Below are 115,343 nucleotides of genomic sequence, written 5' to 3' on the forward strand. Positions count from 1 at the left end.
GGTTTGCTTTCTGCCCCAAAACGTATATGAAGCTGGCTTCCGGTAAGGGTGGATTCTTCGATTATTATAAACAATTGAATTATGGTTTTGGTACAGACGGAGCGGCAAGTTCAAATACGTTAAATCCTGTGGAACAGGCAAGGTTGTTTGGCCTGATGGGAAAATATCAGGAGAGAAATTCAGCAGCTTATACAGCAACAGAAATATGGCAGCATCTTATGGCAAGCCATCAGGCGTTTCCTTTTGGAAGTGGCAGACTGAAAGAAGGGGCTCCTGCAGATCTTGTGATCTGGGATCTGTATCAGCCGGATACTTTTCCATTCTACAGCCCGATTTCGGCTATTCTCTACAGCAGTAACAGCCAGAATGTAAAATATACAATGGTTGCCGGGGAATTTCTGAAATATAACGGAAAGCTGAAAATAGATACCAAAACTCTGACGCAAGAAGCTGTCCGATTGCAGAAAGCTCTGTTAGAGCGCGGAAAAGGAAAAGCGCAGGTTGCTTATTGACAAATGAAATTTTGTTTGTAAGATTGAATAAAATGCGGTAAAATATACTTAGTATATTGACCAGAAATAATGTGATAAAAATAAACTAAAGGAGGAAATATTATGTCTATTCCAACACCACACAATACTGCAAAAAAAGGTGATATTGCAAAAAAGGTTCTGATGCCGGGAGATCCTCTTCGTGCTAAGTTTATTGCAGAAACTTATCTGGAGAATCCGGTGTGCTTTAACACCGTGAGAAATATGTTTGGATATACAGGAACTTATAAGGGACAGCAGGTTTCTGTAATGGGAGGCGGTATGGGTATGCCGTCTATGGGCATTTACAGCTATGAGCTGTACAATTTCTATGATGTGGAGCAGATTATCCGTATTGGTTCTGCAGGAGCTCTGCAGGATGATGTAAATGTGATGGATGTGGTGATTGCCATGAGTGCATGCACAGATTCCAATTATGGAAGCCAGTACAAACTGCCGGGAACTTTTGCTCCTACTGCAAGCTATGAATTGGTGGCAAAGGCAGTAGAAGTTGCCAAAGAGCAGGGAACTCCGGTTCATGTAGGATCTGTAGTTTCATCTGATGTATTTTACAGTGATGATCCGGATTCATCTGCTGCATGGAGGAAAATGGGAGTTCTCTGCGCGGAGATGGAGTGTGCAGCATTGTTTATGAATGCAGCGAGAGCAGGAAAGCAGGCTCTGGGAATTCTGACAATCTCTGACCATATTTTCAGAGATGAGGCCATTTCAGCAGAAGCCAGACAGACATCCTTTAATAAGATGATGGAAATTGCGTTGGGAATCTGATATCAATACAGACGCTAAATGACGACTGTTCTCAAGAAGAGCGATTGAAAAATTCCCCATATTGTGTTAATATCAAAACAGCATGGGAGGTATTTTGAATGCAGATCAGAAAGTCGGCGGAGGATTATTTAGAGGCCATCTTAGTGTTGTCCAAACAGGGAGGCGGAGTTCGTTCTATTGATATTGCAACGATGCTTGGGGTATCAAAACCGAGTGTAAGTCATGCGATGAAGCTGCTTCGTGAGGATGGTTATATTGCCATGGACCGTTATGGTACGGTGACATTGCTTGATAAAGGAACTCAGATTGCAGAGCATATCTATGAGAGACATACTGTGCTGAGTAAGATGCTGGAGCGTCTTGGGGTGAGTCCTGAGGTTGCGAAGGAGGATGCATGTAAGATTGAACATGACCTGAGTGATGAAACCTTTGCTAAAATAAAGGAGCACTTCCTCAGAGAAAGTGGCGAAGTGGAATAAAAATGCAGAAAAACAGTGGCTGTTTCGTAGTAATGTACGGAACAGCCACTGTTTATTATGCGCTTTGTTTCTGTGGGAGCTGGGCGAGGATAATTGCGGCAAACATAATGACGCATCCAAGGATTTCTTTTGTACTTAGTCTCTGACCGAGGATAATCCATCCGGCCAGGACAGAGATGCAGGATTCCAGGCTGAGGATCAGGGATGCCACAGTCGGATTCATGTTCTTCTGTCCGATGACCTGAAGAGTGTAGCCCACACCGCAGGACATGACACCTGCATAGAGGACTGGCTTCCATGCGGAAAGAATGGAAGAAAAATCCGGATGTTCGAATATTAGTGCAGGAATGCCGGAGAGGATTCCGCAGGTCAGGAACTGAATGCAGGAAAGCTTTATGCCGTCTGTTTTTGGTGAAAAGTAATCAATGACCAGTATGTGTGCAGAAAATAAAAATGCACATATAAGTACGAGCATATCACCTTTTCCGATGGAGAAACCATCTGTAATGCACAGAAGATAAAGACCGACCAGAGCCATTGCAACAGCAGCCCATATGAGTTTGCTGCATTTTTTTCCGAGGAACAGTCCGAGCACTGGCACGATCACAATATAACAGGCAGTGATAAAACCTGCCTTTCCTACAGTTGTATATTTAATGCCGAACTGTTGAAAATTACTTGCCAGGCAGAGGAAAATACCGCAGATAATGCCGCCGGCGATCAGCTCTTTTCGATTCTGTGAAGGTGAGACTGATGTATCAGAGGATGGAGCGCCGGAGCTGTTTTTCTGCCCAAAGACAAAGATCAATGGAACTAAAACTGCGGATCCGATCAGGGAACGGGCTGCATTAAAGGTGAAGCCACCCACATAATCCATTCCCACGCTCTGAGCGACAAATGCGATTCCCCATACAGTTGCCGTGAGGAGCAGAAGCAGTGAATTTTTTAAAGGTATCTGTTGTTTTTGCATGATGTAAATAATCCTTCCTGATGATGTATAAGCGGATAAGACAAAAATGAATAAACGCCTTCATAATTATACAATACAGATGTGGAAAGGGAAAGAAGATTATTGTAGTAATTCCATGAATGCAATTTCGGGAAATCAAAAAGAAGCCTCTGCAGGAGACTTCTTTTTCAAATATGGAATTGTAAGTGTCTGACTGTTTATTCAGGATCAGATAAAGATATATTTCAGAATGAACAGTACAGCAAGCACATACATCAGTACACTGATCTTCTTTTCTTTTGCTTTACCTGTAACAACGTTGATGATCACATAGGAGATAACACCCATGGAGATACCTTCAGAAATGCTGTACAGGAATGGCATTGCGATGATCGCGATAAATGCTGGGATGGCTTCCGTCAGGTCGTTGAAATCAATCTTGGTTACTGATGTGAGCATCAGGAATCCAACGATGATCAGAGCCGGTGCTGTGGCAAAGGACGGGATTGCCAGGAAAATCGGGGATAACAGCAGTGATAATCCGAAGAGGATGGCTGCTATCAGGGAAGTAAGTCCTGTACGTCCGCCTTCAGCAACACCGGAAGCACTCTCTACGAAAGTAGTAACTGTGGAAGTACCACACATAGCACCTACTGTAGTTCCTACTGCGTCAGAAAGAAGAGCACCTTTGATGTTTGGAAGTTTGCCTTCTTTGTCAAGCATATCAGCTTTGGAAGCAACACCGATCAGTGTTCCAAGTGTATCGAACATATCTACAAACAGGAATGCAAACATAATGACTACGAAATCAAGTGTGAAGACAATGGAGAAGTCCATTTTCATAAATGTGGGAGCCATGCTTGGAATGGAGATTCCGTTTGAAAAATCAGGCAGGAGGCTGAACCAGCCGGCTGCAGGATCAGGTTTGTAAAGTCCTGTCAACTGACAGATAATGCCAAGTCCCCATGTGATCAGGATACCCCAGAGAATGTTTCCTTTTACACTCTTAACAAGAAGGATGGCGGTGATGAGAAGTCCAATCAGCGCCAGAAGAACTGTAATTCCTTCTGTATTGAAGGTTCCGCCGGAAACGGAGGATTTAAAGGAAAATACACTTACCAGAGTGGAGTCGTTGTTAACTACGATCTTAGCATTCTGCAGTCCGATGAAAGCAATAAACAGTCCGATACCAACAGATACTGCATGTTTCAGGTTCATTGGGATCGCATTGAAAATTGCCTCACGCACATTGGTCAGAGATAACAGGATAAAAATAATACCCTCTACAAATACAGCTGCCAGTGCCTGCTGCCAGCTGTAACCCATGCCAAGAACAACAGTGTAGGCAAAGTAGGCATTCAGGCCCATGCCAGGTGCAAGAACGAATGGATAATTAGAAAGCGCAGCCATCAGACAGGTGGCAATAAAGGATGACAGTGCGGTCGCTGTAAAAACAGCACCTCTGTCCATACCGGATGCTTCCAGAATGTTTGGGTTTACAGCCAGAATGTATGCCATTGTCATGAATGTTGTAATACCTGCCATAACTTCGGTCTTTACATCTGTGTGGTTCTCTTTGAGATGGAATAATTTGTCAAGATTCATAATCTTTCTCCCTTTTGATTTTAAAAATTGCCGGCTGTTTTGCGGTGTCTCAGTTAATCATCCTGAAAAAACACCATCAGAATCTGTATTTCCTGCAGTTATAGAATCTTCCTGCCAGCTACATACTTAGCGGTTATGTTGCGGTCATCTGAAAGGTAGATCAATCTTTCCAGCTTGTTTTTCGGAGAGAGTTTTAATGGAGTTGGAATGGTGCTGTCATTAAGTACAACTGCATCAAATTCATAACCATCTTTAAAATTTCCTACCTTTCCGAAGAAGGAACCGCCTCCTTCTGTTCCCATATAAAAGGCTTCTTCAACAGTCAGCGGCTTCATGGAAGAATCAATCAGCCGCCAGTACAGTTTGGAAACCTGAATGGCATCAGCCATGGCACGCAGAATGGAAACGGAAGTTCCTCCTGCAATGTCAGATCCAAGTCCGATCTGCATACCCTCGTCCAGATATCGTCTGGCAGGAGAGATGCCTGAGGAGAGATTTGTGTTGGACTGTGGACAATGTGCAATGTAAACGCCCTGTTTTTTCATAAGGGCAATTTCTTCATCTGAAGAATGAACGCAGTGCGCCATGATCGTCGGACAGTCACCTCCGAAAAGATCAAACTGGCTGTATGCTTCTCCATAGAAATGTGTATTCGGACAAAGTTCCTTTACCCAGGCAATTTCACCGAAATTCTCAGAGAGGTGAGACTGCATTGGCAGGTGATACTTCTTCTGAATCTCAGAAAGCTTTTTCATCAGTTCATCAGAACATGATGGAGTAAATCTGGGAGTAAGGATTGGATTTGTATTTTCAAATCTGTTCAGAGTATCCTCAATCCACCGGACAGTTGCATCTGCAGAAGTCTGAGCACTCTCTTCCTGTAATCTGGCAGAACCATTGCGGTCCATATTTACTTTGCCCACCATGGTTTTCAGCCCGGTCTTATCCAGCTGCTCCATCAGGATCTCAGTAGCAGGGACATGCAGAGTTCCGAAGATACACGCTCTTGTATTTGGGCTCTTCTTCATATCTTCAGCGAAAATAGAGTAAGCTTCCTTTGCAAATTCAGGATCTTCGTAACGTGCTTCCTGCGGGAATGTATAGGTATTCAGCCAGTCCAGTAATTCTAAATCCATACCTGAGGCACGAAATGTATACTGGGGGGCATGTACATGCAGATCTGTCAGACCGGGAATGATCAGGTCATCTTTGTAGTCTTTGCAGGGGATTCCCCTGTATTTTTCAGGGAGCACTGGAAATATTCCGGCACATTTTCCCTGGCTGCAGATCAGATAGCTGTTTGGGGTGATGGAAAGTTCCTGAGGGGAGATACTGTAACAAATGGTACCTTTCAGGGCAAATGTATCTGTAAGCATTATTGCCACCTTCTTTCTTTAAAATAAAAGGAATATCAGATGAAATTATAAAGTGTTTCGGGCATAGTGTCAATTGTAATAAATATGACGAAAGTATCAACTGACAGATATAAATTTGTAAAGGCTATGTAAAGGAACGTAAGGGTACTGTAATTGTAATTAATTTGATATTCCAGTATTATTATATTGATATTTGGTTAAAATTGGAAGGGGATCTTAAAATGGACATATTAAAAGGTAAACGATATGATATTATGAATGTACTTTGGGAAGAGGGAAGACCATTGTCTGCTTTTGAGATCAACGAGATTGCACCTGAGCTGAAAATGCCTACTGTGCGCAGATGTCTGGAACTTCTTTTGAAGGAAAATCTGATAAAGGTAGCAGGAACCTCTATGAATGGTAAGGTTTATGCGAGAAACTATACACCTTTGATCACCAGAGAAGAATATCTGAAAGGAAATGCACAGAGCAGAAAGATTTCTCCGGTGGAAATGATGCATGCGCTTCTGGAAACCGAAGGACTTACGGAAGAGGATCTGGAAAAACTTCAGGAGCTGTTGGATCGAAAAAAAGCAGAGCTGAAATAAGAAGCGGAAGGAAACTTTTTGAAAAAGAATGATAGTATTTTTTAATAATAAAAACAGGCTACTGTGCATCTGTGCACCACAGCCTGTTTTTATTATTGGAAATTATTTCTTGTTCTGCTCTACTTCTTTTAACATCATAGCACGAACTTTCAGTGGAAGTCCGAACAGTGTGATGAATCCGTCTGCATCGTGGTGGTCATAGAGGTCACCTGTTGTGAAGGATGCCAGGGATTCGTTATACAGGCTGTATGGAGAAGTTGTACCGGCTTTGATGATATTGCCTTTGTACAGTCTCATCTTAACTTCGCCTGTTACATATTTCTGTGTGGATTCAACGAAGGCCTGGATTGCCTCACGCAGAGGTGTGTACCATTTTCCTTCATAAACAACCTGAGCGAACTGGCTGCCAAGTTTTTTCTTGGTTTCCATTGTCTCGCGGTCAAGTGTCAGTTCTTCCAGCTGTTCGTGAGCTGCCATAAGGATGGTTCCGCCAGGAGTTTCATATACACCACGGGATTTCATACCAACAACACGGTTTTCAACAATATCTACGATACCGATACCATTCTCGCCGCCTAATCTGTTCAGTTCTGTGATAATTTCGGAAACCTTCATTTCTTTGCCATTTAATGTTTTTGGAACACCCTGCTCGAATGTCATTGTGATCTCAGTATCTTTATCAGGAGCTTTCTCAGGTGTAACACCTAACACAAGCATGTTTTCATAATTAGGAGCCAGAGAAGGGTCTTCCAGTTCCAGACCTTCATGGCTGATATGCCATAAGTTTCTGTCACGGCTGTAGCTGTGGCTCATATCGAATGGAAGATCGATTCCGTGAGCTTTGCAGAAATCAATTTCATCTTCACGGGACTGCATGGTCCATTTGTCTGTCATACGCCATGGAGCAATGATCTTGATATCAGGAGCAAGGGCTTTGATACCAAGTTCAAAACGGATCTGGTCATTACCTTTACCTGTAGCACCGTGGCAGATAGCAACAGCTCCTTCTTTACGTGCGATCTCAACCAGTTTCTTGGCGATTGCCGGACGTGCCATGGAGGTTCCAAGAAGATATTTATGCTCATATACAGCACCTGCCTGTACACATGGCATAATGTAATTATCACAGAAATCATCTACAATATCTTCAATATATAATTTGGCAGCGCCGGATAATTTTGCTCTTTCCTCCAGCCCGTCAAGTTCGTTTCCCTGACCGCAGTTTACGCAGCAGCAGACAACGTCGTAATCAAAAGTTTCTTTTAACCACGGGATTAAAGCTGTGGTATCAAGACCGCCTGAGTATGCTAAAACGACTTTTTCTTTCATGATAATATTCCTCCTGAAATGTATTTTTATAAGAAAATATTTTTGTATAAATATTCAATGGGAAAAACACGGTTTACAATTATGTGTGTTTGACAAGGGATAATATACACCTTTTTTTATAAATATGCAATAGGAAAATGGAAAAAAGTTTTATTTATTTTTGCATAAATATGCAACAAACATAGGAAAATAAGGAAAGATTACAGGGGATTAAATAAAATATATATGAAACAATGGAAAATAGCTATTGCATAATATGCAGGTAAGATGTATAATTAATCCATCGCTCTGATACGGCAGTGCGTTACGGTTCATCAAAACGCTGTAAATAGGCTTTCAGAGCTTAGAAATCATAGAGACAGAAGTGCAAATCACCAGATAAAAACTTCAGAATAAATAGTTTTTGATCAGGGTAGAGAGAGTACTGTCAGGATATGGAGGAGAAGATTATGATTAAAGCAGGTATTATCGGTGCCACTGGTTATGCAGGAAACGAAATTGTCAGACTGCTGCTGGGACATAAAGATGTGGAAATTGCGTGGTATGGTTCAAGAAGTTACATTGATCAGAAATATTCAGATGTTTATCAGAACTTTTTTAAACTGGTAGATGCAAAATGTATGGATGATAATATGGAAGCATTAGCTGATGAAGTGGATGTGATCTTTACAGCTACTCCTCAGGGGCTTTGTGCTTCTTTAATTAATGAAGGAATTCTTTCTAAGGCGAAAGTTATTGACCTGAGTGCGGATTTCCGTATTAAAGATGTGAAGAAATATGAGAAATGGTACGGAATTGAGCATAAGGCTCCGCAGTTTATTGATGAGGCGGTTTATGGTTTATGTGAGATTAATCGTGAGGATATTAAGAAGGCAAGACTGATCGCAAATCCTGGATGTTATCCCACATGTTCTACATTGTCAATCTATCCGCTGATTAAAGAAGGACTGATCGATCCGTCTACCATTATTATTGATGCGAAGTCCGGTACTTCAGGAGCTGGACGTGGAGCCAAGGTTGCCAATCTGTTCTGCGAAGTGAATGAGAATATTAAGGCTTATGGTGTTGCAAATCACAGACATACACCGGAGATTGAGGATCAGCTTGGTTATGCGTGCGGTAAGGAAGTGCTGATTAATTTTACACCTCATCTGATTCCTATGAACCGTGGTATTCTGGTGACTGCTTATGCTTCTCTGACTAAGGATGTTTCTTATGAAGAAGTGAAGGCAGTTTATGATAAGTATTATGAGAAGGAGACTTTTGTCCGTGTACTTGATAAGGATGTTTGTCCGCAGACTAAGTGTGTGGAGGGAAGTAATTATGTGGATGTGAACTTTAAGATTGATCCGAGAACTCACAGAGTGATTATGATGGGGGCTATGGATAATCTGGTGAAAGGTGCTGCAGGACAGGCTGTGCAGAATATGAATCTGATGTTTGGATTTAAGGAGACGGAGGGACTGCTGCAGGTGCCGATGTGTCCGTAATGATTGGGTGAAAAGGGGACGCTCCGGAAATTATTTGGTTTTGAACGCGGTTTCGGGGCTTACTAATTCTAAGTGTTCGTGAATTTGCTAAGGGCATGAGGCGGCTTGTCAAACTCGCTTCGCTCAGACAGTGATGCAGCCGCCTCATAACGCAAATTCCCGAGCACTAAGAATTACTACAGCCCCTGCAAATGCGTTCAAAACCAAATAATTTCCGGAGCTGACTTTTCAAGACGGAAGAGATGTGGATGTCTGACGGGCGTGACTGCGCAGGGGACCTGCGGCAGTCACTGAGAGGTGGCGCAGAGGATGAGAGATGCTGTGATATTGGTGATGAGTTAGATGGAGAATGAAAATTAGGTAGAGTATTTATAAAAGAAACTGTTTTTATTGTCTTAATATATAGAAAGGATTGAGGACTTTATGAAGATTATAGAGGGCGGCGTTACGGCGGCTAAGGGATTTAAGGCGGCTGCGGCTGCGGCTGAGATTAAGTATAAGGGCAGAACGGATATGGCTATGGTTTATAGTGAGGTGCCTTGTGTGGCTGCGGGGACTTTTACTACCAATGTGGTGAAGGCTGCGCCTGTTAAATGGGATCAGGATATTGTTTATAATCATCCGTCTGCGCAGGTGGTGATCTGTAACAGTGGTATTGCCAATGCATGTACTGGTGCAGAAGGGTATGGTTATTGTAAGGAGACTGCAGATGCGGCTGCTGAGATTCTTGGGGTGGCTGCTGACAGTGTGCTGGTTGCTTCTACAGGTGTGATTGGTATGCAGGTCCCCATTGACCGTATTAAGAATGGTGTGAAGATGATGGCGCCGAAGCTGGATGGTTCTCTGGAGGCGGGTACTGAGGCTGCGAGAGCGATTATGACTACTGATACTAAGAAGAAGGAAGTTGCTGTTCAGATTGAGATTGGCGGTAAGACAGTTACTGTTGGTGGTATGTGTAAGGGTTCCGGCATGATTCATCCCAATATGTGTACCATGCTTGGTTTTGTGACTACGGATGCGAAGATTTCCAAGAAGATGCTGCAGGAGGCATTAAGTGAGGATGTTAAGGATACCTACAATATGGTTTCTGTTGATGGAGATACTTCTACCAATGATACAGTGCTTCTTCTGGCCAATGGTCTGGCTGAGAATCCGGAGATTACTGAGAAGGGTGAGGATTACCAGACTTTTAAGGCTGCGCTGAATTATATTAATACTACTCTGGCGAAGAAGATTGCAGGTGATGGAGAGGGTGCGACTGCACTGTTTGAGGTCAAGATCATTGGTGCAGAGTCTAAGGAACAGGCGGTTACACTGAGTAAGTCTGTTGTTACTTCTTCTCTGACAAAGGCTGCTATCTACGGACATGATGCAAACTGGGGAAGAATCCTGTGTGCTATGGGATATTCCGGTGCGAAGTTTGATCCTGAGAAGGTGGATCTGTTCTTTGAGAGTAAGGCTGGTAAGATTCAGATTATCGAGAATGGTGTGGCTGTGGATTACAGTGAAGAAGAGGCAACGAAGATTCTTTCTGAGGAAGCTGTCACAGCAATTGCTGATGTGAAGATGGGTGATGCTACAGCAACTGCATGGGGCTGTGACCTGACCTATGATTATGTGAAGATTAATGCAGATTATCGTTCATAATAAAGGAGAATACAAATGGTTAATCAGAAATATTTGGACAAGGCGGAGGTGCTGATTGAGGCGCTTCCTTATATTCAGAGATTTAATCGTAAGATCGTGGTTGTAAAGTACGGCGGAAGTGCCATGCTGGATGATGAACTGAAGAAGAATGTTATCAAGGACGTTGTTCTTCTGAAGCTGGTTGGTTTTAAACCGATTATTGTTCATGGTGGTGGTAAGGAAATCAGTCGCTGGGTTGGCAAGGTTGGTATGGAGCCGAAATTTATCAATGGTCTTCGTGTAACAGATAAAGATACTATGGAGATCGCAGAGATGGTTCTTGCGAAGGTGAATAAGGAACTGGTTGCCATGGTGGAATCTCTTGGTGTAAATGCAGTTGGTATCAGTGGTAAAGACGGTGGTCTGCTGAAATGCCGCAAGAAACAGACAGAGGGCGGAGACATTGGATTTGTAGGCGAGGTTACAAAGGTTGAGCCGAAGATCCTGGAAGATCTTCTGGAGAAAGATTTCCTGCCGATCATTTTCCCGGTAGGCTATGATGATAATTTTGCTACTTATAATATTAATGCAGATGATGCGGCGTGTGCCATTGCAGAGGCTGTTCATGCCGAGAAACTGGCATTTCTTTCTGACATTGAAGGCGTTTATAAGGATAAAGATGATCCCTCCAGTCTGATCTCTGAGCTTCATGTAGATGAGGCTGAGAAACTTATCAGTGACGGTTATGTAGGCGGAGGTATGATTCCGAAGCTGAAAAACTGTATTGATGCCATTGAAGAAGGTGTTAAAAGAGTACATATCCTTGACGGAAGAATTCCTCACAGTTTACTGCTGGAAATCTTTACAAACAAAGGTATTGGTACTGCAATCTTAAGAGAAGACGGGGAGAAATATTATAATGAACATGAATGAACAGATGAAGGAATCAGAAGAGAATATCCTTCACACTTATAATCGTTTTCCTGTTGTTTTTGAAAAAGGACAGGGATGTTATTTATATGATTCCGAGGGAAAGGAATATCTGGATTTTGCAGCAGGTATCGCTGTAAATTCTCTGGGATATCATTATCCGGGATATGACGAAGCATTAAAAGATCAGATTGATAAGCTGATGCATATTTCCAATTTATATTATAATGAACCGATTATCGAGGCAGGTGCGAAGCTGGTAAAGGCAAGCAAAATGAGCAAGGCATTCTTTACCAACAGTGGTACGGAAGCAATCGAAGGTGCTTTAAAAGCTGCTAAGAAATATGCATATGTACGTGACGGACATGCAGACCATGAGATCATTGCAATGAACCATTCCTTCCATGGAAGAAGTATCGGTGCTCTTTCTGTAACAGGAACTGCTCATTACAGAGAGCCGTTTGAGCCGCTGATGGGTGGTGTGAAGTTTGCAGATTTCAATGATCTGGAGAGTGTAAAAGCTCAGATCACAGATAAGACCTGTGCAATTATTACTGAGGTTGTTCAGGGTGAGGGCGGTATCTACCCGGCGAAGAGAGAATTTCTGGAAGGTCTGCGCCAGATCTGTGATGAGAAGGATATTATGCTGATCTTTGATGAGATTCAGTGTGGTATGGGAAGAACCGGTTATTATTTTGCATGGCAGGCATATGGTGTACAGCCGGATATTATGACAAGTGCCAAGGCTCTTGGATGTGGTGTGCCGGTAGGCGCATTTGTACTGGGTGAGAAGGCAGCTAAAGCTTCTCTGGAACCTGGTGACCATGGTACAACTTATGGCGGAAACCCGTTTGTATGTGCTGCAGTCAGCAAGGTATTTGATATTTATGAGAATGATAAGATCATTGAACATGTACAGGAAATGACTCCATATCTGGAACAGAAACTGGATGAAATTGTTGCAAAACATGAATGCGCTGCAACAAGACGAGGCATGGGCTTCATGCAGGGAATCGTAATCCAGGGCCGCCCGGTTGGTGAAGTTGTAAAAGCTGCGCTGGCAAAAGGATTGTTAGTGATCTCCGCAGGCAGTGATGTATTGAGAATCGTACCTCCGCTTGTGATCACAAAAGAACATATTGATAAGATGGCTTCAATTCTGGATGAGTGTATGGAATAGTTTTTCAAACACGCTCTAAGGCTGTTGCGTTTTGCAATGGCCTTCTTTTTTACAGAAGATATAATTGATATACAATACAGGAATATATGGATGAATTTTAGTTATTGTTTTGGGAACAAGTTTAAATGGACGATATATTGACAGGATGATGATAGATGAAGATCTTTGATAGTCCTAAAACTAAATGGGTAATCATATGGAGTATTTGGGTGTTTGCTGTTATTTATAGTTTTTATATTTCAAATTACAATTATTTCACATGTCATAATAAAAAAAATACTTTACAGGAAATAACAGCAGTAACAGACCGAGGAATTACAAACAAATACGGTGCGAATTTTTCAAAATTTCATGTTGCTGTATCATTTAAATATAAGGATAAGCATTATCATGTCAATATTCCGAAGGATTTCAGGGATTATTCTACGGAAAACATTAAAGTTTATATTTATGAACCGTTGGATTTATCTGGAACTATTAAAATTGTAAGAAGTAAAATAGTTATTCCCTTTATATGGGGGGATTTATTTATAATTGGTATTCTATTAATAAGAGCTGTCCAGATAGAGAAAAAAAGAATAATAGGAACATAATCCTTTTTGGCTTGGCAGATTGATTTTGTAGGGTTACGTTATACATTGGTAACATTATACAGACACTATGAAGTGTTGTTTTTCACTGTAGATAATAGATTTGGCGTCATTGATATTCTGAAAGAAGATAAGACCTGCGATGATGACTACACAATTGAGTATCTGCGCGCACATTGCGGTATATTTTGTCCGAATTCGGTTGCCGTAGCCCGCTACGACGCCCTCATCCGGACAAAATCTCCCACAAATTGTGACGCACATCTTGCGAAAAGCATTTTTCAAACACACTTTAGGGAGAATATAAGAATAAAGAAAATCGTAAGTCTATAATTTTTTATTCGGTTACGATTGACTCGGATGAGGCTGAATAAAAATTGATATTTGTATGTATCCCGATTATACTGGGTATATCATGTTATATTTTAGGTTTGGAGGTTACATCGATGATACATGAAAAAATAGAAATCCATTTAAAAGACTCTGAGTTCACAGCAAACTTATTTACCTATTTTCTGGATAATTCTCCGGAGATAGACCCAGAGAGAAAGAGGCCGGTTGTATTGATCTGTCCGGGTGGCGGATATGCAATGACATCGGACAGAGAGGCAGAAGCACTGGCTGTTAAGTTTATGGCAATGGGGTATCATGCAGCAATTCTTCGTTACAGCGTTGCACCGGCACGTTTCCCGGAGGCACTTCTGCAGTTGGCTACAGCAGTTGCAATGCTTCGTGAGAATGCAGATAAATGGAATATTGATACTGAGAAAATTGTTGTCCAGGGTTCTTCCGCCGGTGGACATCTGGCAGCAAGCCTTGGTGTTTTCTGGAACAAACCGTTTGTGGCGGAAGCCCTGGAAATGGATGCTGAAAAATTCTGCCCTAATGGACTTATGCTCAGTTATCCGGTAATTACTTCCGGAGAAAAAGCACATCAGGGTTCTTTTGAGTGTGTTCTTGGAGAAGACTATGCAGATGAAGAGAAACTCAGATTCTTGTCACTGGAATTCAATGTAACCAAAGATACTCCACCGACGTTCATGTGGCACACTGCCCCGGATGACACCGTTCCGGTAGAGAATTCCCTGCTGTTTTTCCAGGCTCTTCATGCGCTGGACATTCCGGCAGAATTACATATCTATCCCGTAGGAGGTCACGGCCTGGGCCTTGCAACCGCTGAAACCTCCTGCCCCAATGGCTACGGCATCCAGGCAGAATGTGAAACCTGGGTACAGCTTGCCGGGGATTGGATGAAACATATATTTGAAGCGAAAGAAATAATGAAAGCACAGTGGGAATAAGGTGGTACAGACGAGAGGGAGTGCAAGAATAGCACTCCCTGTTTATCTTTTTTCACATATCAGCTGAGATATGAAAATTCACTCAATATCCAGTTCCGGCGGCTCATCCATAGTGTCGGAAACATATTTCCCGTTTTTCTTACGCTGCCGGACGCATTCAGTAAGCAGATACTCGATCTGGCCGTTGACGGAGCGGAAATCATCTTCTGCCCAGGCGGCAATCTGATCATAAAGCTTTGCAGAAAGCCTGAGCGGAATCTGTTTCTTTGGTCTGGTATCAGCCATTAGTACAGACTGCCGGAATTAACCACCGGCTGGGCATCGTGATTGCCGCACAGTACAACGAGAAGATTAGAAACCATGGCCGCTTTCCGCTCCTCATCAAGCTCAACCACATTGTTCTCGTTCAATCGTTCCAGTGCCATTTCAACCATGCCAACAGCACCATCTACGATCATCTTTCTCGCATCAATAATAGCAGAAGCCTGCTGTCTCTGTAGCATAACAGCTGCAATCTCAGGAGCATAAGCCAGATAGGTGATGCGTGCCTCAATAATCTCAAGACCAGCCTCCGCAACCTTCTGCTGAATTTCATCCCGGATACGTCCGGCTACAATTTCGCTGGAACCACGCAGGCTGCCCTCATCTGCAACACCATCCCCTGTTGTATCCACATTCGGAGCTACATCATAAGGATAAATCCTTACAATATTGCGAAGAGCACTATCACACTGCAGGGAAAGATATTCCTTATAGTTATCGACATTAAAAACAGCCTTTGCAGTATCTGTCACACGCCATATAACCGCAATTCCGATTTCTACAGGATTACCCAGACAGTCATTGATCTTCTGACGGTTATTGTTCAGAGTCATGATCTTCAGGGAAATCTTTTTACTCACATAAGAGCTATTGGAAGATCCGCTGGTGCCTGCCGCAGCTAATGTCAAAACTGATTTGGCAGCATTACCGCCATCTACATCGCCGCTCTGATTTAATTTCGTCTTAGCTGCCGGATTCACTGCTGTACAAAAAGGATTTACCCAATAAAAGCCGTCATCCTTCAGTGTGCCCACATAATTACCAAACAAGGTAAGAACCAGAGCTTCCTGAGGCTTTAGTACCTTTAATCCAAGAAATGGAATCCATCCCAAAGATAACCAGATGAATCCGACCGTAGCCATTGGAATACAATGAAAGATGGAACCGATTATAGCAAGTGCTGTTGCTGCCGCATACAACAAAATGAAGAGAATCATCATTGCCATACCATTCTTCTTACTGCTTAAAACTTTTTCCTGCATAATAAACCTCCTGACTGGTATATGCATTGCTTTACCATAAAAATATGTATGAATTGGTTGATGTACAAATGATATCATTTTGATATCAAAATGTCAATGCTGAAGAATATTGGATGTGATAAAGAAGAACATTTAATGTGTAGAGGAAAATTTCAGTATAAAAATTCGTAATTCTCAGTTATAATTGAGCTAACACGTTCTGGAGTAATGAGAGGTGAGGGTGAATATCTCAAATAATGTAACCAAACAGGCAATTAAAGATGCCTGTACTGCTTATAAGAACTTTTTCAGGGGTTTGCAAAAGTTCCCAGGATTCAAGTCAAAAAAGAGATCAATGCCGAAGTTCTATCAGGACAACGTTAAGATACGCTTCAGTAATACACACGTTAAATTTGAAGGCTTTTCTTCCGGCAGGAAAGCAAATAAACAAAAAATGAATTGGGTAAGACTTGCAGAACATGGACGTATTCCGACAAATGCTAAATATATGAACCCGAGAATATCTTTTGACGGATTGAACTGGTGGATCAGCGTATGTGTAGAATTTCCTGACTGCAGGGAAACACTTAATGATGACGGAGTCGGCATAGACCTGGGAATCAAAGATCTGGCTGTCTGCTCTGATGGGACTAAGTATAAGAATATCAATAAGAGTCGGAAAGTAAAGAAATTAGAAAAACAGAAACGCAGATTACAGCGTAGTGTCTCTCGTTCTTACGAGAAAAATAAGAAAGGGGAAAGTTACTGTAAAACAAATAATGTAATCAAAAAGGAAAAACTTTTATTAAAACGAAATCACAGATTAACAAACATCCGTAAAAATTATTTAAATCAGACCATATCGGAGATCGTAAATCGAAAACCAAGATTTATATGTATTGAAGATCTGAATGTCAGCGGAATAATGAAAAACAGACATTTATCCAAAGCAGTTCAGGCACAGGGATTTTTGGGGTTTAGAAAACAGCTTGAATATAGGTGCAGCGATAAAGGGATCCAGCTTATTGTGGTCGATCGGTTTTATCCATCCTCAAAGCTTTGCAGCTGTTGTGGAAACATCAAAAAAGATCTGAAGTTATCTGACAGAGTTTATAGATGTGCGTGTGGGAATATGATTGACAGAGATTTCCAGGCATCTATAAATCTCAAGACGTATGGAGAAAAATTTGCAGGCTGACACTGAAATGTTAATGCAAATATGTACGGATACGTTAGTCTGGAATTTACGCCTATGGAGAGTACAGGAACTTGTGAGTAGATTGATATTTATATCATCAAAAGCATACTCGTTGAAGTAGGAATGGAACATAGAAGTTTATAACTTTTTATAAGTTTTCAATAACGGAGGCTGCATATGTTTTATGGGAGAGAAACTGAGAGAAAAAAATTGTGTACCATGTTCCGCTCAGACGGTCAAATGATTTCTCTGATTTATGGCAGACGGCGAATTGGAAAAAGTGAACTTATTAAGCAGGTACTAAAAGAAACAGATATAAAAAGCATTTATTATGAATGTAAACAAACTACAGAACAGAATAATGTAGAAAGTTTAGCTGAACTTATAGGCGAAATATTTGACTTTACCAAACCTGCATTTGAAAATATGGAAGTTCTGTTGCGATTTTTGTTTAAAAAATCAGAAAAAGAACCGATGATTTTTGTTTTGGATGAATATCCATATTTAAGGGAAAATTCAAAGGGACTTGACAGCGTTTTGCAATCTGTCATAGATCATTACAAAGATACTTCTAACATGAAACTTATTGTCTGTGGTTCTTATGTGGATACGATGAAAGCTCTTTTGGAAAAACAAAATCCGCTATATGGAAGAATTGATCTTACGATTAATCTGAAGCCAATGGACTATTATGAATCAGCAATGTTTTATTCTGGGTTTTCAGAAGAAGATAAAGTAAGATTGTATAGTGTGTTTGGTGGAATTCCGTATTATAACCGGCTGATTGATGTAAAAAAAAGTGTACGGGAGAATATCATTGAATTGATTGCTTCATCCGGGGCACGTCTGGATAATGAGGTATCTATGTACCTGAACTCAGAAATTTCAAAAATTACAAATGTAAATGAAGTCTTTGAAGCACTTGCAAAAGGATTTAGCAGATATAAAGATATCCTTGACCAGTCGAATGTCTCAAGCGGACCTGCGTTAGTAGATATTCTTGATAAGCTGATGCGCATGGATGTTGTTGCAAAAGAAGCTCCGATCAACGATGAAAACAACAGAAAAAAATCGGGATATTTTATTTCAGATAATCTGTCTTTGTTCTATTATAAATATATTTTCAGAAATATGTCGCGAATGAATATTATGGATCAGGATATTTTTTATGATAGATATATTGCAGATGATTTTGAAACAAAATATATACCAAAGTGCTTTGAGAGGATTTGCAAACAATATCTGATCAGAAAAAACCGAAAAGGTCTGATGGATGAGATTTTTGAGAAAATAGGAAAATACTATTATGATGACCCGGTTAAAAAAAGAAATGGAGAATTTGATATTGTTACCCTCGATGAGAGGGGATATATTTTCTATGAAGCAAAATTCAGAAAAGAACCTATAACAGAGAGTATTGTCCAAAATGAAATCCGTCAGGTAAAACAAACCGGACTGGAATGTTATCGATATGGATTTTTTTCAAGATCAGGATTTACCTGTGAAGAAGGAACAAACCGTATATTGATTGAATTAAGGGAATTGTATAAATAAAAGGCTGATTCCAGTGCCCGTATGGATAGTATAAGTAAATACAGGTCATCTGCTGTCGGAGCAGAAAAACTGCAAAGTAGTGCTGAGTAAAGAGAATAAACTCAAATACTCAGCATAACTTTTGCAGAGAAAATTCCATTTTCATAGGTAAAACTGCACGCACCGCCGTTTTTGTCGGTAATGTGGCGGACGGATTCGATTCCTATGCCGTTTCCTGAGCGTTTGGAGGATTGGAAAATATTGTTTTTTTGATGTATTTTGCCATCGAAGGTATTCTCTACGTGGATCAGAAGGAGATGATTATGGTGGGGATAAACTTCCACATTAATCTTTCTGCGGGCGGGCGCTGTTTTTACACTTGCCTGGATGGCATTTTCCAACAGATTGGAAAACACAAGGCACAGATTAATCTCATCTATGGAAAGATCAGCAGGCAGGGAAACCAGTGCATGAAAAGGAATGTTTTCTCTTTCTGCAATGGTGGAATAATATCCGAAAACACTGTCAACAGCCTGATTTTCACAGAAATGCAGGTTATAGCCAGAGATTTTGCCGGTTGTAGCAGAGAGATATTCTTTAATTTTTTCTATGTCACCCTGTTCTGCCAGAGTGGACAGACGGACAAAATGATGGCGGATATCGTGACGTGCCTGCCTTGCTTCTTCAATGGCCATGCAGAGATTCTCGTATCTTTCCTGCTGCAGGGAAAGAAAATGGTTCTCCTGCTGAAGTCTGGCATTTCTGTTCAGGCTGACTGCCATCATAAGAAACAGGACATAAAACAGAAGCAGGATTATGAGCAGTACAAGACTGAAAACAATATAACACTGCAGAATACGCCCGGTATATAAAGTGCTGCGGTGTTTGGGAATCATAAAAAGATTCACTCCTATGAAGATTACCGGAAGAATCCAGAATACGTACCAGGTCTGGGCAAAGTTCTCGTCTGTGATCATTGTCTGTATACAGTGGAGGGCAGGATACCAGGCTGCCAGAACAAAAAGCAGACAGATCACGTTATAGAAAATTCCGGCACCGGTATGAAACCACAGTTCATTTTCTGTAATATGCAGGTCTGCGGTCATAAGTGCATTAACTGCCCGGGATAAACTTTTGACACATGTAAAAACTGCAAAGACTGCAAGAAAAATACTGACAGATTTCCAGACAGAGATTTTCAGCGTTTTGTGATAAATGAGCATAATCACAGGAAGCAGAGGAAACAGGAACCATCTGGTGGGGATTTGCAGGGCACAGCAAACCGCTCCTCCCAAAATACAGATTCCCAGAAGAAGAGGAAGAAGCCATGCTGTCAGCTTAAGCGGTGTCTGTCTCAGATAGCTTTTTACAGGCAGATATGCCAGCAGTATGCCGGGAATGATTACGGAAAGTTCAAGTACAGGGCGAAGTATGTCAGTCATTTCAGCACCTCCTTTGGAACAGAAATTCCATAAATGTCTGTCTGGCGTTTTTGAGCAGCTTCCGGCTGACTGGGACATTGCTTCCGTTATCAAGGCGAAAGCCTGTTCCGTCAAAATCAACGGCATGCTCCAGATTGATCACAACGCCACGGTTACACTGATAGAAACGTGAGTCCATTTTCAGGGAGGTTATGAAGGAATCAAAGGACTGACGGGTGACCAGTTCTCTATCACCGGCAGTGTGGATGTGGATCATATGGGAAAAATGTTCTGCGTAGATTATTTCCCGGAAGGGAATCTGAATATTGCTGCCGTTTACCTTTACATCTATGTATTTCCCGGAATCCGGGATGCGGGAAAGGATTTCATCTGCCAGTGCGGAAATATCATTTTCACTGTAGGGCTTTACAAGATAGTGCAGAGCCCGGACCTGGAATCCCTCTAATGCATAGTCAGTGGAACTTGTTGTAAAGATCAGCAGACAGTCAGTGTCTGATCTGCGAAGTTCTTTTGCTGTATCAATTCCGTTAGATCCATTCATATAAATATCCAGAAACACTACAGTGAAAGGACATTCCTTTGTTGCAGTGAGGAAAGCTTCTCCATTTTCATATTCCAATATATCTGTATGGACATTGCGCCTGGAAAACTGAGATTCCAGTCTGTTGTGAAGCAGTGTCCGTTCTTCTGAAATATCATCAACAATTGCAATTCTCATAGTAAATCTTCCTTTGTTTATATGTTTATAAAATTCCGCCTGCTGAGACTTTTTGTTGCTGTTCACTCTGTTTTCAGTAACACTTTTTCATCTGTGCAATCGAATTTGCAGACAAGCAGGTGGTATAGTTATTTCAAATATGCTCTGGTAACAGTATATCACAAAACAATACCATGGATTTACAATTCGTGTCATTTTCTGCCGTTTCGTGACAGAATTATTGAAAAAATTTATGACTTTTTTATAATGAGGATAACAAATGGGAGTACAGCAAATGGAAGAGGAGGGATGTCGTGTATTGTATTGCCATATTGACTGATCAGGAACAGGAAGGACAGAACTGTGCGGAATACATCAGGAATTACTGTACAGAAAAGAAAGTTTTTCCCTTGATTGAAATCTATCAGGATCAGGAACAATTTTTTGAGAGGACACGAAAAACAGTACCGGCAGTGGTGTTTCTTGCATTGCCAGGTGTGTCCGGGCTGAATGCGGCAGAACATCTCCGTTCCCTGTATCCGAAATGTGGGATCATCTGGTGCAGTGATCTTGATTTTTCGCTTCATGCGTTCAGGATGCGGATAGAATATTTTTTTATGAAGCCTGTGGAAGAGCAGAAAATAAAAGAAGGACTTTCCGTCTGGTTTGAACGAAGAAAAGTAATATAACAAAAAACACTCAGGAGGAAAAAATAATATGAAGAAAAGAGCTTTAATTCTTGCAATGATCGCTTTTATAACAGCTATAGCATCTGAACCGGCAGTAAATACGGTATATGCAGAGGAAACACAGACAGAAGAAAGTGCTGGTCAGGCATCAGAACTTCCGGTCAAGGCACTTACACCGAAGGCTATGGATGTGAATCCATATATGGCAGCCAGTGATTCTAATATTCATCATGACTGCTATAATACAGATTCAACAGATGAGGTATTGCCCGTTGATATTTATTCTGAGATCAATGTTTCTTATGAAAAAGTTAATCCCAATGCTTCGCCGGCAGTCTTTTTTGATTCCTATGGACATTCTGTGGTTCCACTTCTGGGTGGCCTGGCGATCCGTGATATTAATGCAGATGAGGCACAGACCCTGGGCTATTTTTCGCCAAAACAGCATGACAATGGAAGTTATCTGATACAGAGTTCATATTCTTTTGTAGATGAGAGCAATCGCATTGTGTGTCCGACGAACGATAATCGGGTACTTATGCTTAAGGCTACAGATGAGGAGGGAAATGTACTTCCGGAATTTGAGAAGGTTCTGGATATCGACATTAAAGCGGCAGCAGAGGCAGCGCTTGGAAAAACACTGGATCAGAATCTGTTATCTGTAGTTTTTGATTATGAGGGAAATCTCTGGTTTGCAACAGGAGGCTTCCGCATTTATCCCGACAGAAAACAGCAGGGAACCTTTGGCTATGTTTCACGTGCAGCTATCGATAAGATCCTGAATGGAGAAGATGTGGATCTGTCAGATGCAGTATTTGTATATGAACTGGAACCGGGAGAGGGTGCAGAGAATGGTATTGCGGCATCTAAGGAGGGTGCGGTCATTCTGACAAATCTGAAGTGTTATCTGCTCCAGGCGGATAATGGTGTGAAAAAAGTCTGGGAAACTTCCTATAAAAGTGTGGGTGCCAAGGAAAGCAAAGAAGGCGACGAGACGACAGGTGGCGGTCTTGCATGGGGAGGTGGATGTTCCCCGTCTCTGACCAAAGATCTGGTTATGTTTACAGACAATCAGGATCCGGTAAATCTTATTGCGGTGGATATGAAAACAGGAGAACAGGTTGCGAGTATGCCTGTTATAGATGAACTTCCGGAAGGTACACAGGTGTCTGTGGAAAATTCTGCAATTGTATATGATGATGGAGAGGGAACAGTAAGCACGATCGTATGTAACTGGTTTGGTGCAGGAAGTGCGAAGCTTGGAGAAGCAGATAATGATTCCTCAATACAAAGCTATGAGAATATTTATGATGTGGGCTGGCTGAGACAGGGCAATAAAATGATCGCGCCGGGTATAGAACGTGTGGATACAGTTAAGACGGAGGATGGATATGAGATGAAGAGTGTCTGGTGCAGAAGTGATCTGTCTGACACTTCCATGATGAAGCTGTCCACTGCAACAGGATATATTTACGGATATGTTCAGGATATGGAAACTGGTATGTGGCAGTATATCATGCTTGATTTTGAGACAGGCGAGACTGTGTTTACCATGGATATTTCTGACAAACCGGGATACAACAACATGGCTATCGGTATGTATGCGGGAAACAGCGGAAATGCGCTCTATTGTCCGACCGGTTATCTGGAACTGCTGAGACTTCAGGACAGGTTTGTATATCTGCCGGAAATGCCTTACCGCAAGGTGGATCTGGATCAGGCAATGCGCAATGTGTTAAGCCAGAAGAAATTTGCAGCAGACGGTGGACAGGGAGATGTGGAAGGATGGCTGAATACGATCACAATTGAGAATGTACATCCGAATACGACAGTTGCAATACGCATGAAAGGAATCTCAGGGGAAACAGGTTCTCTGAAGCTGTATGCATATGGTACAGATGGTACCTTGAAGGAAGTTCCGGAAGAGAAATGGCATATCCAGACAGAAGATGGTGAAACACCGGATACATTATCCGAAGACGTACTGTATGAGGTACATATGATTGTGGAAGATGGCGGTGATTTTGATCTCAGTGAAACGGAAAAAGAGATTAAGATATCTGCTGTTCTGGGTGCCTGACTGTAAATTGTGAAATAGGATTTGTTGCAGGAAGTATATATGTGAGGAAACGAAACATTTATTTGCCCGGTTTATGAATGATATCTGCAAAACAGAATAGACTAATACTAAAGAAAACAAGAGGTACTGCTAAACAGCGGTGCCTCTTTTCGACATAAAAATGATTATCGGAGTAAGCAGAATGATCATATTATTCAGGAGGGCAGATTTATGTGGGGATTTATAGTGGCATTGATTTCGGGAGCACTGATGAGCATTCAGGGTGTTTTTAATACGGAGGTGACAAAGCAGACCAGCCTCTGGGTATCAACCGGATGGGTACAGCTGTCGGCTTTTGCAGTCTGTGTTCTTGCCTGGCTTTTTACAGGACGGGAAAGTGTGGTTGCACTCTGGCAGGTGGACAATAAATATACACTTCTTGGCGGAGTGATCGGAGCGTTTATTACAATTACAGTAATCCAGAGTATGGGAGCACTTGGACCGGCAAAGGCAGCAATGCTGATCGTTATTTCTCAGCTGGCAGTTGCCTATGTAATTGAATTGGCCGGGTTGTTTGGGGTAGATAAAGAACCATTTGAATGGCGTAAGGTAATGGGATTGCTTATTGCAATAGCCGGAATTGTAATATTTAAATGGGAAAATTGACGGGAAAGAATAGGTGCTGTTATTGCAGGGTGAGATAGGAATTTTTTAAAATTACTATTGTAAAAACGTTAAGATTTCGTTACAATAGAGTATGGCATTATGGACAAGGGGACTCTGACTTTGAAAGGGGAGGAGAGAACCTTGCGGAAAAACAGAAATCAAAAACGTCTGTGCTGTCTGATGATGGCAGTGTTATTTTGGATTTTTACAGCTCTGACAGGATGTAAAAATCAAGAAGCACAGTTTCTCATCGATGGATTTCAGGAGGCAAAGGCTGAGGTAGATGCTGAGGAAGCGCAGAAAGCAGACTCCGAAGGACAGGAACAGCAGACGGAAACTGATAAAAAGGAAAAGCATTCTGAAAAAGAACAGGTTCGGGAACCTGAGACAGAAGCTACAGAGGTTTCTCAACAGGAGAAACCAGAAAAGAGTAAGATTTATGTGGATATTTGTGGAGCAGTGGTGAATCCGGGTGTGTTTCAGTTTGAAGAGGGAAGCCGGGTTTTCCAGGCAATAGAAGCAGCCGGTGGATTTTTACCGGAGGCAGCGCAGACCTGCGTAAATCGTGCCGGCATTCTCACAGACGGGGAACAGCTTTATATACTGACCCGGGAGGAGCAGACACAGATGAACCTGAAGCCAGGGCAGAGTGCTGACGGAACCGGACAGATTCAGGAAACAGCTGGGGGTACTGTGACAGGCGAAGGCCTGGAACAGAATGGAAAGGTTAATATAAATACAGCGGATGAGTCAGGCCTGGCCACGTTAAGTGGAATCGGGGATACCAGAGCGAAGGCGATTATTGCCTATCGGGAAGAGAATGGACCATTTGCAACAATTGAGGACATTATGAATGTATCGGGCATCAAGGAAGGTACATTTGAAAAGATAAAAGATGACATAGTAGTAGGATAAGGAGAAGCTGATGAGCAGGAAAGTTTTGGTAGTAGACGATGAGAAGTTAATTGTAAAGGGAATCCGTTTCAGCCTGGAGCAGGATGGAATGGAGGTTGACTGCGCCTATGACGGTGAGGAGGCAGTGGAGAAAGCCAAGGAGAAAAAATACGATATCATTCTTCTGGATCTGATGCTTCCAAAGATGGACGGTCTGGAGGTATGTCAGCAGATCCGTGAATTCTCCAATGTGCCTATTGTCATGCTTACTGCCAAGGGTGAGGATATGGATAAGATCCTGGGTCTGGAATATGGCGCTGATGATTATATTACCAAGCCCTTTAATATTCTGGAGGTAAAAGCCCGTATTAAAGCTATTATGCGTCGTGCCGGAAGTGACCACGATGAGAAAGAAAAGGCAAAGACAATTGAGGTTGGAGATCTCCACATGGACTGTGAGGGAAGACGTGTATTTATTGCAGGAAAAGAAATTAACCTTACTGCAAAGGAATTCGATGTTCTGGAACTTCTGGTATTCAATCCCAATAAAGTATACAGCCGTGAGAATCTGCTGAATATTGTCTGGGGATATGAATATCCGGGAGATGTCCGTACTGTGGATGTACATATCCGTCGCCTTCGTGAGAAGATTGAGACCAATCCAAGTGAGCCGAAATATGTGCATACCAAATGGGGTGTGGGCTATTATTTCCAGGCACAATGATCTGTCAGAATGAAAGGAAGAAACTGGCACAGTATGATAACTGATTATCTGCTGTGCTTTTTAAATTAACCGAATCAAGTAAGTCCCCTGCGAGGTTGCGAAAAGCGATAAGCAGTGGGTAGGGACTTGCTTGTATCAGGAGGAGTGCAAGCTCCTTCTGATAAACTGCGGAGCAGTTATTCGGTTATGAGCAAGTAGCGAAGCGGATTGCGAATATCCGCTTGACCATGACAAAAGAGAACGAGGTTAGGCAAAATGAAAAAGAGAACAAATTTTTTCAAAAGTCTGCGTTTTCGTATTTTGATTATCTTAATTATTCTTGGAATTGTACCCAGCGTGATTGTGACCTATACGATGCTTCATAATTATCAGGATCGTGCAGTTTCCATGCTTACGGAGACGGTGCAGGATCAGAGTGAGATCCTGTGCAATTTGATCATTAAGGAGAATTATCTGAATGATACCGGCTCTCAGACAGTAAATACTAAGCTGGAAATGTTTGCAGACCTTTACAATGGTCGTGTCCTTCTGGCAGACAGGGATTTTAAGATTGTAGGAGATACGTTTCACACAGAAGAGGGAAAAACACTTCTCAGCTCTCTTGCAGTGAAGTGTTTTAAAGGAGAAAAAGCAAGCAATTTTGATCTGAAAAGTAAAGTGTTGGAGGTTGCAGTTCCTGTACAAAGCCCGGATGTGCAGCAGATACAGGGTGTGATGCTGATGACGATTTCTACCATTGAGATCGGAGATATGATGGCTGAGCTGGAACAGAAAGGAATGATGCTGCTTGGTATTATTGTAGTGCTTTCCATTTTCCTGTCATGGCTGCTGTCAACGATCCTTGTAAAACCACTGGCAAGAGTTACCAAAGCAATTGAGGATCTTACGGACGGTATGCAGGATGATGCTATCAGCGTACCTGATTATACAGAAACTGAGCTGATTACAGATGCTTTCAATAAGATGGTAAACAGGATGAAAATCCTGGACGAATCCCGTCAGGAGTTTGTATCAAATGTGTCTCATGAATTAAAAACACCTCTGACTTCCATGAAGGTTCTGGCAGATTCACTGGTGGGACAGCAGGGAGTTCCGGAGGAGCTTTATCAGGAATTTATGGGAGATATCACAGCGGAGATTGACCGGGAGAATAAGATTATCACAGATCTTCTGTCATTGGTAAAAATGGATAAAAAGGCGGCAGATCTGAATATCACCCATATGGATATCAATCAGCTGCTGGAGGACATTTTGAAGAGATTACGTCCTATTGCAGACAAGAGGAATATTGATCTGATCCTGGACTGCTTCCGTCCTGTGGAGGCAGATGTGGATGAAGTAAAATTTACTCTTGCCATCAGCAATCTGGTAGAAAATGGTATTAAATACAATGTAGATGATGGCTGGGTCAGGGTATCTCTGGATGCAGATCATAAATATTTTTATGTAACTGTGGCAGATTCCGGTATGGGAATTCCGGAAGACAGTATTGAGAGGATTTTTGAACGTTTTTACCGTGTGGATAAGTCCCATTCCAAAGAAATCGGCGGAACAGGACTTGGACTGGCCATCACAAGAAGTGCCATTGCCATGCATCACGGAGCAATCAAAGTATTCAGTAAAGAAGGGGAAGGGACTACTTTTTCTGTTCGCATTCCTCTGTCTTATATTGCGTCCTAGGAGGTGCTGTTGTGAAGAGATTGATTTACGGGATTTTTACTGTACTGTTGCTTGGAATCCTTCTCACAGGATGCTCTGTAGAGGTACAGGAGGATCAGGATAAAAATAATACTGCCGAATACTATCTGTATGATATTAACGGGGATGAGACGGCTCTGGTCAGGGAAGCTTATACGCCGGAGGAAAGCACGGCAGAATATATGCTGAAAGATATGATGCAGCGGATGAATAACAAAGAGTCCGGAAAAGAAGCCATAAGTCTTCTGCCGGATGAACTTCAGATGAATTACAGTGTTGAAGCTCCTGTTCTGGTTGTGAATTTTAACAGCAGCTACAAGGATATGAGTGCTGCAAGGGAAATTTTGGTACGTGCAGGAGTAGTAAAGTCTTTTCTGCAGGTGCCTGGGATCACAGCAGTGCGCTTTACTGTAGAGAATGAAGAACTTCTGGATTCCAGAGGAAATCCGGTGGGAGATATGACTGAGGATACCTTTGCAGAATTTACAGGAAATGAGCCGGATGCCTATTGCAGCAATACGTTTACTTTGTATTTTACAGATAAGGAAGGAACCCATCTGGTAAAGGAACAGAGAACTGTGCGATATAAGCGTACAATTCCAAGGGAGCGGATCATTCTGGAACAGCTGATGAAGGGACCCATGGAAAAAGGACATTATCCTACCATTCCGGAGAATACGGAGCTTCTGAATGTAACCATTGCAGACGGAGTATGCTATGTGGCATTTGATCAGGTGTTTTCCTCCTATGCACTGGAGGTGTCAGAGAAGATTCCGGTATATTCAGTGGTGAATTCTCTGCTGGATGCGGTGGATGCAGATAAAGTGCAGATTACTGTAGGGGAAAAAGAAAAATTAGATACTTTTGGCCAGAAAATGGCTCTATATCGTTTTTATGAGAAAAATGACAAGCTTGTAGTTGATGAAAAAGAGACAAAATAAGGAGGCATGCAATGAGGGGACGGCCTGTCTGTATCCTGTGCCTGCTTCTGGTTGTTTTTCTGTGTGTGACAGACTGGCTGGGGTTTTCCATGACAAGTGGAAATCCTCTGCCGGAACCTGTACAGACATGGATTAAAAAGCACCCGGAATCCACTATCTGCGGGGAGGTGGTCAGGTGCCAGGAAAATGAAAATTATCAATCTATATATCTGAGAAATACATATCTTATTTACAATTCTGAAAAAGTTTCCATTGATGAAGTAAAAGTTTATATGAAAAATAAGAAGCTTCCCGGTGATTTGCCAAAGGCAGGAAGTATGATTTTGTTGTCCGGAAAACTGGAGGAAATAGAAGGTCCGCGTAATCCAGGCGAATTTAACAGTAAAAATTACAATGCCTGCAGACACATTTATTATGCATTGAAAAAAGCAATCATAAAGAAGCAATCCCGGACCCATTCTGCATATGGACAGTTTTTGATCAGTCTGAGAGAAAGATTTACAGAGATATTGGAAACTGTCTGTGACAGTGAGGCGGGAGCCTTTGAAGCAATTGTTTTGGGAGACAAGACCAATCTGGATCCGGAACTGAAAATGCGTTACCAGATGGGCGGAATCATTCATATTCTGGCTATTTCGGGTGTTAAGACTCTAAAGTTGGATATCCCCCTAGTGCTTGAAACCCGCATAAACTGGGGATTTGTGCCACTGCATATCGCTATAATTTACATTCTAAAACTGTGCTTAGGCGAGGAAATTATTCCCCGTTGTCGTTTCCCTTGTTCAAGGGGGTATCTCATAAAATGTATAAATTGGCAAAAGAAGCAATCATTCAGCGTAAGTCAATCTTATCGCAAAAGTTAAAAAATCAGCAAAAGGAGAAGAAGCCTATGGCATATAAAAAATATAGAGAAATGAAAGTTTACGAAGCAAGCGGATACCAGTACAAGCGGACACCGAGTATTGTACTTAAAGGGCAGTGGCTGTCGGAGTTGGGATTTGACATCGGAGAGCAGATTGAAGTGAAGTGTGAGGATGGACGATTGATTATAACTAAAGCAAACGAAATATGGAGTGCCGAAGCCTGATGTAGCGTCTTGACCGACTTGGTTAAAGCTGCTAAAATTAATAATATTATGTATACTAAGGAAGTGATTAAGTGGCAAGGGGAAAAGTGATTAGTGTTTATCTCATTGATGGGGTAGCTAATGGGAAAATTAAAGCAACAATATCTAATTGGAATGGCATTGCTTACAAAATTCCAAGAAGGCTCTTGGACGAGTGCAAGGAGTTGGATGCATTTAAACAGAGCGGAGTTTACTTCCTTTTTGGTAACAATATGGTGTATGTAGGTCAAGCAGAAGTTAGAAAAAATGGGAAAGGGATACACCAGAGGATACTTGATCACGAGAATGATAAATACAAAGATTACTGGGATGAGGTTGTGATTTTTACAAGAAAAGATAACTCGCTCGGTCGTACAGACATTTCTTATTTGGAAAATCGTTTTTATAATAAAGCATTAGAAGCAGGACGATTTCATGTACAAAATGGAAATGAACCAACCATAGGAACAGTAACAGAAGAAAAAGAAAGTGAATTAGAAGAGTACATAGATCAGGCTGAACTAGTTTTAGGGGCATTGGGGTATAAGGTTTTTGAGCCTATGACAGCATCCGTATCTGTGCCCAAAGCTGAACAGGAGTATTTGGTTTCCAATAGGTCTGTTCCGGATTTGCCAGAAGGTGTTACTAAGGTAGGTGATTTTATATTACAATCGATGAGAAATTTGGAAGCCTCAGGATATGTTTTTTCTGATGAGCAAATGCAGATTCTATTGAATCCGACAGAATGTAATAAAAAAGAACTTTTTAATTTGCAGAATTCGAATGTGGCTTTCTTCAAATTATATAATCCGGACGAAGAAAGGCCACATTACCTTAATGGTATGCAGAGATATTACACACCCAAAAAGGTAGTACTTACATTTGGAAAATATAAGGTGTTACTGACAAAGGAATGGTATGAAAAATATGGGCATAGAGATTTGTTTATAAAATGGTATACAAGTTTAGTATAGCGTTGGTGGATGCATTAGCGTTATGCTGATAGTATATTTTGATGGCTGAGGTGATATTTATGGATTGTTTGACACCAGAGCAAAGACATAAAAACATGGTCAACATAAAGTCAAAGGATACATCAATAGAAGTTGTCCTGAGAAAAGCATTGTGGAAGAAAGGGATTAGGTATAGAAAGAATTATAAGTTATTACCGGGAACTCCGGATATTGCTATTACAAAATATAAAATTGCCATTTTTTGTGATAGCGAGTTCTTTCACGGCAAGGATTGGGAAGTTTTAAAGCCACGATTAGAAAAAGGAAAAAACGCTGAATTTTGGATAAAGAAAATTGGAAAAAATAGAGAACACGATGATGAGGTTAATAAAAAACTCTTATTTATGGGATGGACCGTTGTAAGATTTTGGGGAAACGATATAAAGAAAAAAACAGATGAATGCATTAAAGTAATTGAAGAAACGATTTTTGATATGTTGATTTGTGATGAAGAAATGCAAGACAGTTAAGCAATAACCGCCTTGCATTTTTTATGTCATATTAATAGCGTGAGAGATCGAGAGTATAGGTTCCAGGAATGCATACATGGGCAATGTCATCATCGAAGTCTTCCAATTTTCGAAGAAGTGGTCGATCATAGATGTTTTTTATGTTTGTGGCCGGATAACCATTTGTAGGTGAGTATTTTCGAATCAACCGAGGGCTTAGTCCTGGTGTTTGAGGAGTCATTGCGTCAAGTGCATCATATAAAGTATTTGGCATGTAGATTGCGATGAAGCCTCTCTGTTTATATTGTTTGACTCTATCAGGTGACCATTCACTTGGATCATCAAACAGGCCATACCCAACTACAGGAGCAGCGTTTTGTCCTGTTCCACTAACAATTAAACGCTCTTTAGCCTTGTAGCTTTTGACCGATATAAATAGGTTAAAAGGAGATCCCATAATGGCGAAATCTCCAATCCAATCCCATGTTTTAGGAAGTGTATCATATCTGTTTGGAGCACTTGCGTCGAGTGCTATTTTACAGATTAATTCAGTTACGGCTCCGGTGACTTTGACGTCCTCTTTGAGTCCGGCTGTGACTATATCGGTATGAACAGCATCACGTGCAGCCAAAATATCATATATATGATCATATTGGATTTGTGCAGATGCACCAGTAAAACCGCTTCTTCGTATAGTCTCATCAAAGATAAGCTGCGATTGAGAGATATCTTTACGAGTCTTATTCTGTACATCTCTTAAATCATTTATGAACGGCATATCAAAGCCTCCTTTGTTTTTGATATTACTATTGTAACAGTTTTGATGATGAATGTATAGAGCAGTCGATATTCTGGCTTGAAATTTGTGATTTTACCAGTTCCAATTTTGAATAAAATGTGATAAAATGAGGACAGATTGACCTATAAAAGAGACAAAGGAGATATTGAAATGAATACGTCCGAAGCAATAAAGGCGAAAAGAAAGAATTTGGGGCTTACGCAGAAAGATTTTGCCGATGCACTTGGAATGGGAAGAAACGGAGATAGAACATTACGCAGATGGGAAAATGGAGAATCCGCTCCGTCTGCATTAGAATATAAAACAATTTTGCAATTTGCAGAGAAAACACCGTTTGAAGTAAAGGATGAAATGCCGGAATTTAAATTTATTGATTTGTTCGCTGGAATAGGAGGAATAAGGATTCCTTTTCAGGAATTGGGTGGAAAATGTGTATTTACGTCAGAGTGGGATAAATTCGCACAAAAGACCTATAGGGTAAACTTTGGTGAAGAACCGGCAGGAGATATAACGCAAATAGATGCAAAAGATATTCCTGATTTTGATATTTTACTGGGTGGTTTCCCGTGTCAGCCTTTTTCACAAGCTGGATTGAAAAAAGGATTTTCTGATACTAGGGGAACTTTATTTTTTGAAATTGAAAGAATCTTAAAGGAAAAAAGACCGAAAGCCTTTTTGCTGGAGAATGTCAAGCAGCTCAAAGGGCATGATAAAGGGCGTACATTAAAAGTGATACTGGAACATTTGGATGCACTCAATTATTACGTCAACTACGAAGTACTCCGTGCTGGAGATTTTGGTGTTCCTCAGAATAGAGAAAGAATTTATATTGTTGGATTAAATAAAGAATACTATAATATTTCTGATGATTATGAGTTTAAGTTTCCAACACCTACTTATGAAAAAACAAGACTTGGCGATATATTGGAACATGATGTGGATGAAAAATACACGATAAGTGATGCATTATGGGAAGGACATCAACGAAGGAAAAAAGAACATAAGAAAAAAGGAAATGGATTTGGTTATTCATTATTTAACGAAGAATCAGAATATACAAATACTATTAGTGCACGATATTATAAGGATGGAAGCGAAATTTTAATTGATCAGGGATCAGATAAAAATCCAAGGAAACTCACTCCGAGAGAATGTGCCAGATTACAAGGCTTTCCTGAACAATTTATTATAACGGTTTCTGATACCCAGGCATATAAGCAATTTGGAAATTCCGTTGCGGTTCCGGTTATTCGTGCAGTAGCGAAAAGGATCAGAGAGGAAATGGGGTCTCTACCAGTAAAGGAGTGATTTAACGAATGGATGATAACAATACAATTTTGAAAGATTTAGGAGAACTTGTAGAAAATACAAAAAGCGCAGTTAAAGCTAAATTTAGTTATGAGGATGTTAGTCTGAGTGGGGGATTTAAGAAGGCTTTCGCAAAAAATATTGCTTCTGGTGGAAATACAATAGAGTATTTAAAAAGCACTGCTATTATTACTACCTCGGCTGGGTTGAAAATATACTTGCCTAATCAATGGTTTGTTCTTGCAACCTATCCGGTAGAATTGATAAAGGAAATCATAAAGTACCGAAATTACACTGAAAAGGTAATTGATAGTAATGTTAGTGTTTTCGTGGGAAGTAATGGAAAAGCTCTGGAAAAGAAAGAAATATACAAAAATTTGAAAAGCACAGATGGCATAGATTTTTCTGAAAAGTTCAAGCAAATTATGAAAGATTATCTGTTGGATTTGGGACAACAGGAGGATATTGCTAATCAAAATTGTGAATTGTTATATAAATTCGTATCAAACGATAAATGGTGGTTAGGTGGAAAAGGGATAGAGAGAACAAATGATTTCTATGTTTCGCCTATTTTAAGTGTATTAAATCTTGTTAATGCAAGTCAGTCATATGTGGCAACCATTACCTATGCATATGTAAATGATGCAAATTTGTATGCAGAGTTGGAAACAATTACAGATGCTGATGAAGAAGGCAGTGACAGTTTCGAAGATGAATACCGTAGGGCTGCTAAGATAATCACAGATTATGTGTCAGAAACTGGATTTGAAATACCATGCAGCAGAAGTAATATTGAAACTGCTATAAGAGAGTTTCAGGAAAGATTCTCACCAGAAAAACTGGCAGCCATTGAAGATGAGAATCTCTTAACATCTTTATTTTATACAGTTGGGGATAATACAGAAGCACTATGCTGTTGGTTAGAGCATAATGCAGACTGCAGAGAATATTTCGGAAGCATTGCGGGTGGATCTGCATACAAATTTGGTTTGTTTCAGAAAAAGGATACAGGCGAGTGGATGACGGGAAGCCCGCAGAAACCAGAAGTGTTATCAGAAGAACAGGCTCTTGAAATCGGAAAGACAATAAGAGATGCCCTTGTTAAAGGTGTAGATATTATAAATAATGCCATCTTGGATAACCTGCCTGATTTTGAAAAGCTCGATGAAGATTTGAAACAGGGTGTAGGTGAACAATACTATAACCTGGCATGGTTTCATAAATATTTTTCACTTATCTGTCCAGAAAAATTAAGCGGTTTCCATTCAAACGACTGGCAGACACATGTACTCAGATGTTTAAGAATCAATCCAAGTGAAAAATATTATGCCCGAAGCGCACAGCTTGCGAAGATTGAAAACTATGCCGGAATGTATTATAGAGAATTCTTTGCTGTTGTTTTCGAAGAATTTGGTGGCATAAAACATTTTGTGAGAATTGGCACAAAAGATGATGAAAAAAATTATGTTGCGGAATGGCAGCAGAAATCTGTAGTTGGAATCGGATGGAGAGCTATCGGGTCACTTCAGGATTATGTTGCGGGTGATGGAATAGATAAGGATGCCATTACAGAAAAGATGATGGAAGAGTATTTCCACGATGATAAAAAGACAGCATCCAGAAAGGCCGGAGAACTGGCAAGATTCTATAAAACAAATGCAGATACTGTTTTTGTCGCTATGAATGGAGAAAAGCTGATAGCTTTTGTTGATGAAATTGGAGAATACTTCTATGACGCATCAACGGCTATGGCACATATGAAAGCTGGAAAGTGGCATAATAAATTTGCAGATGGAGATACCCTTCCGGATAAATCAGAAGGAAAACTTACATCCTGTTATCAGCTTACAAATAATGAAAATCTGATGTTTTTATATGAAAAATATTATTATGGGGAAGAAGCTGAATCAGAAGAATTAGATAATTCGGAAGCGGAGGAAACCTATATGCCGTTAGTATTTAACACAGAAATAGAAACAAAATATGAAAGAAACCGTATTGTTTTTGGTGCTCCGGGTACTGGAAAGAGTTATGAACTTAAAGAGGATTGTGAGGACTTGTTGAAGGACACAAATGGTTCTTATGAGCGTGTTACATTCCATCCTGATTATTCATACTCGCAGTTTGTTGGTACATATAAGCCTGTCATGGGTGCAGATGAAAAAATTAGATACGATTTTGTGCCGGGACCGTTTATGCGTGTTTATGTAGAAGCACTTAAGAGCGGAAGAACTGAAAATCCTCAGCCACATCTTCTGCTTATTGAAGAGATAAACAGAGCAAAAGTGGCAGCAGTATTTGGCGATGTATTTCAGCTATTGGACAGGGATGATGACGGAGTCAGTGAATATGAAATCCAGGCATCAGAGGATATAAGAAAATATCTTGCAAAACAACTGGGTGGAACTCCTGACAATTATCAGAAGATCAGGATTCCTAATAATATGTTTATCTGGTCTACAATGAACAGTGCTGATCAGGGTGTATTTCCGATGGACACTGCGTTTAAGAGAAGATGGAACTTTGAGTATCTTGGAATTAATGAAAACGAAGAAAAGATTTCTGGAATGGGAAAAATTGAACTTGCTGGAAGCGATGAGCCAGTGGAATGGAATATCCTCCGCAGAGCAATTAATGCAAAAATGTCATCAGATCAGTTTAAGATTAATGAGGACAAGCTGATGGGACCATTCTTCCTTTCAAAGAAGGCAATTGCATCTGATGAGAATGGCATGATTGTAGATACAGACAAATTTGTGGCTGCATTTAAGAGCAAGGTAATTATGTATCTGTATGAAGATGCCGTTAAACAGGGCAAGCACAGATTCTTTGATGGATGTGACAACAGCAAATATTCATCGGTGTGTGATGCTTTTGATGAAATAGGAATGGGAATCTTCGGATCAAATTTCAAGGAAAACTTTTATGATAAACAAAAGGATGAGGTATAATGAAAGTTGTTTCACGGTATGTCAGGGAACAGAAGCGTTATACGAAAAATGACCTTAAAAGCAAGTTTTCCTTTGACGAAGACGGAGTAGAAAAATTTATAAAAAATCTCAAAGCCTATGGTGTCTTGAAGAGTGTAAAAAATACTGATGACCAGCTCGAAATGTCAGACCTTGTAGATGACGATGTGGAAATTACGGATGAAACGGCAGAGAGTGGTGACTGCCTGTATGTATTTACATATGTCGGAGTCATCACCTGTGGAAGCCGTGTCATAAAGGTTTATCCAAAATATCTGCTGTCAAAGAAAGACGATAATGTTCTGGATGAGATGAAACAGGTTGTTAAAGTACTTGAGCGTTACAGCCGTTCCGAAGAGCAGATTATCAATGTTTTCAATGGTGATGGAGAGAACAGAAGTTTTAATATACTTGCGGTTATCCTGTTCCTGATTAATGATTATTACGAATATGGCATCTATACGAACAGTGAGGATATCATAGAAGTAAATGGAGAGGGCGAAATCCTCTGGGGAAAAACCATTGATGAGAGCTTTGCCATGATCGAGGATAACCGTCCGTATTATATGGAACTCTATACGGAGAAATCTGTAGAAGATGACATGGATTATTTCAAACGTCTGCATGAGTGTGTGCTTACGGAATGTTCCAGACAGCTTCGTGATGCACAATTAGATGCTCTCTTTGATATGGATGTCATAGAGCTTTCCGAGGAAACACTGGCCGATTTTGGTGACAAGGAATATGTGTTAGAACGGATTATAAAGGAACTGAATCTTCAGTTTAATACGCACAGGCAGATTCTTCTCAAAACACTATATGCATATGTGTCCCAGGACAGAAAAATGCTTGATGAAAATGATGGTATCAGTATGTTTGGAACAACAGCATACCATGCTGTCTGGGAGAAAGCCTGTGCGGAAGTGTTTGACAATAAACTGAATACTACCCTTGCCCAGCTTAAGATGACTGTTCCGCTTGCAGAGAAATATAACAGCAAAACGATAAAGAGACAGAAGCTGATAGATATTATAGAAAAGCCTATATGGCAGGGAGAAGATACGGAAGCAAAGGCAGCAGATACACTTATTCCAGATTTGATCAGTATTCCATGCATAGACGGAAAGGACTGGTTCATAATATTTGATGCCAAGTATTATAATCTTCAGTTGGAAAAAGGAAAGTCCCTCAGGGGCAATCCGGGTGTCGGAGATGTAACAAAACAATATCTGTATCAGCTTGCCTATAAGGATTTTATTAATGCGCATGGCATTGCAGAAGTCAGGAACTGTTTCCTGATGCCAACGGAGAAAAAAGATATTGTAAAAAAAGGCTGTGCCAGAATGGCTATGCTTGAAGCACTCAATCTGAAAAACATACAAATCCGTCTGATTCCGGCGGCAGAGCTATATGATAATTATCTGACCGGAAATCATATGGATATTACACGATTGGAGTTGTAATAAAGGAGGGACGGAATTATGGTCGTTTGTCCAAAATGCAGATCAGACAGGACTGTACCAATATTATATGGTTATCCGTCCCATGAAGCTTTTGAAGCAGAAGAACGGGGAGAACTTATCCTGGGCGGATGTGAGATGATAGATGGAATGCCACACGAGGATTGTGGCTGCCTTGATTGCGGATACCGATGGTCAAAGGAACTGCTCCCAGCTACCCAGATTACAAAAATACGATATAAGGTTGTGGAGAATGGCCCGTGCACGATAGATTCCCAACAGTCGTGGGTATATGAAATATATCCTGATGGAAGGTGTAAAGAATATACATATCAAGGGCAGAATCGGAAATATCAGTTTAAGACGGAAGAAAAGGTATCTGAAAAGAAGGCATACAGACTTGCATGCTCCCTACAGAAAATCATAGGTGCTCCATTGTGGGAAAAGAACATTGTAGAAGGTCAAGTGTGCGATGGATGCAGTTATGAACTTCAGATAACTTATGTTGATAAACGGAAAGAAATAATAAATGGCGATGTTGCCGGAGGTACGTTTGATTCCATACTGGAGAAATTCGTCCGTAGTGTGTTTCAGGAATAATCCAATGGGCACGTAAATGAACTATTGACAACAGAACAGATGTTCGATATAATAACCTCAGGTTCGCTACCTGAGGTTATTAATGTTAAACAGAGACAAATTTGACACCAAGGTTAGGTCAGCCTGACTTTCCCTTAGCTGGCCTTCAATTATTATATGGAGGCGATAACGTGGTTACCAAACTGGAAGTGGGCGATAAAGCTTTTATTATAGAAAGCAATCGCATTGTCAGAGAAGTGATTGTTCTGAAAAGGAGCAGAGATTTTTTTACTGTCCGTTTTGTAGAAAATACATCAGGCGGTATACAACTTAGGGCAAGCAGACTTTTTTCTTCGAAGGAAGAAGCACAAAGTTGCTTACCTAAGAAACAAGTACAGAAGAGAACAGGATTTCGTTCTCCGTATGATTATCTATAGAGAAATGGGGGATAGCATATGGGAGAGCAGATTCTGAAAGTATCATGTCCATGCTGCAAAAACGGTAGATTGTTTGATGTGCTGCCTGATACAGAAGGCACTATACAAATCAAGTGTCCGTGCTGCAGAAAAATAATACAGATATCATTACATAATAAAAAGATTCGTACTGAGCGAATAGGTGCATGAAAATAATAGCAACCAATGCCTGACGAAGCAATGAGTTATATACTTTTGCTTTTGTCAGGCATTTTGCGTTTTATTCGCACACAAATGCAAAGAAAAAAATAATTTGCATATATTGACAACCGATGCAAAATGTACTATAATTTGCTCATAAATGTGAAAAAGGAGATGATTATCATGAATAATGAAGAATTTGAACTCTTATTACAAAAAGCATCTCTGGGATGCTGCTCAAAAGAAGATTTGTTGGATGCCAAGGAGAGACTTGAATCTGCAGTTGAGGATAAGAATGCGGAATGCGCCGATTTTGAACAAGTTTTACAGATGATGAGTTTTGAGGGAAAGGATAATACTAATCCTGACGAAGTAAAAAAAGCAATGGAGTCACATGGAGTTGCTGCTATATCAAGAGATGAAATAAAAGTATTGCAGGAACAGAGAAATCGTTTAGCATATTATCTTACAAATATAACGGGTGCATTAGATGAATTTAAAAATTTTAACAAGTACACATGCTTTAACAATATCCGTGCTTTATTAAAAGTAAATCCAGATGTAAAAATCGGAATGATAGAAAAGGAAGCAGGTGTCCGCTTGGGATATATGTCAAGACTGGAAAAACCGGATAATTCATCCGAACCAACATTGGAATTTGTGGCAACAGCAGCTAAGATGCTTGGAGTCAGCATTGACTTTTTGATATCAGCTAATATAGATGAGGTAACACCGACAGAAAAATATGTCCTGGAATTTATAAAGAAAATAGCTGATGATTCCAAATGTGGGAATTTGTACTGGCACAGAGAACCAAATCAGAAGCTGAATAATCCGACTGATTTATACTCTGAATTTGGTCCAGCACCACACCCATTGCAGAGTCCTGATGATGACAGCATGGATTGTAACGGAAATTATAGAGTAGCCAGTTTCTTTTCAAGGTTCTATCCTGAAAAAGCAATACAGGTAACTGGAAATGTATATCGGTCACGATTGGAAGATGCAGAAAGTGATATGTACATTCTTCCGTGTACAATTAATATGGATGCCGATTGCGTAGAAGGAGAGGCATGCTATGAAATTTATCTTGTAGCTCCTGATGAATCCGTAGTTCCGTTATGCAATACGATTATGGCGTGTGATCTGATTAAATCTGCCGTGAAAGATTTATACATGCAGATTGAGGTATTGGCATCTCACGTAAATATTGATAACAAGGCAAGGAGCGTTATTGATGCATATTTAAATAAAGATAAAAAGGTTCTCTCGAAGATATTTAAAGTACCAGAACCTTCAAGCGATGATGTTATACCTGATATAGATCTGCCATTTAAATAGGAGGTGGTGCGGATGCAGAGAATCGAAATCAGAAATATTAACAGCAGCAAACCTACAAAGCCAAGAATGTTTGATGCATTGATTGACGATGAAGGGAAGATATATTTTGAATCAAAAGTACATAAAAATCCGGAAAGGATAGCACTGACGGATGTTATGAAACAAATTAAAGAAGCACAGACAAGCTACTGAGCCCTGATCCATAATTTATGAGATACTACATGCCAGAGTTGTTACTGCAATCGAAAGATTGCGTAGCAGCTCTATTTTTTTGTCCTTTTTTGAGATTGTTTTTGAAACCGTGAGTTGTTTCTACATTACACAGATGGATGAAAATGCACGTCAGATTATGAAACATGAATGGCTATTTTAAATTTTGTATCAAGATAAATCGGTCAGAAATTATTAGGTTGGTTAAGCAGATTATTTTTTATGCTGCTGATAACAAATCGTTAATGATGAAAAAGTCCCCCTTATATATTCTCCATTCGCCTGATTATATTTTGCGAAATAAATGAAACGGCAAGGAGAATAAGTAAGTGAGGATAAAAAAATGAAGTTTCGGTGCTTCTGAAAAAATATTTGAAATTTATTTTTAATCGTGCAAAAAGTCTGCACCTTTAAAAATTATTCTTTAGTCACAAAGCAAGAGAACAGGAAGGAGGTGAGCGAGAGATGGCAAAGAAAAGCATGACGCCAAGCGAACGCAGGGAAGCGATTCTTAAGGTCCTCTGTCAGAGAAGACAGGACAAGATCGACAACCTGGCATTTGAATTTGGCGTTTCAGTCCGGACAATCAAAAACGATATCGAAGAGCTGTCTCTCGCTTACCCGATCGAAACAGTTCGTGGCAGATATGGTGGAGGTGTAAAAGTGGCAGACGGATATTATGTCGGTCGCAATTACCTGAAACCAAAACAGCAGGAACTGTTAAAGAAACTGCAGTCAACACTTCAGGGTGACGACCTTGAGGTAATGAACAGCATCCTCCGTGATTTTGCTTTGTAGAACATTATTGACGAGTACCCACGGCCATGAGAGCCGAATGTGAAAGGATGATTTTATTATGAAAAAGAAAATTTTTATCTGCAGCCCTTATCGGGGCAGAGTCGAGGAAAACAAAAAGAATGCAGTGAGCTACGCAAGGATCACTGCCATGTCAGGTGACGTTCCAATCGTACCACATCTCTATTTCCCATCATTCCTCGATGACAATATCCCAAACGAGAGAATGACAGGCATCGCAATGGGTCTTGAACTCATGGATATGTGCGATGAGGTGTATGTGTTCGGTTTCGACATCACGGAAGGCATGAAGTTTGAACTCGACCATGCAAAAGAAACAAGGAAGCCTGTAAGGCTTTATGATACAGATTTCAATCCCGTGAATGTCAGAACCATTCCTGTGGATGAACGTGCGGATGCCAGATACAAGGGCATCATCAGAAATCTGAAGGTGTTGAAGTAGGAGGTCCGCCATGTCAGCAGTCAATGTCCGTTACGGACTGTATCCGGGTGACCGCCTTATGGTCACTGCCGGAAAGAAAAAGAAGAGAGCAACTGTAGTAAAGGAGTACCCGTTCCATATTCTGATGGACTGGGGAAAGTACAAGTCCAGCGTAAACAAAATCGATGTGTATACAGGTGATGTGAAGCTGGCACGCATTTGAAAGGAGAGAACGCAATGAGTGAGGCGTTGTTATTGGTAGCCGAGGGCTACGAGCAGATTGCGGCAGGAATCAGAAAGATGATCGCAGCAGAAACAGACACACCTAAAAAGGAAGAGAAGCCCGTGAAGAAGGCAGAAAAGAAGGAAGCACCCGTGGCAGATACACCGAAGGAAGAGCCGTCAGTTGACCGAAAGACGGTCCGTGCATTCCTTGCAGAAAAATCCAGATCCGGAAAGACATCAGAGGTAAAGAACCTGATTGAGCAGTTCGGATTCCAGAAGCTGTCAGATGTTCCTGATGATAAACTGCAGGAACTGTATGAGAAAGCGCAGGTGCTTTAATGGGCGGACACGCAAGGTTCTCTCCATCGTCTGGCAAAAGACGTCTGGAATGCCCTCCATCGTTACTGTTGGAGGAGCAGTTCCCGGATGAAGAATCATCCTTCACAGCAGAAGGGACTGCCGGACATGCGATGGCAGAGTATCTCATCAATAAGTATCTGAAGAAAAGGACAAAGAGACCCGTGTCCGATTATTACTCGGACGAGCTTCTGGAAGCAGTGGATGACTATGTGGAATATGACATCAGCCAGATTGAACAGGCAAGACAGGAGTGTCCGGATCCGTTCATAGGTGTGGAGCTTAAGGTCAGTCTTGCTGACAGGATCCCGGACTGTTTCGGAACGGCAGACATGGTAGTTGTTGATTCGCACAAGATCCATATTATTGACCTGAAACTCGGCAAGGGCGTGATGGTCGATGCGGAAAGAAATGTCCAGCTTATGATTTACGGACTGGGAGTTCTTGACATGCTCGGTTTCTTATATGAGATCGACACGGTGGAACTTACGATTGTCCAGCCAAGGCTCGACCATTTTTCCACATGGGAGATATCTGCAGAAGAACTTCTTACATGGGGAAAGGACGTGCTTGAGCCGGGAGCTGCAAAGGCACTTGCCGGAGAGGGCGAGTTCAAAGCCGGAGACCACTGCAGATTCTGCAAGGCAAGATTTACATGCCGTGCAAGGGCAGAGGAGTATCTGAAACTTGCCCAGATGGAATTTAAGCAGCCGGACCTTATGTCTGATGAAGAGATTGCAGAGGTGCTATCCAAGGCGGATGCACTGAAAAAATGGGCGGAGGAAGTTTACGCCTACGCACAGAATGAGGCAGTGGTCAACCATAAGGCATGGCCGGGATATAAGCTCGTTCTCGGAAAAAGCAACAGAAGATACACGGATGAAGATGATGTGGCTGAGGCAGCAGCGAAAGCCGGATACACGGATATCTTCAAAAAGAGCCTGATCGGCATTACCGAGATGGAAAGACTGATGGGCAAAAAGAAATTTAATGAAATCCTTGGCAAGTTTGTGTACAAGCCTGACGGCAAAGTAACACTGGTGCCGGATTCAGATAAAAGAGAAGCAGTTAAAACAGCAACCGCAGAAGCGGATTTTAAGGAGGACTAAGACTATGACAACAGCAAACTTAACTAAAGTAATCGTACCTTGCAGACTGAGCTACGCACACCTGTGGGAGCCGGATTCCATCAATGGAAGCGAACCGAAGTATTCCGTATCCTGCATCATCGATAAGGATGATAAGGAGACCATTGCCAAGATCAAAAAGGCAATCGAGGTGGCAAAGGATGAAGGAAAGGGCAAGTGGGGCGGCAAGATCCCGGCAAACCTGAAACTTCCGCTCAGAGACGGTGACATCGACAGACCTGAAGACGAAGCGTACCAGAACAGTATGTTCCTGAATGCCAATTCAAAACAGGCCCCTCAGATCGTGGACAGACAGGTGCAGCCGATCCTTGACCAGAGCGAGGTATATTCAGGCTGTTACGGAAGGGTATCCATTACATTTTATGCCTACAATTCCAACGGCAACAAAGGCGTGGCAGCAGGACTCGGCAATGTTCAGAAGTTAAAGGACGGAGAGCCTCTCGGTTCCAGAGCCAATGCCAAGGATGAGTTCGAGGCAGTGGATGCAGAGGACGATTTCCTTTCATAGGAGTGAACCAGTAAACCATAGGAAGGGCGGTGGCATACACCGCCCGGATACATAAAGGAGATGCCATGAAGGAACTGATGAAAGAGCTAAACAGCATAAAAAAATATATTCCATATAATACGTTCCGCACCATCAAGGGACAGATAAAGTCCGGCAACGTGGATGCTGCGAGAACGGGGATCAACAGAATAAAGAAGAAAGCGGAGGGACAGGCTTATGGACACACTTGCAATTGACATTGAAACCTACTCGGATGTATCACTCCCGGACTGCGGGGTACATAGATATGCTGCATCGGAGCAGTTTGAGATCCTTTTATTTGCATACAGTCTGAACGATGAGCCGACCAAGATCATTGATCTTGCATCTGGGGAGAAAATGCCGGATGAGATTATGAAGCTGCTTACGGATGATTCCGTGATAAAGACTGCCTATAATGCAGCATTCGAGCGTAACTGTATCAACCGTTACTTTGGTCTTTCCTTAAAGCCGGAAGGGTGGAGATGTACACTCGTTCAGGCATCCATGCTGTCGCTTCCGCTGTCACTGGAAGGCGTGGGAGAAGCACTGAACCTTGATAAGAAAAAGATGTCGGAAGGAAAGGAACTGATCCGGTTCTTCTGTATGCCGTGCAAGCCGTCCAAGTCAAACGGCGGCAGGACAAGAAACCTTCCATCTGATGAGCCGGAGAAGTGGGAGCTGTTCAAGACCTACTGTATCCGTGACGTGGATGTGGAAAAGCAGATCAGGAATAAGCTCTCGAAGTTTCCCATACCGGACAGGGAGCAGGAACTGTACTGCATGGACCAGAGGATAAATGACAGGGGCATCATGGTGGATCCGGAACTTATCACACATGCAGTGGCCTGTGACCTTCTGTATAAGGAAACGGCAACAAAGAAGGCATATGAAATATCAGGACTTGAGAATCCGAACAGCGTGGCACAGCTTAAGGGATGGCTTGCACGAAAAGGCATCGAGATCGATTCCCTTGCAAAGGCAGCCGTGGAGGAACTGGTGGAAAACACGGACGGTGATGTAGCGGAAATGATGAAGCTGCGTCTTGCCCTGTCAAAAACGTCAGTCAAAAAGTATGAAGCTATGGAACGTTCCGTCTGTCCGGACGGAAGGGTGCATGGATTACTGCAGTTTTACGGGGCCAACCGTACAGGAAGGTGGGCCGGCAGACTGGTGCAGATCCATAACCTTCCCCAGAACCATATGGAAGACCTCGAACTTGCACGCTCCATCGTAAAGGAAGGCAGATATGACCTTGCGGAGCTTTTGTATGATTCCATACCGGATGTGCTTTCGGAACTGATCCGTACCGCATTTGTGGCAAAGCCGGGATGCAGATTCATCGTCAGCGATTTTTCCGCAATCGAGGCAAGGGTCATGGGCTATCTTGCCGGAGAGGGATGGGTCATGGAAGAGTTCCGTGGTGCCGGAAAGATCTATGAGCAGACGGCATCGAAGATGTTCCATATCCCGATAGAGGAGATCACGAAAGGAAGCCCGTACCGTGCAAGGGGAAAGGTGGCATCGCTTGCCTGTCAGTATGGCGGTGCGGAAGGTGCGCTTATCAGCATGGGAGCACTGAACTTTGTGGAAGAGGATGAACTGAAAGGCCTGGTGCAGTCATGGCGGACAGCAAACCCGCACATCGTAAATTACTGGTATGAGATTGACGGTGCGGTAAAGGCTGCCGTGAAGGAACGGAAGATGACCACGGTCGGAAGGGTGACGGTATATTACCAGTCCGGGATGTTAAAGATCGCACTGCCGTCAGGAAGGGTGCTGTCATATGTAAGGCCGAGGATGACCGTGAACCGTTTCGGCTCGGAAAGCGTCAGCTATGAAGGTGTCGGTACGAACCGCAAATGGACAAGGATAGAATCCTACGGTGCAAAATTCTGTGAGAACATCGTTCAGGCAACCGCAAGGGATGTGCTGGCAGAAGCAATGCTCAGGCTGGAAAAGAAAGGCTTTGACATCGTGTGCCATATCCATGATGAAGTGGTGCTTGAAGTGCCGGAAGGAACATCCTCGGTGGAAGAAGTAAATGAGATCATGGCGGTATGCCCTGACTGGTGTGAGGGACTTCCGCTTAAGGCAGCCGGATTTGAAAGTCCGTTTTACAAGAAAGATTAGGAGGTGCTGCATGGGAGGACGCAATACGGAAGGTTATCCTGACCCGACTGCAAATACTGCGGTCGGAAGGGTGGCAAAGGAAGAAAAGAAAAAAAAGAAGGAGGCAGGAAAAGATGTTCGTATCAATCGGAAACTCAAGAATGGACAAAAAGTTTAACTGCACGGATATGACCTATGAAGATTTTGTCAGCCGTCTGTCCAAGACAAAATATACTGCAGAAACAATGGAGCAGTACAGGAAGATGCCGAAGGGACAGCAGGACAGTATTAAGGATGTCGGAGGCTTTGTTCTTGGAAAGCTGAAGGGCGGACGGAGAAAGAAAGAATGCGTGATAACCAGATCCGCCATCACGCTTGACATGGATTACGGGACACAGGGCATCATTGATGAACTGGAAATGTTCTTTGACATGAAGATGGTGGTGTATTCCACCCATAAGCATACACCGGAAAAGCCGAGACTGCGTATCATCATATTCCTGACAAGGGATGTGACTCCTGATGAATATGGTGCGGTAAGCCGTATGCTTGCATCGGATATCGGCATTGAACTTTTCGATGATTCCACCTATGAGCCTTCCAGACTCATGTACTGGCCGAGCACTTCAAGTGACGGGGAGTATGTGTTTCAGGAGATCGATGGGGCAGAAGTGGATCCGGATGAAGTGCTGGCACGTTATAAGGACTGGCATGATGTATCGGCATGGCCGGTAAGCAACCGTCAGGCATCCGTGGTACAGAGGGATATAAAGAAACAGGCAGATCCGCTTTCCAAGGACGGACTGATCGGGGCATTCAACCGGACATATACGGTGACACAGGCCATCGATAAGTTCATCCCGGATGTGTACAGGCATTCGAGGGCAATCCCCGGAAGATATGATTATATCCCGGCAGACTCGGCAGCCGGAGTCGTTGTCTATGATGACCTGTTTGTATACAGTCATCATGCTACAGACCCGTGCTGCGGAAAGCTGATGAATGCGTTTGATGTGGTAAGGCTTCATAAATTCGGTGACAAGGATGCAAGGGCAGCCGAAGGGACAGAACCCGGAAAACTCCCGTCCTTTAAAGCCATGCAGGATTTTGTATCTGCAGATGAAGAAGTAAAGAACACGCTTGCCAAAGAAAGACAGGAGCTGGCAGTACAGGAATTTTCCGCGGAGCCGGATGAGGACTGGCAGAACAAGCTGGCACTCGACCGCAGGGGAAACATCAAGGATACACTGCAGAACATCGCACTGATCATCCGCAATGATGAGAACTTCAAAAATATCGTATACAACGAGTTCAAGGATACCATTGATGTCATCGGTCCGCTTCCTTGGAAACAGGTAAAGCCGGGATGGAATGACTCAGACCTTGCCAATGCAAAGGTGTATTTCGAGAGGGTGTACGGGATCTGGTCACCGACCAAGTTCAAGGATGCACTGCTTGCAGTAGTGTCTTCCGACAGGCTTTATCATCCGATCAAGGATTATTTTGCCACACTTAACTGGGACGGACAGGAGCGTATCGACACACTGCTCATCGACTACTTTGGTGCAGAAGATACACCTTACACGAGGGCGGTCATCCGTAAGACACTGGTGGCTGCGGTAGCACGTATTTATAAGCCGGGAGTGAAGTTTGACTCCATCCTCGTGCTGAACGGTCCGCAGGGAATGGGAAAATCAACCTTCTTTTCCATACTCGGAAAGCAGTGGTTTTCGGATTCCTTATCCATTTCGGATATGAGGGATAAGACTGCTGCCGAGAAGCTGCTCGGCAACTGGATCCTCGAAATCAGTGAGATGAACGGTATCCGCAAGACAGAGGTCGAGGTAGTGAAGTCCTTTGTCACCCGTCAGGATGATAAGTTCCGTCAGGCATACGGTGTAAATGTGGAGTCCCACCCAAGAAAATGCATCATTGTGGGAAGCACCAACTCTGAAGGCGGATTCTTACGTGACGTGACCGGAAACAGAAGATTCTGGCCGGTGCATGTGCCGGGAACGGGAAAACACCATCCGTGGCAGCTTGACTGTGTCGACCAGATCTGGGCGGAGGCAATCCATCTGTATAACGAAGGCGAGGAGCTGTTCTTAAAAGGTGCGGAGGCAGAAGAAGCCTATAAGATGCAACAGGAGGCAATGGAGTCGGATGACCGTGAGGGCATCGTGCAGGATTATCTTGACAGGCTTCTGCCCGATAACTGGGCATCAATGGACATCTACCAGAGAAGGGCATTCCTCGGAGGCGGTGAGTTTGAAACCGTAGGTGTAAAGGGAACGGTCGTGCGTGAGCGTGTCTGCATCATGGAAATATGGGTGGAGTGCTTCGGTAAGGAACGCCAGAACTTAAAGAAGGCGGATTCCTATGAGATCGAAGGCATCTTAAACAAGATCGGGGGATGGAAGAAGTATGATTCCAACACCACCGGAAAGACCAAAGTCCCCCTTTACGGAGTGCAGAAGACTTTTGTGAGAATGGATGAGAAACCACAGGAAACCCGTTAGGCGGTTTCCGAGGTTTCCCAAATGCAGATGGGCAACGGTAGTTGGAAACCGTGCTGACACCTTGGAAAATAAGGGTCTGCGGTCTGTAGTTTCCCAGTTTCCCATTAAATCCAGTTGAGAATTAAAAATAGAGATAGAAAGAGCAATTCATGTGTATATGCGCGTATAGGAGTAAACGGCATAAGGCAACCGCAATCGGCAAAGGAGGTATCCGGTTTTGCTAGAAAGTACAGTAGAAAGACATTTAAGGGAAGAAGCAAAAAAGCGTAACGGCCTGGCATTAAAATTTGTATCACCCGGTATGAATGGAGTGCCTGACCGCATCGTCCTGATGCCGGACGGAAAAATGGCATTTGTGGAACTGAAAGCACCGGGAAAGAAACCAAGACCGCTTCAACTGAAAAGAAAGAGGATACTTGAGAGGCTTGGCTTTCCTGTTTATGTAGTTGATAACATCAATCAGATTGGAGGTATTCTGAATGAAATACAAGGCACATGATTACCAACAGTATGCTACGGATTTTATAATCACACATCCCGTGAGCTGCCTGATCCTCGACATGGGGCTTGGCAAGACGGTAATAACACTTACGGCATTGTGGCTGCTGCTGTTTGATTATTTTGAAATAAGGCGGGTGCTGGTGATTGCACCAAAGCGTGTGGCTGAGACCACATGGCCGGCAGAGATAAAAAAGTGGGAGCATCTTTACGGCATGACATTTGCAGTGGCAATGGGAACTGCAGTGCAGAGAAAAGAAGCAATTATGTCAAGAGCAGATGTGACAATCATCGGAAGGGACAATGTTTCGTGGATGACAAAAAATGTGTTTTTTGATTTTGACATGGTCATCATTGATGAGCTGTCGAGCTTCAAGTCCCCAAAGGCACAGAGGTTCAAAGACCTGAAAAAAGTAAGGCCGATGGCAAAGCGGGTGGTCGGACTTACCGGAACACCGGGAAATCTTATGGACCTGTGGGCGGAGATAGGGATCCTTGATATGGGGCAGAGACTTGGGAGATTCATCGGTGGATACCGTGACAGGTTCTTTGTTCCGGATAAGCGTAACCGGGAGATCATCTTTTCCTACAAGCCGAGGGAGGGTGCGGAAGAAAAAATATATGAGCTTATCTCCGATATCAGCATTTCCATGAAGGCTGTTGATTATCTTGATATGCCGGAGTGTGTGTGCAACCGGGTATCTGTTTCCATGTCGGAATCCGAACAGGCTCTTTATGACAGGATGGCAGATGAGATGATCCTTGAATACGGAGAAGGACAGGACATCGATGCAGTAAATGCAGCAGCACTTTCCAACAAGCTCCAGCAGATGGCGAACGGAGCTGTCTATGATGAATCCGGCAATGTCAGAAATATCCATGACAGAAAACTGGATGCTTTGGAAGACCTTATTGAATCGGCAAACGGGAAACCGCTTCTGGTTGCGTACTGGTTCAAGCATGACAGGGAGAGGATATTAAAGAGATTTCCGGCAAGGGATATCAATACAAAGAAAGACATTGATGACTGGAATGCCGGAAGGATCCCTGTTGCACTGATCCATCCGGCATCGGCAGGACACGGACTGAATCTTCAGGAGGGCGGTTCAACCATTGTATGGTTTTCGCTTACATGGTCCCTTGAGTTATATCAGCAGCTTAATGCCAGACTTTACAGACAGGGACAGAAACACACGGTTGTCATAGAGCATCTGGTAACGGACGGGACGGTCGATGAGGATATCCTTCGTGCAATCGAGAGGAAGGACAATACACAGAACGCAATGATAGAAGCGGTAAAGGCAAGGATTGGAGGTATGGCGGATGACGGCAGAAGTAATGATGAAGGAATATAAGAACATGAAAAAGGAACTGACCGTGACTGAATTCCAGCTCCGTCAGTTTCAGGGAGTGAGCGAACAGGACATGATCGATTCCATGCTCTATTCCCATCCGGAAGGGGAAAGGGTGCAGACCAGCACTCTTTCCGATAAGACGGCAAACATAGCAATCAAGTACAGGACAGCAATCGAAAGGGAAAATGACGAGTGGTATGAATTCCTTTTCCACAGATATATGTTCCTGAAGGAAGAACTGGAATTTTTTGAGCATGCAGTAAGCAGACTGGAAGAAAAACATAGAAGCATCATCACGGATCTTCTGGATGAGGATATGACATGGGACATCATGATGGACAGATACCATGTGAGCCACACGATGATAGCGAAGTACAGAAAAGCAGCATTAAAGGAACTTGATAAACAGTATGAACTTAGGGACAGACAGGTGGAAGCCTTTGTTCTCGGATAGGAGGTTTTATGTGTAAGCGTGGAGATATTTACTATGTGGATTTTGGTGAGAAGGCAGGAAGCAAACAGGGCGGTATCCGTCCGGCACTGGTGGTAAGCAACAATAAGGCAAATAAGCATTCCCCCGTGGTTACGGTCGTTCCGCTTTCTGCAAGGGTGTGGAAGAAAAAGTATCTTCCGACCCATGTGCAGATTCCAAAAGGCAGCGGGTTAAGCAGACCAAGCATTGCACTTGCAGAACAGGTGGAAACGCTTGATAAGACAAGGCTTGGTGACAGAATCGGGGAAGTGCTGGATGACATGGTCATGGAACAGATCACCGTGGCACTTCAGATACAGATAGGTGCATATGCAGAGTACAATTAAGGCAGTCAGACGGCTGTCTTTTTTGTTTGCACTATGGTAAAATTAATCAAAGGAGATGATGCAATGCCGAATACTGAAAAATTGATTACTTTTGAACGTTATGAAGAACATAAAGGATTTTATAACTATTCTGAAGGGGAAAAAGCACTATGCAATATTATGTATAGCGACTTTTTTAAATATCCTGAGGACAATGACGAATTTCCATATGTTTCAGCACATGCTTTATTGTGTGGATCATGTAATCATTTTGCCATGTCGCTGAGTAAAATATTTAATTATAATCCATATATTATTGAGGGAAAAAACGATAAGAGCTTTCATGTCTTCTGTCAGATATATAAAAACAGAAGATGGTACTATGTTGATGCCAGAGGGATAACTTCGAGTTTTGATGAATTTATGGATATAGCAAAAATGTTTGTAACAGACGAATATATAATCAGACCTGTTACATCTAAGGACATAGAAGAATGGGAAAACTATAGTGATTATAATGAGGAGGCATATGCGTTTGCAGAAGCTGTGATTAAAAAATATGAAAACTATTATGTTTTGAATTAATAGATTGGACTTTGGAAAGGGGCGTTATTATGGCAGCAACAAAAAATACAGGTCTTACCCGTGGAGACAAGGCACATAAAAAATTTATGGATAAGCTGAATGTCTTAAGGGATAATGTGAATCATGGATATGATTCGTTAAAAGCAGTACATAAACAAACTACAGATTCGTCTGTCAGTTTTAAGGAAACTGTAGATAAAGGTCAGGAAGCCGAACGCAAAGCACTTTACGATATTATAAAGACTTCAGAAGATGAAGAAAAAATTGAGTGGGCGAAAGAACGTATTCAGGAACTTGACCGTATTAAGGAAAAAGAAGTAAACGGGCATAATGAATTTTTGAAAGAAGAACGTGAAACGATCAATAAGAACATTACAGGCGGTATGCTGCTGCTTGCTGTTTCGGCAGGACTGATTTCTAATAAACAGATAAGGCAGATGGGCGGGAAAGCTATCAGCTCTGTTGGTAAAGGTCTGCTACGGTTAAAGAAATAGAGGGTGGTGTACTAGAGGTGCACTAAAGGTGTACTAAGGGTGTACTGACTTTTTATTTTACAGGTGCTATGATTAAGATGGCAAAAATGGAAGGGAGCAGAAATGCTCCTTTTCTTTATGCCCGGAGGCGGTGTCTTTCCAATCCTTTCACACCGCCCGTGTACATAGAAGGGAGGAATGGCAGATGCCGATGAAACCAAAGAAACCATGCAGACACCCCGGATGTCCGAAGCTGACAGACGGTCTGTACTGTGAGGAGCATGAAGCACTGCACCGTGGTGACAGGGCGAGCAGCAGCAAGCGTGGTTACAACAGGCAGTGGCAGAAGGCAAGGGCGAGGTACTTAAAAGCACATCCTTTGTGCGTGCAGTGCATGAAGGAAGGCAGGGCAGTGACCGCCACCGTGGTCGACCATGTGAAGCCGCACCGTGGTGATCCCGTTCTGTTCTGGGACGAGAAGAACTGGCAGAGCTTATGCAAACCGTGTCATGATAAAAAGACATGGAACGAAGATAACAATCCTGAGTATCGGTTCTGACGGCAGACCGTGGGGGTATCAAAATCTCTACGGAGCGAACCGCTGAAGACCGATGGCCCCCTTTGCGTGAATTTTCGCAGAATTAAACAGGGGGGATATAAAACAGACAGGATAATTTTCGCAGAATGTACTTAAAACACGGCAAAAAGGGGTATTTTCTTTTGCCGGAAAATTATGAAAAACGCAATATTTAAGGCTGGAAAACAGTGTAAAAACACTGTTTTTCCGGCCTTTTTTCGTGTGCCGGAAGGAGAGTGAGAAAGGATGACGGACACACAGGCAAAGCAGATCAATGAGATGCGTATGCGGGGCATGGGATATAAAGCCATAGGAATGGCAATCGGACTGTCCCGTGACATCGTCAGGAATTACTGCAAGCGGCATAACCTTGCCGGATATGCCACGGTGGTTTCAAAAAATATGAAACTCATGGTGGACGGTAAAGAGGTATGCCACTTCTGCGGTAATCCAATCGAACAGCCGAAGACTGGCAGACCGAGACGGTTCTGCTGTGAAAAATGCAGAAGGGAATGGTGGAAAGCACATCCCGAAGCAGTGAAGAAAAGCGAGAAGGCTTCTTACACGCTTGTATGTGAGCAGTGTGGGAAGCCATTTATTTCCTATGGAAACAAGAACAGAAAATACTGTGGCCGTGAATGTTACTTCCGGCACAGATTTTTAGCAGAGGAGGATCAGGAAGATGCAGTTTCAGAGTTATAAGATAGCAGACCTTATCCCCGCTTCCTATAATCCAAGAAAGAAGCTGAAGCCGGGTGATAAGGAATATGAAAAAATCAAGAACTCCATTAAAGAGTTCGGATATGTCGAGCCGATCATCATCAACTCAGACATGACCATTATCGGAGGACACCAGAGAGCCACGGTTCTTTCAGACCTTGGATATACTGAAGTGGAGTGTATCATGGTCGATATCGACAAGACCAAGGAAAAGGCACTCAATGTTGCCCTTAATAAGATCACGGGTGAATGGAATAAGGAACTTCTGGCAGATCTTATCAAAGACCTTGAGGATTCCGATTTTGATGTCGGTGTCACGGGTTTTGAACCACCGGAGATAGAGCAGCTTTTCAATTCCGTGCATGATAAGAAAATCACGGAAGACGATTTTGATGTGGAAGCGGAGCTTGCAAAACCGACCGTTGCCAAGGCGGGTGATGTGTGGATGCTCGGAAAGCACCGTGTCATCTGCGGTGATTCCATTCTGCCGGAAACTTACGATGCACTGATGGATGGACGGAAAGCCAACCTTGTGCTGACGGATCCTCCATACAATGTAAATGTTGAGGAGACAGCCGGAAAGATAAAAAATGACAATATGCCGGATGAGGATTTCTATAAATTCCTGTTCGCAGCATTCGTCAACATGGAGCAGTCGATGGAACAGGATGCTTCCATTTATGTTTTCCATGCGGATACGGAAGGGTTGAATTTCAGAAAGGCATTTAAGGATGCCGGGTTCTACCTTTCCGGCTGCTGCATCTGGAAAAAGAATGCACTGGTGCTTGGAAGGAGTCCGTACCAGTGGCAGCACGAGCCGTGCCTGTTTGGATGGAAGAAGGGCGGTAAGCACCAGTGGTATTCCGACAGGAAGCAGACAACCATCTGGGAATATGACCGTCCGAAGGCAAGCAAGGATCATCCGACCATGAAACCCGTGGCACTTATGGCATATCCGATACAGAACTCATGCATGAGCAACTGTATCGTGCTTGACCCGTTCCTCGGATCAGGTTCCACACTGATTGCCTGTGAGCAGACGAACCGTATCTGCTACGGCATCGAACTGGATGAGAAGTTTGTGGATGTCATCGTGAACCGCTACATTGAACAATGCGGTTCGGATGCTGATGTATATGTGCTCCGTGATAATATGAAAATTTCATATCAGGATTTATGCAGGGGAGGGATGTATAATGAAGCAGATGACATTTCTTGACCTGTGTTCAGGCATAGGCGGTTTCAGGCTCGGTCTTGAAACTGCCGGCCATAAGTGCATCGGATACTGTGAATATGATAAATTTGCAAGAGCCTCCTATGAGGCAATGTATGATACGGAAGGAGAGTGGAAAGCTCATGATGTCACAAAACTCAAGTCCGAAGATGTCCCCTATGCAGACATCTGGTGCTTCGGATTCCCATGCCAGGACATCTCCGTTGCCGGAAAACAGCGGGGACTGGTCGGAAAAAGAAGTGGAATATATTACAACATTATTGACCTCCTCAAAGGCAAAGAAGAAAGTGCTAAACCCACATACTTACTTGTTGAGAACGTTAAGAACCTGTTATCGATTAATGCAGGATTCGATTTTGCCTCAGTTCTGTCTGAAATGGACGAAGCAGGGTATGACTGTCGGTGGCAGGTGCTTAACTCCAAAAACTTCGGAGTGCCACAGAACCGTGAGCGTGTGTTCATTATCGCAAATCTTAGAAGCAGAGGTAGACGAGAAATATTACCTCTCACCGGAGAAAACGCAGCAGCTCTTAACCAGCTTATAGGCGGTATGCAGGGTTACCGTGTTTACGGGACGGACGGCATCTCCGCAACGCTTGTCGGCAATGCCGGAGGCGTGGGTGCAAAGACAGGGCTTTATTTCATCGACCAGAGCAACCATGATCCGAAGATCACGGACACGGCAAGATGCCTGACTGCACGGTACACTGCTGGGATGACGAACCACACGGCAATGAACTCAGCGGTGCTTGAGGTTCATCCGGTCCTGACACCGGAACGTATGGAGAAAAGACAGAACGGCAGACGCATGAAGGATGACGGAGAGCCAATGTTCACGCTGACCTCCCAGGACAGGCATGGTGTGTATGTCTGTAAGAAGGCAGATTCCGTGAAAGTCAGGAATGCCACAAAGACAGGATACGATGTTGCCAGTGAAGGTGACGGTATCAATCTTGCGTATCCAGACAGTACGACCAGACGGGGCCGTGTAGGCAAGGGATGCTCCCAGACGCTGGACTGTTCCGGTCAGATGGGTACGCTCATGAGGGGCGGACGCATCAGAAGACTGACACCGAGGGAGTGCTTCCGGTTACAGGGATTTTCCGATGAGCTGTTTGACCGTGCATCAGCTGTCAACTCCGATGCACAGCTTTATAAACAGGCGGGGAATGCGGTGACGGCAACCGTGGCATATGCGGTTGCGATGTCCCTGCCGGAGTCCAGAAACTGACCTTACATTTTCTTTTGGAAAGTACCATTATCTGCTTGACTATATGGGCGTTCAGAGTGATATATGGTACTACCAAAAGGAAAGGAGATCAGCATAATGGAGATTATAACAAACGCTGAAAACAGAAAAGAACTGGTAAAAGCCTTATCCGGGCATTTCGGACAGAGGTCGGAGTACCTTGGACCACCAAGTTTTGCATACCGCATCGGAAGCATAACGGTGGACAGGGACGCAAAGGTCATCCTCGAAGATGACAGTATGGAAGATGAGGTGAGAAGAGTGCTTTTTCAGAACGATGTTGCAGAAGAAACACAGGAACCGCAGACGGAAGAACCAGAAGCGGAAATAAAAATACCAATTGGTGATATGACACCACAGGGAATCATCAACCTGATAAACATGATGCATTCCAAGCAGTACCTTATCAACAGGGCAGCCGGAAGGGAATGCATTTCCATTACGGATACGCTGACGGATGCGCTTGCCGAAAGAACCTTTGAAAATACAAAAGAAGCTGCGGATTTCATTATGGAACATGGCGGATGCAGGGGAGTCGCATTTAAGGATGGAAACATTGATTTTACGGGATTCCCGCATACGGACAGCATGATGAATTACTGCAGACTGGCAGCAGCTATGGTAAAGAAGGCATCGGAACAGAAACGTGTAAATCCGAAACAGACCATTGAAGAAAATGAAAAATATTACATGAGGGCATGGCTTGTTTCCATCGGATTTGGCGGAAGCGAAGGAAAGGAAGTAAGAAATTTCTTCCTTAAGGGACTGAAAGGACATACGGCATTCAGAACCCCGGAAGATGCGGAAAAATGGAAAGCCAACCGCAGGGCAGAAAGGGGGACAACGGTATGTTCGGAGTAAGCAGACAGACACTTGAAAGACTCAGAAAAGAATATCCTGCGGGAACAAAGGTGGAACTTATCCGCCTTGATGACCCATACAGAAAGATACCGTCAGGAACCATAGGAACGGTCGAGTTCGTGGATGATGCGGGACAGCTCCACACGGTGTGGGAGGGACACGGTTCTCTTGCAATGATCTACGGAGTGGATGAATGGAGAAAGGCGGATACCAATGAATAAGATAACGACCGTATGTTACGGTAAGGAAGATACATGGGAAACGAAGGAAGCTGCGGAGCAGTTCTTCCTTCAGGCCATGATGGGTTCTGACGGAAGTGAACGGGACCGGTATACAAATATATACATAAAACTGCAGATGGGGATGACCTGCTGCACGGATGAAGAATTTTAAACGAGGTGGATAATGAAAGAAATCAGAAGAAAGCTGATGGCACTGATGAAGAAGCATCAGATGGGGATAACGGAATTTGCAGAGAAATGCGGTATGGAAGAGGGAAGGCTTGAAAGGATCCTTCACAGCAGGGGAAGGCTTACACCGGCCGAGGCGGTACAGATCGCAGCAGCCTTCGGCCAGACGATGGAAGAAGCGTTTGATATCGAACCCCTTCCAATGGACGAAGTCCGAGAAATGGAAAATACGGAGTTTCATAAGATGGTGACGGAGCACCTGAACACGATAGCAAAGATACACAAGACAACTCCTGCAGAATTTGCAGAACAGTGCTGCCTGAAGGAGCGCAGGGTAAAGAATCTGCTGGACGGCACGGCAAGGATGAGTGTTGTTGAAGCGGTAAAGATTGCGGATGGATTCAATGTGTCCCTTGATTATCTGCTTGGGTATTATCCTTATCCGCTGCCGACACCGAAGACGGAAGAACAGGTCCGTGCCTTTGAAGCAATCGGAAAAATGAGCCTTGATGAACTTGCGGAATTTGCAGAAAAATTAAAGGAAGAACTGCCACAGGAGAAGTCATAATATACACAATTCCAACCGCAGATGTTTGTGCAGTTTATGGCTCATATATAACTGGATATATGTGTGTTTTAGAGCGAATATGTACCTACCGAAAGGGTAGAAAACAAACGGAGGTACAAGCCATGAACGAAAGGATTGCAAGACAGATTGAGGAAATGAAGAAACAGACCATCGGAGTTGAGGTCGAGATGAATAACATCAGGAGGGATAAGGCAGCAGAGCTTGCAGCCGCATTCTTTGGAACGGGAAGATTTGAAAACACGGCTTCCAGAAACGGATATTATACATGGTCAGCATGGGATGCGGACGGAAGGGAATGGAAATTCCAGAAGGACGTCAGCATTGCGGGACCAGATGATAAGAAATGCGAACTGGTGACACCGATCCTTACCTACAACGATATTGAAACACTGCAGGAACTTATCAGAAAGCTCAGACATGCGGGAGCAAAGAGCGATGCAACAAGGGGATGCGGAGTACACATCCACATCGGTGCAAAAGGGCACACACCGCAGACACTCAGAAATCTTGCAAACATCATGGCGGGGCATGAGAACCTTCTGGCGGATGCCTTAGACCTTGACAGGGGAAGGATGAACCGCTACTGCAGAACGGTAGACCCAAGATTCCTCAAAGAACTCAACAAGAAGAAGCCAAAGACGATGGCTGCTCTTGCAGACATCTGGTACACCTCAAACGGTGCAAGCTACGGACGGAATCAGCATTACAATGACAGCAGATACCATATGCTGAACTACCATGCAACCTTTACAAAGGGGACGGTTGAATTCAGACTTTTTCAATTTGATGCCCCGGCAGATGGAAAGCTGAACGGACTGCATGCAGGACAGCTTAAAAGTTACATCCAGCTCTGTCTTGCACTCAGCCAGATGGCAAAGGAAGTAAGGACGGCAAGTCCGAAACCACAGCAGACAGAAAATCCAAAATACGCAATGAGGACATGGCTTTTAAGACTCGGATTCATCGGGGATGAATTCAAGACGGCAAGGGACATCCTCACAAAGAGACTTGCAGGAGACACCGCATTCAGAAGCGGAAGGGCTGCTTGAAGAGAACAGCCTCCTGCCACCTTGGAGCATTGACCGCCATGTGCGGTCTTAAGGTGGTAGAAGGGTGTTCCCTTCGGAAAGGATGGAAACATTATGCAGAAAAGATATTACATTGCTTACGGCAGCAACCTAAACATCAGACAGATGCGGATGAGATGCCCGCATGCGAGGGTGATCGGAACTGCAGTCATTAAAAATTATGAACTGCTTTTCAAGGGAAGCCTTACGGGTGCCTATCTTACGATAGAACCCAAGAAGGGCGGAGAGGTTCCCGTTGCGGCATGGGAGGTCACGGAATCGGATGAGGCGGAACTTGACCGCTACGAAGGATTCCCGACATTTTATTACAAAAAGGAAATGGAACTGGATATCAAAGGAATACGCACGGGAAAGATACGGAGAAGGAAGTGCTTTGTGTATATCATGCATGAAGAACGGAAGATAGGAGTACCTTCCCTTTCCTATGTAAGCATATGCCTTCAGGGGTATGTCAGTTTCGGATTTGATGAGCACTACCTTTCCGAAGCACAGATAAAAGCGGTGGAGGTGGCAGGACATGAAGAGTGAAATACTGCGGATACGGATATGCCCACGGTGCGGAGAAAGATACGCAGCACCGCCCGCCTTATCAAGGACTGACGGAACAACGCTTATCTGCCCCGACTGTGGCACACGTGAGGCTCTTGAGAGCATCGGTGTCGGGGCAACGGAACAGGACCAGATCCTTGAAACCATCCACAGGTCACAGCGGTAATATGTACAATTCCTCCGGCGGATCTTTGTGTACATTACGGGGCAGATATGACTGGATAATATCTGCATTCAGAGCGAATATGTACCTACCGAAAGGGAAAAAAGAAAACGGAGGAACATATGATGGAAACAAAAATCACAACAGCAGAGAATTTAGGAATGGAACTTTACGGATGCATGAATTCAGCAGTCCTTGATTACGGGGATTACACGGTTGCGGTATGGGACCACTGCTTTAAGGGAAGCGTTGCAGAGATTTACGAGCTGGTCGAGACCCCGGAAGAAACCGGACTTGGAAGATGCGAGTGCAGAATTTCAAGGATCGAAAGAAAAGAAGGATTTGAGGATGCCGGACATGCGATGGCATGGGCACTCACCAAGGTAAAATAACAGGAAGGGCAGGGCATAATCCCCCTGCCTTTTATCATGTACATTGTCACAATGTACTGCCGTTATCTTTGTGTACATTATGGTGATGAAATCACTGGATATAATCAGTGTTTAGAGCGAATATGTACCTACCGAAAGGGAAAACAAAGAAAACGGAGGAACAAAACCATGAAGAAGATTGAAATTTTTGAAAGAGCCATCAAAGAGGGAGGAAGCCTTAAGGATTACGGAATCAATGCAACGGTGTTTGCAGCATACAGAAACCTTGAATACACAGGAAACGAAGACCTCGATTTTGCGGATACCATCTGGGATCACGACATTGCAGAGATCACAGAGACCTTAAGGGAAAACGGAATCAAGGAATTTACGATAAGCAGCACCTTTTCAGGACTTATCGAAACACTTGCAGCTTTTGAAAAAGAAGGAATAAAGATGGCGGGACTTACCGAGGTGAATGCAGGATACACAGATTTTATGACCGGGGAAAAAGCAAGGATCCCGGCAATCAGAATGACACTTTAAAAACACACGGATAACAAAGCAAAGGACCTCTCCGGAGGTCTTTTATTATGCCCATTTTTACGAGGAGGTGAGGACAGTGGCACAGAGAGGAAGAAAACCAAAGCCTACGGCAGTAAAGATGCTTGAGGGAAATCCGGGCAAGAGAAGCCTTAACACGGGCGAACCAAAGCCTGAAAAAAAGGCCCCGCGCTGTCCGGCATGGCTTGAGGATGAGGCAAAGAAAGAATGGAAAAGGATGGCGAAACAACTGGAGCATCTCGGCATCCTGACTGAAATAGACATGGCAGCATTCGCAGGATACTGTCAGGCATATGCAAGATGGAAAGAAGCAGAGGAATTCATCACACAGCACGGTGCAATCGTGAAGACTCCGAGCGGTTACTGGCAGCAGGTACCACAGGTATCCATAGCCCAGACCTATCTGAAGATCATGAATAAGTTCTGTGAGCAGTTCGGCCTTACACCGTCTGCAAGAAGCCGTATTTCAACGGATAACGGGGAAGACAAGCAGAACGATGAAATGGAGCTTCTGCTTGTGAAAGGCGGTGCAAAGTAATGTTTGATAAAGCAAAAGCAGATCATGCGGTGAATTTTATCAACTGCCTGAAACACACCAAAGGACGGTGGAGGGGAGTTCCTTTTGAACTTCTGCCTTGGCAGGATGAGATCATCCGCACGATCTATGGAACAGTAAAAGAAAACGGATACAGGCAGTACAACACCTGTTATTGTGAGATACCAAAGAAAAACGGAAAGTCCGAACTGGCAGCAGCCATCGCACTGTATATGACATGCGGTGACGGTGAGTGGGGAGCAGAGGTATATGGATGTGCTTCCGACAGACAGCAGGCTTCCATCGTATTTGATGTTGCGGTGGACATGGTGGATCAGTGTCCGGCACTGAAAAAGAGGATAAAGCCTGTCATGTCCGTAAAGAGACTTGTGTATAAACCGACCAACAGTTTCTATCAGGTGTTGTCGGCAGAGGCATATACCAAGCATGGTCTGAATGTCCATGCGGTAATCTTTGATGAGCTGCATGCACAGCCGAACCGTGAGCTGTTTGATGTTATGACCAAGGGTTCCGGTGATGCGAGAACACAGCCGTTGTTCTTCCTGATCACGACAGCCGGAACAGACAGAAATTCGGTGTGTTTTGAACAGCATCAGAAGGCTCTGGATATCATTGAGGGGAGAAAGATTGACCCGACATTTTATCCCGTGATATATGGTGCTTCCGATGATGATGACTGGTCAAGCGAGGATGTGTGGTATAAAGCGAATCCTTCGCTCGGCTATACGATAGACATTGAAAAAGTACAGAATGCTTATATCAGTGCAAAGGAAAATGCAGCAGAGGAGAATGTATTCCGTCAGCTCCGTCTTAACCAGTGGGTAAAGCAGAGCACACGATGGATGCAGATGGATAAATGGGATGCCTGTGCATTTGCCGTAAATGAGGAAGAACTTCTCGGACGGGAATGCTATGGCGGACTTGACCTTTCAAGTTCTACAGATATCACGGCATTCGTGCTGGTGTTCCCGCCAAGAAATGATACGGAAAAATATATGATACTTCCGTATTTCTGGATACCGGAAGATAACATGAGGCTGCGTGTCAGAAGGGATCATGTCCCGTATGATGTATGGGCAGCCGAAGGATGTCTTCAGACCACAGAGGGCAATGTCATCCATTATGGATTTATCGAGCAGTTCATTGATGAGCTTGGAACAAAATTCCATATCAAAGAGATCGCATTTGACAGGTGGGGAGCCGTGCAGATGGTACAGAACCTTGAGGGCATGGGATTTACCGTTGTTCCGTTCGGACAGGGGTATAAGGATATGAGTCCTCCGACCAAGGAGCTGATGAAGCTGACACTGGAAGAGAGGATAGCACATGGCGGACATAAGGTGCTGCGGTGGATGATGGATAATGTATTTGTTCGTCAGGATCCGGCAGGGAATATCAAAATGGATAAGGAAAAATCCACGGAGAAGATTGACGGGGCCGTTGCAACCGTCATGGCACTTGACCGTGCAATCAGAAATGAGGGCAGTGACGGAAGTGTGTATGATGACCGCGGCATTCTGGTCTTTTAAGAATAAAAAGACACACGGAGGTGTAGCAAGGAAACAGCAATAATAAATTATTCTGAATCACTCCGTGTGTCATAAAAATCATATCAGAAATCGGAGGTTGAAGCAATGGGAATAAAAAGTTTATTTGGTTTCGGACAGGCGAGGGATAAGCCTGTGGATAAGGCGGCTGATGCCGGATATTCGTTCCTGTTCGGACGGACAACAAGCGGAAAGCCCGTAAATGAAAGAACTGCAATGCAGACAACGGCAGTATATGCCTGTGTCAGGATTCTTGCGGAAGCAATTGCATCCTTACCGCTTCATGTATATGAGTATCAGGATGACGGAGGCAAGAAGCTGGTGCATGACCACCCTTTATATTATCTGCTCCATGATGAGCCGAACCCGGAGATGACTTCATTTGTGTTCAGGGAAACTCTGATGAGTCATCTTTTAATATGGGGAAATGCCTATGCACAGATCATAAGGGATGGTGCCGGAAGGGTGCTTGGTCTGTATCCGCTTCTCCCTGACAAGATGGAAGTGCAGAGGGATGACAGGGGAAATATCTATTATGTGTATTCCAGAAACAGTGATGAAAATCCCATGTTCAAGGAATACGGCAACATCAAGCTGAAAGCCGAGGATGTACTTCACATTCCGGGACTTGGATTTGACGGACTGATCGGTTATTCACCGATTGCGATGGCAAAGAATGCTGTCGGCATGACGCTTGCCTGTGAGGAATACGGTGCGAGTTTCTTTGCAAACGGTGCGAATCCGGGCGGTGTTCTGGAACATCCGGGAGTGCTGAAGGATCCGTCCAAGGTCAGGGAATCTTGGAACTCCGTATATCGTGGTGTGAATAACGCACACAAGATCGCAGTGCTTGAGGAAGGCATGAAGTACCAGCAGATAGGAATACCGCCGGAAGAAGCACAGTTCCTTGAGACAAGGAAATTTCAGATAAATGAAATAGCAAGACTTTACAGGATACCGCCACACATGGTCGGTGACCTTGATAAGTCGAGCTTTTCGAATATAGAGCAGCAGTCCTTGGAGTTTGTGAAATACACACTGGACCCTTGGGTGATCCGGTGGGAGCAGTCGCTCCAGAGATCGCTCCTTCTGCCGGGAGAAAAGGGAAAGTATTTCATTAAGCTGAATGTGGACGGACTTCTCCGTGGGGATTATCAGTCGAGGATGAACGGCTATGCAGTCGGAAGACAGAACGGCTGGTTTTCTGCCAATGACATCCGTGAAATGGAGAACATGAACCCTATCCCTGATGAGGAAGGAGGCAACCTGTATCTTGTGAACGGTGCAATGACCAAACTTGCGGATGCAGGGGCATTTGCGGGAGCGGACAACGGACAGCAGAAGGAAGAAGAAAAACTCCCGGCACAGGAAAACAGCAGAAAGAGAGGTAAACGATGAAGCGGAAGTTTTGGAACTGGATAAAGAATGAAGATGAGAGCGTGCCTGATATGGAAAGGACGCTCTTTTTAAATGGCATGATCTCGGATGAAACATGGTACGGGGATGAAGTTACCCCGCAGCTTTTCAAGGATGAGCTGAATGCCGGAAGCGGAAATATCACGGTATGGATCAATTCTCCGGGCGGTGATGTGTTCGCAGCAGCACAGATCTACAACATGCTCCGTGACTACAAGGGAAGCGTGACCGTCAAGATCGACGGCATTGCAGCTTCGGCAGCATCCGTTATTGCGATGGCGGGAAATACAGTATGTGTATCTCCTGTGGCAATGATGATGATCCACAATCCTGCGACTATGGCAATGGGTGAGGCAAAGGATATGCAGAAGGCAATCGTAATGCTGAATGAAGTCAAGGAGTCCATCTTAAATGCTTATGAGTCCAAGACCGGGCTTACCCGTGCAAGGCTCTCGCACATGATGGATGACGAGACCTGGTTTAATGCCAAGAAAGCCGTGGAGCTTGGATTTGCAGATAAGATCCTTTTTGATTCCGATGAGGATGAGAAAAAGAAAGAGCCGGAAGAGCCGGAGAAAAAGCCGGACGAAGGCAGTGAAGGAGAGGAAGAGGAGAAAAAGGATGACGGGGAAAAGGAGAAGAAAAAGAAGCTCCCGTTCCAGCAGGATTCCATGATGTTTTCCACAAAGGCGATGAATGAATCGTTCCTTTCCAAGGTATCCCATACGGATGCCATGATACCAGTTAACCAGTTGGAAAAAAGACTGAGTCTTTTAACACATTAAGGAGGATTTCAAGATGAGTAAGATTTTAGAGTTAAGAGAAAAGAGAGCAAAGGCCTGGGATGCTGCAAAGGCATTCCTTGATGCCAAGAGAACGCAGGAAGGATTTGTATCCGCAGAGGATGCAGCCACTTATGACAAGATGGAAGCAGATGTCGTAAATCTCGGAAAAGAGATCGAGAGACTGGAAAGACAGGCTGCCATCGATGCAGAGCTTGCAAAGGCAACAAGCACACCGATCACCAATCAGCCGAATTCAAAGACTGACGGTGATACAAAGACAGGAAGGGCAACGGATGAGTATAAAAAGGCATTCTGGAACAGTATGAGAAACAAGATGTCATACGAAGTACAGAATGCCCTTTCCATTGGTACGGATTCCGAGGGCGGATATCTCGTACCGGATGAGTATGAGAAGAAACTCGTGGAAGCACTGGAAGAGGAAGTATTTTTCCGTAACCTTGCAACCGTCATCAAGACTTCAAGCGGTGACCGCAAGATCCCTATCGTCACATCAAAGGGCGAGGCAGCATGGATCGATGAGGGCGGACAGTTCCCTGAATCTGATGACAGCTTCGGTCAGACATCCATCAGTGCTTATAAGCTGGCAACCATGATCAAGGTGTCCGATGAACTCTTAAATGACAGTGTGTTCAATATTGAGCAGTATATTTCAAGGGAGTTCGGAAGAAGAATCGGTACAAAGGAAGAGGAAGCATTCTTTATCGGTGACGGCAAGGGAAAACCTACCGGAATCTTCAATGCCACAGGCGGTGCAGAGACAGGGGTTACTGCCAATAATACTTCCATTACATTTGATGATGTCATGGATCTTTATTACTCCCTGCGTGCTCCATACCGTAACAAGGCAGTGTGGCTTCTTAATGATTCGACCGTAAAGGCAATCAGAAAGCTGAAGGATGGAAACGGAAATTATATCTGGCAGCCGTCCGTAAGGGAAGGAGAGCCGGACAGGATCCTCAACCGTCCGTACCGCACATCCATTTATGTGCCGGAGCTTGCAGCAGGAAGCCGTGTCATGGCATTTGGTGATTACAGTTATTACTGGATTGCTGATCGTCAGGGCAGAAGTTTCAAGAGACTGAATGAGCTTTATGCTACAACGGGTCAGGTCGGATTCCTTGCTTCCGAGCGTGTGGACGGCAAGCTGATCCTTTCCGAGGCAGTTAAGACACTTGATATCAAGGCTGCCGGAAAGTAGGTGGACGGATGTTCGTAACGCTTGAGGAAGCCAAAGGTTATCTCAGGGTCGATTCGTCAGACGAGGATGATCTCATCCTCCGTCTGATGGAGACATCCGACAGCCTGATCTTAAATGTGACAAGACGTACACGGGCAGGACTAAAACGGCATGAGGCACTTATCCGTACTGCGGAACTGTATGCCATTGCTTATCTGTATGAGCACAGGGAAGAAGCCGATCATAAGACAATGACGGAAACACTGAAATATCTGCTCTTTGGGATCAGGAAGGAGAGATTCTAATGATTGAACTCATGCGTGAGAGGATCACGATACAGAAAAGCAGTACCAAAACAGATAAGACGGGAAACCACATGCTTGTGTGGGAAGATCATTATAAGTGTTTTTCCTATGCAAACAATCTGTCCGGTAAGGAATACTGGGAAGCAAAACAGGTCAATGCAGAAACAGAACTGGATTTTATTATCCGGTACTGCAGTGAGGTGTCAGGACTTGATACGGAGCATTACCGCATAGTTTTCCGTGGAAGACTTTATAATATTACATTCGTTGATAACGTGCAGTACAAAAACAAATCAGTAAGGATAAGGGCTGCCCTGATAAAGAGGTGATGGAATGGCAGAGAGAAGAACGACCGTTGACGGTCTTGCGGATGCAATCATGGACGGACTCAAAGAGTATGCAGACCTTGCAACGGATACGGTCAAGGATGCGGTAAAAGATGCCTCCAAGACGGTAAAGAAAGACATTCAGGCAAATGCCCCAAAGCGTACCGGCCGGTACAAAAAGAGCTGGACCGTGAAAAAGACAGCGGAAAGCAGTAATTCCCTCACGATGACTGTCCATTCCAAGGACAGATACCAGATCGCCCACCTGTTGGAGCATGGTCATGCAAAGCGGGGCGGCGGCAGGGTAGCCGGAAGGGAGCATATTGCCCCGGCAGAGGCAAAAGGAAACAGGGAGCTTCTGCTGAAGATTGAAAGGGGGCTGCGTTCATGACACATGAAGAAGTTGTGGTAATGATGGAAGAAATGAATCTTCCGTTTGCTTATGACCATTTTGTGGAAGGCGAATCCCCGGAACCGCCTTTTGCAGTATTTCTTTATCCGGGAAGCAGCAATTTCCCGGCAGACGGTAGGGTATATTATAAATCCAGCCGTCTGAATATAGAAATTTATACGGATTTGAAAAATCCGGAACTGGAATTTACAGTAGAAGCCGTGCTTGATCTGCACGGTATTTTTTATGAAAAAAGCGAAGTATGGATAGAAACTGAAAATCTGTATGAGGTGCTTTATCAGATGGAGGTATAGAAGATGGCTAATAAAAAGAACAAAGTCAAATTTAATATCTGCAATGTGCATTACGCACCTATTACGGTTGCAGAGGAAGGCACGGTCAGTTTTGGAACACCTGTACCAATGCCCGGTGCAGTATCCATCAGCATGGATCCGACAGGAGAGCCGGAATCATTTTATGCAGATGGTATTGAGTATTATGTAATCAACAACAATCAGGGATATGATGGTGACCTTGAACTTGCCATGATCCCGGAATCGTTCAGAACGGATATCTTAAAAGAGGAACAGGATGCCAATAAGGTGCTTGTGGAGAATGCAAATTCCGAAACAGGAAGCTTTGCACTTCTTTTTGAATTTGATGGTGATATCCGTAAGATCCGTCATGTACTTTATAACTGTTCCGCATCCCGTCCGACCATTGAGTCAAAGACTAATGAAGAAGATAAGGAAGTGCAGACAGAAACACTGACAGTAAAGGCAAGACCAATGGCAGACGGATATGTCAAGGCAAAGACAGGAGATTCCACGACAGATACAGTTTATAACAACTGGTATAAGAGTGTGTATCTTCCGGCTGCAACTCCGGCACTGGAGCAGCAGTCAGCAAAATCAACCAAGAGTGTATCATAGGGAGGACTAAGACATGGGTATCAGAAAGGATATAGAAATTGACGGACAGATGGTTACATTCAAGGCAAGTGCAGCCATTCCAAGAATCTACAGATTAAAGTTCCAGAGGGATATTTATAAGGATCTGGCAGTGCTTGAAAAGAGTATTGGAGATGGAAAAGAGGAATCATCAAACCTTGATATGTTTTCTCTTGAGATGTTCGAAAATATAGCATTTATTATGGCCAAGCATGCGGATCCAAGCATTCCGGACACACCGGAAGAGTGGCTCGATAATTTCAATACATTTTCAATTTATCAGGTCCTTCCGCAGCTTATTGAACTGTGGGGACTGAATGTAAAAACGGATGTGGAAGCTAAAAAAAACTTCGTCCGACAGAGCGTGAAATGACAACCCCACTGTTTCTGTTGCGATGCGTGCAGTTAGGTTTATCGATGGCAGATCTTGATATGCTGTCGATAGGCCTTATCAATGATATGTACAGCGAGAGCCGGAACGATGATTATAAGTATGCTGAGCTTGCCACACAGGAAGACTTCGACCGATTCTGATTGAGAGAACAGTCTTTTTCTGTTATACTTATCTACAGAAAAAGGCTGGGATATTCTCAGCTACAAATCGTTATTTGTGAAAGCAAAAAAAATTCAAACAGCCTCATTGCATGGCTTATAAAAACAGGCTATGCTTAAAGCAGGAGGTGGCTATTATGGCAAATGAAGATAAAAAAGATTTCAACGCTATGTTGCATGACAGTAAGGACATGCCTAAGTTTCAGACGATTACGGATGAAAAGAGCATAGAAAAATATGGTGGGGACAGAATGTACTTTGCACCGCCAATCGACTATGACAGAATTATGAAGTGTGTTCCCTATGGAAAAGTAATTACTGTTGGGAAAATTCGTGATTACTTCGCAGAACAAAACGGCGCAGATTTTACAGAGCCTATTACGGCGGGAATTTTTGTATCCATTGTAGCTTGGGCAAGCTATCAGCGCTCTGAGGATGAAACGCCTTATTGGAGAACGCTGAAAGCAAATGGAGAGTTAAACGCAAAATATCCTGGTGGTATAGAAGCACAGAAAGAAAAATTAGAAGCAGAAGGGCATACAATTATTCAGCGGGGGCGCAAAAATATCAGTTATTATGTAAAAGATTATGAAAAGGCGATGTTTGAATTGAATTAGACAGCTTCAAGTTTGCAACACTGACAATTTTATAATATTACATAGGACATCCGTCAGAAATGGCGGGTGTTTTTATTTTATTACGGAGCAGGAATGCTCCTTTTTTTGTACCCATTTTTAGGAGGAGGTGAGAGGAATGGCAAGCCGTATTCAGGGTATCACGGTAGAAATTGGTGGTGATACAACCAAACTGCAGAATGCACTTAAAGGCGTGAACGGACAGATTAAGTCTACCCAGTCACAGCTTAAGGATGTAAATAAACTTCTGAAACTGGATCCGGGAAATACGGAGCTTCTGGCACAGAAGCATAAGCTGCTTGCGGAAGCGGTCGGTGAGACAAAAGAGAAACTGGCAACCCTGAAGACGGCAGCAGAACAGGCGAATACTGCACTTGCCAATGGCGAGATCTCACAGGAACAGTATGATGCCCTTCAAAGGGAAATCGTGGAAACGGAACAGGACTTAAAGAATCTGGAAACACAGGCCAACCAGTCGGCAACGGCAGTACAGAAAATTGCAACAACGGGCGAGAAGTTAAAGACGGTTGGGGACAACATTTCCTCTGCCGGGCAAAAGCTTCTCCCGGTAACAGCCGGAGTGACTGCACTGGGTACGGCATCCGTAACGACCGCAGCCAACTTTGAATCTTCCATGTCACAGGTACAGGCAACAATGGGAATCACCAAAGATTCTATGTCCAAGGTCAACGGGCAGTCGGTAAATACGATGGATACCCTTTCAAAGCTGGCAAAGAAGATGGGTGCAGAGACGGCCTTTTCCGCATCTGAGTGTGCGGAAGCATTGAATTACCTCGCCCTTGCCGGATACGATACACAGCAGATGTGTGATACACTGCCGACCGTTCTTAACTTGGCAGCAGCCGGAGATATTGCCCTTGCTGATGCTTCGGACATGGTAACGGATGCGATGTCTGCCCTTGGAATGGGTGTGGATGAAGCAGAAACAATGGTAGACCAGATGGCAAAGACGGCATCTACCACGAACACATCGGTTGCACAGCTTGGCGAAGGAATCCTTACCATTGGTGCGACTGCAAAATCCATCAAGGGCGGTACGGCAGAACTGAATACCGCACTTGGTATTCTTGCAAATAATGGTATCAAGGGTGCAGAAGGCGGTACACACCTCCGTAATATTATCCTGTCCTTACAGAATCCTACGGATAAGGCAGCAGCCCAGATGGAAGCCCTCGGACTTTCCGTATATGATTCTGAAGGAAACATGCGGTCAATGAATGATATTCTTGGTGACCTCAATAAGAGCATGGATGGAATGACATCTGCTGAGAAGTCAAATATCATCAGCACCATTTTCAATAAGACAGACCTTTCTTCCGTAAATGCCCTGCTTGCAAATACGGGAGAAACATGGGACAGTTTACAGAAGTCCATCACGGACAGCGGTGGTGCTGCACAGCAGATGGCAGATACACAGCTTGATAACTTACAGGGACAGATCACCATCTTAAAGTCAGCACTGGAAGGCCTGGCTATTTCATTTGGAGAACTCCTGATGCCGGCCATTAAACAGATAGTCGGATGGGTACAGAAGTTTGTTGACTGGCTGAATGGACTGAGCGAGGGAACAAAAAAGACGGTCGTTACGATTGCACTTCTGGCAGCAGCACTCGGCCCCGTTCTTATCGTGATCGGCAAGGTAATATCCGCAGTCGGCACGATCATGACAATCGTTCCGAAGATTGCCGGAGTCATCAATACGGTAAAAGGAGCATTTGCAGCACTTAATACTACAATGCTTGCAAATCCAATCGTTCTTATCATTGCAGCAATAGCAGCTCTTGTGGCTGCTTTTATTTATTTGTGGAATAACTGTGATGGATTCCGTCAGTTCTGGATAGACCTTTGGGAGAATGTAAAACAGGTAGCCATCACGGTATGGAATGCCATAAAAGCGTTCTTTTCACAGGTATGGGAAGCAATCAAGATGATATTCTCGACCGTGTTTGAAGTGATAAAAACGCTGGTAACCACTTATTTCAATCTGTATAAAACCATCATTGAAACGGTATTCAATGTAATAAAGACCGTCATTACTACGATCTGGAATGCAATCAAGGGCGTGTTTACTACAGTTTTCAATGTGATAAAAACTCTGGTCACAACGTATTTCAATATCTATAAGACCATTATCCAGACGGTGCTTACCATTATCCAGACGGTTATCACGACCGTGTGGAATACGATAAAAACGGTCATTACCACAGTTCTGAATGCGATAAAGACCATCTTTTCCACGGTATGGAATGCAATAAAGACGATCATCAGTGCAGTGGTAAGCGGAATCAAGGGACTGATCACGGGAGATTTCACTGCAGTCAAAAATTCCATTACCACGATAATGAATACGATAAAGAGCACCATTTCCACTATCTGGAACACCATCAAGTCCACCATCTCCACGGTTCTTGGTGCAATCAAGGGTGCAGTCACATCCGTATTTAATGGAATCGTAAATGCAGTGAAGGGGGCAATGGGAAATGTCTTAAATGCCGTAAAATCAGGATTTTCCAATGTAAAGAGCCACATCACGGGTCTGGCTTCACAGGCATTTACATGGGGTAAGGATCTCATCATGGGAATCGTAAACGGCATCAGGAGCTGCATCGGTGCAGTCGGGGATGCAGTAAAGAGTGTGGCTGACAAGATCAAGTCATTCCTTCACTTCTCCGTGCCGGATGAAGGCCCTCTTACTGATTATGAATCATGGATGCCTGACTTTATGGGCGGACTTGCCAAGGGAATCGAAAAGAGCCGTGGAATGATCCAGAAAGCAGTCAGCGGGGTTTCTTCCGACATGGTCATCAATCCAAAGGTCAGCGGGGTGGAAAACATGACAGGAAACCCTACGGCACAGCAGACGGAAAGCATTTCAGGAATGCTTTCTGCAATTACTTCTGCAATCCGGGATGTTAAGGGAGACAGCGGTGACATTGTCATTCCTGTATATCTGGGCGGTACGATGCTCGATGAGGTTATTGTATCGGCACAGCAGAGGGCAAATTTAAGAAGCGGAGGAAGATAGCATGGCATATATACAGTATCTTGTTTTTAACGGCCGTTCCCTTCCAAAGCCGGATTCTTATGACGTGGGACTTTCCGATGTAGAGGCAGATTCCGGCGGGGAAACGGAAGCCGGAACAACACAGAGGGATGTGGTAAGGACGGGAGTGGCAGACATTTCCGTCTCTTTTTCAGTATCACCGAAGTGGGTAAAACTTCTGACGGTATATTCCAAACTGCCGAAGATCGCAGTGGAATATTTCGATACGGAAACCTTGGACTTAAAAGAAGCAGAAATGTATATTACTGGATTTAAGGCAAAGCTGGAAAAGGATACATCATACAAAGGTCTGTGGACGGTATCTTTTTCCCTGAAAGAAATGTAGGAGGCGGATACGGTGTTTGAGGTATCAGAAAAATTCAAGAATGCCGTAAGGCAGAATACAAGAAAATATGAATGGTACGGGACCATCACGACAAAAGCCGGAAAGGAATATCCGTTTACGGCTAAGGATATCGTGAAAGGTTCCGGCTACATAAAGTGGCAGTGCTGCAGTAATACGGAGATAGAACTCGGAACGGTTTATGCTGCTGAAATGGGAATCAGCCTGTTTTCGGAAATCGACCGTTATACCCTTGAGGATGCAGAGGTAAGGCTTTATTACCGCCTGACACTTCTGGATGGGACAAAAGAGACCATACCGATGGGAATTTATGAGATCTCCGAAGCAAACAGGAAGGTACGGACATTGGAACTGAAAGGCTATGATCATATGCTCCGGTTTGAAAAAACGCTGAAGCTGGATTCTTCAAGCGGAACGCCATATCAGTTTCTAAAGGCTGCGTGTGATGCATGTAAGGTTGAATTGGCACAGACGGTTGCGGAGATCAACGCCCTCCCAAATGGAAAAACCACCCTCGGTGTTTATTCTGATAATGACATGGAAACATTCCGTGATCTGATCTTTTATGTGGCACAGGTGGTAGGCTGTTTCTGCCAGATAGACCGGTATGGAAAACTGGTTCTCAAAAGATATGGAAATGAGTCCGTATGGAATGTGGAGCAGAAGGAAAGGTTTGACAGCAGTTATTCGGATTTTGTTACAAGATATACTGCCGTGTCATCCACGAACCAGATCAGCCAGACGGCAGAGTATATTGCAATGGAAAAGGATGATGCCCTTACAATGAACCTCGGTATCAATCCGCTTCTTCAGTTCGGACTGAAATCCGTAAGGGAGAAAATCCTGCGGGAAATCCTGACGGCACTGCAGAAGATAAATTATGTCCCGTTTGACAGTAACACCATAGGAAATCCGGCAATGGAAGTCGGTGATATCCTTAAGTTCTCAGGCGGTCATGCAGACGAAACAAAAATAAGCTGCATTACAAGCATCGAGTGTAAGATCTACGGAAAGATGACACTGAAATGCGTGGGTAAAAATCCGAGACTTGCGTCTGCCAAGAGCAAGAACGATAAGAACATTACGGGTCTTATCAATTCCGTGGAAAGCGGAAGGACCATTATTTATAACTTTGTAAATGTTGCCCCGTTTGAAATAGGACAGCCACTGACGAATGTTATGGATATTGATTTTACTGCAACGGAGGACACAACGGCAGCGTTCCAGTGCGAGATGCTTCTCGAAGTAATAAAGCCGGAGGATGCCACTGCAGATGGAGAAACGGAAGAAGAAAACCCGGAGCCGGAACTTCCGGAGCTTTCCATCATATACAAAATAAATAATGAAACCATTGATACCTTTATGCCGACAAAGACCTGTCTGTATGGAAAGCATATTATGACATTGTTTTTTCCGATATCAAAGGTCATAGAGAACAGTTCAAATACATTTTCCATGTATCTAAAGATATCATCAGGGAGCGCAAAGATCGGTGAGGCACAGATCAGGGCAACCATCAGTGGTCAGGGACTCGCAGCAGGACTGGGAGACTGGAATGGACGCATCAATATCAATGAGAATATTGGAAATATCAGCATTACGGATGTACCGTTTGTGGCTGATGTGTTTAAGGATACGGCATCCGTAACATTCCCGTCCCAAAAGACACAGGGACTGACACAGACAATCGGAAATATTCCGATTGCTGACCAGAACTATGAAGCGGATGCATTTACGGATCGTGCATGGATCACGGAGATCCTCCGAACCTTTGTACTTACAAGCGTGCGGGGAAATCCGAATTATAACGGATATATCACGGTCAATACGGAAGAACGGTTCATGCTGCGGAAACGGTATGTACAGAAGTCAGGACCGGAATCCCTCGATCACGGATATGCAGAAGACCTCGTGATCGATATTTCATACTTCACAAGGGTGGACGGGGTGGAAGTCAATGGTTATACCGCAGCAGTCCGTCCGCAGTTTGTAATCACTACGGCAGAGACTTCCGTTAAATTTCCAGATACCATTACCGTTGAAAACGGGTTCTTTGAACTGAAAGCAGTAACTGAACAGACACAGGAAGCCGTGACGGATGAAGTGGATGAAGGTTTTCTGGAAAGGACAACGGTTGATATATCCGGCTTTGACGGAGTGAAAGGAGTGGAATTTACACTATGAACTATGACAATATAAATGATATTTTTTCGGCCGGTATCACCAACATGACCTGTCTGTTACAGGACAGCAACAACTATGATGGCGGTACGCTTACCGTGAGCGGTGCGGATTTTTTCACGTTCCTCGGAAAAGCCGTGCCGTATATTTATGCACATGGTGATTCTTACTGGGGAATCGGCAGTGATGCCACGCACCTTAAAGTGGATAACCGTGATACCAGAATGAGATCGCTTTACAGGGAAGAAGGGACTTTATACAGTTATTACCGTTTCCTGAAAATACGGTGGGAAGGATGGTCGCATTACAATGCATCCGGGGCGGACTACCAGCTAAAGTATGACCTCCTGTTCTGGGACACGGGGGATATTTCCCTTCATATGATTTCTGTTCCTGTCCAGTGCTATGATGGCGGTTTTGGGTTTAGTGCAGACAAGAACTATACTTTCACAAAGCCCGATGCAGCTTCCCCGGATATTACTTTCCAGTATTATGCGGACAGTAAGACCTTTGAAGTGAAATACACACCGATTGACCTGTTGGTCCCGTTTAAACTCCTCATAAAAGACGGGGACGGAAAACTGTATACGGTGGAGAACCAGATCATAAATGAGGAGCTGTCAGAAACAGCGGATGTGCTTGTCGGACTGGAAGAAACAGAAGTCAATGCACTTTTGTTTAAAAAATATGGATTTGCAAAGATGCCGGAGTGGAATCTGATAAAAGGGCTGATACTTCCTTCCGTATTAAGCTGGAGTGACAGCAGGGCATTTCCTCTGAATGCCGTGATCACGGGAACACCGCCAAAGCAGTATATTGAATGCATGGCGGATCTTTCGGACGGCACGGTTATTGGAATCAAGGCACTGAATGCAGAATATGAGGGAGAAATCACGGTACAGTACAGTTATGACGGGGAGACCTTTACGGATGAAACCCCGATGGCGGATTTTCTCACCATGAATCTGGATGAATTGTATGCCAGACTGCTGGAAGCAAAGACGATAACCTTCCGTTTCTGGCTTGCGGGCGATGCAACGCTTACATCCTTTATCATGAATTATAGAAATGGAGATGATGACGATGCTCAAGGGAACAACAAGAATAGAACTTACTGATGTAAATACGGGTGAGGTGGAGACTTACCAGAACAGCAATATGGTCACCAATGCACTAAGGGACATCCTGAAACCGCTCGGACTTTCCAAAAGACCGAACAGGTTCTTAAATGAGTTTGTGCCGTATTATGAAAAACTGCTCGGAGGAATCCTGTGCTTCGACAGGGAGATACCGGAGAATGCGGATGGATATTATCCCCCGGCAGATGCAAACCTTGTCGGCTGTGCTTCACATGGAATGCAGAACAACACAAAGAATACCTTCCGTGGCGGATTCAACCAGACAGAATCGGAAGTAAATCTGAAAGACAGGTATGTGAAATATGTATATGATTTTGCAACCAGTCAGGCGAACGGCACGATTGCCAGCATCTGTCTTACACACAGAAATGGTGGTCTTACATCATACGGCAGTAAAAATACCAGTCCAATCAGGGACAATTTACTGATGCAGTCCATTGCAGAAGACAATCTTCAGTATGTGTACCCTGACAGAACAGGGGCAAGCACGAGCAGCAGATATTCTGGTATGACGATTGGAAAAACAGAGCTGATATTCCTAATCGACAGGGCAAAGGACTGTGTGTATTATTTCAAGGTGGCAGATAAGAACCATATCCACATCACAAAAAGACGTGCATTTTTAAAGACGGTGTCTATTCTTGATAATATTTATACCACGAAACCGCTTATCGAAGAAATCGAACTGGCGGAGCTATCCTCGGAACTGCAGATAGGCTACTGGTCATATAATTATGATCCGTCAAATGATTGTCTGTATATCTGCACGAGCAGCAACAGCAGGACTGCCCCAGAGGGAAAGTTTCTTATAACGGAAATAAAAGTGGACACTTGGAAAATCAAGCAGTATGAAATAACAAACACTACGGATAAATATCTCAGGACGGAAGGAAACTGGGGAATGTTCGTTACCGAAGGCTATCTTCTGCTGAGGGGATATGATGCCCCGTATGATGTGTATAAAATCCAGATCACGAATCCGGCCAATGTTGTAAAGCTGAAGCGGACCAATGTGACCAACATCAATGGCGTGCCAAAGTTCGTGATCAACGGACGGGTTTATTACGAATACAGTTATGAACAGCTTCTGATTGCGGATCTGGCAACGAATGAGATCATGCCACCGGAGACACAGACATTGTTTAATTCCAGTTATACGATGAGCGTGACTCCTGTAAGAAATGAACCACTCATTTATTTTTGTGATTATGGCACATGGTCAACGTCCGGCTGGTACATGATGTGTAATTATCTGGCAACCATCAATAACCTTGATGCCCCGATTACCAAGACGGCAGATAAGACAATGAAGATAACCTATATCTTACAGGAACAATAAAATAATTTTCGGAAATCGGCAGTTATCCATTACGGGTAGCTGCTTTTTTCATACAAAAAATCAAAGGAGGACAAGACGATGAAGGAATTCTGGAATGCGGTACAGTTTGTATTTACGGCAGTCGGGGGATGGCTCGGCTATTTCCTTGGCGGATGTGACGGCCTGCTTTATGCACTGCTTGCGTTTGTGGTGATTGATTATATCACGGGAGTGATGTGTGCAATCAGTGACCAGAAGCTGTCCAGTGCAGTCGGTTTTAAGGGAATCTGCCGTAAGGTGCTGATTTTCCTTATGGTCGGCATTGCAAACATTATGGATGTACATGTCATCGGCACCGGAAGCGTGCTTCGGACGGCAGCCATTTTCTTCTACATCTCAAATGAAGGGATATCCCTTCTGGAGAATGCATCCCATCTGGGACTGCCTGTTCCGGCAAAGATAAAAGCCGTTCTGGAACAGCTCCATGACAGGGCAGAAGATGACAAAGACAACGGGGAAGGGTAGCACCTTCCCTCTTTTATTACAAAGAATTGGAGGATTATATTATGAGTCAGAAATTTGGAATTGACGTAAGCAGATGGCAAGGCAGTTTTGACTTTGCAAGAGCTAAGAGTAAGGAAGGCGTAGAGTTTGCCATTATCAAAGCCGGAGGTGCGGATTCCGGGCTTTATAAGGACAGCCAGTTTGAGGCAAACTATAAGAAATGCGTGGAATGCGGACTTCCGAAAGGGGCATATTTTTATGGAAATGCCAGAAGTACTGCAGAAGCAAAGAAAGAGGCTGGATATTTCTATTCACTCCTTAAGGGAAAGAAATTCGAGTACCCGGTCTTTTATGATGTGGAGGGCAGTATGATCACAAAGAACGACAGGAACACACTGACACAGATCATCAAGGCATTCTGTTCAGAGATGGAAGCAGCCGGATACTGGGTTGGCATTTATTCATCCGAGTCATTTTTTAACAGCGAGATGAACGATGGGGAGCTTACCCACTACACCCACTGGGTTGCCAGATGGGGAAAGAGCAAGCCAGCCCCGGCAAGCGGTGCGGAAACACAGATCTGGCAGTTTGGCGGTGAGACGAACCTTATCCGCAGCAATAAGATCAACGGACAGACCTGTGATCAGGATTACTGCTATGTGGATTTCCCGGCAAAGATCAAGGCAGCAGGACTGAATGGTTATGCCAAGGGAAACAGCAGTGCTCCGGCTCCGGCAAAGAAATCAAACGAGGAGATCGCAGCAGAGGTCATTGCCGGAAAGTGGGGTAATGGCACGGAAAGACAGAACCGTCTGTCTCAGGCGGGATATGATTATTCTGCCATCCAGAGCATCGTGAATAAAAAGCTCTCTCCATCCAAGAAATCCGTGGATGAGATCGCAAGGGAAGTCATTCATGGTGACTGGGGAAACGGAACGGAGCGTAAGAACCGGATCAGTGCTGCCGGATACGATTATTCTGCAGTGCAGAAAAGGGTAAATGAACTCCTAAAATAAGGATATGGCTGATGGTCAGGAATGGCTGTCAGCCGTATTTTTTTCCTTTTATGCCAAGGAAAGAAAGGTGAAAGGTATCGCAGATTGTACTTGCTATTATTGGCTTTCAGAGTGATATATAGACTACCCAAAGAGAAAGGAGTGGCAGAACTTGGAGATTCAGATAAGGGAAGGAAACAGGGAACAGAAGAGAAAATTAAGAGTCTGTGCTTACTGCCGTGTATCAACGGATGCGGATGAACAGGAAAATTCACTGGAAAACCAGATAAGGCATTATGAAACAGTCATAAAAGCGACCCCGTCTTATGAATATGCCGGAGTTTATAGTGATTTTGCCATATCAGGGTTCAAGGAAAAAAGACCCGGTCTGCAGAAGATGCTTGCTGATGCACAAAAAGGGAAGATAGACCTTATATTAACAAAATCGGTATCACGTTTTGCAAGAAACACCTCAATCGTTCTGGAAGCTACACGAAAGCTGAAAGAACTGAATGTAGGTGTTTTTTTTGAACTTCAGAATATCAATACGCTGTCAGGGGAAGGTGAGCTGATGCTTACGATACTGGCGGCATTTGCACAGGCAGAAAGCGAAAGCGGAAGTGCCGGGGCAAAGATGGTGTACCAGAGAAAATATGAAGCTGGTATTCCGGTACAGTACCTTGAGCGTTCTTTCGGATATACGAAAGACGAAAGGGGAGTCTATATCGCAGATGAATCCGAAGCGGTGTGGGTCAGAAAAATATATGAAATGGCAGCAGACGGTTATACCCCGGCAGCCATTAAAAGATATCTGAATGAAAACGGGGTAAAGACCGTGGGCGGTACAAAGTGGAGCGACAGCACAGTGTTCCGCTTGATTGAAAATGAAATCTATAAAGGTGATTACATCATGCATAAGCATTTTGTGAATGAAGAAAGAAAACTGGTGAGAAACAGGGGAGAAGTAGATGCATGGTATATCGAGGATGACCATGAAGCAATTGTTTCCCCCGAACTCTGGCAGAAAGCACAGGATGCCATTGAAGCAAAGCGGGATTATCTTGCCGAAGGATCTGTTATTGAAGATTTTACGGAAGAGAACTACCCATACATGAACAGGATATTCTGTGCAAAATGCGGACATCCGCTTTATAGACGCATCTATAGTAACGGCAACAGACTGAACTGGGGGTGCAGCGGTACGAAGCGGCATGGGAAATCATTCTGCGAAGGGATAAACATTCCGGACGGGGTGCTTCGGAAAGCATGGCATTTTGACGGAAATATGTATATTGATGAGAAACCTTCTGTAAAGGGTACAAAGGAATTCACCTATCTGAAGGAGAGTTCATGGAAAAGAAGGCATAAGAAGAAAGTGCCGGAAGCAATACCGGAAAATACGGAAGAAGCATATCCGTACAGAAAGAAGATATTCTGCGGACTCTGCGGAAGCAGACTGGTTCGCCATGTAAATCCGAAAAGCCATAAGGTCATATGGATATGCAACGGGGCAAAACGAAAAGGAGTGGCATTCTGCAGGGGGACAAGGATACCTGACTCCGTTATCAGGGGATGGGGAGAAATCAAAAAAGATATTTATATTCAGAGAAAGGACGATAAGAATGGCAAGAAGCGTTACAGTTATACCAGCAAGAAACCGACAGCGTGAAACAGGACGCAGGGCGGTACAGGAAAAGAAAATAAGGGTGGCAGCCTACTGCCGTGTTTCCACGGATCAGGAAGACCAGCTCCACAGCTTTGAAGCACAGGTCGATTATTACACCAAATATATCAATGACCATGAAAATTATGAAATGGCGGGCATCTATGCGGATGAGGGTATTTCAGGAACCAACACAAAGAAAAGGGAACAGTTCAAAAGGATGATCGCAGACTGCGAAAGCAGTAAGATAGACCTTGTCATTACAAAGTCCATCAGCCGTTTTGCCAGAAACACGCAGGACTGTCTGGCATATTCCAGAAAATTAAAGAACCTTGGAATCGGCATCATATTCGAGAAGGAAAACATCAACACCCTTGATTCCACGGGCGAGCTTCTGTTCACAATATTAAGCTCGCTTGCCCAGGATGAGTCAAGAAATATTTCGGAGAACTGCAAATGGGGCATCCGCACCAAATTCAAGAATGGTGAGATGCATCTGAATACGTTCAAATTCTTAGGATATGATAAAGATGAGAATGGTAAGCTGGTCATCAATAAGGAACAGGCAAAAACGGTAAGACGCATCTACAGGGATTTCCTTATCGGCATCAATCCGGCACAGATCGCAAAGGAACTGACGGAAGAGAAGGTTTCGGGATGCAACGGACAGACGAAATGGTATCCAAGCACAATCGTGGGTATCCTGAAACAGGAAAAGCATATGGGCGATGCGCTTCTGCAGAAGACCTATACGGCAGATTTCCTTACCAAGAGACAGGTTAAAAACAACGGTGAGATAGCGCAGGTCTATGTAAAGGACAGCCATAAGGGGATCATAGATAAGCAGACATGGAATGCGGTGCAGGAAGAATTTGAACGCAGGGAACGGTTCATGGAAGCGCACGGCACGGACAGGTACAGTTACGGCGCGGACTGCATGCCGTTCTGTGAGAAGGTGTTCTGCGGGGAATGCGGAAGCCTGTTCACGAGACATTCATGGAGATCAAGGGGAATCGTACAGTGGCAGTGCAAGAACCACAGGAAAGATGGAAAAGTGGCATGCACGAATGCCTACGTTGATAATGCAGACCTTGAAAAGGGATTTGTAAAAGCATTCAACAGACTGGTGGCAGACAGGGATAAGCATATGGAAAGATGGCAGCAGATGAAGTCGGACGGGACACCGCTTGAAAAGATCAGGGCGGGGCAGATGATGGAAGCCGTGGGAAATGAACCTCTTACCAGATTCGTCCCGGAGATCGCACAGCTTGTCCTTGCGGAAGTGACGGTGCTTGGTGCAAAGAAATATGAGTTCTTCTTTCAGGAAGGCAGCAAGGTAAAGGTTTCCGTGTAGATCACCCGGAAACCCCGCTGTCATGAAGTCCAAACAGCTCCATCTGGCTGCTTTCACCGTCCGCATCCCCGGGTTCAGGAATGTCGGATGGTTCTTCTTCCATGTCCTTTTTATGCGGAAGTTTATGGGTATAAAGTTTATCCCAGGTAAGCGGATTCCGGCTTTTTTTGTTGTAGTATATCAGTATGGCTTCCGCAAATCCGAGTGAGCCGGAACGCCTGTCTTTTGCAGTGCGGGCGAGTTCCTTAATGGATATCCTACCGAGCTTTTCCTTAAATACATCATCTTTTATGGCATCACCGTAAGCATTCAGGAAACGTGCCAGTCCGTTCATCATGTTTGCACTGAAGGACTGGGATGCCCCTTCCCATGTGGCCGCAATGAGACGGATGACATGGTCGAGCATATGGTAGCCGTATTTGTCGTGGATGTTTTCCAGGGTTGCGACAGCACAGATACCGCCCGCGGTCGTGGTGGATGCGATGGTAAGGTCATAGGATTCCACCAGGTCACGGATGATGAGTTGTTTGTCATTGCCGGCCTCTATGTTTGCCATGAATATCTCATAAGGCAGCAGGGGCTTTACATATTTCATCTGGTTTGCAAAGATATCCGCTTCATGTTCATATCCGAGGTCATCGTATACCATGCACCACACGGGTGTCTCCCTGGATCCTGAAACGAGGGCAACAATCTCAATGGTGTGCTGTCCGTTGAATACATAGTTGATGCCGTTCCTCCGGCTGACCTTTACGGGATTTATCTGGTACAGGTCAAAGTTGGCGGCAGCACGCTGGACATGGTGCTGTGAGAGGTTGCGCTGGTATTCTTGGTTGGATACGAGATTCCTGATAGGGATCTGTTCAAAGTGTACTTTTGGGACGAACTGCATCAGGTCAATGGCCTGTGGCGTTTGTCCGGCTGTCTGTTCTTCTGTCATCTGGATCATCCTCCTCAAGCTGCGAAAGCAGTCTGGTTATTTTTCGTGTTAGGTTTAACAGTTGCATCTTCACTTCACGCCTTGCATTAACTGAGGTGGAAGGAAAATCTGTAAGCTCCATGGTCCTTGATATGGTCTTTGACCATGAAGGTATCGTAAATTTAAGGCTCTCGAGTTCCGCATCCGGGTCAGTGGCGGGCATCTGCTTTATTCCGGCTTCGGCACTTTCCTTTTCCCGTTTTATCCTTCTTGAGTCCGGTTTTCCGGTGGGAAGCCTCTGCCACCGGAGTTCGTGCCGGATCTGGGAGTATCCGATGCGGTCTATAGATCCGCTGTCCAAGAGCCTTTTCAGTCCGTTGATATCCTCAATGGGGAGACGGGAGAGTTCTATGATATTTTCATGGGATACACGGAGTTTTCCGTTTAATATCTTTTCTGCAATCTCCGGGCTTTTCCGTTTCAGGTCATCGACCGCACGGGCATAAATATCATATTTTGTCACGGTGGAAAAACCAAAATTAAATTCATTGCCTATGATGGTGGCAATATCCGTCTTACGGACATATTTCTGTGACACCTGTCCGTCTGCATTCAGTTCCGTGTCAGGATGTTTTTTCATGAATTCATCACTGGCGGTATTCATGTCCGCACGGAACAGTCTGCCTATCAGGTATTTTTTGTATTCCCCGGTAAGGTCTGTACGTTTGAGCTGTTCATGGCAGATAAAAGAGATTGCCATATCACGGCTTTCAAACATCATGCGCCGGATGTTGAAATGGATATCCCATTTTGTACAGATTTTATACCGCAGACGGCCGTCAAGTATGATACCGTTCCATACGCATACAGGCTCCTGGCATCCGTGGTCAAAAATGTTTTCTTCGAGTTCTTCCAGGTACTTTTCTTCCCTTGGCTGTATCAGCTCATCAAATTCCGGATTCATCTGAAGTTCCGGGACTGGTCTGTTGTTCATACTGATTCCTCCGTTCGGGTTATATCATCTACAAGCACGCATTCATTCATGGAAAAGCTGGCAAGACATTCTTTTGGATTCAGTGCACCGTAGATACGGTAGCTGCGGTTGTCCTCCAGATATATGCCCGTATGCCGTAATGCCTGTAAAAGTTCCGTACTGTATAATTCGTAACAGTAACGGCTGTCGGCTTTACTGTAGCGTACACGGTGGGCAAGGTAATCCTTATGCACACTTTTCCTTATGGCAATCATGCTGTCCTGTGGGTTTACAAGCAGCTGGATATACTCCGGGTCACCGAGCATATGGAGCGTGAGCTTGTGTATGCGTATCCTGTTTTTCTTTAAGTCAATGCATAGGACCGGCTTCAAAGAGGTTTCTCTGTTCATAATGCTGTTCCTCCTTTTCTGGATGTTCTGTTGTTTCTTCTTCCGGCTCAGCGGTGTTGTTTTCGGAGATGCCGAACACCGCATAACCGTCAAACATGTTGACCTGTAAACTGCTCTGGTGTTCCTCGACAGGCACACCGAACTGGTTCTGCCATTCTTCCGGATAGCTTGGCGTGCGGGACGCTTTTATCTTTCCGTCTTCCTTCTCCTCACGCACGAAGATCTCAGGCGTGGTGAGGTCAAAGACAAAGAGCAGTTCATTGTCTGACCGTATCAGCTTCCCAAGCAGTTTATAGCGGTAGGATGAATTCCATCCCATAAGCGACACGACCTTGGCAAAAAAGATACGGCAGGTGATCTGTCTGGGAGAGCGTTTTGCCGTTGCGGAACACCACCGGAAGGAATCCTTCTCATCCTCCTGGCATGGACGCACCGCCAGTTTCTTTTCATCCGGGTTTACGAGTATCTGCACGAAATCCGTATCCGGGAGCTTTTTTATGCAGGCGGTGTTTACGGATACCTTGCTGGAATTAAAAGTAAAGGACGGTTCATAGGTATGGGCAAAGAACTCGCCTCGGACGACCTGATACCCGTCATAGCTGAAAGCATCATCCTCGGTCACGGGAATGGTATTCTTTTCATCGTTTGTCTGTATGTTCATCTGTGTTCTCCTTCATATCTGACATGATCTGTTTAATATTCTTTTCGATGTCATTTTTACTGGTGACCTGTATATCAGTGTCGTTGTATGTTACTGGGGCATGGGAGGTATCCGGGTCTTTACGTCCGGTGAATCCGGCAAGTTCCTCTGCCTGTGCGTGGCTGTAATAATTGCTCCCAAATGTGTCTGCCCAGTCAGGCGGATAGGCTCGGACATTTCTCTGCTGGTTGTCCGTAAAGGGTTTTACGGCCGGATCCGCATCCGGTGCACCGACCATGTCATTGGGGATGAATATCTCCGGTTCGGAAAGGTTGAAGAGCAGTACGGCATCATTCCCGCTGCCACGTTTTACCCCCGTGATGCGGTAACGGCAGTCATCGTTCCAGCCGAGGAGGGAATAGAGCGTGGGAAGAAATGCAGTCCCGCTGATCTCACGTGGAGAGTTTTTGCCGTCTTTCTTTTTAGACCACTGCATGGCATTCCGGCAGTCTTTCCCCGCATTCCTTACGGCAAAGACCAGTTTCTTTGGATGTATGAGCAGTTCCACAAGCGTGCTGTCAAGTTTGCGGACGGCAGGAGCGGAAAAGCGGATATCTCCTTGGCTGAAGGTAACGGTTATACGGTCCGTGCTGTCAAAAAACTGTGAGCGTGCGATCTCATATCCACGCAGGTCAAATTCACCGGATTTTACTTCCACATGACTGGGAGACGGGCCGGACTGTTCCGTGCCGTCATAAACACTGGAAGATGCATTCATGTAATCCGTTTCCTTAAATCCCGCCCATCTGGGGTTGATGGATACAAAACCTTTCAGGACACCTCCCGGAATGACCTTCAGCTGCGGAAGAATCCCTTTGTTCCCATACTTGGCATTGCTGATCAGTCTCTGAACCGCAATAAAGTCATCCCTTGATATGATGGCTTCGTGATGGTCGCGCTTCCGGTACTGGGGACGGTTCTGCATATTCTTCTTTGATTTGTGATTGAGGTAATTCGGAGTGTAGGTCTTGTGTGCAAGGACATCACCGCAGTGCCTTTCGTTCTGCAGTATCTGAAGGATGGAACCGGGAGACCATACGGTGTTTCCCTTTTTGGTCTCGCAGCCGAGTTCCGTCAGGGTATCGGCAATCTCCTGACAGGTGCATCCGTTTAAGTACATCATAAATATGAGCTTTACGATCTTTGCTTCCCCTTCATTAATGATGAGGTTTCCGTCTTCATCATGGTCATATCCGAGGAGTATCGGTGTAAGGAAGATTCCCCTGCGGAAACGCATCTCAATGGATGCATTCATGATCTCACTTTTGGTATGGCTTTCTTCCTGTGCAAGTGTGGCCATGAAGGAAAGCACCATCTCACTTTTAGGATCAAAGGTGTTGAGCCTTTCCGTTTCAAAGAAAACACCGACAGGATGGGGGAGTGCGAGAAGCTCCCTGACATAACCGATGCAGTCCACCACATTTCTGGCAAAACGTGATACGCTCTTGGTCACGATAAGATCTATCTGACCTTTTTTGCAGTCTTCGATCATTAGCTTGAACTGGTCACGGTGCTGGAGTGAAGTGCCGGAGATGCCTTCATCCGCATAGATCTGCATCAGTTTCCAGTTCGGACTCTTACTGATGACATCATGGTAATGGTTCTTCTGCAGTTCATATGAGGATGTCTGTCTCGGATCATCCGTTGACACCCTTGCATATACGGCAACACGCTGTTCATTTTCCACTGCAAATATATCTTCCTGCGGAAGGGCAGGGATTACGTCAAGTTCATCCGGGTCGATACCTTTATAACGTTCCCTTATCTTACTTTTCTGGTCGGCAACTGAGCCGGCTTTCTGCTCGTTTTCGTTCATGACTTACCACCTTTATTTCTGTGCTGGATTTTATTATAAAATTTTCATGCTGAAATAAAATAGACTATACGGACAGCCATATCCCTATAGTCTATTTCAAAGAAAATTTATTTGTGTGAAAATAGTGTGCCTTTATCTGTGCCTGTCACTGGAAGCAAGTTCCCAGCCGTTTTTGTGCATGGTTTCAAGGCTTGCCTTTATAAGCTCATAGATGAATCTTTTCTCATTTTCCGAGCAGTCCTCCATGAGCATATCGATGTCTGTCTGGTATGCAGCCGGATTGTTCATCTGCACTCCGGCAAGCAGTTCATCCACGGTAATGCCGAGGGCATTCACGATACGGATGACAGATTCCAGGCTTGCTTTCCTTTTTGCATTTTCAATGTGGCTTATGTAGGAGACGGAAAGGTCGGTCATTTCCGCAAGCTGCGCTTGTGAAATATGGTTCTGCTCCCTTACTTCCTTGATACGGTATCCTATCTGCTTGTGGTTGACAGATATCTGCGTCTGATTCATAGATTGTACCTCCTGTTTTCTTTTTCTTACGCAAGGTAAATTATCTATCAATGAGTGCAAAAAGGTTGTGTAATTTAATAAAGCGTAATGGAGTAAAAGGAAAACAGGGGGGATGGGAAAGTGCGAAATATGTCGAACGATTTTTATTGAAGGATACTGATGCAGATGGTATGCTTATAACTGAAACAAGACGATATAAGAATGATGGAAACAAGGAAAATCAAGGTTCTGTCATGATACAAAACTGAACTGCATAAATCTGCCGTTCATATTTTTTTACCCAGATACTCCACTACACTAGAGTAATTTACGAAAGAAATATGGTTCTAATAATTCTTCTGCGTAACGGTTACAATATGTATATCGTACAGATAGAAGAGAGGTGTAATTTACTTGCGTACAGAGGAGTACATACCAAAGAGGGTAAAAGAATTATGCAGCAAGCATAAAGTCTCCAAATACAGACTTGCACAGCTCACGGATATGTCGCAGACAGCGTTGGCAAATATAATGAATAAGAAGAGCATACCTACAGTACCGACCCTGGAAAGGATCTGTGATGCATTCGGAATTTCAATCGCACAGTTCTTTGCCGGAGATGGTATGCGGCCTGACCTGACGGATGAGCAAGGTGAATTATTGGAGATATGGGATGACTTAAATGCGGATGAACGCAGAATACTGATGAACTTCGTAAGGACGCTGAAGAAGTAAGGGGAAGCAGTTTGATTGTATCTGACAAGACTGGCTTCCCTTTTTCTATGCATTCCTGTGACCACGGAAAGTGATGAGGATGTATATGAGAGTACAGGATCAGGAATTCAAAACAATGATCTACGATCTGATGAACGGACATTATGATCTGGATAAATTTGATTGTGAGGAAAGCAGTGTGGTAGAGAATGAATTTGAAGAAGGCAGATACTGTGAAAAACTCTACAGTGAAATGCTTGCAGCCTATGGAAGGATATGCCAGAGACTGCATGAGCAGTCCGGTGAGGACAGGGACGTGGAAATCATAATAAACAATCTGCTGGATATGGGCAGATACCAGAGCATGAAGATGTATAGTTATGGAGCATTCTTTACTGAAAAACAGAATCAGCAGTAAGACGGAACGCAAAAAATAGTGTGGCTACGATTTGACAGCCACGCTATTTTTTGTTACAAATATAGTGGTGTTATACGATACATATAACAGAGAGCCGCAAAAATGGTTTTGCGTGATTATACAAATCTCAAGAATAAGCAAATCTGGGGTGTTCAAAGGGGGTATATCCCCTAGTGGACTATCCCCCTTAGCATTGTATGCTGACTATCCCTTTATAATAAGAAGTTATGCCATCTATAAAAGACAGGGTAAAGCCCCAGACGGGACTACACATCAGCCTGTTGGGGCTGGGGCTTTATAATTTCCTGAAATGGATAGGTCTGGGAATCTGGCCTGCTGGGATGCTGGCGTTGGTGATCATGGTTCAGTATGGAATGATGACAGGAGGCGGAGTTTCCACAATGAGAGCTGTGACCATGTTTTTGCTGTCTGTAGGAGCGAAGATTGTCGGACGGATTTATGATCTGCCCACAGCCATGGCTGTGGCTGCAATCCTGATTCTTGTGGAAAGTCCGGCATATATGCTGGACGGGGGATTTCTGTTGTCTTTTGGTGCTGTGACAGGAGTTGGATGTATATGGCCATTGATATGGGAAGGAATGGAAAGAGCAGAAAAAAGGAAAAGCACAGGCGGAAAGTTCCGGCAAAGCTTTCTGGCATCTGCGGTAGTACAGCTTACCACACTTCCCATTGTGCTCTGGTTTTATGGGGAAGTGTCGGTGATAGGGATATTTCTGAATTTACTGGTACTTCCTACAGTGGGAGTGGTGCTGGGAAGTGGGACTGCAGCAACTTTGATGGGACTTTTCAGCCTGAGGGCATCCTGGCTGGCAGCTATTCCGGGCAGAGTGGTGCTTGGGGCCTATGAATGGATATGTATAGCTGCCGGAAGGCTTCCGTTTTGTACCTGGGTGGGAGGAAAACCGCAGATTTGGCAGATTGCAGGGTATTATTTGCTGATGGGTGGGAGCATATGGATATATAGAGTTTATTGTATGGGGAAAGAGAATTCCACAAGCTGAACGCAGATAAGCATTCCCTCGCTTCAAGTGCGTAGAGCACTAAGCGGTGGGTAAGGGGGGATGCTTATGTCAGTGGGAGTTGAAAGCTCCCACTGACAGGTCGCGAAGCGACTGCGTTCATGAGCAAGTAGCGAAGCGGATTGCGAATGTCCGCTTTACATTTATTATATTTTAGAGAGCGCAGTACTTTAAAATGATGTATGGAAAATGTAGAGATAGAATACAGAGGGTTCGTATACGCAGATGGAAGCTTCCAATGCTGTGTATCGGGATGTTAGGGTTTGGGATGTGGCTGCTGGGGTACAGGGCAAGACCAAATCTGCGAATCGCCTGTCTGGATGTGGGCCAGGGGGATGGCATCGTCCTGGAGATTGAAGGAACCTGGAATTTACTTATTGACGGAGGAAGCAGCAACAAAAGTGCTGTGGGACAGTATCAGATCCTGCCTTATCTGAAAAGCAGGGGCATATCCAGGCTGGATGGGATTTTTATTTCCCATACAGATGGAGACCATATCAGTGGTACAGAGGAAATTCTTGAGTATGTGGGGAAGGGGCTCACTTCCATAAGGGTCGATCATTTGATTTTGCCGGACTGGGAAGAAGAACCGGAAAATTATCTGAAACTGAGAGAGCTTGCGCAGACTGCAGATGTGCAGGTGTTTCAGGTAAAGGCAGGAGACAGGATCTGTTATGGAAATGCGCAGCTGGATATTCTCTGGCCGGAAAAAGGTGCTGTGGGGGAGGATGTGAATGAGGAAGCCATGGTGATGGAACTGGAATATGGGAAATTCAAGGGGCTTTTTACAGGAGACATTGGTATGGAAACAGAGAAAAAACTTCAGAGTGCCCACCGTCTGGAGGATGTGGATTTTCTAAAAGTAGCCCATCATGGTTCGCGGTATTCTACAGGCGAAGAATTTCTGAATGTAGTAAAACCAGAGCTGGCAGTAATTTCCTGTTCTGCCTCTAATACCTATGGGCATCCTTCACCGGAAACACTCCGCCGCCTGGAGAATGCAGGAACTGAAATCTGCAGGACAGACAGAAGCGGAGCAGTGATAGTGGAAGTAGATGAGGAAAAAATGAAAGTACAGAGGTTTGTTATTGACTGATCTTCAGATTTCCGCTAGACTGAAAGAAAATGAACAGAAATGGCTGGTAAAGACTATTGAAAAATATACAGGAAGACATTAAAACAGGGAATTTCAGAAAAGCATATCTTTTATATGGAGAAGAAGCTTATCTGAAGCAGCAGTATAAAACAAATCTGGAAAAAGCCTTGAATCCAGACGGAGATACTATGAACTTTGCGCATTATGAAGGAAAAGGCATTGATATCCGTCAGCTTATTGATCTGTGTGAAACTATGCCCTTTTTTGCAGACAGAAGAGTGATTATTCTGGAGGATACCGGCTTTTTCAAAAATAAATGTGAGGAACTGGCAGAGTACATGAAGGAGCTTCCGGATTATCTCTGTATGGTATTTGTAGAATCAGAGGTAGATAAGCGCAGCCGTATGTATAAAGCGGTGAAGTCCTGTGGGGCTATCGCGGAATTTATCAGACAGGATGAGAAAACATTGATGCGCTGGGCAGCCGGACTTCTGGGAAAAGCCGGAAAAAGAATTACACAGAGGGATATGGAGCTGCTTCTGACAAAAACAGGTACAGACATGGGGAACCTGCGCATGGAGCTTGAAAAGCTGATCTGCTACACAGAAGGACGGGATGTTGTCACTGGGGGAGATATTGAAGAGATTTGTACGACTCAGACCACGAACCGTATTTTCGATATGGTGCGTGCAGTAACGGAGAAAAATCAAAAACGGGCCCTGGAGCTTTATTATGATCTCCTTACTCTGAAGGAGCCTCCTATGCGTATTCTTTTTCTTCTTGCCAGACAATACAGACAGCTTCTTCTGGCCAAACAATTTACAGCTTCCGGTCTTGGGCAAACTGAGATCGCTTCTAAACTTGGAATTCCGGTTTTTGCCCTTCGCAACGTTCTTTCCTGCGCCCGGGCCTATACGGTCTCAGAGCTGGAATGTGCAGTAGAAGATTTTGTGGATGCAGAAGAAGCTGTAAAAACCGGCAGGCTGGAGGATAAGCTCAGTGTAGAATTGCTGATCATCAAATACAGTTCAAAAGCATAAAAAAAGACAGCCACATGACGGTGATGGCTGTCTCTTTTAATCATAAGCTTATAATTAAAATCTAAAATATATTATTATGCAATGCTGTTAACAGCTTTGGATAAACGAGCAACTTTTCTTGCGCAGTTGTTTTTGTGGTAAACACCTTTAGATGTAGCCTTGCTGATTGTAGAAACTGCATCCTTTAATGCTACTTCTGCAGCTGCTTTATCCTTGTTCTCTACAGCAACCTCAACTTTTTTGATAGAAGTCTTAACAGCAGATTTGATAGATTTGTTTCTAGCTGCTTTTGTTCTGTTTACTAAAATTCTTTTCTTAGCAGATTTAATGTTAGCCAATTCGTACACCTCCAATTTTATTCGATTTAAATGTCCTGTCATAGAAACAGACACGGGCGTTCCTATGAACATGCTTATATATATTATTACAGTTTTTTTGACTTGTCAATATATTTTTGGCCTAAAAATAAAGAAAAAATCATATTATTATAGAGAAAAATACAACATATTTGTGACAGTGTATAATTTATCATGAAAACGTGGAAAATGACAATGTAAAAATAAATTTGCACTTCGCAGGGAATCCAGTGTAAATGGCAATAAAGACTTTGAGAGTACATTAGATACACAGGAGGAAAATTATGTTGGGAAGTTACGAAATCCGGACAGACCTGGCACTGGAAGCCAGGGAGCAGTTTACAGAAAAAAATGTGGAAATACGGGGCGTAGAGGTTCTTGAGAATTATGATGAGGAAAAGGATATTCGGACTACAGTGGTAAAAATAACTACAGAAAACGGTGCCAAAGCAATGGGAAGACCCCAGGGAAACTATATTACAATGGAAGCCCCGGGACTATCCATGCCCGATGAGGATTACCACAGAGAAATTTCCCGGGAAATTGCCACACATCTCAGAAATCTGATCTCATTGGAACAGGAAACGTCCATATTGGTAGCAGGGCTGGGAAATTCGGCTATCACAGCAGATTCTCTGGGACCTCATGTGGTGGAAAATCTTCGGATCACAAGACATATGATCAAAGAATACGGATTAAAGAGTCTGGGAAAAGAACGGATGCACCGCATCAGTGGGATTATTCCCGGTGTAATGGCGCAGACAGGAATGGAGACTTCCGAGATCCTTAAAGGAATTGTGGCAGAGACCAAACCGGATGTGGTAATTGCCATAGATGCGCTGGCTGCCAGAAGTACCAGACGATTAAACAGAACCATACAGATCACAGATACAGGAATCCATCCGGGATCCGGCGTTGGAAATCACAGAATTGGTCTGACAGAGAAAAATTTGCAGACAAAAGTGATCGGGCTCGGAGTTCCTACAGTGGTAGATGCAGCAACAATTGTTCATGATTCCATGGCCCATCTGCTGGATGCCCTGGAAGAGGCCGAACGGAAGGAGTTTCTGGAGGAAATGATCTCACCTCATCTTCATACCATGTTTGTGACACCAAAGGATGTGGATGAAACTGTAAAATATTTAAGCTTTACTATTTCAGAGGGGCTGAATCTGGCTTTTTGCTGACAGGTCAGAAGTATATTTAAGGAAAGTTTGTCATAGGATTCTCCTGAGAGGTGATCATGTGACCAGATTTCAGAAAGCGCTTGGAATATTGCTGAGTCTGTGCTTTTTTACAATTCTGACAATTGTGCCAGAGCCTGTTTTTACAGGAAAAAATGTGTACAGGCATCTGCCACTGTATCGTTTTCTGGAAAAGAAATCCCGGGAAATAGACCAGTATGGTGATCAGAAAACTTATGAGGCCATTGCCAGTGAAAATGGAAAATATCTGAGACAAAAGGCGAAGGAAGAGCAAACTTCAATTTCAGAGAAGGAAAAGAAGAAAAATTCCAAAAGCAAGAAGAAGCAGAAAACAAAGAAACAGAAAACCAAGAAGACTGAAAAAAAGGATACTTCCCGGGAGACTATTTCAACAGCAGTTCCTGATCCGGCAATTGATCTGTCTCCTGATCTGCTGGCTGACTATGATTATCTGCTGGGACAGTTTTATATTGTAGATTCCAATACAGAAACCAATCCTGCACAGTTGAATGCCCAAGATTTTCTGAAACAGGATTTTGAAATTTCAAAAGACACAGATGTACCTCAGATCCTAATCTATCACAGTCATTCACAGGAAACATTTGCAGATTCCAGAGAAGGGGAAGAAGCGGATACTATTGTAGGAGTGGGGGATTATTTGGTACAGATTCTTACAGAAAATTATGGATATCAGGTTGTCCATCTCAAAGAACAGTTCGATATGGCAGGAGGGGAACTGGACCGCAGTGCTGCCTATGATTATGCCCGGGATTATCTGGAACCCTACCTTCAGGAAAATCCGGACATCCAGGTAATCATAGACCTCCATCGGGATGGTGTTCCCGAGGACCGCCATCTTGTAACAGAGATCAATGGAAAACCTACAGCTCAGATCCTTTTTTATAATGGACTGAGCTACACTACAGCTAAAGGTTCACTGGAATATCTTCCAAATCCATACATACAGCAAAACCTGGCATTTTCTTTCCAGCTGGAATACCAGGCAGCCCAATATTATCCTGAATTTTACAGGGGAATCTACCTTGCAGGCTATCGTTATAACCTTCATTTACGCCCCCGTTCCATCCTTCTGGAAGCCGGTGCACAGACCAATACTGTCCAGGAAGTAAAAAACGCCATGGAACCATTTGCTTACATCCTCAATAAAGTCTTGCAGGGATAAGAAGTAGATGACAAACCCTTCCCCCATATGCTATAATACAAAATTAGCAAAACCAACAACTACAGTAGATTAAGAAAGAACTTAGGAGGGAATTCCTGAATGATAGATCAGAGCAAAATCAGAAATTTCTGTATTATTGCACATATAGACCATGGCAAATCCACTCTTGCCGACCGAATCATCGAAATGACCGGAACTTTGACTGAACGTGAAATGCAGTCACAGGTACTGGACAACATGGAACTTGAAAGAGAGCGCGGGATCACTATCAAATCCCAGGCAGTGCGTATTGTATACAAAGCTAAAGATGGGGAAGAATATATCTTTAATCTCATTGATACCCCTGGACATGTGGATTTTAACTATGAGGTATCCCGAAGCCTTGCAGCCTGTGACGGTGCGATTCTGGTAGTAGATGCAGCACAGGGAATCGAAGCCCAGACACTGGCAAATGTATATCTTGCACTTGACCATGATCTGGATGTTCTTCCTGTTATCAACAAGATCGATCTGCCAAGTGCAGAGCCGGACCGTGTAGTAAATGAGATTGAAGATGTCATAGGTCTTGAAGCTCATGACGCTCCGAGAATCTCTGCCAAAACAGGACTTAATATAGAAGAAGTGCTTGAACAGATCGTGACAAAGATCCCGGCACCTCACGGTGATGTAGATGCACCACTGAAGGCACTGATCTTTGACTCAATCTACGATGCATACAAAGGCGTTATCGTATTCTGCCGTGTTATGGATGGACGTGTGAAAAGAGGCACCCAGATCCATATGATGGCAACAGGCTTTACCACAGAGGTTGTAGAAGTAGGATACTTTGGTGCAGGTCAGTTTATTCCATGCGAGGAACTGACAGCAGGTATGGTAGGCTACATTACTGCCAGCATTAAAAACCTTGGTGATACTCGCGTAGGTGATACAGTTACAGATAAGGACAGACCATGTGCAGAAGCACTTCCGGGCTATAAAAAAGTAAATCCTATGGTATACTGCGGATTATATCCTGCAGACGGTGCTAAATATGGAGATTTAAGAGATGCACTTGAGAAACTTCAGCTTAACGATGCTTCTCTTTTCTATGAGCCGGAGACTTCTGTAGCTCTTGGATTTGGTTTCCGCTGTGGTTTCCTGGGACTTCTTCATCTGGAAATTATTCAGGAACGTCTGGAAAGAGAATATAACCTTGACCTTGTAACTACAGCACCTGGTGTTATCTACAAGGTACACAAAACCAATGGTGAAGTTATCAATCTGACGAATCCAAGCAATCTGCCTGATCCGTCAGAGATCGAATATATGGAAGAGCCTATGGTAAATGCTGAGATCATGGTAACAACAGAATTTATCGGTGCCATCATGGATCTCTGTCAGGAACGAAGAGGACAGTATCTGGGAATGGATTATATGGAAGAAACACGTGCTCTTCTGAAATATAAACTTCCATTAAATGAGATCATCTACGATTTCTTTGATGCTCTGAAATCCCGTTCCAGAGGTTATGCTTCCCTGGACTATGAACTCTGTGGATATGAGAGAAGTGAACTTGTGAAGCTGGATATTCTGGTAAATAAAGAAGAGGTGGATGCCCTTTCTTTTATCGTACATGCAGATACTGCCTATGAGAGAGGCCGTAAGATGTGCGAGAAACTGAAGGATGAGATTCCGCGTCAGCTCTTTGAAATTCCCATCCAGGCTGCAGTCGGAAGCAAGATCATTGCAAGAGAGACGGTACGCGCTATGCGTAAGGACGTTCTTGCCAAGTGTTACGGTGGTGATATTTCCCGTAAGAAGAAACTTCTGGAGAAACAGAAGGAAGGTAAGAAGCGTATGCGCCAGGTAGGTAATGTGGAAATCCCGCAGAAAGCCTTTATGAGTGTACTGAAGCTGGATGATAAATAAAAACCGCACAGAAGAATAGAGGGTGTTTGGCATGATAAAAATAAATAGAAGGGCAGTGGTCATTTTACTGACAGGTTTATCCTGTGTTATCATAGCTGGCTGTGGAAAAAAGAAGGAATTGGATGCGGCTTCTTCCAAGGTGCTGCCTATTACTGTGGCGGCGCCTTCTAATACACCTACTCCTTCTGTGGAACAGGTGGACTCTGCAGCGGTTACTACAAACGGAAACCTGACAATGGTGAATGAATATCTGGCAGGGGAAAATGAAGAATAGGAAAGAAAATTCTCCCATGGAAATTTATATCCACATTCCGTTCTGTATCAGAAAATGTGATTACTGTGATTTCCTTTCAGGGCCTTCGGGACCAAAAGAGCAGGCTGATTATGTACAGGCTCTTTTGAGGGAAATACAGGCAGCAGAGGAAGGTGAAGGAAGGAGTGTATCCTCCATATTTATTGGAGGAGGCACTCCTTCTGTGCTGGATGAGAGACTTCTGGGAGACATACTGAGAGAAATCAGAAACAGATTTAAAATGAAAGAAGACGCAGAGATTACCATAGAGGTAAATCCGGGAACAGCAAATATTGGAAAGCTTCAGGCATACAGAGAAATGGGAATCAACCGATTGAGTATAGGACTGCAGTCCCCTGAGGACAGGGAGTTGAAAATTCTGGGAAGGATTCATAATTACGGGCAGTTTTTGGAAACCTATCAAGAGGCAAGGACAGTTGGATTTGACAATATTAACATTGATTTAATGAGTGCGATCCCGGATCAGACCTATGAGGGATGGGTGAAAAATCTGCGCACAGTTGCAGAATTGGAACCGGAACATATTTCTGCATATAGTCTGATCGTGGAAGAGGGGACACCTTTTGCTGCGCGGAAGCTTAATCTGCCTGATGAAGACACAGAATACAATATGTATGAGGCAACTGCGCAGATCCTGAAGGAATATGGGTTTGAACAGTATGAGATTTCCAATTATGCCAGAAAAGGCAGGGAATGCAGACATAACGTAGGCTACTGGACCAGACAGGATTACCTGGGATTTGGTCTGGGAGCTTCTTCTCTTTATGGAAAAGAACGCTTTGCCAATACGGCAGATATGAAAAAATATCTGGAAAACAGCAGAAATCCGGAAAAAATAAGGGAAAAAGAGCCCTCTCTCACAAGAGAAGATGAGATGGCAGAATTTATGTTTCTTGGGCTTCGCATGACGAAGGGAATTTCAAAGGCTGATTTTCAGAGGTGTTTTGGCTGTACAATAGAGTCAGTGTATGGAGAGGTTCTGGAGAAGTATGAGTCCATGGAATTGCTGTTGGAGAAAGATGGCAGGATTTTCCTGAGCAGGGAAGGAATCCATGTAAGTAATTCGATTATGGCAGAATTTTTGCTGTAAACAGCTTGACGAACAAATGTTCCTATATTATACTGGGAACAGAATTCGGAAATGAAGTGGTGAATGAAATACTATAAGAAACAGGAGGCAGAAATGGCTGCGGATACAACGAAGAAACAATTTATCAGAATCAGAGGCGCCAATGTAAACAATCTTAAGAATTTAAGTGTGGATATTCCTAGAGACCAGTTTGTGGTGCTTACCGGACTGAGCGGTTCCGGCAAGTCATCACTGGCTTTTGATACCATTTACGCAGAGGGACAGAGACGATATATGGAATCTCTTTCTTCTTATGCGAGACAGTTCCTGGGACAGATGGAGAAGCCGGATGTGGAGAGTATCGAGGGCTTGCCCCCTGCCATTTCCATTGATCAGAAATCGACGAACCGCAATCCACGTTCCACAGTAGGGACTGTGACGGAGATTTATGACTATTTCAGACTTCTGTATGCCAGAGTGGGAATTCCCCATTGTCCCAAATGCGGAAGAGAGATTAAGAAGCAGACAGTAGACCAGATGGTGGACAGCATTATGTCTTTTCCTGAGAGAACAAAGATCCAACTGCTGGCTCCTGTTGTGAGAGGACGTAAGGGAACCCATGCCAAGCTTCTGGAGCAGGCCAAGCGAAGCGGTTACGTCCGTGTGCAGATTGATGGAAATATGTACGAATTATCTGAGGAGATCAGTCTGGATAAGAATATCAAACATAATATAGAGATCGTTGTAGACCGTCTGATCGTAAAGCCGGGGATCGAGAAGAGACTGTCCGATTCCATTGAGACTGTACTGGAGCTGGCAGAAGGGCTTTTGATGGTAGATACCATGGATGGGAATATCCATAATTTCAGCCAGAGTTTCTCCTGTCCGGACTGCGAAGTGAGTATTGATGAGATCGAGCCCAGAAGTTTTTCCTTCAATAATCCTTTTGGTGCCTGCCCGGATTGTCTGGGACTGGGATATAAGATGGAATTTGACATTGATCTGATGATTCCGGATAAATCATTGAGTATCCTTGAGGGTGCCATTGTGGTGACAGGATGGCAGTCATGCACAAGCGAGGGCAGTTTTTCCAGAGCAATCCTGGATGCACTTGCCAGGGAATATGATTTCAGTCTGGCAACCCCATTTGAGAATTATCCGGAGAAGATCAAGGATATCCTGATTAATGGAACCAATGGGCATTCAGTTAAGGTTTATTATAAAGGCCAGCGCGGAGAGGGTGTTTATGATGTAGCATTCCCGGGACTGATCCGAAATGTGGAGCAGAGATACCGGGAGACAGGCTCAGATACCATGAAGCAGGAGTATGAGTCTTTTATGCGAATCACTCCCTGTAAAACCTGTAAAGGACAGAGACTGAAGAAAGAATCCCTAGCTGTAACAGTGGCAGATAAGAATATCTATGAGATTACCAATCTTTCTATAGAGAAGCTGAAGGCTTTCCTGGCAGATATGCAGTTATCGGAACAGCAGCTGTTGATCGGTAAGCAGATACTGAAGGAGATCAGAGCGAGAGTCAGCTTTCTGTCTGATGTAGGTCTGGATTATTTGTCCCTGGGCCGTGCTACAGGTACTCTTTCCGGCGGGGAAGCACAAAGAATACGTCTGGCTACACAGATCGGCTCCGGTCTGGTAGGTGTTGCTTATATTCTGGATGAGCCCAGTATCGGACTTCATCAGAGAGACAATGACAGACTTCTTAGTTCCCTGATGAAGCTTCGTGATCTGGGAAACAGCCTGATCGTTGTAGAACATGATGAGGATACCATGCGTGCTGCAGACTGTATTGTGGACATCGGGCCGGGAGCAGGAGAGCATGGTGGACAGCTGGTTGCCATGGGAACTGCCGAAGATTTGATGAAGAATGAAAATTCTATTACAGGAGCTTATTTAAGTGGGAAATTAAAGATTCCGGTACCGGCAGAAAGACGTAAACCCACCGGGTTCCTTACGATCAAAGGGGCAGCAGAGAATAATCTTAAGAATATTGATGTGAAAGTTCCGCTGGGGATTATGACCTGCATTACCGGAGTTTCCGGATCAGGTAAGAGTTCTCTGATCAATGAGATTCTGTATAAGCGTCTGGCCAGAGATCTGAACCGGGCCAGAGTGATTCCCGGTAAACATAAGAATATTCTGGGAGTAGATCAGCTTGACAAGGTGATCAATATTGATCAGTCACCCATCGGGCGTACACCCAGATCCAATCCTGCAACTTATACCGGGGTGTTTGATCAGATCAGGGATCTTTTTGCGGCCACAGCAGATGCCAAGGCGAGAGGTTACAAGAAAGGACGTTTCAGCTTTAATGTGAAAGGCGGAAGATGTGAAGCCTGCAGTGGTGACGGTATTATTAAGATCGAGATGCATTTTCTTCCGGATGTATATGTGCCCTGTGAGGTCTGCAAGGGAAAACGCTATAACAGAGAAACTCTGGAAGTAAAATATAAGGACAAGAGTATTTACGATGTACTGAATATGACTGTGGAGGAGGCACTGACCTTTTTTGAAAATGTTCCTTCGATTAAAAGAAAGATCCAGACCCTTTATGATGTGGGACTTTCTTATATCCGTCTGGGACAGCCTTCTACAGAACTTTCCGGAGGAGAAGCCCAGAGGATCAAGCTTGCCACAGAATTGAGTAAGAGAAGTACAGGTAAAACCATCTATATTCTGGATGAGCCCACAACAGGCCTTCATTTTGCTGATGTGCATAAACTTGTGGAGATTCTGAAACGATTATCAGAGGGCGGCAATACGGTAGTAGTCATCGAACATAATCTGGATGTGATCAAGACAGCCGATTATATTATTGATATTGGTCCGGAAGGGGGCGACAAGGGAGGTACGGTAGTTGCCTGTGGAACACCGGAGGAAGTAGCACAGTCACCGGTTTCTTATACCGGAAAATATGTGAAAAAATACCTGGAATAATATCTGAAATAATATCTGAAATAATATTGCAGGGCTTTCTTTTTCAATAAAAGTTGTATATAATGAATACGCAAACAGCAGAGCGGATGATTTTATCCGCTTGATCAAAACAGAAAGAAAGGGGATTCCTATGCCTGCAAGTGATATTGGAATTGACCTGGGGACCAGGAACAGTCTGGCTTATTCTACAACAAGAGGTCTGGTGCTTAATGAGCCTTCCGTTGTAGTTTATGATAAAAATACAGAGAAGATCAGAGCAATCGGGGAAGAAGCACGCAGTGCGGAGGCACACATTACTTCTGATATGGAGATTATCCGCCCTATCCGACAGGGCGTGATCGTAGATTATAATGTTATGGAAAAAATGCTGAAATATTTTATTTCCAAAGCAATGGGAAGGCGTGCTTTCCGTAAGCCCAGGATCAGTATTTGTGTTCCAAGCGGAATTACAGAGATTGAGAGAAAGGCAGTAGAGGAAGCTACTTATCAGGCGGGAGCCAGAAATGTTTATATGGTAGAGGAGCCTATTGCGGCAGCCATCGGAGCAGGACTGGATGTGACCAAGCCTTTTGGAAATCTGGTAGTAGATATTGGAGCCGGAACTACAGATGTTGCAGTGATTTCCATGGGAGGAGTAGTTGTTTCTGCTTCTATCAAGGTGGCCGGAGATATTTTTAACCAGGCGATCATGAATTATGCCAGAAAAAGTCATGGCCTTTTTATAGGAGAAGATATGGCAGAGAAGATTAAAATACAGATCGGAACTGCCTGTGAGGAACCAGACCCCAGAACTATGGAGGTAAAGGGACGTAATGTAAACACAGGACTTCCCAAGGTTGTTACACTTACCTCAGAGGAAATCCGTGTGGCCCTTAAGGATGCTACAGGACAAATCGTGGAAGCAGTTCATGGGGTCCTTGAGAAGACTCCTCCGGAACTGGCAGCAGATATTGTGGACAGGGGAATTGTCCTTACCGGAGGTGGGGCATTACTTCATGGAATGGATACACTGATCGAGCAGAGAACCGGTGTGAGCACGCTGACAGTGCAGAATGCAATGGGTGTAGTTGCAGTAGGTACAGGAAAATATGCAGAAGTCGTGGCCAGGCTCGACGGATAAATGAAAGAGGGTTGCCGGAGTAAGCATTTTTGGATATTATTATGCTTATATGGCAGCCTTTTTGCTTTAGGGGTAGGTTATGGCTTCAATGGCAAACAGTAATTTGCCTCTGTTATCATAGATTGGACGGATCAGGGAAAGGAAGAAAATAAATGAGTGAAACTGTTACGGGATATATAGATCACATCATTTTCAGAAATGAAGAAAATGGTTATACAGTTATGGTGGTGAAAAATTCAGAAAATGAGGAAGAACTAACCTGTGTGGGAAGCTTCCCGGCTATCTCGCAGGGGACAACCATCCAGGCATCCGGGATTTATACCCACCATCCTGTATATGGAAAACAGTTTCAGATTTCATCTTTTGTAGAGAAGATTCCAGAGGATACATATGCTATGGAACGATATCTGGGCTCCGGAGCGATCAAAGGTATTGGTGCAGCACTGGCTGCCAGGATTGTGCGCAGGTTTGGCGAAGATACCATTCGGATCGTGGAAGAGGAACCTGAGCGACTGGCTGAAGTGAAGGGGATCAGCGAAAAGAAGGCCAGAGAAATTGCGGCTCAGGTAACAGAAAAAACAGAAATGCGCAAGGCTATGATTTTTTTGCAGAAGTATGGGATTTCTCTGAATCTGGGAGCTAAAATATATCAGAAGTACAAGGATTCCCTTTATACAGTACTGCAGGAAAATCCCTACAGACTGGCTGAGGACATTTCGGGGGTAGGATTTAAGATCGCAGATGAGATTGCAGCCAGAATAGGAATCCATGCAGATTCAGATTACAGAATCCGCAGTGGAATGTTGTATACTTTGCTGCAGGCTTCGGGAGAAGGGCATACGTACCTTCCCAAGGAACAGCTTTTTGCCAGATGTGCAAAGCTTCTGGGAGTGGATGAATCTTATATGGAGAAGCATCTAATGGATATGCTTCTGGACAGAAAGCTGGTAATGCAGGAAAAGAAGGGCGAAAAAATCATTTATCCCAGCCAGTATTATTATCTGGAGCTGAATACTGCCAGAATGCTCTGTGAGTTGAATATTTGTTGCCCTGAGGATGAGAATATTGTAGAAAAGAGGATTGCAGCCATTGAAAAGGAAACCGGTACAGTGCTGGATGAGATGCAGAAAAAAGCAGTGACAGAAGCAGCTGGCCATGGACTTTTCATACTGACCGGAGGACCGGGTACAGGAAAAACAACTACGATCAATGCAATCATCCGGTTTTTTGAGGGAGAGGGCGCTGAGCTTCGGCTGGCTGCACCTACAGGCAGGGCAGCCAAACGAATGACAGAGGCTACCGGATATGAAGCACAGACCATCCACAGACTTCTGGAGCTGAATGGGATGCCGGAGGATGACAGAAGCGTCGGGGCTGTACATTTTGAGAGAAATGCACAGAATCCTCTGGAGGCAGATGTGATCATTATTGATGAGATGTCCATGGTGGATATTCATCTGATGCATTCTCTGCTTCTGGCAATTACAGCGGGAACCAGACTGATTCTGGTAGGGGACGAAAACCAGCTCCCCAGTGTGGGACCGGGAAATGTGCTGAGAGATATTATCCACAGCGGCTGCTTTCCGGTAATAGAGCTGACCAAGATCTTCCGTCAGGCTTCTGAAAGTGACATTGTAGTAAATGCCCATAAGATTAACCGCGGAGAACCGGTAGAAATTCATAATAAAAGCCGGGATTTCTTTTTTCTGAAGAGATATGATGCGGATATGATCATCCGTGTGGTGATCGCGCTGATCCAGGATAAGTTGCCCAGATATGTAAATGCCAGACCTTTTGAAATCCAGGTACTGACACCCATGCGAAAAGGTCTTCTGGGAGTGGAACGGCTAAACCAGATGTTCCAGAGATATCTGAATCCTCAGGATGGTTCCAAAAAGGAAAAAACACTGGGAGATCGCCTGTTCCGTCAGGGGGATAAGGTAATGCAGATTAAGAATGATTATCAGATGGAATGGGAGGTCAGAGGAAGATATGGGATCCCGGTAGAAAAGGGAATTGGAGTTTTTAACGGTGATACCGGAATTTTACGTGAGATTAATGAATTTGCCGAAACTGCGGAGGTTGAGTTTGAAGATGGACGTTTTGCTACCTATTCTTTTAAGCAGCTGGAGGAACTGGAGCTGGCCTACGCGATTACCATACATAAATCCCAGGGTTCGGAATATCCGGCAGTAATCCTGCCTGTTTTGTCCGGTCCCCAGATGCTTTTAAACAGAAACCTTTTGTATACTGCTGTGACCAGGGCCAGGAAATGTGTAACTGTGGTAGGCAGTGAGGAAACCTTTGCGGAGATGATCCGCAATGAAAAACAGCAAAAACGTTACAGTGCCCTGGATGAGCGGATCCGGGAGCTGAATGAGTCAATAAAGAAAGGCGAAGGGTGAATTCACTGCTGAGAAATATCCTGAATGTTTTTTACCCCAGATGTTGTCCGGTGTGTCAGAAAATACTAAAGGATCAGAACAGACTGATCTGTCCGGAATGTGAAAAAAAACTGAAACCTATCGGTCAGCCCAGATGCTATTTGTGCGGGAAGCCTGTGGAAAAAGGGGAATACTGTGCAGATTGTCTCAGGCATCCTCATATTTTTGATCAGGGCAGAGGTATCTTTGTATATGATGACAGGATGCGAAAATCTGTTCTCAGATATAAATACAGCGGATGCAGGGAATACGGAGAGTTTTATGCCAGGGCAATGTATCTTTATGGCAGCAGGGATGTGAGAGACTGGAATCCGGATCTGATCGTACCTGTGCCTGTACATCGTACAAAGCTTCGGATGCGGGGATTTAATCAGGCTGCATTTCTGGCAGAAAAACTGGGCGATTACACAGGAATTCCTGTCAGGCAGGAGCTGGTTCTCAAAATTCGGAAGACAAAATCTCAGAAAAAGCTGACTGCTGTGCAGAGAAGAAAAAATCTGGAGGAAGCTTTTTTGGTTAATGGAGAGGTGAATGGAAAGAGGATTCTGGTGGTGGATGATGTTTATACTACCGGCAGTACTGTAGATGCCATGGCGTCCTGTCTGAAGAAAAAAGGTGCATCGGCAGTTTATTTTCTCACTGTGTGTATTGGCAGGATATAAATTGGATTTAAGGCTTTCATTAACAGATGATGTATGATACAATTAATCTGTATGATTACAAGTTCACGTGCGTTTAAGGAGTTATTTATGTTAAATGAAGAAAAGATAAAAATCATGAATAAGCTTGCAATGTATGAACAAGGAGAGGGAAAAAAATACCTTCCGGTGAGCAAATATTACAGAAGTGATTACATTGGTCTGGCTCTGATCAAGAATTTTTTCCTTGTGACCATAGGATATGGCCTGGCACTGGCCGGAGTTGCGGCATATTTCGGAGAATACCTGATGGAGAATATTCATAAAATGAATCTGGTAAAGCTGGGAACAGAGATTGTTGTGGGGTATGTTGCTGTGTTGATCGTTTTTTCACTGCTCACATACATACAGTATTCTGTGAAATATCACCGTGCAAAAAAAAGTGTGAAAAAATATTACAGTGAACTGATACAGTTGAACAGGATATATGGACGTGAAGAGAAAAAATCCTCGGCCAGAGGAATTCCAGGAGGATATAGAAAATGACAGCATTACTTGAATTAAAACAGAAGATTAAGAATTTATATGGACAGCATGAAATTTATATCCTGCCGGTGCTTCGTTGTATTCTGGCATTTTTATATTTTACATGGATCAATGTAAATATGGGATATATGAGCCAGCTCAATAATATATTTATTGTTCTCATCTTGGCCCTGATCTGTTCGATTTTACCTTCCGGAGTTATGATTTTTGCAGGTTTTGCCCTGATGATCGCTCACGGTTATGCCCTGGGGATAGAGGTAGCAGGTTTTCTGCTGGTACTGATCTTGTTTATGCTGATTCTTTTTCTTCGATTCAGCGCAGGCACAAATCTGGTACTGGTATTTACCCCTCTTTCTTTCGGATTCAGTATACCGGCTCTTCTTCCTATTGGAAGTGGTTTGTTAAGCAGTGCAGTTTCTGCGCTTCCGGCAGGCTGTGGAGTAATTGTTTATTATTTTATTCGTTTTCTGAAGGTGCAGCATAAGCTTCTGGAGAATCCGGATGTTCTTATGACAGATAAGCTGAAGCTTCTGGCAGACGGAGTAGTACAGAACTGGGGAATGTGGATCACAGTGGTGGCTTTTGTGGCGGTGATCCTCCTTGTGAATCTGATCCGTACCCGTTCTTTTGATTATGCATGGAGAATTTCCATTGTAATGGGCGGCGTGGTTTATGTGCTCATAATTCTGGCCGGTGGTTTCTATTTTGGACTGAATATTAATATTGTACAGACTATTATTTATACAGTAGTATCTGTAGTTGTAGGATTACTTCTGGAATTTCTGGTATTTGGTGGAGATTACAGCCGGACCGAGAGACTGGAATATGAGGATGATGAGTATTATTACTATGTGAAAGCTGTTCCCAAGGCAGCGGTAGCTACTTCTGAGCGGAGTATCAAGAAGATAAATGCGGAACCTGTAAAAGAGGATACAGCAGTGGAGGATCAGGTGGTTTCCTATGCAAATCCTATTTTCCACGGTGAAAATACTGCATCACAGCAGGCTGCAGATGCAGTGCCTGTGGTCAGGCAGAATGAGGTGGATCCTTCAGATTTTGAGAAAAAACTGGAAGAATCTTTAAAAGATTTATAAAATTCGAATTACAGATTTAAAATAACTGGGGGCGCTCTGTTATTTTGGAAAGGAGAACGTTATGCAGAATATTGCGGGAAATCTGGTGGAAATGTTATCAAGAATCGCTTTTCCCAAGGTAGGCATAATCGACATTATTCAGATTGCACTGATCGCTTTTTTTGTATATCAGTTCATGGTATGGATAAAATATACCCATGCTTATACCCTGCTGAAAGGAATTCTGGTAGTTCTCCTGTTTATCCTTGTTGCTTATATCTTCAAGATGAATACCATTTTGTGGATTTTTTCCAATCTGGCCAGCACTTTGATCGTAGGTGTGATCGTTATATTCCAGCCTGAGCTTCGTAAGGTTCTGGAGCAGCTGGGACAGAAGAAGATTATGTCCGCCCTCATTCCCTTTGATGCGGGAAAGGAGGTTAAGGAGAGGTTTACAGATAAGACAATCAGTGAACTGGTGAAGGCATGCTTTGATATGGGAGAAGTAAAGACAGGGGCATTGATTGTGATTGAGCAGGAGGAAAAGCTGACAGATTATATCCGTACAGGGATTAATGTAGATGCAATCCTGACCAGCCAGCTTCTGATCAATATTTTTGAACACAATACTCCGCTTCATGACGGAGCTGTGATCGTGAGAGAGAACCGAATTGTGGCAGCAACCTGTTACCTGCCTCTTTCAGATAATATGGAACTGAGCAAACAGCTGGGAACACGGCACAGGGCAGGTGTTGGAATCAGTGAACAGACAGATTCCGTGACGATTATTGTATCGGAGGAGACAGGACAGGTATCTGTGGCCCAGAACGGAAGACTGATCCGGGGAGTAAACAGTGCCAAACTCAGAGAGATCCTGGTAAGGGCTCAGAATAAACAGGTTGTAGACAACAGCAAGCTTCGGCATTTACTGAAAGGAAGAATGAAGCATGAAGAAGAGAAAACTCACTGATAATCTTTCTTTGAAGATCATGTCTGTGGCAATCGCAATTGTTGTATGGCTGATTGTGGTGAATATCGATAATCCTGTTGGCACCAATTATTATACGATCACAGATGTGGAGCTGATTAATAAAGAATATGTAGAATCTTCAGATACCATCGGTAAAATGTGTATGCCGGAAGAAAATCAGGATTCTGTAAAGGTTGCCATCACTGCAAGTAAAAAAGTCAGGGACAGGATCAGACTGTCAGATATTACGGCTGTGGCAGATTTGCAGCAGGCGGTAAGTCTGGATACAGATCCGGTAATGGTTCCGATCACAGTCACCTGCTTGGCATCCGGAGTGCTGCCAAGTGATATTAAGGTTACACCTCAGAATCTTACGGTTAATTTGGATGAAAAAGAAACCCAGGAATTTGTGGTGAATGTGAGTAAGGGAGACACAAAGCCGGGAAAGGATTATGAGGTGGGAAGCCTGACTGCCAGTCCGGAGAAAATAAGAATTACAGGTCCCAAAACCCTGGTGAATAAAATAGATAAGGTAAATGCTACTATTGCCTTGGATGGCAATACAGAGGACTATACCCAGGAAGTAAATCTTACGATCTATGATAAGAATCAGGAGGCGCTTTCTGAATCGGAGATGAATTCTCTGAGAATTGAGAATAATGCCAAGGTTGTTGTTACTGCCAAGCTCTGGAAAATCCGCACAGGAGTTAAAATTGCAGCAGGATATGTAGGAACACCTGCTGGCGGATACCAGGTTGGATCTGTGAAGACTGTGCCGGATACGATCAGCGTTGCAGGAAATACAGAGGGTCTGGAGAGTTTGTCTGAAAATGATAATATGATTACTATTCCGGCAGATCGTATTGATATTTCAGGTGAATCCAAGGATGTGGAGAGAAAAATCAGTCTGAAGAATCTCCTTCCGGATAATGTGAAGCTTACCAGTGATTCCAGTGAAGATGTGTGGGTAACGGTGAGTATTCTTCCGGTTGGAAGCCAGGAATTTAATTTGCCGACCAAGAATATAGAGGTTAAGAATAAACCGGATAATCTTCAGGTAACATTTGAAACTGCACAGATTGCCCTCAGAATCAAATCAGAATCGGAGGATTTGGAAGATCTGAATATTAATGAGGATGTTAAGGCTGAAATAGATTTGAAAGATAAGGAGGCCGGAAACTATAAGGTTCCTGTGAAACTGAGTCTTCCGGATGGATATGAAATGGTGGAGGATGTCTATACAGAGGTTGTGATCTCGCCCGCCTCCGTTTCGGATGAGAGCAAGTGATAAGAGGTAAAGAGAATGGTCAGTAAGAAAGTAACAATTAAGAATCCCACGGGTCTTCATCTGAGACCTGCAGGAATCCTCTGCAATGAGGCGATAAAATATCAGTCTAAGGTAACCTTTGGTTACTGTGGAGGAACTGCCAATGCGAAGAGTGTACTCAGTGTATTGGGTGCCTGTATAAAATGTGGGGATGAAATAGAACTTATATGTGAGGGAATTGATGAGCAGGAGGCTCTGGACGGTCTGACAGGTGCAATTGATGACGGACTGGGAGAATAAAGCTGTGGATTCCGGATATAGGGAAATATAAGAAGGAGGATGTTATTGTGAAGAAAAGATTGGTTGCAGTGATGTTGGGACTGACGTTAAGTCTGGCTACTGTGGGAGAAGCAGGAGCAGCGGCATTCAGTTCACCGGATGGCGAGATGGTTCAGGCAGAAATGGAAGAAACAGAAAATGTTGATGTGTTTTCTGCAGGCGATGGGGATGAACAGGATGCTCAGACAGATGACACTGACCACATACAGGATGAGTTCAGTTCTGATGCGGAGGATGAGTTATCTACTGGAACAGCCGGAACTGTTGTGGCAGATGGTTCTCTGGAGGCCGGGGCAGCAGTGGTTGTCCAGGCTGAAGACTGGGTTCAGGAAAACGGACATTTTAAATTACACAAAACAGTGACTTCACCGGCAGCAGAAGAGGAAAACCAGGTATCTGCTGAGTTTGGGACAGATGCAGCAGAAGAGGTTTATGCGCAGCCGGAAGCGGAGGATGAGACAGATTCCCCTGAAATAGTTGAGGAAGCTTCCGTACAGCCGGATGCTTCAGAGACAGAGGTACAGCAGAATGAGCTTTCATCGGAGAGCTTTTATACAGCAGCTGATGGTCTTGTGGAAATCAGCACGGAGTACAAAGGGGAATTACATACAGGATGTTACCTTTTTGATGAAAATGGTTATATGGTGACCGGACAGGCTGAGGTAAATCCGGAAACAGCAGCTGTTACCACAGAAGGGGAAGAAGAGGACAGCGCAGAAGCTGTAGTTGGTGCAGCAGAAGCCTCTGAGGATACTGTACAGTATTATTTTACTACAGCAGAGGAAGCAGTTGTATATCCGGGCTGTGAAAATGAGGCTATAACTCCCTATGCTTCTACAGTAGGACAGCAGAAGAAAGCGACCTGGCAGTGGGACGGCAGCGTATTCCGTTATTTTGATGCGAATGGTGTACAGGAAACCATTGAACAGTTGGAAAAGAAACAGAAGGAAGCCGGAACATACACTGGTTACTTTAAGATCAATGGTGAATATTACTGTCTGGATGAAAGCGGAAAACCGCGGACAGGAGATATCACATTGACTGTAAACGGGGTTTCCAATCAGTATTATTTTGAAGAGAACAGTACAATTCCGGGACGGATGTTCCATGAAGGCTGGAGACAGGTGATTGACAGCAAAGGGGAACGTTGGCTCTATTACAGCATGGGTGCTGATATTAAAGATATCGGTAAATATTATAAGCGTGGTGTAACTGCTACAAGACTGGACAAAAATATCAAAGGAGATTCCACTTATCTGCTGGATGCCAATGGCTATATCCTGAAAAGCACCATGAAAAAAGCTGCCAATGGAGCTTATTATGCAACAGATAAAAACGGTGTGATCTACAGAGATACACTGGTAAGATACAATAATTATAGATATTATTTTGCAGCCAATGGTAAGAGAGTTTCCTGGAAAAACAGATGGAACCGTGTGGGAAATCATTATTATTATTTCGGAAAAACTCCGGGCAGAGTAGAAGAGAAGCACGGATGGCAGAAGATCACAAGGACAAATGGTCAGTATGTGGGATGGTTTTACTTTGATTCCAAGGGAAACCATTATACAGATAAGCTGACTTCAGCAGGGCTATATTTTACCCCAAGCGGAAAACTGGCCAGCGGTCTTACAAAAATGAACGGAAAAATGTATCTGTTTGAGGTTTCCAATGCACAGGTCCACAAGGGAACTATGTACAAAAATACCATGGTGCGTTACAAGAATAACTGGTATATTGCATCTTCCACCGGCGGTCTGTATACAGACAGATGGAAAAAGTATAATGGATCCTGGTATTATCTGAAAAATTACAAAGTACAGACCAATCAGTTCATGAAGAAGAACGGTGTCAACGGATATCTGGATGCTACCGGAAAATACACTACAGGATGGGTAATTGTAAGTAATGCACAGAATCTGGTGAAATACATTGATCCAAATGGAAATGGATTTGCAAAAAATACCAGCCTGAGAGTAAATGGTGTACTTTACTACTTTGATAAAAATGGATACAGAATTTCAGATGTGACCAGTATGTACAGAAGAAGTTCTTATTTCCTGGAAGTTGACAGGGTTAATGGTGTTATGACTGTTTATACGGATTCTTCCAAGACAATACCGATCAAGACAATCCGCGTATCCGTAGGCTTGCCGGGAACACCTACCTGGACGGGAACCTACAGACTTAGCCGTAGTGCTGTATGGCAGCCATTGATGGGACCATCCTGGGGACAGTACGGAACTCATGTAGATGGATGCGGACAGGGAGGAATCTTTATTCATTCTATTGCCTGCGGTCAGCCTAACCGTTATAATCTTCCGGTTGGAGAGTACTTGAAGCTTGGACAGCCGGCATCCCATGGTTGTATCCGTGCATGTGTTGCTGATGCAAAATGGGTATATGAAAACTGCAATGGTTCTGTTATCCACATTATGGATGGAAAGTACAAAGCAGATGACGTCTTTAAGGGACCGCTTGGAAAGAAACCAATTACTCCTCTGAGAGGGGCAGGAAATTTTGATCCTACAGATCCTGCAGCATAATAAACATATAATGAACAAAAGAAAAGCGTTTCGGGTCGATGAATCCCGATGCGCTTTTTGTTCTTTTAATTGAATGAAGTAAGTAAGTCTCCTGCTCAGTTGTAACTGTTGTCTTGCAAGATAAGAGGGGAACGTGTATAATATTCTTAACAAAAATGTAACAAACATATCGAACAAAAACAGGATACAAATGAACAGGAGAAAAAGTATGAGAAAAGCGAATGATGTGAAAAAGGGACTGCTGGCAGGATTGCTGGCGGTATCTATATGTATGGCATTTCCATTGCATTCTGCGAAGGCCAATCCTCATTATGACAGGCGAAGCACCGTGGCTGAGGAAGAACTGGAATGTGTACCCTCAGCAGGGGCTTCAGAGAAAACTGAAAAAAAGGTATCTCCCAAAGCATGGAAAAAAATAAACGGAGTCTGTTATAATGGCAGCGGCGTGGCGATACCGGGAGCTATTACATGGGGAATGGATGTTTCTGAATGGCAGGGGAAAATAAACTGGACAAAGGTTAAGAACGCAGGGATTGATTTCGCACTTGTGAGAATTTCTTATGGTTTGACATATATGGATAAAACCTATGATTATAATATGACCCAGGCAGAGCTAGCAGGTGTTCCTGTGGGAACCTATGTGTTCAGTACTGCGACCAATACAGAAACAGCCCTGAAGGAGGCCAAACTTGCTATTTCAAAAATGGATGGTTATAAAGTTTCTTATCCGGTGGTTTATGATTTGGAATATAGTGGGATGCAGAAGCTTTCTTCTACAGAGATATCCAGACTGGCGCTGACTTTTTGCAATGAGGTGCGGAAGGCAGGATATTACCCCATGGTGTACTGTAATACATACTGGCATGATACTTATGTGGACTGGAGTCTTTTACCCGGTGTGGATGTGTGGATTGCCAGCTACGGGGATAAGATTCAGGCTCCGGATGCAGACCGCTATTCCTATACAATATGGCAGGCTACAGACGGAAATACTGCATCTGGACTGAACTCTACCAAAGGGCTGATTCCTGGGATTCCGTCAGAGAATGATGTAGATGTGGATTTTGGATATGTAGATTACACCAGAAAGATTACACCCAGATGGAAGGCAGATTCCAATTATACACCTTCTGTAAAGCCGGATCAGGACGGAGACAGTGTACAGGAACCTGTCAAGAATGGCTGGATAGAGGAGGATGGCGCGCTCTGCTATTATATTGAAGGAGTGAAAGCCACAGGCTGGAAGACAATAGAGGGAAAAACCTATTATTTTTCGGAAAACGGTGCTGCAGCCAAGGGAATGAAAAAGATTGACGGTAAATATTACTGGTTTCATGCCAAAAAGGGATGGATGTATAAAAACCGCCGGGTAACCAGGACAAACGGGGACATCTATTTCTTTGACAAGGATGGTGTCAGGTACCAGAATGGTATGTACAGAGTAAAAGAAAATGGTGTGTATCATACCTATTATTTCCAGAAAAATGGAAAAGCATATAAAGGTTGGTTGACATATCAGGGTAAAAAGTATTATTTTTATAAAGGCAGTGCTAAGCTTTCAGGGACCCGGGCAGAAAATATTACTCTGACCAGTGCCAGAAAGATAGTATCTGTATTTGACAAAGCTGGTATATGTATCAGACAGTATAAGAAAAAATAAATGAAAAGAAGGATGAAAATGAAAAAGACGAAGAAAATAATAGGCATCGTTTTAGCAGCAGCAGTGGGAATTTCAAGCTTGTCTGCCGGAGCATCCGTATATGCAGATAGTGAAACAACATCAGTACAGAAGCATGTAGTAGTATTGGATCCGGGACATGGGGGCGGAGAGTCAGGTGCCAGTGCTGTATATAACGGTAAGGTATACCGAGAAGAGGAGATCAACTGGAAGATTGCCAATTACACGATGCAGGCATTGAGTAAAGAGAACAATATTGAGGTTTATCTTACCAAATCCAAAAATGAAACAAAGGGACTCAGTGAGAGAGTGATGATTGCAAAGCAGTATCATGCAGATCTGCTGGTAAGTCAGCATATTAATGATTCCGAGAGCCCTTCGCCTAATGGTGCATCTGTAATGATCTCCAAGGGAACTTACAGACCAAAGCTGGCTGCACAGGAAAAGCTGTTTGGCAGTTATGTGGTGGAAGAACTGAAAAAACTGGGGCTTCGTATCCGCTTTCCGGAAACAAAGGGAATGGAATACCGGATGAGCGAAAGCGGAAGCAAATATCCTAATGGAAAACCACGGGATTATTATGGGATTGTTGCACAGAGTGTGGAGGCAAATATTCCGGGGGTGATCATTGAGCATGCATTTATCAGTAATCGGTCAGATGTTACCAGATTCCTGAGCTCCAATGCCAAATTGAAGAAGATCGGTCAGGCAGATGCCAATGCGATCGTCCGATATTGTAAACAGCTGCCTGATAAAGTTATTACGGAAACACCAACTCCTACACCGACTCCCGTACCCTCTGAACCGGAGAAGCTTTGGAAAGAGAAGAACGGAGACTACTATTATTATATAAAGGGAAAAGTGCAGAAGAACAAGATCCTTAATCTGGAAGATGGCATTTATTATGTAGATAAAACCGGAAAACGGCAGTATGGCTGGCAGACCGTGAAGGAAAAAACTTATTATTTCCAGAAAGACGGAAAGGCACAGCTTGGATGGCTGGAGCTGGATGGAAGCTGGTATTATTTTAATACGAAATCCGGTTTTATGTATAAAAATATTATGTTGATTTCTCCGGACTCTTCCAAGAGATATATTTTTGATAAAAATGGAAAGAGATGCAGTGGATGGTGTACCTATAAAAAGAACCGCTATTATATAGATAAGCAGGGATATGCGCATACAGGATGGCTGCGTCTGAATGGAAAATGGTACTATTTTAACAGAAAGACGGCCTACATGTACAGGAATATGACTGTGAAATCTGCTTCAGGAAAGAAGTACATCTTCGATTCCAAGGGAGTCTGCACAAACAGAAAATAACAGATTGGATATTACAAATATAAAAAGTGCCATGGGAACAAGAGTCCCAGGCACTTTTTTTGTAAAGTGGAAAATTTCCATAGACTGGCAGCTTTTTCGGATATACAGGCTTCGGGCTATAGGGTATAGATCAGAATGCCCGTAATGATGATCAGATTTCCCAGAATTTTGCCTTTGGTGATTTTTTCCTTCAGAATCAGTCTGGAAAGGAGAAGGACAAATACATAGGCTGCAGTATCGATCACAGGTCCATAACGCATTTCAACTTTTGTATAGCACCAGGTATTTAAAAGAAGGATGAGGAAAAACATCCCATAGGAAAGGATTACCCGGAAATTCAGATATTCTCTGATTTTGTTTTCGTATTTTATGTTTGAACTTTGCTTTAAAAGTATCTGGGAAACAGCAGTGAAAAAGGTGCCGCCCAGCATGATCAGGATAAAGGTTTTATTCATATCTTTGCACCATCCAGACTCCAAATAAAACGACCAGAAGACCTATGATATTTCTCACAGACAGACTTTCGTGAAAAATAAAAACAGCCCAGATCTGGGACCACAAAAGGTATACACTTTTGTTGGCATAGGCAGTGGACAGGGAAAATTTCTTAATTACCTGCTGCCAGGCAATGGCATATACTCCACAGTTTGCGATCATTAAAAATAAAAAGACATAAAGCATAGGCGAGCGCAGCCCATGACGGTTATATTGAATGGAAGCAAATTTGGAAAATACACTGGTCAGTGAAAAAAGCAGAATATTCAGATGCAGCTGTATATAATCTTTGATCTTTGACATAATTCCTCCAAAATTAAAAATTCGCAGATATTCCTTGCTCTCGGAGTGAACACTAACATAAAAATACAGGGAAGTCAAGTTTATAGAACCGAAAACTTGAAC

General features: G+C 43.7%; 123 protein-coding genes (1 of these 123 only partly in view). 104 read left to right on the forward strand and 19 right to left on the reverse strand.

Translation table 11 applies throughout. The features are described 5' to 3' along the window. From H8Z82_RS02090 to H8Z82_RS02100, 3 genes are all read left to right on the forward strand, one after another. Positions 1 to 512, forward strand: partial view of an amidohydrolase family protein gene (locus H8Z82_RS02090; protein ID WP_019160691.1) — the end only. The gene continues 793 nt to the left of window position 1, outside the view; the window shows 512 of its 1,305 coding nt (coding positions 794-1,305); its start codon lies beyond the left edge, outside the window; the stop codon is at positions 510 to 512. Between the two features lie 102 nt (positions 513 to 614). Continuing rightward, the gene (gene deoD / locus H8Z82_RS02095; protein WP_019160692.1) at positions 615 to 1,319 is read left to right on the forward strand and encodes a purine-nucleoside phosphorylase; all 705 of its coding nucleotides are present in this window, start codon (positions 615 to 617) and stop codon (positions 1,317 to 1,319) included. 98 nt (positions 1,320 to 1,417) lie between these two features. Next, positions 1,418 to 1,798 (forward strand): metal-dependent transcriptional regulator, encoded by a 381-nt coding sequence (locus H8Z82_RS02100; protein WP_186994092.1) that lies wholly within the window; start codon positions 1,418 to 1,420, stop codon positions 1,796 to 1,798. Between the two features lie 55 nt (positions 1,799 to 1,853). Here H8Z82_RS02100 and H8Z82_RS02105 read toward each other — a convergent pair whose 3' ends face one another. Further along, positions 1,854 to 2,753 carry a DMT family transporter gene (locus H8Z82_RS02105; protein WP_186994186.1) on the reverse strand — a complete coding sequence of 300 codons (900 nt, stop codon included), beginning with the start codon at positions 2,751 to 2,753 and terminating at the stop codon, positions 1,854 to 1,856. Between the two features lie 61 nt (positions 2,754 to 2,814). Between H8Z82_RS02105 and H8Z82_RS02110 the strand changes: the two genes are divergently transcribed. Then, positions 2,815 to 2,961: a hypothetical protein gene (locus H8Z82_RS02110; RefSeq protein ID WP_186994093.1), complete on the forward strand. Its 147-nt coding sequence runs from the start codon at positions 2,815 to 2,817 to the stop codon at positions 2,959 to 2,961. Positions 2,962 to 2,975: 14 nt separating this feature from the next. Here H8Z82_RS02110 and H8Z82_RS02115 read toward each other — a convergent pair whose 3' ends face one another. Further along, complete coding sequence (locus H8Z82_RS02115) at positions 2,976 to 4,352, reverse strand: NCS2 family permease (protein WP_022380052.1); 1,377 nt, start codon at positions 4,350 to 4,352, stop codon at positions 2,976 to 2,978. A gap of 98 nt (positions 4,353 to 4,450) precedes the next feature. Then, entirely contained in the window at positions 4,451 to 5,728 is a 1,278-nt protein-coding gene (locus tag H8Z82_RS02120) for an amidohydrolase family protein (protein ID WP_186994094.1), read from the reverse strand. Positions 5,729 to 5,949: 221 nt separating this feature from the next. On the opposite strand from H8Z82_RS02120, the gene H8Z82_RS02125 reads away from it, so the two are divergent. Continuing rightward, the gene (locus H8Z82_RS02125; RefSeq protein ID WP_019160697.1) at positions 5,950 to 6,318 is read left to right on the forward strand and encodes a BlaI/MecI/CopY family transcriptional regulator; all 369 of its coding nucleotides are present in this window, start codon (positions 5,950 to 5,952) and stop codon (positions 6,316 to 6,318) included. Positions 6,319 to 6,420: 102 nt separating this feature from the next. Here the strand turns inward: H8Z82_RS02125 and H8Z82_RS02130 are convergent, their stop codons facing one another. Further along, positions 6,421 to 7,647: an argininosuccinate synthase gene (locus H8Z82_RS02130; protein ID WP_019160698.1), complete on the reverse strand. Its 1,227-nt coding sequence runs from the start codon at positions 7,645 to 7,647 to the stop codon at positions 6,421 to 6,423. A gap of 449 nt (positions 7,648 to 8,096) precedes the next feature. On the opposite strand from H8Z82_RS02130, the gene argC reads away from it, so the two are divergent. The 5 genes from argC to H8Z82_RS02155 all read left to right on the forward strand — a co-directional run bounded on the left by argC (position 8,097) and on the right by H8Z82_RS02155 (position 13,466). Continuing rightward, entirely contained in the window at positions 8,097 to 9,137 is a 1,041-nt protein-coding gene (argC, locus tag H8Z82_RS02135) for an N-acetyl-gamma-glutamyl-phosphate reductase (RefSeq protein WP_186994095.1), read from the forward strand. A gap of 423 nt (positions 9,138 to 9,560) precedes the next feature. Next, the gene (gene argJ, locus H8Z82_RS02140; RefSeq protein WP_019160701.1) at positions 9,561 to 10,784 is read left to right on the forward strand and encodes a bifunctional glutamate N-acetyltransferase/amino-acid acetyltransferase ArgJ; all 1,224 of its coding nucleotides are present in this window, start codon (positions 9,561 to 9,563) and stop codon (positions 10,782 to 10,784) included. Between the two features lie 15 nt (positions 10,785 to 10,799). Continuing rightward, the gene (argB, locus tag H8Z82_RS02145; protein WP_019160702.1) at positions 10,800 to 11,696 is read left to right on the forward strand and encodes an acetylglutamate kinase; all 897 of its coding nucleotides are present in this window, start codon (positions 10,800 to 10,802) and stop codon (positions 11,694 to 11,696) included. Further along, complete coding sequence (locus H8Z82_RS02150; protein WP_186994096.1) at positions 11,683 to 12,873, forward strand: aspartate aminotransferase family protein; 1,191 nt, start codon at positions 11,683 to 11,685, stop codon at positions 12,871 to 12,873. The genes argB and H8Z82_RS02150 overlap by 14 nt, the downstream gene beginning before the upstream one ends. A gap of 155 nt (positions 12,874 to 13,028) precedes the next feature. Further along, the gene (locus tag H8Z82_RS02155) at positions 13,029 to 13,466 is read left to right on the forward strand and encodes a hypothetical protein (RefSeq protein ID WP_186994097.1); all 438 of its coding nucleotides are present in this window, start codon (positions 13,029 to 13,031) and stop codon (positions 13,464 to 13,466) included. Positions 13,467 to 13,520: 54 nt separating this feature from the next. Here the strand turns inward: H8Z82_RS02155 and H8Z82_RS17860 are convergent, their stop codons facing one another. Next, a complete protein-coding gene (locus H8Z82_RS17860) occupies positions 13,521 to 13,727 on the reverse strand; it encodes a DUF6783 domain-containing protein (protein ID WP_334298246.1) in 207 nt (68 codons plus the stop codon). Between H8Z82_RS17860 and H8Z82_RS17865 the strand changes: the two genes are divergently transcribed. Together H8Z82_RS17865 and H8Z82_RS02160 are read left to right on the forward strand one after the other, a co-directional pair. Then, positions 13,692 to 13,796, forward strand: coding sequence for a DUF6783 domain-containing protein (locus tag H8Z82_RS17865; protein ID WP_334298247.1), 105 nt, complete (start codon positions 13,692 to 13,694; stop codon positions 13,794 to 13,796). The genes H8Z82_RS17860 and H8Z82_RS17865 overlap by 36 nt on opposite strands. 113 nt (positions 13,797 to 13,909) lie before the next feature. Then, positions 13,910 to 14,764, forward strand: coding sequence for an alpha/beta hydrolase (locus H8Z82_RS02160; protein WP_186994098.1), 855 nt, complete (start codon positions 13,910 to 13,912; stop codon positions 14,762 to 14,764). A gap of 78 nt (positions 14,765 to 14,842) precedes the next feature. On the opposite strand, the gene H8Z82_RS02165 is transcribed toward H8Z82_RS02160, so the two are convergent. Together H8Z82_RS02165 and H8Z82_RS02170 are read right to left on the reverse strand one after the other, a co-directional pair. Beyond that, a complete protein-coding gene (locus tag H8Z82_RS02165; protein WP_026649632.1) occupies positions 14,843 to 15,049 on the reverse strand; it encodes a TA system antitoxin ParD family protein in 207 nt (68 codons plus the stop codon). Continuing rightward, positions 15,049 to 16,068 carry an SPFH domain-containing protein gene (locus H8Z82_RS02170; protein ID WP_186994099.1) on the reverse strand — a complete coding sequence of 340 codons (1,020 nt, stop codon included), beginning with the start codon at positions 16,066 to 16,068 and terminating at the stop codon, positions 15,049 to 15,051. The genes H8Z82_RS02165 and H8Z82_RS02170 overlap by 1 nt, the downstream gene beginning before the upstream one ends. Before the next feature lie 220 nt (positions 16,069 to 16,288). On the opposite strand from H8Z82_RS02170, the gene H8Z82_RS02175 reads away from it, so the two are divergent. Together H8Z82_RS02175 and H8Z82_RS02180 are read left to right on the forward strand one after the other, a co-directional pair. Further along, positions 16,289 to 17,245, forward strand: coding sequence for an RNA-guided endonuclease InsQ/TnpB family protein (locus tag H8Z82_RS02175; protein ID WP_330607804.1), 957 nt, complete (start codon positions 16,289 to 16,291; stop codon positions 17,243 to 17,245). A 177-nt stretch (positions 17,246 to 17,422) separates the two neighbouring features. Continuing rightward, entirely contained in the window at positions 17,423 to 18,799 is a 1,377-nt protein-coding gene (locus H8Z82_RS02180; protein ID WP_186994100.1) for an ATP-binding protein, read from the forward strand. A gap of 101 nt (positions 18,800 to 18,900) precedes the next feature. Here the strand turns inward: H8Z82_RS02180 and H8Z82_RS02185 are convergent, their stop codons facing one another. Continuing rightward, a complete protein-coding gene (locus H8Z82_RS02185) occupies positions 18,901 to 20,220 on the reverse strand; it encodes a sensor histidine kinase (protein ID WP_186994101.1) in 1,320 nt (439 codons plus the stop codon). Between the two features lies 1 nt (position 20,221). Further along, a complete protein-coding gene (locus tag H8Z82_RS02190) occupies positions 20,222 to 20,938 on the reverse strand; it encodes a LytR/AlgR family response regulator transcription factor (RefSeq protein WP_186994102.1) in 717 nt (238 codons plus the stop codon). A gap of 293 nt (positions 20,939 to 21,231) precedes the next feature. On the opposite strand from H8Z82_RS02190, the gene H8Z82_RS02195 reads away from it, so the two are divergent. The 11 genes from H8Z82_RS02195 (at position 21,232) to H8Z82_RS02245 (ending at position 31,176) form a co-directional block, all read left to right on the forward strand. Further along, a complete protein-coding gene (locus H8Z82_RS02195) occupies positions 21,232 to 21,606 on the forward strand; it encodes a response regulator (protein ID WP_117676210.1) in 375 nt (124 codons plus the stop codon). 28 nt (positions 21,607 to 21,634) lie between these two features. After that, positions 21,635 to 23,686, forward strand: coding sequence for a hypothetical protein (locus H8Z82_RS02200; RefSeq protein ID WP_186994103.1), 2,052 nt, complete (start codon positions 21,635 to 21,637; stop codon positions 23,684 to 23,686). 210 nt (positions 23,687 to 23,896) lie between these two features. After that, positions 23,897 to 24,331, forward strand: coding sequence for a DMT family transporter (locus H8Z82_RS02205; protein ID WP_186994104.1), 435 nt, complete (start codon positions 23,897 to 23,899; stop codon positions 24,329 to 24,331). 141 nt (positions 24,332 to 24,472) lie between these two features. Next, the gene (locus H8Z82_RS02210; protein WP_243176373.1) at positions 24,473 to 25,246 is read left to right on the forward strand and encodes a ComEA family DNA-binding protein; all 774 of its coding nucleotides are present in this window, start codon (positions 24,473 to 24,475) and stop codon (positions 25,244 to 25,246) included. A gap of 10 nt (positions 25,247 to 25,256) precedes the next feature. Next, positions 25,257 to 25,949 carry a response regulator transcription factor gene (locus H8Z82_RS02215; protein ID WP_019160710.1) on the forward strand — a complete coding sequence of 231 codons (693 nt, stop codon included), beginning with the start codon at positions 25,257 to 25,259 and terminating at the stop codon, positions 25,947 to 25,949. A gap of 255 nt (positions 25,950 to 26,204) precedes the next feature. Further along, on the forward strand, positions 26,205 to 27,629 hold the full coding sequence (locus tag H8Z82_RS02220) for a sensor histidine kinase (protein ID WP_186994106.1): 1,425 nt from the start codon (positions 26,205 to 26,207) through the stop codon (positions 27,627 to 27,629). Between the two features lie 11 nt (positions 27,630 to 27,640). Further along, complete coding sequence (locus H8Z82_RS02225; RefSeq protein ID WP_186994107.1) at positions 27,641 to 28,588, forward strand: GerMN domain-containing protein; 948 nt, start codon at positions 27,641 to 27,643, stop codon at positions 28,586 to 28,588. 11 nt (positions 28,589 to 28,599) lie between these two features. Further along, positions 28,600 to 29,451, forward strand: coding sequence for a ComEC/Rec2 family competence protein (locus tag H8Z82_RS17270; RefSeq protein ID WP_243176374.1), 852 nt, complete (start codon positions 28,600 to 28,602; stop codon positions 29,449 to 29,451). Positions 29,452 to 29,501: 50 nt separating this feature from the next. After that, positions 29,502 to 29,675, forward strand: a complete 174-nt coding sequence (locus H8Z82_RS02235; protein ID WP_242995736.1) for a SymE family type I addiction module toxin — start codon at positions 29,502 to 29,504, stop codon at positions 29,673 to 29,675. Positions 29,676 to 29,746: 71 nt separating this feature from the next. Further along, the gene (locus tag H8Z82_RS02240; protein WP_117780827.1) at positions 29,747 to 30,667 is read left to right on the forward strand and encodes a GIY-YIG nuclease family protein; all 921 of its coding nucleotides are present in this window, start codon (positions 29,747 to 29,749) and stop codon (positions 30,665 to 30,667) included. A 59-nt stretch (positions 30,668 to 30,726) separates the two neighbouring features. Then, positions 30,727 to 31,176 (forward strand): very short patch repair endonuclease, encoded by a 450-nt coding sequence (locus H8Z82_RS02245; protein WP_117780828.1) that lies wholly within the window; start codon positions 30,727 to 30,729, stop codon positions 31,174 to 31,176. 31 nt (positions 31,177 to 31,207) lie between these two features. Here H8Z82_RS02245 and H8Z82_RS02250 read toward each other — a convergent pair whose 3' ends face one another. Further along, complete coding sequence (locus H8Z82_RS02250) at positions 31,208 to 31,933, reverse strand: hypothetical protein (protein ID WP_186994108.1); 726 nt, start codon at positions 31,931 to 31,933, stop codon at positions 31,208 to 31,210. Positions 31,934 to 32,071: 138 nt separating this feature from the next. Between H8Z82_RS02250 and dcm the strand changes: the two genes are divergently transcribed. From dcm to H8Z82_RS02530, 56 genes are all read left to right on the forward strand, one after another. Next, positions 32,072 to 33,262, forward strand: a complete 1,191-nt coding sequence (dcm, locus tag H8Z82_RS02255) for a DNA (cytosine-5-)-methyltransferase (RefSeq protein ID WP_242995416.1) — start codon at positions 32,072 to 32,074, stop codon at positions 33,260 to 33,262. 8 nt (positions 33,263 to 33,270) lie between these two features. Continuing rightward, positions 33,271 to 36,213 (forward strand): McrB family protein, encoded by a 2,943-nt coding sequence (locus tag H8Z82_RS02260; protein ID WP_243101090.1) that lies wholly within the window; start codon positions 33,271 to 33,273, stop codon positions 36,211 to 36,213. Next, complete coding sequence (locus H8Z82_RS02265; protein WP_117795938.1) at positions 36,213 to 37,694, forward strand: LlaJI family restriction endonuclease; 1,482 nt, start codon at positions 36,213 to 36,215, stop codon at positions 37,692 to 37,694. The genes H8Z82_RS02260 and H8Z82_RS02265 overlap by 1 nt, the downstream gene beginning before the upstream one ends. A gap of 18 nt (positions 37,695 to 37,712) precedes the next feature. Further along, a complete protein-coding gene (locus H8Z82_RS02270) occupies positions 37,713 to 38,291 on the forward strand; it encodes a hypothetical protein (protein ID WP_117795937.1) in 579 nt (192 codons plus the stop codon). Positions 38,292 to 38,461: 170 nt separating this feature from the next. Beyond that, positions 38,462 to 38,707 carry a hypothetical protein gene (locus H8Z82_RS02275; protein WP_233447377.1) on the forward strand — a complete coding sequence of 82 codons (246 nt, stop codon included), beginning with the start codon at positions 38,462 to 38,464 and terminating at the stop codon, positions 38,705 to 38,707. A 363-nt stretch (positions 38,708 to 39,070) separates the two neighbouring features. Further along, a complete protein-coding gene (locus H8Z82_RS02280; RefSeq protein WP_117781571.1) occupies positions 39,071 to 40,228 on the forward strand; it encodes a hypothetical protein in 1,158 nt (385 codons plus the stop codon). 12 nt (positions 40,229 to 40,240) lie between these two features. Next, positions 40,241 to 40,420 (forward strand): hypothetical protein, encoded by a 180-nt coding sequence (locus tag H8Z82_RS02285; protein ID WP_117781572.1) that lies wholly within the window; start codon positions 40,241 to 40,243, stop codon positions 40,418 to 40,420. Between the two features lie 483 nt (positions 40,421 to 40,903). Beyond that, positions 40,904 to 41,236, forward strand: coding sequence for an HTH domain-containing protein (locus tag H8Z82_RS02290; protein WP_021943358.1), 333 nt, complete (start codon positions 40,904 to 40,906; stop codon positions 41,234 to 41,236). A gap of 58 nt (positions 41,237 to 41,294) precedes the next feature. Then, the gene (locus H8Z82_RS02295) at positions 41,295 to 41,696 is read left to right on the forward strand and encodes a DUF7768 domain-containing protein (protein ID WP_117717887.1); all 402 of its coding nucleotides are present in this window, start codon (positions 41,295 to 41,297) and stop codon (positions 41,694 to 41,696) included. 10 nt (positions 41,697 to 41,706) lie between these two features. Further along, complete coding sequence (locus H8Z82_RS02300) at positions 41,707 to 41,898, forward strand: hypothetical protein (RefSeq protein ID WP_117781573.1); 192 nt, start codon at positions 41,707 to 41,709, stop codon at positions 41,896 to 41,898. Positions 41,899 to 41,912: 14 nt separating this feature from the next. Further along, the gene (locus tag H8Z82_RS02305) at positions 41,913 to 42,239 is read left to right on the forward strand and encodes a hypothetical protein (RefSeq protein WP_242995539.1); all 327 of its coding nucleotides are present in this window, start codon (positions 41,913 to 41,915) and stop codon (positions 42,237 to 42,239) included. Continuing rightward, positions 42,239 to 43,366 carry a DUF2800 domain-containing protein gene (locus H8Z82_RS02310; protein ID WP_117781575.1) on the forward strand — a complete coding sequence of 376 codons (1,128 nt, stop codon included), beginning with the start codon at positions 42,239 to 42,241 and terminating at the stop codon, positions 43,364 to 43,366. Before H8Z82_RS02305 ends, H8Z82_RS02310 begins: the two co-directional genes overlap by 1 nt. 4 nt (positions 43,367 to 43,370) lie before the next feature. Then, entirely contained in the window at positions 43,371 to 43,913 is a 543-nt protein-coding gene (locus tag H8Z82_RS02315) for a DUF2815 family protein (protein WP_117781576.1), read from the forward strand. A 65-nt stretch (positions 43,914 to 43,978) separates the two neighbouring features. Beyond that, entirely contained in the window at positions 43,979 to 44,149 is a 171-nt protein-coding gene (locus H8Z82_RS02320; protein WP_181972374.1) for a hypothetical protein, read from the forward strand. After that, positions 44,130 to 46,064, forward strand: a complete 1,935-nt coding sequence (locus H8Z82_RS02325; protein WP_117795935.1) for a DNA polymerase — start codon at positions 44,130 to 44,132, stop codon at positions 46,062 to 46,064. The genes H8Z82_RS02320 and H8Z82_RS02325 overlap by 20 nt, the downstream gene beginning before the upstream one ends. A gap of 10 nt (positions 46,065 to 46,074) precedes the next feature. Next, complete coding sequence (locus tag H8Z82_RS02330) at positions 46,075 to 46,221, forward strand: hypothetical protein (RefSeq protein WP_181972373.1); 147 nt, start codon at positions 46,075 to 46,077, stop codon at positions 46,219 to 46,221. Continuing rightward, positions 46,205 to 48,562, forward strand: coding sequence for a VapE domain-containing protein (locus tag H8Z82_RS02335; RefSeq protein WP_186994188.1), 2,358 nt, complete (start codon positions 46,205 to 46,207; stop codon positions 48,560 to 48,562). Before H8Z82_RS02330 ends, H8Z82_RS02335 begins: the two co-directional genes overlap by 17 nt. A gap of 217 nt (positions 48,563 to 48,779) precedes the next feature. After that, positions 48,780 to 49,061 carry a VRR-NUC domain-containing protein gene (locus H8Z82_RS02340; protein WP_117781579.1) on the forward strand — a complete coding sequence of 94 codons (282 nt, stop codon included), beginning with the start codon at positions 48,780 to 48,782 and terminating at the stop codon, positions 49,059 to 49,061. Then, a complete protein-coding gene (locus tag H8Z82_RS02345) occupies positions 49,042 to 50,415 on the forward strand; it encodes an SNF2-related protein (protein ID WP_186994109.1) in 1,374 nt (457 codons plus the stop codon). Before H8Z82_RS02340 ends, H8Z82_RS02345 begins: the two co-directional genes overlap by 20 nt. Further along, on the forward strand, positions 50,399 to 50,869 hold the full coding sequence (locus tag H8Z82_RS02350; RefSeq protein ID WP_117682745.1) for a hypothetical protein: 471 nt from the start codon (positions 50,399 to 50,401) through the stop codon (positions 50,867 to 50,869). The genes H8Z82_RS02345 and H8Z82_RS02350 overlap by 17 nt, the downstream gene beginning before the upstream one ends. An 8-nt stretch (positions 50,870 to 50,877) precedes the next feature. Next, complete coding sequence (locus H8Z82_RS02355; RefSeq protein WP_186994110.1) at positions 50,878 to 51,234, forward strand: type II toxin-antitoxin system PemK/MazF family toxin; 357 nt, start codon at positions 50,878 to 50,880, stop codon at positions 51,232 to 51,234. A 33-nt stretch (positions 51,235 to 51,267) separates the two neighbouring features. Continuing rightward, positions 51,268 to 51,798, forward strand: a complete 531-nt coding sequence (locus tag H8Z82_RS02360) for a hypothetical protein (RefSeq protein WP_207724598.1) — start codon at positions 51,268 to 51,270, stop codon at positions 51,796 to 51,798. Positions 51,799 to 51,827: 29 nt separating this feature from the next. Further along, positions 51,828 to 52,292, forward strand: a complete 465-nt coding sequence (locus H8Z82_RS02365) for a hypothetical protein (protein WP_186994112.1) — start codon at positions 51,828 to 51,830, stop codon at positions 52,290 to 52,292. Between the two features lie 184 nt (positions 52,293 to 52,476). Then, on the forward strand, positions 52,477 to 52,830 hold the full coding sequence (locus tag H8Z82_RS02370; protein ID WP_118745002.1) for an HNH endonuclease: 354 nt from the start codon (positions 52,477 to 52,479) through the stop codon (positions 52,828 to 52,830). Between the two features lie 264 nt (positions 52,831 to 53,094). Next, positions 53,095 to 53,550, forward strand: coding sequence for an RNA polymerase subunit sigma-70 (locus H8Z82_RS02375; RefSeq protein WP_117781585.1), 456 nt, complete (start codon positions 53,095 to 53,097; stop codon positions 53,548 to 53,550). Further along, entirely contained in the window at positions 53,531 to 54,787 is a 1,257-nt protein-coding gene (locus tag H8Z82_RS02380; protein ID WP_186994113.1) for a site-specific DNA-methyltransferase, read from the forward strand. The genes H8Z82_RS02375 and H8Z82_RS02380 overlap by 20 nt, the downstream gene beginning before the upstream one ends. Further along, positions 54,765 to 56,033, forward strand: coding sequence for a DNA cytosine methyltransferase (locus H8Z82_RS02385; protein ID WP_186994114.1), 1,269 nt, complete (start codon positions 54,765 to 54,767; stop codon positions 56,031 to 56,033). The genes H8Z82_RS02380 and H8Z82_RS02385 overlap by 23 nt, the downstream gene beginning before the upstream one ends. Positions 56,034 to 56,129: 96 nt before the next feature. After that, positions 56,130 to 56,912 carry a hypothetical protein gene (locus H8Z82_RS02390; RefSeq protein WP_243176375.1) on the forward strand — a complete coding sequence of 261 codons (783 nt, stop codon included), beginning with the start codon at positions 56,130 to 56,132 and terminating at the stop codon, positions 56,910 to 56,912. After that, entirely contained in the window at positions 56,900 to 57,133 is a 234-nt protein-coding gene (locus H8Z82_RS02395; RefSeq protein WP_118606108.1) for a DUF4314 domain-containing protein, read from the forward strand. Before H8Z82_RS02390 ends, H8Z82_RS02395 begins: the two co-directional genes overlap by 13 nt. Then, entirely contained in the window at positions 57,126 to 57,305 is a 180-nt protein-coding gene (locus H8Z82_RS02400; RefSeq protein WP_118691680.1) for a hypothetical protein, read from the forward strand. Before H8Z82_RS02395 ends, H8Z82_RS02400 begins: the two co-directional genes overlap by 8 nt. A gap of 12 nt (positions 57,306 to 57,317) precedes the next feature. Next, positions 57,318 to 57,890, forward strand: a complete 573-nt coding sequence (locus H8Z82_RS02405; RefSeq protein ID WP_186994116.1) for a helix-turn-helix transcriptional regulator — start codon at positions 57,318 to 57,320, stop codon at positions 57,888 to 57,890. Positions 57,891 to 58,012: 122 nt separating this feature from the next. Then, positions 58,013 to 58,960 (forward strand): amidoligase family protein, encoded by a 948-nt coding sequence (locus H8Z82_RS02410; protein WP_186994117.1) that lies wholly within the window; start codon positions 58,013 to 58,015, stop codon positions 58,958 to 58,960. Positions 58,961 to 59,053: 93 nt separating this feature from the next. Further along, a complete protein-coding gene (locus H8Z82_RS02415; protein ID WP_186994118.1) occupies positions 59,054 to 59,527 on the forward strand; it encodes a gamma-glutamylcyclotransferase family protein in 474 nt (157 codons plus the stop codon). 306 nt (positions 59,528 to 59,833) lie between these two features. After that, positions 59,834 to 60,103 (forward strand): Nmad4 family putative nucleotide modification protein, encoded by a 270-nt coding sequence (locus tag H8Z82_RS02420; RefSeq protein WP_242995415.1) that lies wholly within the window; start codon positions 59,834 to 59,836, stop codon positions 60,101 to 60,103. Between the two features lie 168 nt (positions 60,104 to 60,271). Then, entirely contained in the window at positions 60,272 to 60,628 is a 357-nt protein-coding gene (locus H8Z82_RS02425) for a DUF7698 family protein (RefSeq protein WP_186994119.1), read from the forward strand. 76 nt (positions 60,629 to 60,704) lie between these two features. Beyond that, the gene (locus H8Z82_RS02430) at positions 60,705 to 61,184 is read left to right on the forward strand and encodes a phage terminase small subunit P27 family (protein WP_186994120.1); all 480 of its coding nucleotides are present in this window, start codon (positions 60,705 to 60,707) and stop codon (positions 61,182 to 61,184) included. Further along, positions 61,184 to 62,731 (forward strand): terminase large subunit, encoded by a 1,548-nt coding sequence (locus H8Z82_RS02435; protein ID WP_117682662.1) that lies wholly within the window; start codon positions 61,184 to 61,186, stop codon positions 62,729 to 62,731. The genes H8Z82_RS02430 and H8Z82_RS02435 overlap by 1 nt, the downstream gene beginning before the upstream one ends. A 105-nt stretch (positions 62,732 to 62,836) precedes the next feature. Further along, positions 62,837 to 64,147, forward strand: a complete 1,311-nt coding sequence (locus H8Z82_RS02440; RefSeq protein WP_117795915.1) for a phage portal protein — start codon at positions 62,837 to 62,839, stop codon at positions 64,145 to 64,147. Next, positions 64,144 to 64,950, forward strand: coding sequence for a head maturation protease, ClpP-related (locus H8Z82_RS02445; RefSeq protein ID WP_117795913.1), 807 nt, complete (start codon positions 64,144 to 64,146; stop codon positions 64,948 to 64,950). The genes H8Z82_RS02440 and H8Z82_RS02445 overlap by 4 nt, the downstream gene beginning before the upstream one ends. 13 nt (positions 64,951 to 64,963) lie before the next feature. Next, positions 64,964 to 66,169: a phage major capsid protein gene (locus H8Z82_RS02450; protein ID WP_117795910.1), complete on the forward strand. Its 1,206-nt coding sequence runs from the start codon at positions 64,964 to 64,966 to the stop codon at positions 66,167 to 66,169. A gap of 8 nt (positions 66,170 to 66,177) precedes the next feature. Beyond that, positions 66,178 to 66,453, forward strand: coding sequence for a head-tail connector protein (locus H8Z82_RS02455; RefSeq protein WP_117795909.1), 276 nt, complete (start codon positions 66,178 to 66,180; stop codon positions 66,451 to 66,453). Next, entirely contained in the window at positions 66,453 to 66,782 is a 330-nt protein-coding gene (locus H8Z82_RS02460) for a phage head closure protein (RefSeq protein WP_117682657.1), read from the forward strand. Before H8Z82_RS02455 ends, H8Z82_RS02460 begins: the two co-directional genes overlap by 1 nt. Positions 66,783 to 66,786: 4 nt before the next feature. Further along, positions 66,787 to 67,170, forward strand: a complete 384-nt coding sequence (locus tag H8Z82_RS02465; protein WP_186994121.1) for an HK97 gp10 family phage protein — start codon at positions 66,787 to 66,789, stop codon at positions 67,168 to 67,170. Next, on the forward strand, positions 67,167 to 67,484 hold the full coding sequence (locus H8Z82_RS02470) for a hypothetical protein (protein WP_118691672.1): 318 nt from the start codon (positions 67,167 to 67,169) through the stop codon (positions 67,482 to 67,484). The genes H8Z82_RS02465 and H8Z82_RS02470 overlap by 4 nt, the downstream gene beginning before the upstream one ends. Positions 67,485 to 67,487: 3 nt before the next feature. Next, a complete protein-coding gene (locus H8Z82_RS02475; protein ID WP_117781604.1) occupies positions 67,488 to 68,102 on the forward strand; it encodes a major tail protein in 615 nt (204 codons plus the stop codon). A gap of 13 nt (positions 68,103 to 68,115) precedes the next feature. Further along, positions 68,116 to 68,493 (forward strand): hypothetical protein, encoded by a 378-nt coding sequence (locus tag H8Z82_RS02480; protein WP_186994122.1) that lies wholly within the window; start codon positions 68,116 to 68,118, stop codon positions 68,491 to 68,493. A 316-nt stretch (positions 68,494 to 68,809) separates the two neighbouring features. Next, entirely contained in the window at positions 68,810 to 69,289 is a 480-nt protein-coding gene (locus H8Z82_RS02485) for an MGMT family protein (RefSeq protein WP_118691670.1), read from the forward strand. A 136-nt stretch (positions 69,290 to 69,425) separates the two neighbouring features. Then, positions 69,426 to 72,353: a phage tail tape measure protein gene (locus H8Z82_RS02490; protein ID WP_186994123.1), complete on the forward strand. Its 2,928-nt coding sequence runs from the start codon at positions 69,426 to 69,428 to the stop codon at positions 72,351 to 72,353. A gap of 1 nt (position 72,354) precedes the next feature. Beyond that, positions 72,355 to 72,717: a hypothetical protein gene (locus H8Z82_RS02495; RefSeq protein ID WP_117781227.1), complete on the forward strand. Its 363-nt coding sequence runs from the start codon at positions 72,355 to 72,357 to the stop codon at positions 72,715 to 72,717. 12 nt (positions 72,718 to 72,729) lie between these two features. Next, complete coding sequence (locus tag H8Z82_RS02500; RefSeq protein WP_186994124.1) at positions 72,730 to 74,919, forward strand: hypothetical protein; 2,190 nt, start codon at positions 72,730 to 72,732, stop codon at positions 74,917 to 74,919. Then, a complete protein-coding gene (locus H8Z82_RS02505; RefSeq protein ID WP_118691667.1) occupies positions 74,916 to 76,034 on the forward strand; it encodes a hypothetical protein in 1,119 nt (372 codons plus the stop codon). The genes H8Z82_RS02500 and H8Z82_RS02505 overlap by 4 nt, the downstream gene beginning before the upstream one ends. Beyond that, the gene (locus tag H8Z82_RS02510; protein ID WP_118691666.1) at positions 76,000 to 77,394 is read left to right on the forward strand and encodes a hypothetical protein; all 1,395 of its coding nucleotides are present in this window, start codon (positions 76,000 to 76,002) and stop codon (positions 77,392 to 77,394) included. The genes H8Z82_RS02505 and H8Z82_RS02510 overlap by 35 nt, the downstream gene beginning before the upstream one ends. Before the next feature lie 78 nt (positions 77,395 to 77,472). Next, on the forward strand, positions 77,473 to 77,898 hold the full coding sequence (locus H8Z82_RS02515; RefSeq protein WP_117781223.1) for a phage holin family protein: 426 nt from the start codon (positions 77,473 to 77,475) through the stop codon (positions 77,896 to 77,898). 41 nt (positions 77,899 to 77,939) lie between these two features. Then, positions 77,940 to 78,893, forward strand: coding sequence for a GH25 family lysozyme (locus H8Z82_RS17280; RefSeq protein ID WP_186994125.1), 954 nt, complete (start codon positions 77,940 to 77,942; stop codon positions 78,891 to 78,893). Between the two features lie 151 nt (positions 78,894 to 79,044). Beyond that, on the forward strand, positions 79,045 to 80,541 hold the full coding sequence (locus H8Z82_RS02525) for a recombinase family protein (RefSeq protein WP_186994126.1): 1,497 nt from the start codon (positions 79,045 to 79,047) through the stop codon (positions 80,539 to 80,541). Continuing rightward, positions 80,495 to 81,889: a recombinase family protein gene (locus H8Z82_RS02530; protein WP_186994127.1), complete on the forward strand. Its 1,395-nt coding sequence runs from the start codon at positions 80,495 to 80,497 to the stop codon at positions 81,887 to 81,889. Before H8Z82_RS02525 ends, H8Z82_RS02530 begins: the two co-directional genes overlap by 47 nt. A 1-nt stretch (position 81,890) precedes the next feature. Here H8Z82_RS02530 and H8Z82_RS02535 read toward each other — a convergent pair whose 3' ends face one another. The 6 genes from H8Z82_RS02535 to H8Z82_RS02560 all read right to left on the reverse strand — a co-directional run bounded on the left by H8Z82_RS02535 (position 81,891) and on the right by H8Z82_RS02560 (position 87,223). Continuing rightward, entirely contained in the window at positions 81,891 to 82,829 is a 939-nt protein-coding gene (locus H8Z82_RS02535; RefSeq protein ID WP_186994128.1) for a DUF6551 family protein, read from the reverse strand. Further along, positions 82,786 to 83,802, reverse strand: a complete 1,017-nt coding sequence (locus H8Z82_RS02540; protein ID WP_186994129.1) for a ParB N-terminal domain-containing protein — start codon at positions 83,800 to 83,802, stop codon at positions 82,786 to 82,788. Before H8Z82_RS02540 ends, H8Z82_RS02535 begins: the two co-directional genes overlap by 44 nt. Further along, a complete protein-coding gene (locus tag H8Z82_RS02545) occupies positions 83,799 to 84,191 on the reverse strand; it encodes a hypothetical protein (RefSeq protein ID WP_243176376.1) in 393 nt (130 codons plus the stop codon). The genes H8Z82_RS02540 and H8Z82_RS02545 overlap by 4 nt, the downstream gene beginning before the upstream one ends. Further along, on the reverse strand, positions 84,151 to 84,852 hold the full coding sequence (locus H8Z82_RS02550) for an integrase (protein ID WP_118524422.1): 702 nt from the start codon (positions 84,850 to 84,852) through the stop codon (positions 84,151 to 84,153). Before H8Z82_RS02550 ends, H8Z82_RS02545 begins: the two co-directional genes overlap by 41 nt. Continuing rightward, complete coding sequence (locus H8Z82_RS02555; RefSeq protein ID WP_186994130.1) at positions 84,830 to 86,707, reverse strand: recombinase family protein; 1,878 nt, start codon at positions 86,705 to 86,707, stop codon at positions 84,830 to 84,832. The genes H8Z82_RS02550 and H8Z82_RS02555 overlap by 23 nt, the downstream gene beginning before the upstream one ends. 132 nt (positions 86,708 to 86,839) lie before the next feature. Beyond that, positions 86,840 to 87,223 (reverse strand): helix-turn-helix domain-containing protein, encoded by a 384-nt coding sequence (locus tag H8Z82_RS02560; protein WP_186994131.1) that lies wholly within the window; start codon positions 87,221 to 87,223, stop codon positions 86,840 to 86,842. A gap of 50 nt (positions 87,224 to 87,273) precedes the next feature. Here H8Z82_RS02560 and H8Z82_RS17065 point away from each other — a divergent pair, with 50 nt between their 5' ends. The 6 genes from H8Z82_RS17065 to holA all read left to right on the forward strand — a co-directional run bounded on the left by H8Z82_RS17065 (position 87,274) and on the right by holA (position 91,510). Next, on the forward strand, positions 87,274 to 87,471 hold the full coding sequence (locus H8Z82_RS17065) for a hypothetical protein (protein ID WP_207724599.1): 198 nt from the start codon (positions 87,274 to 87,276) through the stop codon (positions 87,469 to 87,471). Between the two features lie 145 nt (positions 87,472 to 87,616). Beyond that, positions 87,617 to 87,937 (forward strand): helix-turn-helix domain-containing protein, encoded by a 321-nt coding sequence (locus tag H8Z82_RS02565; protein ID WP_008117812.1) that lies wholly within the window; start codon positions 87,617 to 87,619, stop codon positions 87,935 to 87,937. Between the two features lie 85 nt (positions 87,938 to 88,022). Further along, the gene (locus tag H8Z82_RS02570; protein WP_243176377.1) at positions 88,023 to 88,334 is read left to right on the forward strand and encodes a hypothetical protein; all 312 of its coding nucleotides are present in this window, start codon (positions 88,023 to 88,025) and stop codon (positions 88,332 to 88,334) included. A gap of 227 nt (positions 88,335 to 88,561) precedes the next feature. Beyond that, positions 88,562 to 89,356, forward strand: coding sequence for a ComEC/Rec2 family competence protein (locus H8Z82_RS02575; protein WP_186994133.1), 795 nt, complete (start codon positions 88,562 to 88,564; stop codon positions 89,354 to 89,356). 271 nt (positions 89,357 to 89,627) lie between these two features. After that, positions 89,628 to 90,470, forward strand: coding sequence for a ComEC/Rec2 family competence protein (locus tag H8Z82_RS02580; protein ID WP_207724600.1), 843 nt, complete (start codon positions 89,628 to 89,630; stop codon positions 90,468 to 90,470). A gap of 56 nt (positions 90,471 to 90,526) precedes the next feature. Next, positions 90,527 to 91,510 carry a DNA polymerase III subunit delta gene (holA, locus tag H8Z82_RS02585; protein ID WP_019160714.1) on the forward strand — a complete coding sequence of 328 codons (984 nt, stop codon included), beginning with the start codon at positions 90,527 to 90,529 and terminating at the stop codon, positions 91,508 to 91,510. A 74-nt stretch (positions 91,511 to 91,584) separates the two neighbouring features. Here the strand turns inward: holA and rpsT are convergent, their stop codons facing one another. After that, a complete protein-coding gene (gene rpsT, locus H8Z82_RS02590; RefSeq protein WP_019160715.1) occupies positions 91,585 to 91,848 on the reverse strand; it encodes a 30S ribosomal protein S20 in 264 nt (87 codons plus the stop codon). A 302-nt stretch (positions 91,849 to 92,150) separates the two neighbouring features. Between rpsT and gpr the strand changes: the two genes are divergently transcribed. The 17 genes from gpr (at position 92,151) to H8Z82_RS02675 (ending at position 114,443) form a co-directional block, all read left to right on the forward strand. Further along, positions 92,151 to 93,053: a GPR endopeptidase gene (gene gpr / locus H8Z82_RS02595; RefSeq protein ID WP_186994135.1), complete on the forward strand. Its 903-nt coding sequence runs from the start codon at positions 92,151 to 92,153 to the stop codon at positions 93,051 to 93,053. 58 nt (positions 93,054 to 93,111) lie between these two features. Continuing rightward, on the forward strand, positions 93,112 to 94,254 hold the full coding sequence (locus tag H8Z82_RS02600; RefSeq protein WP_186994136.1) for a stage II sporulation protein P: 1,143 nt from the start codon (positions 93,112 to 93,114) through the stop codon (positions 94,252 to 94,254). Between the two features lie 99 nt (positions 94,255 to 94,353). Next, entirely contained in the window at positions 94,354 to 96,162 is a 1,809-nt protein-coding gene (gene lepA, locus H8Z82_RS02605) for a translation elongation factor 4 (protein WP_019160718.1), read from the forward strand. 31 nt (positions 96,163 to 96,193) lie between these two features. Next, the gene (locus tag H8Z82_RS02610; protein ID WP_019160719.1) at positions 96,194 to 96,436 is read left to right on the forward strand and encodes a hypothetical protein; all 243 of its coding nucleotides are present in this window, start codon (positions 96,194 to 96,196) and stop codon (positions 96,434 to 96,436) included. Then, complete coding sequence (gene hemW, locus H8Z82_RS02615) at positions 96,426 to 97,565, forward strand: radical SAM family heme chaperone HemW (protein ID WP_019160720.1); 1,140 nt, start codon at positions 96,426 to 96,428, stop codon at positions 97,563 to 97,565. Before H8Z82_RS02610 ends, hemW begins: the two co-directional genes overlap by 11 nt. A gap of 93 nt (positions 97,566 to 97,658) precedes the next feature. Further along, entirely contained in the window at positions 97,659 to 100,499 is a 2,841-nt protein-coding gene (gene uvrA / locus H8Z82_RS02620; RefSeq protein WP_186994190.1) for an excinuclease ABC subunit UvrA, read from the forward strand. Positions 100,500 to 100,629: 130 nt separating this feature from the next. Continuing rightward, on the forward strand, positions 100,630 to 101,619 hold the full coding sequence (gene mreB / locus H8Z82_RS02625) for a rod shape-determining protein (protein ID WP_019160722.1): 990 nt from the start codon (positions 100,630 to 100,632) through the stop codon (positions 101,617 to 101,619). Positions 101,620 to 101,771: 152 nt separating this feature from the next. After that, the gene (gene recD2 / locus H8Z82_RS02630) at positions 101,772 to 104,024 is read left to right on the forward strand and encodes an SF1B family DNA helicase RecD2 (RefSeq protein WP_186994137.1); all 2,253 of its coding nucleotides are present in this window, start codon (positions 101,772 to 101,774) and stop codon (positions 104,022 to 104,024) included. Next, positions 104,021 to 104,725, forward strand: a complete 705-nt coding sequence (locus H8Z82_RS02635) for a ComF family protein (RefSeq protein WP_019160724.1) — start codon at positions 104,021 to 104,023, stop codon at positions 104,723 to 104,725. The genes recD2 and H8Z82_RS02635 overlap by 4 nt, the downstream gene beginning before the upstream one ends. 87 nt (positions 104,726 to 104,812) lie before the next feature. Beyond that, on the forward strand, positions 104,813 to 105,247 hold the full coding sequence (locus H8Z82_RS02640; protein WP_019160725.1) for a hypothetical protein: 435 nt from the start codon (positions 104,813 to 104,815) through the stop codon (positions 105,245 to 105,247). Continuing rightward, positions 105,244 to 106,341, forward strand: coding sequence for a hypothetical protein (locus tag H8Z82_RS02645; protein WP_186994138.1), 1,098 nt, complete (start codon positions 105,244 to 105,246; stop codon positions 106,339 to 106,341). Before H8Z82_RS02640 ends, H8Z82_RS02645 begins: the two co-directional genes overlap by 4 nt. 61 nt (positions 106,342 to 106,402) lie before the next feature. Then, positions 106,403 to 107,290, forward strand: coding sequence for a diadenylate cyclase CdaA (cdaA, locus tag H8Z82_RS02650; RefSeq protein WP_019160727.1), 888 nt, complete (start codon positions 106,403 to 106,405; stop codon positions 107,288 to 107,290). Further along, positions 107,268 to 108,578, forward strand: a complete 1,311-nt coding sequence (locus H8Z82_RS02655; protein ID WP_173742791.1) for a CdaR family protein — start codon at positions 107,268 to 107,270, stop codon at positions 108,576 to 108,578. The genes cdaA and H8Z82_RS02655 overlap by 23 nt, the downstream gene beginning before the upstream one ends. Positions 108,579 to 108,593: 15 nt before the next feature. Continuing rightward, on the forward strand, positions 108,594 to 108,857 hold the full coding sequence (locus H8Z82_RS02660; protein ID WP_019160729.1) for an HPr family phosphocarrier protein: 264 nt from the start codon (positions 108,594 to 108,596) through the stop codon (positions 108,855 to 108,857). Between the two features lie 47 nt (positions 108,858 to 108,904). Further along, the gene (locus H8Z82_RS02665) at positions 108,905 to 111,442 is read left to right on the forward strand and encodes a L,D-transpeptidase family protein (RefSeq protein ID WP_186994139.1); all 2,538 of its coding nucleotides are present in this window, start codon (positions 108,905 to 108,907) and stop codon (positions 111,440 to 111,442) included. 208 nt (positions 111,443 to 111,650) lie between these two features. After that, positions 111,651 to 113,102: a glycoside hydrolase family 25 protein gene (locus H8Z82_RS17540; protein ID WP_186994140.1), complete on the forward strand. Its 1,452-nt coding sequence runs from the start codon at positions 111,651 to 111,653 to the stop codon at positions 113,100 to 113,102. Positions 113,103 to 113,120: 18 nt separating this feature from the next. Beyond that, on the forward strand, positions 113,121 to 114,443 hold the full coding sequence (locus H8Z82_RS02675; protein ID WP_186994141.1) for an N-acetylmuramoyl-L-alanine amidase: 1,323 nt from the start codon (positions 113,121 to 113,123) through the stop codon (positions 114,441 to 114,443). Between the two features lie 116 nt (positions 114,444 to 114,559). Here H8Z82_RS02675 and H8Z82_RS02680 read toward each other — a convergent pair whose 3' ends face one another. Next, positions 114,560 to 114,898 (reverse strand): EamA family transporter, encoded by a 339-nt coding sequence (locus H8Z82_RS02680; RefSeq protein WP_173742787.1) that lies wholly within the window; start codon positions 114,896 to 114,898, stop codon positions 114,560 to 114,562. Further along, on the reverse strand, positions 114,891 to 115,241 hold the full coding sequence (locus H8Z82_RS02685) for an EamA-like transporter family protein (protein ID WP_186994142.1): 351 nt from the start codon (positions 115,239 to 115,241) through the stop codon (positions 114,891 to 114,893). Before H8Z82_RS02685 ends, H8Z82_RS02680 begins: the two co-directional genes overlap by 8 nt. Between the last annotated feature and the right edge of the window lie 102 nt (positions 115,242 to 115,343).

Origin of the sequence: Blautia difficilis, assembly GCF_014297245.1 — a bacterium.
GTDB classification, from domain to species: Bacteria; Bacillota; Clostridia; order Lachnospirales; family Lachnospiraceae; genus Blautia_A; species Blautia_A difficilis.

Bases quoted from the DNA above. Each gene is read 5' to 3' on its own strand.
- deoD (WP_019160692.1), top strand. From the start codon at position 615: ATGTCTATTCCAACACCACACAATACTGCAAAAAAAGGTGATATTGCA.
- H8Z82_RS02100 (WP_186994092.1), top strand. From the start codon at position 1,418: ATGCAGATCAGAAAGTCGGCGGAGGATTATTTAGAGGCCATCTTAGTG.
- H8Z82_RS02110 (WP_186994093.1), top strand. From the start codon at position 2,815: ATGAATAAACGCCTTCATAATTATACAATACAGATGTGGAAAGGGAAA.
- H8Z82_RS02115 (WP_022380052.1), bottom strand. From the start codon at position 4,352: ATGAATCTTGACAAATTATTCCATCTCAAAGAGAACCACACAGATGTA.
- H8Z82_RS02120 (WP_186994094.1), bottom strand. From the start codon at position 5,728: ATGCTTACAGATACATTTGCCCTGAAAGGTACCATTTGTTACAGTATC.
- H8Z82_RS02125 (WP_019160697.1), top strand. From the start codon at position 5,950: ATGGACATATTAAAAGGTAAACGATATGATATTATGAATGTACTTTGG.
- H8Z82_RS02130 (WP_019160698.1), bottom strand. From the start codon at position 7,647: ATGAAAGAAAAAGTCGTTTTAGCATACTCAGGCGGTCTTGATACCACA.
- argC (WP_186994095.1), top strand. From the start codon at position 8,097: ATGATTAAAGCAGGTATTATCGGTGCCACTGGTTATGCAGGAAACGAA.
- argJ (WP_019160701.1), top strand. From the start codon at position 9,561: ATGAAGATTATAGAGGGCGGCGTTACGGCGGCTAAGGGATTTAAGGCG.
- argB (WP_019160702.1), top strand. From the start codon at position 10,800: ATGGTTAATCAGAAATATTTGGACAAGGCGGAGGTGCTGATTGAGGCG.
- H8Z82_RS02150 (WP_186994096.1), top strand. From the start codon at position 11,683: ATGAACATGAATGAACAGATGAAGGAATCAGAAGAGAATATCCTTCAC.
- H8Z82_RS02155 (WP_186994097.1), top strand. From the start codon at position 13,029: ATGAAGATCTTTGATAGTCCTAAAACTAAATGGGTAATCATATGGAGT.
- H8Z82_RS17860 (WP_334298246.1), bottom strand. From the start codon at position 13,727: ATGTGCGTCACAATTTGTGGGAGATTTTGTCCGGATGAGGGCGTCGTA.
- H8Z82_RS02160 (WP_186994098.1), top strand. From the start codon at position 13,910: ATGATACATGAAAAAATAGAAATCCATTTAAAAGACTCTGAGTTCACA.
- H8Z82_RS02165 (WP_026649632.1), bottom strand. From the start codon at position 15,049: ATGGCTGATACCAGACCAAAGAAACAGATTCCGCTCAGGCTTTCTGCA.
- H8Z82_RS02170 (WP_186994099.1), bottom strand. From the start codon at position 16,068: ATGCAGGAAAAAGTTTTAAGCAGTAAGAAGAATGGTATGGCAATGATG.
- H8Z82_RS02180 (WP_186994100.1), top strand. From the start codon at position 17,423: ATGTTTTATGGGAGAGAAACTGAGAGAAAAAAATTGTGTACCATGTTC.
- H8Z82_RS02185 (WP_186994101.1), bottom strand. From the start codon at position 20,220: ATGACTGACATACTTCGCCCTGTACTTGAACTTTCCGTAATCATTCCC.
- H8Z82_RS02190 (WP_186994102.1), bottom strand. From the start codon at position 20,938: ATGAGAATTGCAATTGTTGATGATATTTCAGAAGAACGGACACTGCTT.
- H8Z82_RS02200 (WP_186994103.1), top strand. From the start codon at position 21,635: ATGAAGAAAAGAGCTTTAATTCTTGCAATGATCGCTTTTATAACAGCT.
- H8Z82_RS02205 (WP_186994104.1), top strand. From the start codon at position 23,897: ATGTGGGGATTTATAGTGGCATTGATTTCGGGAGCACTGATGAGCATT.
- H8Z82_RS02215 (WP_019160710.1), top strand. From the start codon at position 25,257: ATGAGCAGGAAAGTTTTGGTAGTAGACGATGAGAAGTTAATTGTAAAG.
- H8Z82_RS02220 (WP_186994106.1), top strand. From the start codon at position 26,205: ATGAAAAAGAGAACAAATTTTTTCAAAAGTCTGCGTTTTCGTATTTTG.
- H8Z82_RS17270 (WP_243176374.1), top strand. From the start codon at position 28,600: ATGAGGGGACGGCCTGTCTGTATCCTGTGCCTGCTTCTGGTTGTTTTT.
- H8Z82_RS02235 (WP_242995736.1), top strand. From the start codon at position 29,502: ATGAAAGTTTACGAAGCAAGCGGATACCAGTACAAGCGGACACCGAGT.
- H8Z82_RS02245 (WP_117780828.1), top strand. From the start codon at position 30,727: ATGGATTGTTTGACACCAGAGCAAAGACATAAAAACATGGTCAACATA.
- H8Z82_RS02250 (WP_186994108.1), bottom strand. From the start codon at position 31,933: ATGCCGTTCATAAATGATTTAAGAGATGTACAGAATAAGACTCGTAAA.
- H8Z82_RS02260 (WP_243101090.1), top strand. From the start codon at position 33,271: ATGGATGATAACAATACAATTTTGAAAGATTTAGGAGAACTTGTAGAA.
- H8Z82_RS02265 (WP_117795938.1), top strand. From the start codon at position 36,213: ATGAAAGTTGTTTCACGGTATGTCAGGGAACAGAAGCGTTATACGAAA.
- H8Z82_RS02270 (WP_117795937.1), top strand. From the start codon at position 37,713: ATGGTCGTTTGTCCAAAATGCAGATCAGACAGGACTGTACCAATATTA.
- H8Z82_RS02280 (WP_117781571.1), top strand. From the start codon at position 39,071: ATGAATAATGAAGAATTTGAACTCTTATTACAAAAAGCATCTCTGGGA.
- H8Z82_RS02285 (WP_117781572.1), top strand. From the start codon at position 40,241: ATGCAGAGAATCGAAATCAGAAATATTAACAGCAGCAAACCTACAAAG.
- H8Z82_RS02290 (WP_021943358.1), top strand. From the start codon at position 40,904: ATGGCAAAGAAAAGCATGACGCCAAGCGAACGCAGGGAAGCGATTCTT.
- H8Z82_RS02295 (WP_117717887.1), top strand. From the start codon at position 41,295: ATGAAAAAGAAAATTTTTATCTGCAGCCCTTATCGGGGCAGAGTCGAG.
- H8Z82_RS02300 (WP_117781573.1), top strand. From the start codon at position 41,707: ATGTCAGCAGTCAATGTCCGTTACGGACTGTATCCGGGTGACCGCCTT.
- H8Z82_RS02305 (WP_242995539.1), top strand. From the start codon at position 41,913: ATGAGTGAGGCGTTGTTATTGGTAGCCGAGGGCTACGAGCAGATTGCG.
- H8Z82_RS02310 (WP_117781575.1), top strand. From the start codon at position 42,239: ATGGGCGGACACGCAAGGTTCTCTCCATCGTCTGGCAAAAGACGTCTG.
- H8Z82_RS02315 (WP_117781576.1), top strand. From the start codon at position 43,371: ATGACAACAGCAAACTTAACTAAAGTAATCGTACCTTGCAGACTGAGC.
- H8Z82_RS02320 (WP_181972374.1), top strand. From the start codon at position 43,979: ATGAAGGAACTGATGAAAGAGCTAAACAGCATAAAAAAATATATTCCA.
- H8Z82_RS02325 (WP_117795935.1), top strand. From the start codon at position 44,130: ATGGACACACTTGCAATTGACATTGAAACCTACTCGGATGTATCACTC.
- H8Z82_RS02330 (WP_181972373.1), top strand. From the start codon at position 46,075: ATGGGAGGACGCAATACGGAAGGTTATCCTGACCCGACTGCAAATACT.
- H8Z82_RS02335 (WP_186994188.1), top strand. From the start codon at position 46,205: ATGGACAAAAAGTTTAACTGCACGGATATGACCTATGAAGATTTTGTC.
- H8Z82_RS02345 (WP_186994109.1), top strand. From the start codon at position 49,042: ATGAAATACAAGGCACATGATTACCAACAGTATGCTACGGATTTTATA.
- H8Z82_RS02350 (WP_117682745.1), top strand. From the start codon at position 50,399: ATGATGAAGGAATATAAGAACATGAAAAAGGAACTGACCGTGACTGAA.
- H8Z82_RS02355 (WP_186994110.1), top strand. From the start codon at position 50,878: ATGTGTAAGCGTGGAGATATTTACTATGTGGATTTTGGTGAGAAGGCA.
- H8Z82_RS02360 (WP_207724598.1), top strand. From the start codon at position 51,268: ATGGTAAAATTAATCAAAGGAGATGATGCAATGCCGAATACTGAAAAA.
- H8Z82_RS02365 (WP_186994112.1), top strand. From the start codon at position 51,828: ATGGCAGCAACAAAAAATACAGGTCTTACCCGTGGAGACAAGGCACAT.
- H8Z82_RS02370 (WP_118745002.1), top strand. From the start codon at position 52,477: ATGCCGATGAAACCAAAGAAACCATGCAGACACCCCGGATGTCCGAAG.
- H8Z82_RS02375 (WP_117781585.1), top strand. From the start codon at position 53,095: ATGACGGACACACAGGCAAAGCAGATCAATGAGATGCGTATGCGGGGC.
- H8Z82_RS02380 (WP_186994113.1), top strand. From the start codon at position 53,531: ATGCAGTTTCAGAGTTATAAGATAGCAGACCTTATCCCCGCTTCCTAT.
- H8Z82_RS02385 (WP_186994114.1), top strand. From the start codon at position 54,765: ATGAAGCAGATGACATTTCTTGACCTGTGTTCAGGCATAGGCGGTTTC.
- H8Z82_RS02390 (WP_243176375.1), top strand. From the start codon at position 56,130: ATGGAGATTATAACAAACGCTGAAAACAGAAAAGAACTGGTAAAAGCC.
- H8Z82_RS02395 (WP_118606108.1), top strand. From the start codon at position 56,900: ATGTTCGGAGTAAGCAGACAGACACTTGAAAGACTCAGAAAAGAATAT.
- H8Z82_RS02400 (WP_118691680.1), top strand. From the start codon at position 57,126: ATGAATAAGATAACGACCGTATGTTACGGTAAGGAAGATACATGGGAA.
- H8Z82_RS02405 (WP_186994116.1), top strand. From the start codon at position 57,318: ATGAAAGAAATCAGAAGAAAGCTGATGGCACTGATGAAGAAGCATCAG.
- H8Z82_RS02410 (WP_186994117.1), top strand. From the start codon at position 58,013: ATGAACGAAAGGATTGCAAGACAGATTGAGGAAATGAAGAAACAGACC.
- H8Z82_RS02415 (WP_186994118.1), top strand. From the start codon at position 59,054: ATGCAGAAAAGATATTACATTGCTTACGGCAGCAACCTAAACATCAGA.
- H8Z82_RS02420 (WP_242995415.1), top strand. From the start codon at position 59,834: ATGATGGAAACAAAAATCACAACAGCAGAGAATTTAGGAATGGAACTT.
- H8Z82_RS02425 (WP_186994119.1), top strand. From the start codon at position 60,272: ATGAAGAAGATTGAAATTTTTGAAAGAGCCATCAAAGAGGGAGGAAGC.
- H8Z82_RS02435 (WP_117682662.1), top strand. From the start codon at position 61,184: ATGTTTGATAAAGCAAAAGCAGATCATGCGGTGAATTTTATCAACTGC.
- H8Z82_RS02440 (WP_117795915.1), top strand. From the start codon at position 62,837: ATGGGAATAAAAAGTTTATTTGGTTTCGGACAGGCGAGGGATAAGCCT.
- H8Z82_RS02445 (WP_117795913.1), top strand. From the start codon at position 64,144: ATGAAGCGGAAGTTTTGGAACTGGATAAAGAATGAAGATGAGAGCGTG.
- H8Z82_RS02450 (WP_117795910.1), top strand. From the start codon at position 64,964: ATGAGTAAGATTTTAGAGTTAAGAGAAAAGAGAGCAAAGGCCTGGGAT.
- H8Z82_RS02455 (WP_117795909.1), top strand. From the start codon at position 66,178: ATGTTCGTAACGCTTGAGGAAGCCAAAGGTTATCTCAGGGTCGATTCG.
- H8Z82_RS02460 (WP_117682657.1), top strand. From the start codon at position 66,453: ATGATTGAACTCATGCGTGAGAGGATCACGATACAGAAAAGCAGTACC.
- H8Z82_RS02465 (WP_186994121.1), top strand. From the start codon at position 66,787: ATGGCAGAGAGAAGAACGACCGTTGACGGTCTTGCGGATGCAATCATG.
- H8Z82_RS02470 (WP_118691672.1), top strand. From the start codon at position 67,167: ATGACACATGAAGAAGTTGTGGTAATGATGGAAGAAATGAATCTTCCG.
- H8Z82_RS02475 (WP_117781604.1), top strand. From the start codon at position 67,488: ATGGCTAATAAAAAGAACAAAGTCAAATTTAATATCTGCAATGTGCAT.
- H8Z82_RS02480 (WP_186994122.1), top strand. From the start codon at position 68,116: ATGGGTATCAGAAAGGATATAGAAATTGACGGACAGATGGTTACATTC.
- H8Z82_RS02485 (WP_118691670.1), top strand. From the start codon at position 68,810: ATGGCAAATGAAGATAAAAAAGATTTCAACGCTATGTTGCATGACAGT.
- H8Z82_RS02490 (WP_186994123.1), top strand. From the start codon at position 69,426: ATGGCAAGCCGTATTCAGGGTATCACGGTAGAAATTGGTGGTGATACA.
- H8Z82_RS02495 (WP_117781227.1), top strand. From the start codon at position 72,355: ATGGCATATATACAGTATCTTGTTTTTAACGGCCGTTCCCTTCCAAAG.
- H8Z82_RS02505 (WP_118691667.1), top strand. From the start codon at position 74,916: ATGAACTATGACAATATAAATGATATTTTTTCGGCCGGTATCACCAAC.
- H8Z82_RS02510 (WP_118691666.1), top strand. From the start codon at position 76,000: ATGCTCAAGGGAACAACAAGAATAGAACTTACTGATGTAAATACGGGT.
- H8Z82_RS02515 (WP_117781223.1), top strand. From the start codon at position 77,473: ATGAAGGAATTCTGGAATGCGGTACAGTTTGTATTTACGGCAGTCGGG.
- H8Z82_RS17280 (WP_186994125.1), top strand. From the start codon at position 77,940: ATGAGTCAGAAATTTGGAATTGACGTAAGCAGATGGCAAGGCAGTTTT.
- H8Z82_RS02530 (WP_186994127.1), top strand. From the start codon at position 80,495: ATGGCAAGAAGCGTTACAGTTATACCAGCAAGAAACCGACAGCGTGAA.
- H8Z82_RS02535 (WP_186994128.1), bottom strand. From the start codon at position 82,829: ATGACAGAAGAACAGACAGCCGGACAAACGCCACAGGCCATTGACCTG.
- H8Z82_RS02540 (WP_186994129.1), bottom strand. From the start codon at position 83,802: ATGAACAACAGACCAGTCCCGGAACTTCAGATGAATCCGGAATTTGAT.
- H8Z82_RS02545 (WP_243176376.1), bottom strand. From the start codon at position 84,191: ATGAACAGAGAAACCTCTTTGAAGCCGGTCCTATGCATTGACTTAAAG.
- H8Z82_RS02550 (WP_118524422.1), bottom strand. From the start codon at position 84,852: ATGAACATACAGACAAACGATGAAAAGAATACCATTCCCGTGACCGAG.
- H8Z82_RS02555 (WP_186994130.1), bottom strand. From the start codon at position 86,707: ATGAACGAAAACGAGCAGAAAGCCGGCTCAGTTGCCGACCAGAAAAGT.
- H8Z82_RS02560 (WP_186994131.1), bottom strand. From the start codon at position 87,223: ATGAATCAGACGCAGATATCTGTCAACCACAAGCAGATAGGATACCGT.
- H8Z82_RS17065 (WP_207724599.1), top strand. From the start codon at position 87,274: ATGAGTGCAAAAAGGTTGTGTAATTTAATAAAGCGTAATGGAGTAAAA.
- H8Z82_RS02570 (WP_243176377.1), top strand. From the start codon at position 88,023: ATGAGAGTACAGGATCAGGAATTCAAAACAATGATCTACGATCTGATG.
- H8Z82_RS02575 (WP_186994133.1), top strand. From the start codon at position 88,562: ATGCCATCTATAAAAGACAGGGTAAAGCCCCAGACGGGACTACACATC.
- H8Z82_RS02580 (WP_207724600.1), top strand. From the start codon at position 89,628: ATGTTAGGGTTTGGGATGTGGCTGCTGGGGTACAGGGCAAGACCAAAT.
- gpr (WP_186994135.1), top strand. From the start codon at position 92,151: ATGTTGGGAAGTTACGAAATCCGGACAGACCTGGCACTGGAAGCCAGG.
- lepA (WP_019160718.1), top strand. From the start codon at position 94,354: ATGATAGATCAGAGCAAAATCAGAAATTTCTGTATTATTGCACATATA.
- H8Z82_RS02610 (WP_019160719.1), top strand. From the start codon at position 96,194: ATGATAAAAATAAATAGAAGGGCAGTGGTCATTTTACTGACAGGTTTA.
- hemW (WP_019160720.1), top strand. From the start codon at position 96,426: ATGAAGAATAGGAAAGAAAATTCTCCCATGGAAATTTATATCCACATT.
- uvrA (WP_186994190.1), top strand. From the start codon at position 97,659: ATGGCTGCGGATACAACGAAGAAACAATTTATCAGAATCAGAGGCGCC.
- mreB (WP_019160722.1), top strand. From the start codon at position 100,630: ATGCCTGCAAGTGATATTGGAATTGACCTGGGGACCAGGAACAGTCTG.
- recD2 (WP_186994137.1), top strand. From the start codon at position 101,772: ATGAGTGAAACTGTTACGGGATATATAGATCACATCATTTTCAGAAAT.
- H8Z82_RS02640 (WP_019160725.1), top strand. From the start codon at position 104,813: ATGTTAAATGAAGAAAAGATAAAAATCATGAATAAGCTTGCAATGTAT.
- H8Z82_RS02645 (WP_186994138.1), top strand. From the start codon at position 105,244: ATGACAGCATTACTTGAATTAAAACAGAAGATTAAGAATTTATATGGA.
- cdaA (WP_019160727.1), top strand. From the start codon at position 106,403: ATGCAGAATATTGCGGGAAATCTGGTGGAAATGTTATCAAGAATCGCT.
- H8Z82_RS02655 (WP_173742791.1), top strand. From the start codon at position 107,268: ATGAAGAAGAGAAAACTCACTGATAATCTTTCTTTGAAGATCATGTCT.
- H8Z82_RS02660 (WP_019160729.1), top strand. From the start codon at position 108,594: ATGGTCAGTAAGAAAGTAACAATTAAGAATCCCACGGGTCTTCATCTG.
- H8Z82_RS17540 (WP_186994140.1), top strand. From the start codon at position 111,651: ATGAGAAAAGCGAATGATGTGAAAAAGGGACTGCTGGCAGGATTGCTG.
- H8Z82_RS02675 (WP_186994141.1), top strand. From the start codon at position 113,121: ATGAAAAAGACGAAGAAAATAATAGGCATCGTTTTAGCAGCAGCAGTG.
- H8Z82_RS02680 (WP_173742787.1), bottom strand. From the start codon at position 114,898: ATGAATAAAACCTTTATCCTGATCATGCTGGGCGGCACCTTTTTCACT.
- H8Z82_RS02685 (WP_186994142.1), bottom strand. From the start codon at position 115,241: ATGTCAAAGATCAAAGATTATATACAGCTGCATCTGAATATTCTGCTT.